The 115,343-nt window shown below is 71.6% G+C and carries 87 protein-coding genes and 1 tRNA gene (2 of these 88 running past the window's edge); 44 read left to right on the top strand and 44 right to left on the bottom strand.

Annotated elements, in window-relative coordinates; all coding sequences use genetic code 11:
* Both WMF44_RS03460 and WMF44_RS03455 read left to right on the top strand, forming a co-directional pair.
* On the top strand, positions 1-4,404 hold the 3' portion of the coding sequence (locus WMF44_RS03460; RefSeq protein WP_437297689.1) for a tetratricopeptide repeat protein. 33 nt of this gene lie to the left of the window's left edge; 4,404 of the gene's 4,437 nt are visible here — the last part of the coding sequence; its start codon lies off the left edge, out of view; its stop codon occupies positions 4,402-4,404.
* A 37-nt stretch (positions 4,405-4,441) separates the two neighbouring features.
* Positions 4,442-4,933 carry an N-acetyltransferase family protein gene (locus WMF44_RS03455; protein WP_437297688.1) on the top strand — a complete coding sequence of 164 codons (492 nt, stop codon included), beginning with the start codon at positions 4,442-4,444 and terminating at the stop codon, positions 4,931-4,933.
* A 97-nt stretch (positions 4,934-5,030) separates the two neighbouring features.
* Here the strand turns inward: WMF44_RS03455 and WMF44_RS03450 are convergent, their stop codons facing one another.
* On the bottom strand, positions 5,031-5,621 hold the full coding sequence (locus WMF44_RS03450) for a GNAT family N-acetyltransferase (RefSeq protein WP_437297687.1): 591 nt from the start codon (positions 5,619-5,621) through the stop codon (positions 5,031-5,033).
* A 778-nt stretch (positions 5,622-6,399) separates the two neighbouring features.
* Between WMF44_RS03450 and WMF44_RS03445 the strand changes: the two genes are divergently transcribed.
* Together WMF44_RS03445 and WMF44_RS03440 are read left to right on the top strand one after the other, a co-directional pair.
* Positions 6,400-7,074, top strand: coding sequence for a glutathione S-transferase family protein (locus WMF44_RS03445; protein WP_437297686.1), 675 nt, complete (start codon positions 6,400-6,402; stop codon positions 7,072-7,074).
* 25 nt (positions 7,075-7,099) lie between these two features.
* Positions 7,100-7,720: a glutathione S-transferase family protein gene (locus WMF44_RS03440; protein ID WP_437297685.1), complete on the top strand. Its 621-nt coding sequence runs from the start codon at positions 7,100-7,102 to the stop codon at positions 7,718-7,720.
* A gap of 112 nt (positions 7,721-7,832) precedes the next feature.
* On the opposite strand, the gene WMF44_RS03435 is transcribed toward WMF44_RS03440, so the two are convergent.
* Complete coding sequence (locus tag WMF44_RS03435; RefSeq protein WP_437297684.1) at positions 7,833-8,702, bottom strand: isocitrate lyase/PEP mutase family protein; 870 nt, start codon at positions 8,700-8,702, stop codon at positions 7,833-7,835.
* A 200-nt stretch (positions 8,703-8,902) separates the two neighbouring features.
* Between WMF44_RS03435 and WMF44_RS03430 the strand changes: the two genes are divergently transcribed.
* Complete coding sequence (locus WMF44_RS03430; RefSeq protein WP_437297683.1) at positions 8,903-9,751, top strand: alpha/beta fold hydrolase; 849 nt, start codon at positions 8,903-8,905, stop codon at positions 9,749-9,751.
* Positions 9,752-9,779: 28 nt separating this feature from the next.
* Here the strand turns inward: WMF44_RS03430 and WMF44_RS03425 are convergent, their stop codons facing one another.
* Positions 9,780-10,019 (bottom strand): DUF378 domain-containing protein, encoded by a 240-nt coding sequence (locus WMF44_RS03425; protein ID WP_437297682.1) that lies wholly within the window; start codon positions 10,017-10,019, stop codon positions 9,780-9,782.
* A gap of 169 nt (positions 10,020-10,188) precedes the next feature.
* Positions 10,189-10,998, bottom strand: coding sequence for an SIR2 family NAD-dependent protein deacylase (locus tag WMF44_RS03420; RefSeq protein ID WP_437297681.1), 810 nt, complete (start codon positions 10,996-10,998; stop codon positions 10,189-10,191).
* A gap of 363 nt (positions 10,999-11,361) precedes the next feature.
* On the opposite strand from WMF44_RS03420, the gene WMF44_RS03415 reads away from it, so the two are divergent.
* From WMF44_RS03415 to WMF44_RS03395, 5 genes are all read left to right on the top strand, one after another.
* Entirely contained in the window at positions 11,362-13,227 is a 1,866-nt protein-coding gene (locus WMF44_RS03415) for a vWA domain-containing protein (protein ID WP_437297680.1), read from the top strand.
* Between the two features lie 35 nt (positions 13,228-13,262).
* Positions 13,263-14,108: a ribokinase gene (locus WMF44_RS03410; RefSeq protein WP_437297679.1), complete on the top strand. Its 846-nt coding sequence runs from the start codon at positions 13,263-13,265 to the stop codon at positions 14,106-14,108.
* A 115-nt stretch (positions 14,109-14,223) separates the two neighbouring features.
* A complete protein-coding gene (locus WMF44_RS03405) occupies positions 14,224-15,288 on the top strand; it encodes a hypothetical protein (RefSeq protein ID WP_437297678.1) in 1,065 nt (354 codons plus the stop codon).
* A gap of 3 nt (positions 15,289-15,291) precedes the next feature.
* Positions 15,292-16,383 carry a retropepsin-like aspartic protease gene (locus WMF44_RS03400; RefSeq protein WP_437297677.1) on the top strand — a complete coding sequence of 364 codons (1,092 nt, stop codon included), beginning with the start codon at positions 15,292-15,294 and terminating at the stop codon, positions 16,381-16,383.
* Between the two features lie 160 nt (positions 16,384-16,543).
* The gene (locus WMF44_RS03395; protein ID WP_437297676.1) at positions 16,544-18,001 is read left to right on the top strand and encodes a cyclic nucleotide-binding domain-containing protein; all 1,458 of its coding nucleotides are present in this window, start codon (positions 16,544-16,546) and stop codon (positions 17,999-18,001) included.
* A gap of 7 nt (positions 18,002-18,008) precedes the next feature.
* On the opposite strand, the gene WMF44_RS03390 is transcribed toward WMF44_RS03395, so the two are convergent.
* The 5 genes from WMF44_RS03390 to WMF44_RS03370 all read right to left on the bottom strand — a co-directional run bounded on the left by WMF44_RS03390 (position 18,009) and on the right by WMF44_RS03370 (position 25,232).
* Positions 18,009-18,578 (bottom strand): hypothetical protein, encoded by a 570-nt coding sequence (locus WMF44_RS03390; RefSeq protein WP_193790775.1) that lies wholly within the window; start codon positions 18,576-18,578, stop codon positions 18,009-18,011.
* A 145-nt stretch (positions 18,579-18,723) separates the two neighbouring features.
* Positions 18,724-20,859 carry an ATP-binding protein gene (locus WMF44_RS03385; RefSeq protein ID WP_437297675.1) on the bottom strand — a complete coding sequence of 712 codons (2,136 nt, stop codon included), beginning with the start codon at positions 20,857-20,859 and terminating at the stop codon, positions 18,724-18,726.
* Between the two features lie 87 nt (positions 20,860-20,946).
* Positions 20,947-22,035, bottom strand: a complete 1,089-nt coding sequence (locus WMF44_RS03380; protein WP_437297674.1) for a MaoC family dehydratase — start codon at positions 22,033-22,035, stop codon at positions 20,947-20,949.
* Between the two features lie 56 nt (positions 22,036-22,091).
* A complete protein-coding gene (locus tag WMF44_RS03375) occupies positions 22,092-23,858 on the bottom strand; it encodes an acyl-CoA dehydrogenase family protein (protein WP_437297673.1) in 1,767 nt (588 codons plus the stop codon).
* 462 nt (positions 23,859-24,320) lie between these two features.
* Positions 24,321-25,232 carry a polyprenyl synthetase family protein gene (locus tag WMF44_RS03370; protein WP_437297672.1) on the bottom strand — a complete coding sequence of 304 codons (912 nt, stop codon included), beginning with the start codon at positions 25,230-25,232 and terminating at the stop codon, positions 24,321-24,323.
* A gap of 98 nt (positions 25,233-25,330) precedes the next feature.
* On the opposite strand from WMF44_RS03370, the gene crtD reads away from it, so the two are divergent.
* The 3 genes from crtD to WMF44_RS03355 are packed head-to-tail and all read left to right on the top strand — an operon-like array spanning position 25,331 to position 28,271.
* Positions 25,331-26,902 carry a 1-hydroxycarotenoid 3,4-desaturase CrtD gene (crtD, locus tag WMF44_RS03365; RefSeq protein ID WP_437297671.1) on the top strand — a complete coding sequence of 524 codons (1,572 nt, stop codon included), beginning with the start codon at positions 25,331-25,333 and terminating at the stop codon, positions 26,900-26,902.
* Positions 26,899-27,783 (top strand): carotenoid 1,2-hydratase, encoded by an 885-nt coding sequence (locus WMF44_RS03360; protein WP_437297670.1) that lies wholly within the window; start codon positions 26,899-26,901, stop codon positions 27,781-27,783. The genes crtD and WMF44_RS03360 overlap by 4 nt, the downstream gene beginning before the upstream one ends.
* Positions 27,780-28,271: a beta-carotene hydroxylase gene (locus tag WMF44_RS03355; RefSeq protein ID WP_437297669.1), complete on the top strand. Its 492-nt coding sequence runs from the start codon at positions 27,780-27,782 to the stop codon at positions 28,269-28,271. Before WMF44_RS03360 ends, WMF44_RS03355 begins: the two co-directional genes overlap by 4 nt.
* 4 nt (positions 28,272-28,275) lie before the next feature.
* On the opposite strand, the gene WMF44_RS03350 is transcribed toward WMF44_RS03355, so the two are convergent.
* The 3 genes from WMF44_RS03350 to WMF44_RS03340 are packed head-to-tail and all read right to left on the bottom strand — an operon-like array spanning position 28,276 to position 32,339.
* The gene (locus WMF44_RS03350; protein ID WP_437297668.1) at positions 28,276-29,754 is read right to left on the bottom strand and encodes a lycopene cyclase; all 1,479 of its coding nucleotides are present in this window, start codon (positions 29,752-29,754) and stop codon (positions 28,276-28,278) included.
* 31 nt (positions 29,755-29,785) lie between these two features.
* Complete coding sequence (locus tag WMF44_RS03345) at positions 29,786-30,742, bottom strand: phytoene/squalene synthase family protein (protein WP_437297667.1); 957 nt, start codon at positions 30,740-30,742, stop codon at positions 29,786-29,788.
* Positions 30,723-32,339, bottom strand: a complete 1,617-nt coding sequence (locus WMF44_RS03340; RefSeq protein ID WP_437297666.1) for a phytoene desaturase — start codon at positions 32,337-32,339, stop codon at positions 30,723-30,725. Before WMF44_RS03340 ends, WMF44_RS03345 begins: the two co-directional genes overlap by 20 nt.
* Positions 32,340-32,525: 186 nt before the next feature.
* Between WMF44_RS03340 and WMF44_RS03335 the strand changes: the two genes are divergently transcribed.
* Positions 32,526-33,440, top strand: coding sequence for a MerR family transcriptional regulator (locus tag WMF44_RS03335; protein WP_437297665.1), 915 nt, complete (start codon positions 32,526-32,528; stop codon positions 33,438-33,440).
* Positions 33,441-33,476: 36 nt separating this feature from the next.
* On the opposite strand, the gene WMF44_RS03330 is transcribed toward WMF44_RS03335, so the two are convergent.
* Entirely contained in the window at positions 33,477-34,058 is a 582-nt protein-coding gene (locus tag WMF44_RS03330) for a YtfJ family protein (protein ID WP_437297664.1), read from the bottom strand.
* Between the two features lie 454 nt (positions 34,059-34,512).
* Between WMF44_RS03330 and WMF44_RS03325 the strand changes: the two genes are divergently transcribed.
* The 3 genes from WMF44_RS03325 (at position 34,513) to WMF44_RS03315 (ending at position 36,314) form a co-directional block, all read left to right on the top strand.
* Positions 34,513-34,977: an Hsp20/alpha crystallin family protein gene (locus WMF44_RS03325; protein WP_012233212.1), complete on the top strand. Its 465-nt coding sequence runs from the start codon at positions 34,513-34,515 to the stop codon at positions 34,975-34,977.
* A gap of 118 nt (positions 34,978-35,095) precedes the next feature.
* Positions 35,096-35,476, top strand: a complete 381-nt coding sequence (locus tag WMF44_RS03320; RefSeq protein WP_437297663.1) for an Hsp20/alpha crystallin family protein — start codon at positions 35,096-35,098, stop codon at positions 35,474-35,476.
* Positions 35,477-35,480: 4 nt separating this feature from the next.
* Positions 35,481-36,314, top strand: coding sequence for a hypothetical protein (locus WMF44_RS03315; protein ID WP_437297662.1), 834 nt, complete (start codon positions 35,481-35,483; stop codon positions 36,312-36,314).
* 77 nt (positions 36,315-36,391) lie between these two features.
* On the opposite strand, the gene WMF44_RS03310 is transcribed toward WMF44_RS03315, so the two are convergent.
* The gene (locus WMF44_RS03310) at positions 36,392-37,099 is read right to left on the bottom strand and encodes a hypothetical protein (RefSeq protein ID WP_437297661.1); all 708 of its coding nucleotides are present in this window, start codon (positions 37,097-37,099) and stop codon (positions 36,392-36,394) included.
* A 383-nt stretch (positions 37,100-37,482) separates the two neighbouring features.
* On the opposite strand from WMF44_RS03310, the gene WMF44_RS03305 reads away from it, so the two are divergent.
* From WMF44_RS03305 to WMF44_RS03295, 3 genes are all read left to right on the top strand, one after another.
* Positions 37,483-39,291: an adenylate/guanylate cyclase domain-containing protein gene (locus WMF44_RS03305; protein WP_437297660.1), complete on the top strand. Its 1,809-nt coding sequence runs from the start codon at positions 37,483-37,485 to the stop codon at positions 39,289-39,291.
* A gap of 139 nt (positions 39,292-39,430) precedes the next feature.
* Positions 39,431-41,227, top strand: a complete 1,797-nt coding sequence (locus WMF44_RS03300; protein ID WP_437297659.1) for a glutamate--tRNA ligase — start codon at positions 39,431-39,433, stop codon at positions 41,225-41,227.
* Positions 41,228-41,294: 67 nt separating this feature from the next.
* Positions 41,295-42,221 (top strand): glutamate--tRNA ligase family protein, encoded by a 927-nt coding sequence (locus tag WMF44_RS03295; RefSeq protein WP_437297658.1) that lies wholly within the window; start codon positions 41,295-41,297, stop codon positions 42,219-42,221.
* Between the two features lie 12 nt (positions 42,222-42,233).
* Here WMF44_RS03295 and WMF44_RS03290 read toward each other — a convergent pair whose 3' ends face one another.
* On the bottom strand, positions 42,234-42,446 hold the full coding sequence (locus WMF44_RS03290; protein WP_437297657.1) for a hypothetical protein: 213 nt from the start codon (positions 42,444-42,446) through the stop codon (positions 42,234-42,236).
* Positions 42,447-42,668: 222 nt separating this feature from the next.
* Here WMF44_RS03290 and WMF44_RS03285 point away from each other — a divergent pair, with 222 nt between their 5' ends.
* Both WMF44_RS03285 and WMF44_RS03280 read left to right on the top strand, forming a co-directional pair.
* Positions 42,669-43,982 (top strand): MFS transporter, encoded by a 1,314-nt coding sequence (locus WMF44_RS03285; protein WP_437297656.1) that lies wholly within the window; start codon positions 42,669-42,671, stop codon positions 43,980-43,982.
* A 477-nt stretch (positions 43,983-44,459) separates the two neighbouring features.
* Positions 44,460-45,098 carry a hypothetical protein gene (locus WMF44_RS03280; protein ID WP_437297655.1) on the top strand — a complete coding sequence of 213 codons (639 nt, stop codon included), beginning with the start codon at positions 44,460-44,462 and terminating at the stop codon, positions 45,096-45,098.
* A 36-nt stretch (positions 45,099-45,134) separates the two neighbouring features.
* On the opposite strand, the gene WMF44_RS03275 is transcribed toward WMF44_RS03280, so the two are convergent.
* The 4 genes from WMF44_RS03275 to WMF44_RS03260 all read right to left on the bottom strand — a co-directional run bounded on the left by WMF44_RS03275 (position 45,135) and on the right by WMF44_RS03260 (position 52,505).
* Entirely contained in the window at positions 45,135-47,015 is a 1,881-nt protein-coding gene (locus WMF44_RS03275; protein WP_437297654.1) for a protein kinase domain-containing protein, read from the bottom strand.
* Between the two features lie 97 nt (positions 47,016-47,112).
* Entirely contained in the window at positions 47,113-49,095 is a 1,983-nt protein-coding gene (locus WMF44_RS03270; RefSeq protein WP_437297653.1) for a globin family protein, read from the bottom strand.
* A gap of 774 nt (positions 49,096-49,869) precedes the next feature.
* A tRNA-Met gene (locus WMF44_RS03265) sits at positions 49,870-49,946 on the bottom strand.
* A 210-nt stretch (positions 49,947-50,156) separates the two neighbouring features.
* On the bottom strand, positions 50,157-52,505 hold the full coding sequence (locus WMF44_RS03260; RefSeq protein WP_437297652.1) for an ATP-binding domain-containing protein: 2,349 nt from the start codon (positions 52,503-52,505) through the stop codon (positions 50,157-50,159).
* A gap of 348 nt (positions 52,506-52,853) precedes the next feature.
* On the opposite strand from WMF44_RS03260, the gene WMF44_RS03255 reads away from it, so the two are divergent.
* Positions 52,854-53,357, top strand: coding sequence for a hypothetical protein (locus tag WMF44_RS03255; protein ID WP_437297651.1), 504 nt, complete (start codon positions 52,854-52,856; stop codon positions 53,355-53,357).
* A gap of 220 nt (positions 53,358-53,577) precedes the next feature.
* Positions 53,578-54,672, top strand: coding sequence for a GHMP family kinase ATP-binding protein (locus WMF44_RS03250; RefSeq protein WP_437297650.1), 1,095 nt, complete (start codon positions 53,578-53,580; stop codon positions 54,670-54,672).
* Between the two features lie 161 nt (positions 54,673-54,833).
* Here WMF44_RS03250 and WMF44_RS03245 read toward each other — a convergent pair whose 3' ends face one another.
* Both WMF44_RS03245 and WMF44_RS03240 read right to left on the bottom strand, forming a co-directional pair.
* Entirely contained in the window at positions 54,834-55,976 is a 1,143-nt protein-coding gene (locus tag WMF44_RS03245; RefSeq protein ID WP_437297649.1) for a D-alanine--D-alanine ligase family protein, read from the bottom strand.
* A gap of 115 nt (positions 55,977-56,091) precedes the next feature.
* Positions 56,092-56,424: a hypothetical protein gene (locus WMF44_RS03240; RefSeq protein WP_437297648.1), complete on the bottom strand. Its 333-nt coding sequence runs from the start codon at positions 56,422-56,424 to the stop codon at positions 56,092-56,094.
* Between the two features lie 283 nt (positions 56,425-56,707).
* Here WMF44_RS03240 and WMF44_RS03235 point away from each other — a divergent pair, with 283 nt between their 5' ends.
* Positions 56,708-56,971 carry a hypothetical protein gene (locus tag WMF44_RS03235; RefSeq protein WP_437297647.1) on the top strand — a complete coding sequence of 88 codons (264 nt, stop codon included), beginning with the start codon at positions 56,708-56,710 and terminating at the stop codon, positions 56,969-56,971.
* Positions 56,972-57,073: 102 nt separating this feature from the next.
* Here WMF44_RS03235 and WMF44_RS03230 read toward each other — a convergent pair whose 3' ends face one another.
* The 4 genes from WMF44_RS03230 to WMF44_RS03215 all read right to left on the bottom strand — a co-directional run bounded on the left by WMF44_RS03230 (position 57,074) and on the right by WMF44_RS03215 (position 60,137).
* Complete coding sequence (locus tag WMF44_RS03230) at positions 57,074-57,505, bottom strand: DUF6968 family protein (RefSeq protein ID WP_437297646.1); 432 nt, start codon at positions 57,503-57,505, stop codon at positions 57,074-57,076.
* 829 nt (positions 57,506-58,334) lie between these two features.
* Complete coding sequence (locus WMF44_RS03225; protein ID WP_437297645.1) at positions 58,335-58,925, bottom strand: hypothetical protein; 591 nt, start codon at positions 58,923-58,925, stop codon at positions 58,335-58,337.
* A gap of 772 nt (positions 58,926-59,697) precedes the next feature.
* Positions 59,698-59,970: a hypothetical protein gene (locus WMF44_RS03220; RefSeq protein WP_437297644.1), complete on the bottom strand. Its 273-nt coding sequence runs from the start codon at positions 59,968-59,970 to the stop codon at positions 59,698-59,700.
* Positions 59,955-60,137 (bottom strand): hypothetical protein, encoded by a 183-nt coding sequence (locus WMF44_RS03215; RefSeq protein WP_437297643.1) that lies wholly within the window; start codon positions 60,135-60,137, stop codon positions 59,955-59,957. The genes WMF44_RS03220 and WMF44_RS03215 overlap by 16 nt, the downstream gene beginning before the upstream one ends.
* Positions 60,138-60,158: 21 nt before the next feature.
* On the opposite strand from WMF44_RS03215, the gene WMF44_RS03210 reads away from it, so the two are divergent.
* The 6 genes from WMF44_RS03210 (at position 60,159) to WMF44_RS03185 (ending at position 69,232) form a co-directional block, all read left to right on the top strand.
* Positions 60,159-61,517 carry an EVE domain-containing protein gene (locus WMF44_RS03210; RefSeq protein WP_437297642.1) on the top strand — a complete coding sequence of 453 codons (1,359 nt, stop codon included), beginning with the start codon at positions 60,159-60,161 and terminating at the stop codon, positions 61,515-61,517.
* 110 nt (positions 61,518-61,627) lie between these two features.
* Positions 61,628-62,608, top strand: a complete 981-nt coding sequence (locus tag WMF44_RS03205; RefSeq protein ID WP_437297641.1) for a type VI secretion system Vgr family protein — start codon at positions 61,628-61,630, stop codon at positions 62,606-62,608.
* Positions 62,605-64,227 carry a type VI secretion system tip protein TssI/VgrG gene (tssI, locus tag WMF44_RS03200; protein WP_437297640.1) on the top strand — a complete coding sequence of 541 codons (1,623 nt, stop codon included), beginning with the start codon at positions 62,605-62,607 and terminating at the stop codon, positions 64,225-64,227. Before WMF44_RS03205 ends, tssI begins: the two co-directional genes overlap by 4 nt.
* 1,720 nt (positions 64,228-65,947) lie before the next feature.
* Positions 65,948-67,216, top strand: a complete 1,269-nt coding sequence (locus WMF44_RS03195) for a hypothetical protein (protein ID WP_437297639.1) — start codon at positions 65,948-65,950, stop codon at positions 67,214-67,216.
* Positions 67,217-67,358: 142 nt separating this feature from the next.
* Positions 67,359-67,775 carry a PAAR domain-containing protein gene (locus tag WMF44_RS03190; protein ID WP_437297638.1) on the top strand — a complete coding sequence of 139 codons (417 nt, stop codon included), beginning with the start codon at positions 67,359-67,361 and terminating at the stop codon, positions 67,773-67,775.
* Positions 67,776-67,786: 11 nt separating this feature from the next.
* Positions 67,787-69,232, top strand: coding sequence for a hypothetical protein (locus tag WMF44_RS03185; RefSeq protein ID WP_437297637.1), 1,446 nt, complete (start codon positions 67,787-67,789; stop codon positions 69,230-69,232).
* A gap of 53 nt (positions 69,233-69,285) precedes the next feature.
* Here the strand turns inward: WMF44_RS03185 and WMF44_RS03180 are convergent, their stop codons facing one another.
* Both WMF44_RS03180 and WMF44_RS03175 read right to left on the bottom strand, forming a co-directional pair.
* Positions 69,286-70,647, bottom strand: coding sequence for a retroviral-like aspartic protease family protein (locus WMF44_RS03180; RefSeq protein ID WP_437297636.1), 1,362 nt, complete (start codon positions 70,645-70,647; stop codon positions 69,286-69,288).
* 61 nt (positions 70,648-70,708) lie between these two features.
* Positions 70,709-71,698: a hypothetical protein gene (locus WMF44_RS03175; RefSeq protein ID WP_437297635.1), complete on the bottom strand. Its 990-nt coding sequence runs from the start codon at positions 71,696-71,698 to the stop codon at positions 70,709-70,711.
* Positions 71,699-71,907: 209 nt separating this feature from the next.
* On the opposite strand from WMF44_RS03175, the gene WMF44_RS03170 reads away from it, so the two are divergent.
* The 6 genes from WMF44_RS03170 (at position 71,908) to WMF44_RS03145 (ending at position 78,345) form a co-directional block, all read left to right on the top strand.
* Positions 71,908-72,453: an RNA polymerase sigma factor gene (locus WMF44_RS03170; protein WP_437297634.1), complete on the top strand. Its 546-nt coding sequence runs from the start codon at positions 71,908-71,910 to the stop codon at positions 72,451-72,453.
* Complete coding sequence (locus WMF44_RS03165) at positions 72,453-73,199, top strand: tetratricopeptide repeat protein (RefSeq protein WP_437297633.1); 747 nt, start codon at positions 72,453-72,455, stop codon at positions 73,197-73,199. Before WMF44_RS03170 ends, WMF44_RS03165 begins: the two co-directional genes overlap by 1 nt.
* The gene (locus tag WMF44_RS03160; protein ID WP_437297632.1) at positions 73,196-73,903 is read left to right on the top strand and encodes a hypothetical protein; all 708 of its coding nucleotides are present in this window, start codon (positions 73,196-73,198) and stop codon (positions 73,901-73,903) included. Before WMF44_RS03165 ends, WMF44_RS03160 begins: the two co-directional genes overlap by 4 nt.
* A 161-nt stretch (positions 73,904-74,064) precedes the next feature.
* Positions 74,065-75,810 carry a DUF1592 domain-containing protein gene (locus tag WMF44_RS03155; RefSeq protein ID WP_437297631.1) on the top strand — a complete coding sequence of 582 codons (1,746 nt, stop codon included), beginning with the start codon at positions 74,065-74,067 and terminating at the stop codon, positions 75,808-75,810.
* A complete protein-coding gene (locus tag WMF44_RS03150) occupies positions 75,807-77,198 on the top strand; it encodes a DUF1552 domain-containing protein (protein WP_437297630.1) in 1,392 nt (463 codons plus the stop codon). The genes WMF44_RS03155 and WMF44_RS03150 overlap by 4 nt, the downstream gene beginning before the upstream one ends.
* Positions 77,199-77,346: 148 nt before the next feature.
* Positions 77,347-78,345, top strand: a complete 999-nt coding sequence (locus tag WMF44_RS03145) for an AraC family transcriptional regulator ligand-binding domain-containing protein (RefSeq protein ID WP_437297629.1) — start codon at positions 77,347-77,349, stop codon at positions 78,343-78,345.
* Positions 78,346-78,440: 95 nt separating this feature from the next.
* Here the strand turns inward: WMF44_RS03145 and WMF44_RS03140 are convergent, their stop codons facing one another.
* Both WMF44_RS03140 and WMF44_RS03135 read right to left on the bottom strand, forming a co-directional pair.
* Positions 78,441-80,111, bottom strand: a complete 1,671-nt coding sequence (locus tag WMF44_RS03140) for a VWA domain-containing protein (protein ID WP_437297628.1) — start codon at positions 80,109-80,111, stop codon at positions 78,441-78,443.
* Between the two features lie 103 nt (positions 80,112-80,214).
* Complete coding sequence (locus tag WMF44_RS03135) at positions 80,215-85,839, bottom strand: DNRLRE domain-containing protein (protein WP_437297627.1); 5,625 nt, start codon at positions 85,837-85,839, stop codon at positions 80,215-80,217.
* A 297-nt stretch (positions 85,840-86,136) separates the two neighbouring features.
* Here WMF44_RS03135 and WMF44_RS03130 point away from each other — a divergent pair, with 297 nt between their 5' ends.
* Positions 86,137-88,596, top strand: a complete 2,460-nt coding sequence (locus WMF44_RS03130) for a membrane dipeptidase (protein WP_437297626.1) — start codon at positions 86,137-86,139, stop codon at positions 88,594-88,596.
* A 595-nt stretch (positions 88,597-89,191) separates the two neighbouring features.
* Entirely contained in the window at positions 89,192-90,544 is a 1,353-nt protein-coding gene (locus WMF44_RS03125) for a glycosyltransferase (protein WP_437297625.1), read from the top strand.
* A gap of 79 nt (positions 90,545-90,623) precedes the next feature.
* Here the strand turns inward: WMF44_RS03125 and WMF44_RS03120 are convergent, their stop codons facing one another.
* Genes WMF44_RS03120 through WMF44_RS03110 form a run of 3 tightly spaced genes read right to left on the bottom strand, consistent with a single transcriptional unit; the run spans position 90,624 to position 92,502 of the window.
* On the bottom strand, positions 90,624-91,199 hold the full coding sequence (locus tag WMF44_RS03120; protein WP_437297624.1) for a manganese efflux pump MntP: 576 nt from the start codon (positions 91,197-91,199) through the stop codon (positions 90,624-90,626).
* On the bottom strand, positions 91,196-92,218 hold the full coding sequence (gene dmeF / locus WMF44_RS03115; RefSeq protein ID WP_437297623.1) for a CDF family Co(II)/Ni(II) efflux transporter DmeF: 1,023 nt from the start codon (positions 92,216-92,218) through the stop codon (positions 91,196-91,198). The genes WMF44_RS03120 and dmeF overlap by 4 nt, the downstream gene beginning before the upstream one ends.
* 11 nt (positions 92,219-92,229) lie before the next feature.
* Positions 92,230-92,502 carry a metal/formaldehyde-sensitive transcriptional repressor gene (locus WMF44_RS03110; RefSeq protein WP_437297622.1) on the bottom strand — a complete coding sequence of 91 codons (273 nt, stop codon included), beginning with the start codon at positions 92,500-92,502 and terminating at the stop codon, positions 92,230-92,232.
* A gap of 269 nt (positions 92,503-92,771) precedes the next feature.
* On the opposite strand from WMF44_RS03110, the gene WMF44_RS03105 reads away from it, so the two are divergent.
* Entirely contained in the window at positions 92,772-93,794 is a 1,023-nt protein-coding gene (locus WMF44_RS03105; RefSeq protein WP_437297621.1) for a hypothetical protein, read from the top strand.
* 122 nt (positions 93,795-93,916) lie between these two features.
* Here the strand turns inward: WMF44_RS03105 and WMF44_RS03100 are convergent, their stop codons facing one another.
* From WMF44_RS03100 to WMF44_RS03090, 3 genes are read right to left on the bottom strand one after another with little or no spacing between them, the layout of a single operon-like run.
* On the bottom strand, positions 93,917-94,960 hold the full coding sequence (locus tag WMF44_RS03100; RefSeq protein ID WP_437297620.1) for a hypothetical protein: 1,044 nt from the start codon (positions 94,958-94,960) through the stop codon (positions 93,917-93,919).
* Positions 94,960-96,054, bottom strand: a complete 1,095-nt coding sequence (locus WMF44_RS03095; RefSeq protein ID WP_437297619.1) for a hypothetical protein — start codon at positions 96,052-96,054, stop codon at positions 94,960-94,962. Before WMF44_RS03095 ends, WMF44_RS03100 begins: the two co-directional genes overlap by 1 nt.
* 35 nt (positions 96,055-96,089) lie before the next feature.
* A complete protein-coding gene (locus WMF44_RS03090) occupies positions 96,090-97,094 on the bottom strand; it encodes a hypothetical protein (protein ID WP_437297618.1) in 1,005 nt (334 codons plus the stop codon).
* Between the two features lie 395 nt (positions 97,095-97,489).
* Here WMF44_RS03090 and WMF44_RS03085 point away from each other — a divergent pair, with 395 nt between their 5' ends.
* The 4 genes from WMF44_RS03085 to WMF44_RS03070 all read left to right on the top strand — a co-directional run bounded on the left by WMF44_RS03085 (position 97,490) and on the right by WMF44_RS03070 (position 103,427).
* Positions 97,490-98,680, top strand: coding sequence for a sigma-70 family RNA polymerase sigma factor (locus WMF44_RS03085; RefSeq protein WP_437297617.1), 1,191 nt, complete (start codon positions 97,490-97,492; stop codon positions 98,678-98,680).
* Between the two features lie 245 nt (positions 98,681-98,925).
* On the top strand, positions 98,926-99,525 hold the full coding sequence (locus WMF44_RS03080; RefSeq protein ID WP_437297616.1) for an RNA polymerase sigma factor: 600 nt from the start codon (positions 98,926-98,928) through the stop codon (positions 99,523-99,525).
* A gap of 411 nt (positions 99,526-99,936) precedes the next feature.
* Positions 99,937-102,336, top strand: coding sequence for a DEAD/DEAH box helicase (locus WMF44_RS03075; RefSeq protein ID WP_437297615.1), 2,400 nt, complete (start codon positions 99,937-99,939; stop codon positions 102,334-102,336).
* A complete protein-coding gene (locus tag WMF44_RS03070) occupies positions 102,333-103,427 on the top strand; it encodes a hypothetical protein (protein ID WP_437297614.1) in 1,095 nt (364 codons plus the stop codon). Before WMF44_RS03075 ends, WMF44_RS03070 begins: the two co-directional genes overlap by 4 nt.
* A 134-nt stretch (positions 103,428-103,561) precedes the next feature.
* Here the strand turns inward: WMF44_RS03070 and WMF44_RS03065 are convergent, their stop codons facing one another.
* From WMF44_RS03065 to WMF44_RS03025, 9 genes are all read right to left on the bottom strand, one after another.
* The gene (locus WMF44_RS03065; RefSeq protein WP_437297613.1) at positions 103,562-103,885 is read right to left on the bottom strand and encodes a hypothetical protein; all 324 of its coding nucleotides are present in this window, start codon (positions 103,883-103,885) and stop codon (positions 103,562-103,564) included.
* A gap of 98 nt (positions 103,886-103,983) precedes the next feature.
* Complete coding sequence (locus WMF44_RS03060) at positions 103,984-104,628, bottom strand: hypothetical protein (protein ID WP_437297612.1); 645 nt, start codon at positions 104,626-104,628, stop codon at positions 103,984-103,986.
* Between the two features lie 265 nt (positions 104,629-104,893).
* Complete coding sequence (locus tag WMF44_RS03055; protein WP_437297611.1) at positions 104,894-105,676, bottom strand: hypothetical protein; 783 nt, start codon at positions 105,674-105,676, stop codon at positions 104,894-104,896.
* Between the two features lie 627 nt (positions 105,677-106,303).
* On the bottom strand, positions 106,304-109,708 hold the full coding sequence (locus WMF44_RS03050; RefSeq protein WP_437297610.1) for a GAF domain-containing protein: 3,405 nt from the start codon (positions 109,706-109,708) through the stop codon (positions 106,304-106,306).
* A 117-nt stretch (positions 109,709-109,825) separates the two neighbouring features.
* Complete coding sequence (locus tag WMF44_RS03045) at positions 109,826-110,671, bottom strand: lysophospholipid acyltransferase family protein (RefSeq protein ID WP_437297609.1); 846 nt, start codon at positions 110,669-110,671, stop codon at positions 109,826-109,828.
* Positions 110,672-110,812: 141 nt separating this feature from the next.
* Complete coding sequence (gene gatB / locus WMF44_RS03040) at positions 110,813-112,270, bottom strand: Asp-tRNA(Asn)/Glu-tRNA(Gln) amidotransferase subunit GatB (RefSeq protein ID WP_437297608.1); 1,458 nt, start codon at positions 112,268-112,270, stop codon at positions 110,813-110,815.
* A gap of 97 nt (positions 112,271-112,367) precedes the next feature.
* Positions 112,368-113,042 (bottom strand): NuoI/complex I 23 kDa subunit family protein, encoded by a 675-nt coding sequence (locus WMF44_RS03035; protein WP_437297607.1) that lies wholly within the window; start codon positions 113,040-113,042, stop codon positions 112,368-112,370.
* Positions 113,043-113,053: 11 nt separating this feature from the next.
* Positions 113,054-114,820, bottom strand: a complete 1,767-nt coding sequence (locus tag WMF44_RS03030) for a complex I subunit 1/NuoH family protein (protein WP_437297606.1) — start codon at positions 114,818-114,820, stop codon at positions 113,054-113,056.
* A protein-coding gene (locus tag WMF44_RS03025; RefSeq protein ID WP_437297605.1) for a 2Fe-2S iron-sulfur cluster-binding protein crosses the window boundary here: on the bottom strand, positions 114,817-115,343 show its 3' portion. It continues 1,159 nt past the right edge of the window; only the last 527 of its 1,686 coding nucleotides appear in the window; its start codon lies beyond the right edge, outside the window; it ends in the stop codon at positions 114,817-114,819. The genes WMF44_RS03030 and WMF44_RS03025 overlap by 4 nt, the downstream gene beginning before the upstream one ends.

The following is a 115,343-nucleotide window of genomic DNA, read 5'->3' as shown; positions in this document are numbered from 1 at the left end:
CGAGCGTGGGGCGCCTGCGAAGGCGCTCGCAGCGCCGGCATCGGGTCGGGAAGCATGATCAAGGTCGAGTGCGACGGGTGCAAATCGCCGTACCAGGTCGACGAGAAGCGTGTCCCCCCTGCGGGGCTCAGGATGCGCTGTCCGAAGTGCGGTACGAGCCTGCTGGTGACCAAGGGGGGCGCAAGCGCAGCGCCCGCGCCGACGCCTGTGCCCACCCCCCCGCCGCGGGCCGGGGCGGGGGGCCTTCAGCTCTCGGAGCGGAGCGCCCCTGCGGCGACCGAGGACGCCGATCTGCCCATGGCGGCTCCGGAGGACATCGCATTCCCCGCGGTCGCGCCTCCCCGACGCCCCGGGCCGGCGCCGGCGCCGGTACCGACACCGCCGCGCCGCGCAGCGCCCGCGGTGCCTGCGCCGCCCGCGCCGCCTCCTGAGCCGCCGGGTCCGGAGGTCTTCGGCGAGATCGGCTTGCCGGACGTCCCCGATCGCCCCGCCCCGTCCGATCGGCGAAACGCCAAGACCGTGCCGCAGCGGCGCGGCTTCGGAGAGATCGATCTCATGGTCGAGCTCCCGAGCCCGACGGACGCCGAGGTGCAGGGGCTCAACCCGGACGATCTGCCGGTCGTCTACGGCAATGCGCCCGGGGCGCCGGTGGCGCTCCCGGCGCGATCGCGCGCGGAGTCCCGCACCGCCCCGGCGACGCCGACCGCGTTCGCCGGTACCGACCTGCCGGCGCGGGTCGAGCCGCTGCCTCCGAGCAGCCGGCGCACCCTCGGGTTCGGCGAGCGCGAGTCCGCGCCGGGCGCCCCCTCGGGGCCTGGTGCGCGGGACGCGGGGCTCGGCGCGCGAAACGCCGGGGCCACCACGCAGCCGCTCGGTCGCGGGCGCACCCGCGGTGCGGGGGACGCGCCCCCGCGCGTGGCCCCGGAGTACGATTTCGGAGACCTGGACGACGACGTGCCCCCGGCTCCTCCGGCGCGCTCCAGCAGCGGATCCATGTCGTTCGGCTTCGGTGAGCTCGAGCTGCCTCTCGAGGGCGACGGCGACGCCGAGCTGCCCGCGACATCCGCGGGCGACCTGCCCATCGTCGCCGGCGATCTGCCGAGCTCGGCCCCGGCCGTCATCGGCATGCCCGCCCCGTTCTCGAACACGGGCCTGCCCACGCCGGCTTCCGCGCCGCTCCCCTCGCCTGCGCGCGCCGGGCTCCCGGCCGCGGCCCAGGCGGGCTTCCCTGCTCCGACCGCCGCGGGCTTCCCCACGAAGGCCACCGGCCCCGCCCTCCCCTCGAAGGCCACCGGCTCCGCCCTCCCCTCGAAGGCCACCGGTGCCGGCTCACCTGCAGGACCGGGGACCATCGTCGGCGCCGAGCTCTTCGACGAGGCCCCGCCGGACTACGACGACTCGCGCGTGGGCGCCGCGTTCCAGGCGCCCGGGCCGCGCCCCCTCCCGCCGCAGGCGGCGCCGGAGCCGCCCAGCAGCGGCGCCATGCCGCCCGTCGACTTCGGCGCCATGCCGCCCGTCGACTTCGGCGCCCTACCCCCCGCCGACTTCCTCGCCGCGCCGCCCGCCGACGCCCGCGCCTCGTCCACCACCGGCTTCGGCGCCGCGCCGCCCGCCGACGCCCGCGCCTCGTCCACCACCGGCTTCGGCGCCGCGCCGCCCGCCGACGCCCGCGCCTCGTCCACCACCGGCTTCGGCGCCGCCGATTTCGGCGACGAGATCGCGCTCGGCGAGAGCGTCACGCAGCTCGCCCCCGGCGGCGTGCCCACCCCTTACGATCCGTCCGACCGCTCCGCGAACTTCACGCAATCGCCCGCGGACGCCGACGATCGGGGCATCGAGCTCAGCGAGCCGCACCCCAGCGTCGGGGACGAGGTCGACCTGACCGGCGCGGGCACCGAGATCGGCGACCTGAGCGCCGGTCCCGGCGCGCAGGCCGAGAAGCCTGCGGCGACCACGGAAGCGCCGCCGCAGAAGTCGAAGATCAAGCGCTACGTCGTGGCGGCGCTCGCGGTCGCCGCCGTCAGCGGCGGCGCGCTCGCGCTCGTTCCGGACGTCGGCGCCTTCGGCGTGAACCTCATCAGCGACCGGCTCAACGCCTTCGCGCACGAGGGGGCGCTCGCCGAGCTCCGGCATCGGACCCAGGCGGCCTTCGCCAAGGACACCGCGTCGGCCGCCAACGGAGCGCTGAACGACGCGAACGCCACGCGGGCCGATGCGCCGCGCCACCGGGCGACCATGGCCTACGCCGCGTACATCGCCTTCGCGCGGAGCATCCGCTTCGGGCACCGGACCGTCGACGACGCCTTCGGCAAGGAGATGCTCACGCTCGCGAGCTCCCATCCGGGCGACCTGCTCTCCCTGGCCGTCGCGGCGCAGGCCGCGGCCAGCGGCGACCTCCCGCGCGCGCGACAGGCCGCGCAGGCGCTCGCCGCGCAGCTCAAGGACGACATCGACCTCGCCGTCCTCGCGGCCGAGATCGAGCTCGCCGCCAGGGACGCCCCCAAGGCGATCGCGGCGTGGCAGCACGCGAGCGGCCTCCAGAAGAGCGCGCGTACGCTCTACGGCCTGGCCCGGGCGCAGCTCCTCGCCAGGGACACCGCGGGCGCCGAGGCGAGCGCCCGCGGCGCGATCGAGGCCTCGCCCGACCACGTCGGGGCCCGCACCCTGATCGCGTCGGTGCTCTGGCAGACCCCGGGCCGCGAGCAGGAGGCGCTCGATCTGCTCGGCAAGGTCACCGGCGACGGTTCGACCCGGGCCGCCGCGAGCGACCCCGAGATCGTCGACGCGTACACGCTGCTCGGCACCATCCACCTCGCGAGGTCGCGCATGAGCGCGGCGGAGCAGGCCTTCGCCGCCGCGGTGAAGCTCGACCCGCAGGCGGTGCGCGCCCTCATCGGCAACGGCGAGGTCCTCTACCGGTCGGGCCGCTACTCCGAGGCGCAGGCGCGCTTCGAGGCCGCGGCCCGCGCCGACGCCCGGAGCCTCGCCGCGCAGCTCGGCAAGGCGAAGACGTGGCTCGCGCAGGAGCGCATGAAGGAGGCGAAGGACCTCCTGAAGGAGCTGCAGAAGACCCACGCGGCGGCCCCGCAGGTCGCTTACTGGCTCGGGCGCACCGAGCTCGCGCTCGGCAACAAGAAGGACGCGGAGCAGGCGTACCTCGACGCCGTGAAGTCGGCCGAGAACCTCCCGGAGGTCGTCGACGCGTACGTGGCGCTGGCGTCGCTCCTGTCCAGCATGGGCCGCAACGAGGCGGCGGCGGAGAAGCTGTCGGAGGCGACGGCGAAGTTCCCGGACCTGCCCGCGCTGCACAAGGCCAAGGCGGAGGTCGCGCTCCAGACCGGGCGGTACGACGACGCCCGGCAGGAGCTCGAGCTCGCGCTCGCGAAGGAGGACGACCTCGGCAGCCAGTTCAAGCTGGGCGTGGCGTACCGTCGCCTGCGCCGGTTCGAGGACGCCGCGAAGGTCTTCGACAAGGTCACGGCGGCCGACAAGGACTACCCGGGCCTCGCGCTCGAGCGCGGGCTCCTGTTCGAGGAGACCGGCCAGAGCGAGCGCGCGCTGGAGATGTACGCCGACGCGCTCCGCAAGGCGCCGAACGACATCGACCTGAAGCTGCGCGTCGGCTCGACCCAGGTCATGGCGGGGCACGCGAGCCAGGCGGAGCCCATCCTGCGCGACGTGCTCAAGGACCGCGCGAACTCCGCCGAGGCGAACCACTTCCTCGGCCGCGCGCTCCTCGTGCGCGGCACGAACATGGCCGAGGCGCTGCGCTTCCTGGAGCGCGCCGCGGAGCTCGATCCGAACCGCGCCGAGTACCACCTCTACGTCGGCTGGGGCGCCAACGAGACGGCCCAGACCGCGCGCGCGGAGATGGCGCTGAGGCGCGCGCTGGAGCTCGACGCGGAGCTCGGCGACGCGTACTGGCAGCGCGGCGTGCTGCTGCAGAAGCAGGGGGCGAGCCGGGACGCGCTGGCGGATCTGAAGATCGCGCTGGAGAAGCGGCCGTCCCGCTACGAGGCCTACGCCACGATGGCGCTCTGCTACCAGGATCAAGGCAGCTGGGCGGCCGCGGAGGATGCGTGGCGCAAGGCGATCGCGGCCAACGACAAGGTCCCCGAGTGGCACTACCGCCTCGGCAAGATCTACGCGTCGCGCGGCAACCGGGCCGGGACCGCGAGCGAGATGGAGCAGGCGGTCGCCCTGGGCGAGGCGCCGGATCGCTCGACCCCGCCGTGGCTGTTCGACGCGCACTTCCTCCTCGCCGAGGCGCTCCGCGCGGCGAACAACCGCGAGAAGGCCGTCCACCATTACCAGCGCTTCCTGGAGACGGCGCCGACCGACAACGCCTACCGGCGCGACGCGGAGCAGGCGCTGGAGGGCCTGGGGGCGGGAAAGGCGCGCTGAGGCGGAGCGAGCGGCCGGCGCTCGGCTATCCTGGCGGATGATCCCCTCCGTCAACGCCCGCCTCGCGGTGCGCGCCGACATGCCCGAGGTGGCGCGCTTCGCCGCGCAGCTCGTCCGCCTTCACCACGCCCTCGATCCGCACCGCTTCATGTGCCTGGAGCCGCTCGAGCCGGGCTACGAGCGGTGGCTCACGGGCGAGCTCGCCAACCCCGACGCCGTGATCGTCGTCGCCGAGCGAACCGGCGGCGAGCCGGCGCTGGTCGGCTACGCCTACGGCCGCCGGGAGCCGCGCGACTGGAACAGCCTCCTCGACGCCTGCGGCGCCCTCCACGACATCTATGTCGCCGAGCCCGCGCGCCGGCTCGGCGCTGGCGCCATCCTGCTCGAGGCCGTCATCGCGCGCCTCCACGCCCTGGGCGCGCCGCGCGTCGTGCTCCACACCGCGACGCAGAACGCCGCCGCGCAGCGCCTGTTCGAGCGGTTCGGCTTCCGTCGCACGATGGTCGAGATGACGCTCGAGCTCGAGTGACCGCGACGTCCGCCCCGCCATCGGCGCGCCGGCCGCTCCTCGATCCGGACATCCGAATCCGATGTCGCTCCCGGCGCGCCGGCCGAGGGTGATGGACTCATGAGCTTCGGCCTCCCCGGCGCGATCCCGCGGGCGCCGCGGCCGTCTGCGCCCACACCATCGTGTCGCGCGGCTCGCCCGCGGGCGTCAGGGCGTTCGCCTCGAGCGTCGTCACATGCCGGTACCCGAGCCGCCGGGGCACGGCGGCGCTCGCGGTGTTCCGCGGATCGCAGCGGATCTCGACGCGGCTCACGCCGAGCTCCTCGAGCGCGACCCGGGTCAAGCCTGCCACCGCCTCGGTCGCGTAACCGCAGCGCGTCGCCGTCGCCCGGAGCCAGTAGCCGATCTCGATCGCGCCCGGGCCGATCCGCGGGTGTAGCCCCGTACCCCCGAGCACGGCGCGCTCGTCGCGCGTGAAGATGCCATAATGAAAGTCGCGTCCTTCCGTGAAGTCGTCCCGGAACTTCTCGAGGAGCGCGGTGGTCGCCTCCATGGAGGAAGGCTCGTGCGCGGCCCACGGCATCCAGGGCCGCAGGTGCGCAAGGCTCGTGTCGATCGCCTCCCTGATCAGAGGCGCATCCTCGGGCCGCCACGCTCGCAGCGTCAGACGAGCGGTCAGGATGCGGTCCGGCGGGCGCTCACCTGCCATCGCGTCGATCCATGCCTGTCGCCGTCATGCGCCTGGCGACGACAACGCTGTAGTGCCCAGGCCATCGGACCACGCGACGGTCGCGTCCCGTACCATGCGAGCCATGGAGTGCTCCGGCGTCGAGGCGAGCAGGCGTCATGGCACGCAGCTTACAACGAAGACAGCCCTCGCACATCCGGTCAATCCCGGCCACCGCAGCGATCATCGCCGTCGCACGCCGGTCCACACACCTCTTGTCGAGGACATCGACGCTACCGCGGAGCGTCTTGACCAATCCGTCATAGCAGACTATTGTCCGTCATAGAAGAGCAAGGCGGAAAACATCAGCGCGCCCTCCCGGCACACCGGGAGGAGGTCCACGTCCACGCCCGCGCGTGGACGACGGATGACCGCTCGAGCAGAGGTGCCATTGGCTGAGGTGGCGCGGACTGCGAACCATGACACGAGGAGGAAGGATGAAGATCTGAGCACGCCTCATCCCGGCGGACGCGACGTCCCCCGGGTGCTCGACAGGGGTCGACCCTCGATCAGCAGAGGCCTTCCCACGCCCACGCCGGATTCACTGCTGCCTCAGCAGCACATCACCAGCAATCCCTGCTCCCGTCGCAGCAAGCGCGCGGCCAGCGCGAACGATTGTGATCCGTTCCTGCAATAGAGTGCAGTAACGCCCTGGCACGCTCCCTGCTCTCTGCCACGACGACGGCCCGTGAGCGGAGCGCCCCTTCTGCCTGAGGGCAGGAGAGCTCTTCGCGTGGCGCACGCCATCAAGGAGAACAGGATGACGAAGCTGCGACTCTACAGCGCGAAGGCGTGCCCCTTCGCCCACCGCACCAGGCTCGTTTTGCAGGAGAAGGCGATCGACTTCGAGCTGACCGAGGTCGATCTGCAGAACAAGCCGCGGGCGTTCGTCGACGCCTCGCTCTATGGAAAGGTCCCGGCGATCGAGCACGAGGGCCACCGCATCTGGGAGTCGGCGATCATCAACGAGTACCTCGAGGAGGTCTTCCCCGAGCCCCGGCTCCTGCCCAGGGAGCCGGGCAGGCGCGCCCTGGCGAGGATCTGGATCGATTACGCGAACACGCGCCTCGTGCCGGCGTTCACCCAGCTGCTCAGGGCCGAGACGCGAGACCAGGAGGCGGAGGGGCGCAAGGCGCTCGGCGACGTGCTCGCGTTCATCGAGCGGGAAGCGCTGGCGAGATCGTCGGGCCAGGGGCCCTACTGGCTCGGCGCCGAGGTCAGCCTCGTCGATGTCTCCTTCTATCCATGGTTCGAGCGGCTGTCGGCCGTCGGCCGCCTCCGCGACTTCTCCATCCCCGCGGAGCTCACGCGGCTCCGGGCGTGGATCGAGGCCGTGCAGGCGCGCCCCGCGGTCCGCGCCATCCAGAATCCGGTCGAGTTCTACGTGGAGCGCTTCGCGAAGTTCGTGAAGCCGGCAGCGACGACGGCCGCCTGAGCGGCGCCGAGGGACAAGGGACATCATGTTGAAACTCTGGGGTCACAAGAATTCTTCGAACGTGCAGAAGGTCCTCTGGGCGCTCGACGAGCTCAAGCTCGATTTCGAGCGCATCGACGCCGGCGGGTCGTTCGGTCGCGTCAAGGACGCCGACTACCTCACCCTCAACCCGAACGGGCTCGTTCCGACGCTCGAGGACGGTCCGCTGGTGCTCTGGGAGTCGCACGCGATCGTGCGTTATCTGTTCTCGCGCTACGGGTCGCCGCCGCTCCAGCCGAGCGATCTCGCCGACAGGGCGCGCGCCGACGCCTGGACCGACTGGCAGTTCGGGACCCTGTGGCCCCCGATCCGGACGCTCCTCGTGCAGCTCGTGCGCACGCCCGAAGAGCGCCGCGATCAGGGCGCGATCGAGGCCGCGCGCAAGTCGGCGCTCGCCGCGCTCGGGATCCTCGACAGGCAGCTGTCACGGCACCCGTGGGCCGCGGGAGAGTACTTCACGTTCGCCGATATCCCCCTCGGGGTCGCGGCGCAGCGGTGGTACAACCTGAAGACCGAGCGGCCCGCGCTGCAGCACGTCGACGCGTGGTACGGCCGCATCAAGCGCCGGCCTGGATTCGAGCGCTGGGTGGATCTGCCCCTGGGATGAGCGCGGGGCGCATCGGTCGCCGCCAGCCGGATCAGCTCATCTCATCGATGGCCGCGCGCGCTATCCGGCCTTGAGCCCGCCCAGCGCGCGCGGACGACACGCCGTGCTCGACTCACCCCTTCCTCGGCGGCTGCGCATAGCGCGCTTCTTCAGCGTAGTACTCGGGGAACCCGACGATCTCCTGGAGCGCCGCGAAGTCCATCCGCGGGTCGGGGTGCCGGCCGGCGCGCAGGGCCGCGAGCGCCTCGCGCATGGCGGCGGCGGCGACCGAGAGCAGGGTGAGCGGATAGGCCGCGATCTTGTAGCCGATCGCCTCGAGCTCGGCCGGCGGCAGCACCGGTGTCCTGCCGTGATCCACCATGTTGGCCATCGTCGGCTTGCGCACCTCGCGGCAGAACGCTCGCATCTCCTCCACGCTCTCGGGCGCCTCCAGAAACACGATGTCTGCCCCGAGGTCGGCGAACGCCCGCGCGCGGGCCAGCGCCTCGTCGAAGCCGTGCGTCTGGCGAGCGTCGGTGCGGGCCATGATGAGCACGCCGGCGCCCTCGTCGCGCGCGTCCACGGCGGCCTGGACGCGGGTGAACGCCTCGTCGCGGGGCACGACCTGCTTGCCGCGCGTGTGGCCGCAGCGCTTGGGGGCGACCTGGTCCTCGATCATGACGCAGGCCAGCCCGGCCTGCGCATAACCGCGCACCGTGCGCTTCACGTTCATCGCGTTGCCGTAGCCCGTGTCGCCGTCGCCGAGCACAGGAATCGAGACGGCGCCGCAGATCGCCCGCGCCTGATCGACCATCTCACCATACGAGATGAGCCCCGTGTCGGGCGCGCCGAGGCGCGCGGCGGAGACCGCGAAGCCGCTCATGAACGAGAGCGAGAAGCCGGCCTGCTCGATCAGCCGCGCCGACAGCGCGTCGAAGCAGCAAGGCATGACGAGGAGGCCGGGCGAGGCGAGCAGATCACGGAGCTTCTGAGCGGGGGACACGGCAGGGACGATACCGCGATCGGCTGCCCGTGAGGCAAGCGCGAAGGGCCGAGAGGCGCCGCGCGCCGCCGCGCGCCCGGCCAGCGCCCGCACACGCGAGAGGGAGGGACGGGGGCGCGCGGCGGCGTGCGTTCCTGTTGCGGGTCCCCGGGGCCCGGGGGCAGGATGGGCCCCGCGATGATTCCGCACAGGAGAGGGGCATGAGCACGGTTTCGGTGAAGGAGCTCGCGATCGACGGCCGCCCTGCCAGCGTCCACGTGGGCGGGCAGGGCGAGCCGCTGCTGCTTGTGCACGGCGCCTGGGGCGGGGCGGCGATGCACTGGGCGCCTGTCTGGGAGCGATTGGCGGAGCGCTTCCAGGTGATCGCGCCCGATCTGCCCGGCATCGGGCGCACGGACGCCCCGGGGCTCGGCGCCCTGGACGCCTATGCGCGCTGGCTGGAGCGGCTCCTGGACGAGCTGGGTGTCTCCAGCGCGTGGTGCGTCGGCAACTCCTTCGGCGTCTCGGTCGTATCGAGCTTCGCTGGCCTGTTCGCGGCCCGCTGCCGAGGGCTCGTGTTCGTCAACGGCGTTCCCATTCCCCCGCTGCCGCGCCTCGTCGGCTGGCTCGGAGCGCGGCCGCTGCCCCGCCGGATGCTGCGCGCGCTGATGCGGAAGCAGACCTATAACCCGCGGGTCCTGAGCCGCGCCTACGCCGATCCCCGCCGCGCCCCGGCTGCCCTGCGGGACGTCCTGGAGAGCGCCAATCCACCTCAGCTGGAGGCGGTGCTCGACGCCGCCATCCAGGGAGGTCCCAGGGCCCCGCTCAGCCTGAATCCCCTCCTCGTCTGGGGCGAGGCGGACCAGCTCCTCGGCAACAGCGCGGACGACGCGAAGAAGCTTCACGCTTCGCTGCCGGGGTCGCAGCTCACCTTCATCCCGGCGACAGGGCACATGCCGCAGGTGGAGAACCCCGAGGCGTTCGTCGACGCTGTGTCGCGGTTCATCGAGGCGCGCGCGACCGCCGCCCGTCCGCGCGGCTTCGGCGGCCAGGCCAGCCCGGGCGCGTGAGCGCCTGGGGTGCACGGGCGCGTCGCCCTCACGGCATCGTGGTGACCCGGGCGCGCTTTCCGAGCTGGACCGCGGCGTAGAGCAGATAGAGCCCAGCGAGCGCGACGAGCACGTAGATGATGCGGCTGAGCGCGCTGAGCCTGCCGAAGAGCGCGGCGACAACGTCGAACTCGAACAGCCCAACGAACCCCCAGTTGACGGCGCCGATCACGACGAGCGTGATCGCCGCCCACGTTAGCCCTGAGATCCCACGGTTGACCTGCTCCATGACCCCGGCAGAAGCACGCGCCGCGCCGCGCGATGCGTGCACCGCGCGCCCGCTGCGGCGCGACAGCGTGTGGCGCTGACGCCGCCGGCTCGCCTCGCCGTGCTGACACCGCCGGCTCGCCGCGCCATGCTGACGCCGCCGGCTCGCCGCGCCCGTCCGGCCGCGGCGCTCACGCCGGCGTGACGTCGAGCAGGGAGGGCAGGATCGCGCCGGAGCCGCCGGTGAACACGGCGTCGCAGAGGCCGGAGATCGCGCTCGGCTCGACGTTGACCTCGGCGATGAGGGCGCCGTGGCGCTTGGCCATGGGGACGAAGCCGGCGGCGGGATACACGACGGCCGACGTACCGACGACGAGCAGGAGATCGCAGCCCTCGACGCCGGCGGCCGCCGCGGCGAGATCGCTCTCCTGGAGGGCCTCGCCGAACCAGACGACGTGCGGGCGAAGGACGCCGCCGCAGCCGCAGCGCGGCAGCTCCGCCGCCGTGAAGCGGCGGGCGGGGGCCTGCGGATCGGGGGAGCCGCTGCCCGCGAAGGCGGGCGTGATGGGCACGTCGCGGTTCTCGGTCACGCTCCCGCACGAGAGACAGCGCACCTGCCACAGCGAGCCGTGGAGGCGCACCGGGCTCCGGGAGCCCGCCTGCTCGTGCAGACCGTCGATGTTCTGGGTGATCAGGGTGAAGACCTTGCCGGCCTCCCGCCACCGCGCCTCCAGCTGCGCCAGCGCGTGATGACCCGGGTTCGGGGCGCAGCCGAGGGCGCGCTCCCGGCGGTGATTGTAGAACTCCCAGACGAGGCCCGGATCGCGCCGCCACGCCTCGGGCGAGGCGAGGCTCGTCGCCTCGTAACGCCGCCACAGCCCCCCGGCGCCACGGAACGTGGGGATACCCGACTCCGCCGAGACGCCCGCGCCGGTCAGGACGGCGATCTTCCTGGCGCGGCACAGGGTGGACTGGAAGCGCTCGCGGCTCGTTTCGCTCATCACGGATCCCCTGAGGATAGATCGAGAGGGAGGCGGGCGGAGGACCCGACCCGAGCTCCCGTCGATTTCGGGTGTAAGCCGGCCGAGACGACCGCGTTTCCCTGGCACTCGGACGCGCCGAGCCCCGCCACGGCGGGCCCCGGCCGCGAGAGCCCCTCCGTCGGCTCGCCGGACGACCGGCGACACGCGGCGTTCACGCAGCGAAAGCGGCGAAGGGCCCGTCTCGCCCGTGCAGAACGCACGATGGGGCAGCCGCGCGTGCGGCCCCCGCAAGGACCTGTGTGTGGCGATCGGCGATGGCCGAGCCACGAGAACGTACAGCAGGGATCCGCCCTCGCGATCCCCTTCAAGGAGGACACCTCAATGCGCACCCGGCCCCTCGATCTCGTCGCCCCCGCCCTCGTCACCGCGCTGCTCATCGGCTGCGGTGGCTCCACGCCTGCCCCCACGGCGGCGACCGCATCGGCCGCGCCGACCGAGGCCCCCGCCGGGCAGGCCATGCAGCCGGAGTTCGACGCGCCGCAAGACGAGGGCAGCGCGTCCACCGCCAGGCGCGAGGAAGCCGCGGCGATCGACGCGGTCGACCGTGGCGCCGCGCCCGCGGAGGCCGCGCCGCCGCCGGCCCCGCCCGTGGCGGCCGCCCCTGGGACGCCCACGCCCGGGCCCGCGCAGTCGCGGGCGACCAAGGCGGGCGCCGCGCGCGGGGCGGACGCGCGCATCCAGGTGACGGGCGGCGCGCCCGCGCCCAAGAAGGCGGCCGCCCCGGCGGCGACCGCCGTGGCGCGCCCCGCGCCCCCGCCCGCGGCCGTCGCCGTCACCGCGCCCGAGCCCCAGGGCAGCGAGACGTACCGGGACTACGGCGTCAACCCGGTCGAGGACCCCGCGAAGGACCGGCTCTCGACGTTCGCGATCGACGTGGACACGGCCTCTTACGCCATCGCGCGCCGCAAGATCATGGATGGCGCGCTGCCCCCGTATCAGGCCGTGCGCGCCGAGGAGTTCCTCAACTACTTCGATTACGGCTACGCGTCGCCCGCGACAGGCCCGTTCGCCGTGCACCTCGCGGCCGCGCCCTCGCCGTTCACGTCGGGCCACCACCTCGTGCGCGTGGCGGTCCAGGGCAAGCGCGTGCCGGTCAAGGAGCGGACCCCGGTGCACCTCGTGTACCTCGTCGACACCAGCGGTTCGATGCAGTCGCCGGACAAGATCGAGCTCGCGAAGAAGAGCCTGAGGATGCTCACCGACACCCTCAAGCCGGGGGACACCGTCGCGCTCTGCACCTATGCGGGCAGCGTGCGAGAGGTGCTCGCGCCGACCGGCATCGAGAGCAAGGGGAAGATCCTCGCGGCCCTCGCCGACCTCACCGCGGGCGGCTCCACCGCCATGTCGAGCGGCATCGATCTCGCGTACAGCCTGGCCGAGCGGACGCTCGTGAAGGGGCACGTCAACCGCGTCATCGTGCTCTCCGACGGAGACGCGAACGTCGGCCCGACCTCCCACGACGAGATCCTGAAGACCATCAAGCGCGCGAGGGACAAGGGCATCACGCTGTCCACCGTCGGCTTCGGCCAGGGCAACTACAAGGATCTCATGATGGAGCAGCTCGCCAACCAGGGCGACGGCAACTACGCCTATATCGACAGCGAAGCGCAGGCGCGGCGGGTCTTCTCCGAGCAGGTCGGCGGGATGCTCCAGGTCATCGCCCGCGACGTGAAGATCCAGGTCGAGTTCGACCCGAGCTTCGTCAAGAGCTACCGGCTCATCGGCTACGAGAACCGCGACGTGGCCGACCGGGACTTCCGGAACGACAAGGTGGACGCCGGCGAGATCGGCGCAGGGCACAGCGTGACGGCCATCTACGACGTCGAGCTCAAGGCCCCCGCGCCGAAGGGCGAGGGCGCGGCGCCGGTCGTCGTGCGCCTCCGCCACAAGGCGCCGCTCGGCTCGAACACGGCCGAGGAGACGCTGGTCAAGATGGCCCCGGGCGCCATCGCCCCCACCTTCGACGCGGCGCCGGCCGACTTCCGCTTCGCGTCCGCGGTGGCAGGGTTCGCGGAGGTCCTGCGCCACAGCCCGCACGCGCGCTCCTGGAGGCTCGCCGACATCGAGAAGATCGCGAGGGCCGCCGCGTCCAGCAAGGGCGATCAGCAGGAGCTCATCGGCATCATCCGCCGCGCCGGCGCGCTCGCCAACGGCAGGACGGACGCCGTGGCCGTGAACGCCGACTGACGCGCGCGCCGCCGCGTTCGTGGTATGCGGCGGTGATGGGATTGCTCGCGATCTGCGGCTCGATCACCGCCGATCTCATCGGCTACGGCCCGCGGCTGCCGCGCCCCGGCGAGTCGGTGCTGGGCCGCCGCTTCCTCGTCGCGCCAGGCGGCAAGGGCGCGAACCAGGCGGTCGCGGCGGCGCGCTCCGGGGCGCGCGTGCGGCTCGCGGGCGCGCGCGGCGACGACGCGCACGGCGAGCTCTGCGCGGCCGCGCTGGCCGCCGACGGGGTGGAGCTCTCCGCCGTGGCGGTCCACCGCGGCGCGACGACGGGCGTGGCCCTGATCTGCGTCGACGAGGCCGGAGAGAACCAGATCCTCGCGATCCCCGGCGCCAACGCGCTCGTGACGCCGCCCTCGCCGTGCGGGGCCTCGGTCTGGCTCTGCCAGGGCGAGATCCCGGCCGCGGCGATCGACGGCGTGCTCGCGGCAGCGCGGGCCGACGGCGCGCTGTCGATCTGCAATCCGTCGCCCGTCAACGCCATCGATCCCGAGCTCGTCGGCCGGTTCGATCTCGTTATCGTCAACGAGATCGAGCACGAGGCGCTGCGCGGTCACCTGCCGGAGCGCGTGGTGCTCACGCGCGGCGCGCGCGGCGCGGTGCTGCTGCCGTCGGGCGAGGAGCTCCCCGCCCTGCCGGCCCGCGCCGTCGACACGACGGGCGCCGGGGACGCCCTCACGGGCGTGCTCGCCGGCGGGCTCGCCTCCGGGATGGCGATCGAGGCCACACTCCGGTTCGCGATCGCGGCGGCGGGCATCTCGGTCGAGCGCGAGGGGTGTCAGACATCGTATCCGACGCGCGCCGAGGTGGAGCGCCGCCTCCAGCGCTCCACGGCTCCGTGACGGCCTCTCCTCCCGGTGTCACAGGGCACCTCGCCCCTCACGCCCCTCGCGGTGAGCGCCGCGCCTCCGGGACATGACGCTGCACCTCGCCTGCAAGGGCGGCTATCCTGGCGGCATGACGAACCTTCGCGGGCCTGCGATAGCAGCGCTCGTCAGCCTCTCGGCCTGCAGCGTCCAGGAGCGCAACTTCGCGGGCGCGGGCGGGTCGGGCGGCGGTGATGGCGCCGGGACGACCGAACATTCCAGCGCGAGCGCCGGCACGAGCGCGAGCGCCGGCACGAGCGCGGCGACCGGCTGCACGCAGGTCGAGGACTGCTTCAACGGCGGCGACGACGACTGCGACGACGCCGTCGACTGCGCGGACTCCGACTGCGCGGAGGGCGCGATCTGCCTGGCGGCCCCCACGAACTTCGAGCTCGGCGTCGTCGTGGACGCGACTGAGCCGTGCCCTGACGGGTTCACCGCGAAGGAGACGCTCCTCTTCCGCGGCCTCTCCGGCAGCGGCTGCGAGGGCTGCGGGTGCACGCCGAACCCCACCGACTGCGCGGCGGATCTCTACCTCTACGCCGACGAGTCGCAGTGCGAGGCCGACGAGGCCGGGACGCGCGGCACGCTCGCGAAGCGGGTCGGGTTCACGTGCGACGAGAAGCCGATCAACAACGGGTTCGTCGACTGGGGCGGCGTGCGCGCGGGCCTCTTCGACGTGATCCAGAGCTGCACCGCGACCGGCACGGCGATCCCCGCGCCGGCGACGTGGAAGGAGTCCAGGAAGTTCTGCCACGCGAGCGCCGGCGCGGGCTGCGGCGCCGGCGAGGCCTGCGTCCCGAGGCAGGCCTCGCCGACGACGCAATGCGCGCTCGTGTCCGGCAGCGCCACCTGCAGCGGCTATGCGCGGCGCGAGAGCGACTGGTTCCGGGGATACAACGACACCCGGACGTGCTCGTCGTGCGCGTGCACCGCGAGCGGCGGCGACTGCAACTACGTGCGCGTCGAGCTCGGCAACGACTACAGCTGCTTCGATCACGCCCAGATCTCGCAGGGCGGGCGGTACTGCGGGTACGCCTACTCGCCCCCGGCCCACCTCGTCGGCAGGCCGACGAGCTCCACCTGCACCGCGCGCACGAACCTCAGCGGCTCGCTGGATCCCACGGGGCAGTCGACGCTCTGCTGCGTCGAGTAGCGGATGCTCGTGCCGCGCGCTCGCAGGCAGCTCCTCGCCGCGCTCTCGGCCGCCGCCGCGGCCGGCGCGCTCTCGGCCGCCGCCGCGGCCGGCGCGCTCGCGGTGGCCGGCTGCGCCGAGCCCGCCGCGGTCCGCGCCGCGCCGGCCTCGCCGCGCAGCGCGGCGTCGACAGGCGCTGGCGCTGGCGGCGCGCCCTCGCCCCCGGGCCCCCCTGCGGCGGGCGCGGGTCCGGCGGCGCCGGCGGCGGGCCCCGCGCGCCGGGCCAGCCTCCAGTACCACCTCGACGATCGCGCGTTCCCCTCGCCGCTCATCGACGCCGTCGTGGCGGGCCATCCGGCCGTGCTGATCGTCGATACCGGCGCCTCCCACCACGTCCTCGCCCGCTGGCTCGCCGACGAGCTCGCGCTGCCCCTCTCGACCGCGGGCGACGTCGCCGTCGACCACGCGGGCAGGCCCCTCGCGGTGTCCCGCCTCGAGGACGCGAGCCTCGCGCTCTCCGGGTGGGGCCGGGTCGAGGTCTCCGCGCTGCTCGTCGTCCGCATGCCCGACGTCCTGCAGCGCATCGGCATCGGCGGCGTCGTCGCGCCTCAGGAGCTGGCGGGGCCGGGCCGCGCCGTCGTGCTCGACCTGCGCGAGGGCCGGATGACCGAAGCGCCGCGCGACGAGGCCGCGCGCGCGCTCCGGGCGCGGTTCGGCGAGGGCTCCATCGTGGAGCTCGCCCGCTGCGGCGGCCCGAACCAGGGCAGCGAGCTCACCGCCAGGGCGAGCGTCGAGGGGATCGACGTCACGCTGAAGATCGATTCGGGGGCGTCGCAGAGCTCGCTCTTCGCCGTCTCCCCCGCCGGCAAGCGGCTGTCGCGCCGGGCGACCGGCGGCAGGAGCGCCTACGCCGCCTCAGGCAGGCACACCGTTCCCGTCCTTTCGGGCGCTCGCCTCCGGATGGCGGGGTTCGACGCCGCCGCGGAGTTCGATCTTCTGCCCGGAGAGCGGCGGGCGACCTGTCCGTCGGACGGATTTGCCGGCATGGATGTGCTCCGCAGCTGTGTGCTGGTGCTCGCCGAGGACGGCGGCCTCGCGGCCTGCGCCCCGCGGTGACCCGGTGAAGGACCGCGCGACGCGCGGACCGCCATGCCTCAGCGGAGGCGTGATGCGTCGTGGTAGAAGGGGCGCACGCGTGGACGCCTCTGTCGCCGCGGCGAGAGGAGAGATCCGTTCCTCCGCGAGCCCGGGGCGCCCGCGGCGCTCGGGAGGCATCATGACGACAGGTTTCGAGTTCTTGACCCAGGACGACGAGCGGCTGCTGCTGGAGAAGTCGAGCTGCGTCACCTACCGACCGGGCGAACAGATCCTCGAGGAGGGCTCGCGAAGGCAGGGCATCTTCATCGTGCGCAGCGGCCTTGTCGGGGTCGAGGTCGCCCACCTCGGGCGCGGCGTGGCCCTCCGCCAGCTCGGCCCCGGCGCCATCTTCGGCGAGATGTCGTTCCTCGAGAGCGCCGCCGCGAGCGCCTCCGTCGTCGCCCGCGAGGAGTGCACCCTCGACGTCATCGAGGGCCCGTATGTGCACTCGCTCCTCGCCTCCGTCCCCGGGCTCGCGGCGCGCTTCTACCAGTCGCTCGCGATCATGCTCGCCCAGCGCCTCCGCGAGAACACCGCGATGCTCCCGCCGCTCCTCGTCGAGGACGTGCCGCAGGTCAACCGCTTTCACGCCGCGAGGACGGGCCAGGCCGGCACCAACAACATCCCTCCGAAGCTCATCGACACGGTCGAACAGTTCAAGTTCGAGATGATGATCGCCGACAGGATGGTGAAGGAGGCCAAGCAGCCCGAGGCGGAGATCCAGGAGAAGGTGAGCGCCGCGTGCCAGACGATCGTGTCCGCGCTGCGCGAGCACATCGAGCGCGAGCGCCACCTCGAGAAGGGCATCGGCGCCTATGTCTTCCGCGAGACGTTCTCGCTCTTCATGCTGAGCCGCACCGTCGACCGGTGCTACACGAAGCCGCGCGGCTACGCGGGCGACTTCTACACCATCGAGATGATGTACAACGACGAGCCCGCGGGCGACGGCCGCCTCGGCCGCTTCATCGACCAGTGGGGGCTCGCCATCGACGCCTGCCGCGCCGTCAAGAACCGGAGAGGCGTGCTGAGCCGCGCGATCCGGGACGCCTGCAGCGGGCACGCGTCCGGCCCGGTCCACATCACCAGCCTCGCGAGCGGCCCCGCCCGGGAGCTGTTCGACCTCTTCGCGGAGGGGGGCGAGCTGCCCGACATCAAGGCGACGTGCATCGATATCGACAACCAGGCCCTCGCCTACGCGGCCGGCATCGCCGACCAGCTCGGCGTCATGGACCGGTTCAGCTTCGCGCAGGACAACGTGGTTCGGCTGGCCCACGGCCGCGGCAGGACGGTCCTCAAGCCCCAGCACATGATCTACAGCATCGGGCTCACGGACTATCTCCGCGACGATCTGGTCGTGGCCCTCCTCAATTGCATGCACGACAAGCTCCTGCCCGGGGGCGTCGCGGTCGTGGGCAATTTCGGGGTGAACAACCCGAGCAAGGCGTTCATGGACCACGTCCTCGAGTGGGAGCTGATCCACCGCAGCACCGACGATATCAGGACCCTGTTCGCCCGGTCGAAGTTCGGGAGCACCCCCGTCGAGGTGGTCGCCGAAGAGGCGCAGGTGAACCTGTTCGCCTTCTGCACCAAGTGGTGACCGCCGCTCAGCGGAGCCAGCGCACTTCGTACTCGCACGTGGGGTGTCCCTCGAAACGGCACTTCGTGTGGAGGCTCTGGCCCCCTCGCGCGCCCGAGAGCCGGAGCGCGTTCTCCTGCCACGCCGGCACCGCGTCTCTGCAGATCTGGCGCCCCGGGTCGGACTGCGGGTCGACCCCCAGGTAAAGTATCAGCCGGAAGAACCGCTCTCCCTCGGCGAGGGGCGCGAGCCGGCCGCCGTTGAAGTACATGCCCCACATCACGCCGGCCTGCCGCATGACGAGCGCGGGCGTGCCCAGCTTGAGCAGCACCTTGTGCGCGAGCGTCAGGTCCTGCTCGGCGACGTAGGCCGCGAGATCGCGGATGACGCCGGACCGGTTGGGCCACCGCGAGATCTCGTCCGCGATCGCGTTCCAGACCGAGATGGGATACCAGCTGTGCGCCGCGAGATCGGGCGCCGTGAAGACCGCCCGCGCGGCGGCGGGCAGCTTGGCGTCGAGGGCGGACATGGCCTGGCTCCCCCACCGCGTCTGCAGGTAGGTCCTCGTGTGCATGAGCGCCGACCCCCGGATCTTCATCGCCAAAGCCGCCCGTCCAGGATAGATGCACCCGGCCGGTGGGGGCCAGCGCGGCGCGCAGCGGGCCGCCGCGCACGCGCGCGCACACGCCGGCGATCGCGCGCGAAGGCGCCGGGAGCCCGCCCCCCGCGGCGCACGAGCGCGCTCACTGAAGGCGCTCGGCGGTCGGAGCCGGCGGCGGGGCGCCGCCGGAGCCCTTCGCCCGTCGCGCCTGCGCTGACGCGTCGAGCACGGCGCGCACCGCCTTCGCGAGCTGCGTCGGCGTGTACGGCTTGGCGAGGAAGTGGGCGACCCCGTCGAGCAGATCGGTCTGGAGGAGGGCGTCCTCCGTGTAACCCGACGCGTAGAGCACGGGCAGCGGGGCGCGCGCGCGGGCGAGCATCGCCGAGAGCGCGGGGCCGCGCGCGTCCGGCAGGACCACGTCGCTCACGAGCAGGTGGATCGGGCCTGGGTAGGCGGCCGCGAGCGCGATCGCCTCCTTGCCGCTCCGCGCCGCGAGGACCGAGTAGCCGAAGGAGCGCAGCGCGGCGACGCAGAGCTCGCGCACCTGCGCCTCGTCCTCCACGACGAGCACGGTCTCCACGCCCCCGACGGCGGCCGCGGTCGCCCTCGCGGGCTGCTCGCTGGGCACGCCGCGCACGCGCGGGAAGCAGATCGTGAAGCGCGTGCCCTGGCCGGGGGCGCTGGCGAACCCGATGTGGCCGCCGTGCTGCTTCACGATGCCGTGGCACGTCGCGAGCCCGAGGCCCGACCCCTTGCCCGGCTCCTTGGTCGTGAAGAACGGCTCGAACACGTACTTCTGGACGGCGTCGTCGATGCCCTGCCCGGTGTCCGTGACCGTGAGCTCCACGTAGTCGCCGGGCTCGATCTCCGGCCCCCACCCCCCGTCGCCCGCGCCGAGCGCCCTGTTCGCCGTCTCGATCACGAGGCGGCCCCCGCCGGGCATCGCGTCGCGCGCGTTCACGGCCAGGTTCATGAGCAGCTGCTCGAACTGCCCTCGATCGATGTGGATGGGCCAGATCTGGCTCCCCGGCAGCACGACGAGCTCCACGTCCTCGCCCACGAGCGGGCGGAGGAGCGGCTCGACCCCGAAGATCAGCGCGTTCGGGTCGACCACGGTCGGCTGGATCAGCTGCTTGCGCGCGAAGGCGAGCAGCTGCCGCGTGAGCGCCGCGGCCCGCTCCGCGGCGGTGCCGATCTGCGTGAGGTGCTCGACGACGGGCGACGCCGCCGGCACCTTGCGCACCGCGAGCTCCCTGTGCCCGAAGATCGCGGTGAGCATGTTGTTGAAGTCGTGCGCGACCCCGCCGGCGAGGCGCCCGATCGCCTCGAGCTTCTGGCTGTGCAGGAGCTGCTCCTCGAGGCGCCGGCGCTCGGTGATGTCGAGGCTCGTGCCGACCAGCCCGGTGATCGTCCCGGCGTCGTCCGTGACCAGCTGCGCCGCCATCTGCACGTGGCGCAGCTCCCCGCTGGACGGGCGCACGACGCGGCACTCGACGGGGCTCGCGATGCCGAGCGGCGACGCGGTCTCCGCGCCGCCGAAGACCCGGTGGCGATCCTCGGGGTGGATGAGGCCCGCGAAGAGCTCGAACGTCGGGCGCACCGAGGGATCGACGCCGAGGATGTGGTAGAGCTCCTCGGACCAGCGGATCGTCCGCGACGCGATGTCGTAGGACCAGCTGCCCACGTGGGCGATGCGCTGCGCCTCCTTCAGCATGCGCTCGCTGCGGCGGAGCTCCTTCTCGGCGTGGCGGCGCTCGGTGAGGTCGACGACCGCGCCGAAGAAGCGCGACGGCGGCCCCGCCCCCTCGACGAGGGGCAGGCTGCTCAGCAGGCACTCCCGCACGGTTCCATCCCGGTGGCGCACGCGGAACGCGATCGCGCCCGACCCCTCGCCCGTCTCGTTCGCCAGCAGCAGGAGGGCTTGCAGCCGCTCCCGGTCGTCGGGGTGGACGGCCTCGAGGAAGGTCTCCGTCGAGGGCGTATCCGTCTCGGGATCGCGGCCCAGGATCCGGAAGAGCTGCCGCGACCAGATGATGCTGCTCTGGCCGAGCTCCCAGAGCCAGTTGCCCATCTGCGCCGCCTCCTCGCCCTCGTCGAGCCGCCGCCGCGCCTCCTCGACGAGGGCGGAGCCCCTCGCGCTGCTCGGGTCTCTGGCCGGCGCGTCCGGGCTCCGCGCGGCGGCGCTCCGACCTGGCGCGCGGGCGTGGGCCAGCTCCCGCTCCAGCTCGGCGACGCGCGCGCGGAGCGCGTCCAGCTCACGGCTCCCAGCGGTGCTCATGGCCGTCCCGTTCCTCGCCGGGGCAGAGCGGTGCTCATGGCCGCCCATTGTATGCCGCAGGCGGCCCGCCGGGGACCGTTTGTCACGCTAGCTCCGCCGGCGCAGGAGCAGCGTTCGCGTGATCTCCACGACCTTTTCCTTCACCCTGCCCTCGGCCTTGCCGAGCTCGGGCGTGAACAGGTCGGCGCCCTGCGCGATCAGGGCGCGCGTCGGCGTGTTCTTCACGCCGACGATCCGGAAGGTGACGCTCCCGGCGCCGCTCTTGGCCTCTTCCCTGGCGATCACCTTCGACGCGGCGAACAGCGTGTCGCCCGCGAGCACGCCGCTCGGGTGCGCCCCCTCGTCGAGGCCGAGGTCCCAGACGCCGCACCCGGCCGTGTCGCGGCTCGAGAGCGCGAGCACCCAGGACAGCACGAGCCCCCCGTGGACGACCCGCGTCTTCGCGAAGGAGCTCGACCTGGAGTACTGCTCGTCCACGTGCAGCGGGTGGGAGTTGCGCAGGAGGGTCGCGAGCTGCATGTGCTCGCTGTCCCCGATGGTCCTGCCGACCTCGTGGGTGATCACGTCGCCGACCTCGAAGTCGTCCCACGCGCAGGCGAAGCCGCCCTGGCGCGCCGGCGGCGGCAGCGGGCGGTCGAGCTCCTCCGGCAGGCGCGCCGGCTGCGCGTCCGGCTGCGCGACAGCGTGCGGCGCGTCCGCGGGGCGCTCCGCGACGCGGCCAGGGGGCACGAGCGCCTTGCGCTCGAACGAGCAGACGAGCAGCCCGTCCTGGTTCACCACCTGGGTCCTGACGTGCACGACGCCCTTGTCCCCCGTCGAGACCGGCTTCTTGCCGATGACCAGCGAGCTCGCGCGCAGCGTGTCCCCCGGATAACAGGCCGCCGGGAACCGGACGTCGGTGTACGCGAGGTGCGCGATCGCCTGCTCGCTCACGTCGTGCACGCTGAAGGAGATCCCGAGGTTGAGCAGCAAGAGCGGGCTCACCGGCCTGTCCCTGAGCCCCACCGACCGGGCCGCGACGCGGCTGGCGTAGGTCGGGATCGCGTCCTGGAACGAGGCCGCGAAGAGCGCGAGCATCCCCTCGTCCACGGTGACGTCCCAGGGGTGGGCATACACCGCGCCGACCGTGAAATCGTCGAGCTTGCGGCCGTAGCGAGGAGAGCGGACGCGGACCATCGGTCCGCGCGATCATGGCACAGGCGCGCTCGGTTGACGACGACGGCGCGCGCGCCTCAGGGCAGCGGCCCCTCGAGCAGGGCGCGCGCGATGCCCTGCGCGAGCACCTCGTGCGGGCCCAGCTGGAAGAAGAGGCTGCGGGCGTCCAGCAGGAGCCTCGCCGCGGTCGAGCTCTCCGCGTAGCCGCTCGCCCCGTGGATCTGCATGCAGGCGTCGGCCGCGTCCCAGGCCACGCGGCTGGAGAAGAGCTTCGCCATCGCCGACGTGAGCTCGCACGGCTGCCCCGTGTCCGCCACGTGCGCCGCGGCGCGCGTGAGCTGCCGCGCGGCGGCGACGCGCGCGATGAGCCCTCCGAGCCGGTGCGCCACGCGCGGGAAGGAGATGAGCTGCGACCCGAACTGCACGCGCGTCTTCGCCCGCTCGAGCGCGAGCTCCAGCGCGGCCTGCGCCACGCCCACGCCGCACGCGGCCGCGTAGGTGCGGCCGGTCACGAGCGCCCGCTGGATCTGGGCGATCCCCTCGCCCTCGCGCTCGCCGAGCAGGGCCTCGCGGCCGATCTGGAGCCCCTCGATCCGGAGCTCGTAGTGCCCCATGCCGCGCTGCCCGAGCGCCCGCAGCTCGGTCCCGGCGATCCCGGCGTCCGGGAAGTCGGCGCCCGGCGCGCCGCGCCGCTTCGCGATGACGAAGAGGCTCGGCCCGAGCGGCAGCTGCCCCTGTCCTCCCGGCGTCGTCGTCCTCGCGAGGGTGAGCACCAGGTCGGCGCGGGACGCGCCGGTGACCCACGCCTTCTTTCCGATGAGGAGGTAGCTGCCGTCGGCCTGGCGCTCGGCGCGCGTGACGACGCGCGCGAGGTCCGACCCGTACGCCGGCTCCGCGAACGCGAGGGCGCAGCGCGCCTCGCCGTTCGCGATGCGCGAGAGCCAGGTCCGGCGCTGCAGGTCCGTGCCGGATCGGGCGAGCAGCTCCGACGCGATGGAGGCCGTCATGGTGAGCACGCCGAAGCCGAGCGAGCCGCGCGCGAGCTCCTCGATGGCGGTCGCCATGGCGGCCACGCCGAGCCCGTCGCCCCCGTGCTCGGGCGCGGTGGCGAGCCGGAACACCCCGAACTGCCCCATGCGGCGGACGATCGACTCGGGGATGAGCCCGTTGCGGCGGTGGATCTCGGGGGCGAGCGGCTCGACGAGGCGCTCGACGAAGTCGCGCATGTTGTGCCGGATCCAGCCGATGCGCTCGTCCTCCGCGCCGGCGCTGGCGGGGAGGCCCTGCTCGGCGGCCGCGCGCGCGATCGAGGCGACGGCGACGCCGGAGCCCGCGTCGCGCGCCCACGCCGCGACCGCCGGGTGGCCGATCGCCTTGGCGACCTCGTCGTCGCGGAGCTCGAGATCGCCGAGCGGCGCGACCTCCCCGCCGCCCAGATCGACGCCGCCGCGCAGCGACAGGAGCAGCGCCCCCGCGTGCGCCTCGGCGACGGCCCTGGCCTCCCCGCCCGCCTCGCAGGCCCAGCTCGCGAGCGAGCGGCAGGCCTCGATCTCCGCGTAGAGGTGGGCGAGCGCGTGGGCGGCGACCTGGTGTCGATCGAGCAGCATCCGCGACACGTGCAGCGGCACGGCGGCGCCCGCCCGGACGAAGCTCGCGCTCCTCGGCGCGCCCCGGAGGGCGGTGCCCACGGCGCTCCCGACGTCCACCACCCGGTCGCGGAGGCGCCCGCGCGCGACGCGCGCCAGCTGCTCGGCGGAGGTGATCGCCTCGCGCATCCCCCCGGGACTGTCGGCCTCGAGCTTTCGAGAAACGATCGTGGCGTGTTGCTCCCGAATCGCCCTCATCCCCCGATCCCCCCGCTCGCGGCCCATGCCCCACGTCACGCTTCACCGGACGCAGGACACAGCGCCTAACCACCGCGCCACAGCCACGCTCCCCGCGGCAGACGCGGAAAGGCCCGCCGAGGATGCCACCCCAAACCGCGTTCGTCGAGCCTGGGCGCAGCCCCACTATCGCGAGGCGACAGCGCATTAAGGCCCTCCCTGATCTGCTCAACGTCGGGTCACGTCGGCTTCACGCGGCTTCACGCGGCTTCACGCCGGGTTCACGTCAGTCCACGTCAGTCCACGTCAGTCCACGTCAGTCCACGTCAGCTTCACGTCAGTCCACGTCAGTCCACGTCAGCTTCACGCGTTCCGTCCCGCGACGCGCAAACAACCCAGCTCCACGCCAGATCATCAGTCTCAGACGTCCCGAGTGCCCCCGGCGGCCGCCCCCCTCGGACGTACGTCAGGCCGCCCGAGCCGTTACATGGAGCTCACGGTCGGAAGCGCCGCCGAAGGCCCCCTGCAGACCCGGAGGAGCCTGTCCCCCAGCTCGACGGCCCACGACCGCACGTCGTCCGCCCGCGGGCACTGCGGCACCGCCTCGACCGCGTCCTGGATGAGCCGCTGCAGCAGCCGGGTCGTGCCGGAGAGCCCGAGCTCCAGCGCCGTGTTCGGGCGCCCGAGCGCCCCGTCGCGCCCCGCCGGCTTGCCCATGTCCTCCGGCTTCCCGACCAGATCGAGCACGTCGTCCGCGACCTGGTACGCCTCGCCGATGCGCTGCCCGAGATCGCCCCAGGCGGCCCCGTCCTGGCCAGCGGAGAGCGCGCCGAGGGTCGCCGCCGCCTCGAAGAGCGCGCCTGTCTTCGCGCGCCGGTAGGCCGAGAGCGGGACCTTCGCCTCCGACTCCCACGCCTGCCCGGCGATGATCCCCTGCGGCATCCCGACGCCGCCCCCGAGCACCTCGAAGAACCGGACCGCCCTGCGCGCGTCGGTCACGCCGCTCGCCATCGCGTGGAAGGCGCCGCGCGCGAGCGCCTCGAAGGCGAGCACGATGAGCTGATCGCCGGCGAGCACCGCGATCGGCTCGCCGAAGGCCCGGTGGACAGACGGCCGGCCGCGCCGGATCGGCGCGTCGTCGAAGCAGGGGAGGTCGTCGTGGACCAGCGACGCGCAGTGGATGAGCTCCACCGCCGCCGCCGCCGCGTCGGCGGCCTCCGGCGCGGGATCGCCGTACGCCGAGGCGACGGCCAGGCAGAGCCGCGGCCGGACGCGGGCGCCTCCAGGGAAGACGGCGTGCTGCGTCGCGGCCAGGAGCCCGGGCGGCGACGCGGGCGAGGAGAGCGGCTCGATGGCGGCGAGGAGGACGCGCTCGATCCGGCGATCGAAATCCATGGGCAGCGAGTCTTGGCGAGCCTCAGGGGCTTGTCAATAGTTTGAACGTTAGTTAAACAAAGTATAGACAAACCACCCCCGACGCGTACACTCCGACCATGGCGGACAGGAGAGATCGCGTCGTGGTGATCGGCGGGGGTGTCGGCGGTCTGACCTCGGCCGCGCTCCTGGCTTCGAGCGGGCTCGACGTGGTGCTACTCGAGCGGGCGCCGCGCGTCGGCGGAAAGATACGCGAGGTGGTCCTCGGGGACCGCCGCGTCGACGTCGGCCCGACGGCGCTCACGATGCGGTGGGTCTTCGACGAGATCTTCGCGTCGCTCGGGCTCCGCTTCGGGGACCACGTGCCGCTCCGCCGGGCCGAGACGCTCGCGCGCCACGCCTGGCCGGACGGCTCGACGCTCGACCTCTTCGCCGACGCCGAGCGCGCCGCGGACGCGATCGGCGCGCTCGCGGGGGCGCGGGAGGCGGACGGGTACCGCCGGTTCTGCCGGTACGCGCGCGAGATCTTCGACGTGGTGGAGGCGCCGTTCCTGCGCGCGGAGCGGCCCACGCTCAAGACGATCCTGAGCACGGCGAGCAACCTGGGCCTCGGCGGGATGAGGAAGATCGACGGGCACCGCACCCTCCACCGCGCGCTCGGCGACTTCTTCACGGACGCGCGCCTCCTGCAGCTGTTCGGGCGCTACGCGACCTACTGCGGCTCGTCGCCGTACCTCGCGCCTGCGACGCTGAGCGTCATCGCGCACGTGGAGCGCGAGGGCCTCTGGCTCCCCGAGGGCGGCATGGGCCGCGTCGCCGAGGCGCTCGCCGCGGCGGCGGCCCGCGCCGGGGCGACGCTGCGCTGCGGCGCGCACGTCGCCGCCATCGAGGAGGGCCGCGGCCGCGCGACGGGCGTCGTGCTCCAGGGTGGCGAGCGCATCGAGGCCGACGCCATCGTGCTGAACGCCGACCCGGCGGCGCTGCGGGCCGGCCTGTTCGGCGAGCGCGCCGCCCGCAAGGCGCCGGGGAGCGAGCCGCGGTCGCTCTCGGCCGTCACCTGGGCGCTCGTGGCCGAGGCGAGCGGCTTCCCCCTCCTCCGGCACAACGTCTTCTTCTCCGGCGACTACGAGGCCGAGTTCCGCGCGCTGTTCGACCGCGCCGAGCTCCCGCGCGACGCCACGGTCTACGTCTGCGCCGAGGACCGCGGCGACGCGCCGGCGCGCGAGCCCGGCGGGGTCGGGGCGAGCGCAGGCGCCAACGGAGGCGGAGAGCGGCTGTTCTTCATCCTCAATGCCCCTGCGACCGGTGATAAACACACCCCCTCATCCACGGAGATCCACGAATGGGAGCAGCGCGTGTTCCAGCAACTGCAGCGGTTCGGCCTCTCGCTGAAGAGCACGGGCGCCTCCCCGGTGGCGACGACGCCGGCGGACTTCGAGCGGATGTTCCCGGCGACGGGAGGCGCGCTGTACGGGCCGGTGTCCCACGGGTGGAGCTCGACCTTCGCGCGCCCGGCCTCGCGCTCGAAGCTCCCGGGCCTGTACTTCGCCGGCGGGAGCGCGCACCCGGGGGCGGGCGTGCCGATGGCGGCGCTGAGCGGCCAGCTCGCGGCGCGGAGCGTGATGGAGGACCTCGCTTCGACCTCGAGATCCCGAGCGGCGGCTATGCCTGGTGGTACCTGGACGCGGTGAGCGACGACGGGCGGAGCGCGATCACGATCATCGCGATGCTCGGGAGCGTCTTCTCGCCGTACTACGCCAGGGCGCGATCGCGCGGCGCCGCGGACCCGCTCATGCACTGCGCGATGAACGTCGCGCTGTACGGCGCGCGCGCCGATCGCTGGGCGCTGACCGAGCGGCCGCGGGGCGCGGTCTCCAGGTCGCCGCGGTCGCTCGCCATCGGACCGAGCCTGATGGAGTGGTCCGGCGGTGAGCTCCGCGTCTCCTTCGACGAGATCACGGCGCCTCTGCCCTCCCGGCTCTCGGGGACGGTGCGCCTCCGCCCGTCCGCGCCCGGGCCCGCGGCGGACGGCGCGCGCGATGGCGTCGCCCTGGACGGGCGGGGGCTCCACCGCTGGACGCCCATCGCGCCGATCGCGCGGGCCGAGGTCGAGCTCGCGCACCCCTCGCTGCGCTTCTCCGGCAGCGCCTACCTCGACACGAACGCCGGCGACGAGCCGCTCGACCACGCCTTCGAGCGCTGGACCTGGTCGCGCGCGCTCGGCTCGGACGGCATCGCCCTCACCTACGACGTCCGGCGCCGCGACGGCACGCGCATGCTCCTCTCGCCCGCGTTCGACGCGGCGGGCGGCGCGCGCGAGCTCCCGCCGCTCGCCCCGCGGCCGCTCGGCGACACGCGCTGGGGCATGGCGCGGGAGATCGCCGCCGATCCGGGGTCCGCGCCGCGGCTCCTCCGCACCCTCGAGGACACGCCGTTCTACGCGCGCTCCCTCGCGGCCGCGACGTTCGGCGGCAAGCCGGCGACGGTCGTCCACGAGGCCCTCTCGCTCGACCGCTTCGCCAGCCCCTGGGTGCAGCTCCTCCTGCCGTTCCGCATGAGGAGGGCGCGATGACGCCCGCGATCTGGATCGGCACGGCGCTCGCCGCCTTCGCGATCATGGAGGTGTGGGCCGCGCTCCTCCACGGCAAGGTCTGGCACCACGCGCTCTGGCGCATCCACCGCTCCCACCACACGAAGCGGCGCGGCGCCTTCGAGCAGAACGACGCGCTCGCGTTCCTCCACGCCCCGATCGCCGCCGGGCTCATCATCTACGGCTGCGAGGGCGCGCCGGGGCCGCTGCGCGAGGCCGCGTTCGGCTTCGGCCTCGGCATGACCGCCTTCGGCCTGGCCTACGTCCTGGTCCACGACGGCCTCGTCCACGGGCGGCTCCCTGTCTCGGGCCTCGCGCGCGTCCCGTACCTCGCGCGCGTCCGCGACGCGCACCGCGTCCACCACGGCACCGGCGGCCCGCCGTACGGCCTGTTCCTCGGGCCCCTCGTCCTCGCGCGGCGCGCCGCCGCGGGCGGCCGCGCCCAGCGCTCCGCGCAGCGGGCGCGGTAGCCTTTCAGCGGGCGCGGTAGAGCTCCCGCGCGAGCCCCGCCCCCCAGCGGCCGATGGCCCGGAGCGGCAGCGCGCTCACGACCTCGCGGTACACCTCGGGCCGCCGCGCCGCCGTCTCCCGCAAGAACCTCACGAAATCGGCCGGCTGCATCTCGTCGCGCAGCAGCGCCGCGTACGCGTCGTTGCCCATCGCGTGGAGCACGGCGAAGGCCGTGTCGAGGAGCGCGTTCATCTCCCCTGCCCTCGCCCCGCCGGCGGGCTTCGCCATGAGGGCCGCGAGCGCGCCGGTGCCCGAGTGCACAGGCGCGTCGCGCGCCGTGGCCGACGTACGGCGCGCGCCCGGCTCCCGGACCGCCCGCGCCAGATCGGCGGCCGTCGCCGCGAGCTCGCGCACGTTCGCGCCGAAGCCGCAGAACGTCAGCGGCGAGTGCCGCGCCGCCGCGTCCCCCACGAGCCGCACCCGGCGCCCCGGCGCGCGCGGCGCGGCCGACAGCCGCGACCAGCCGGGGATGAAGCCGAACGTCGGGCGGACGAGGCGCGCGTCGCCCTCCTTGTAGCGCGAGAGGAGCCGGAAGAACCGCGCGTAGAGCGACAGGAGCGCGCCGGGCCCGACGTCCCCGGAGCGCGCGTAATAGAAGAGGTAGACCGTCGTCTCGCCCGGCCGCCCCGGGAACGCCTCCCAGAGGTGCTGCCTGCCCTCGTCGACGTCCTCCGTTGTGGCGAGGATCTCGCCGACGTCCGGCCGGATCCGCCGCTCCCCGTCGCCCTCCGAGAGCCCCGCGAGCACGCCGCCGACGGTCGGGCAGAGGAGGTCCGCTGTCGCGTAGGGGCTCGCCGCGCCGCGCGCGTCGACGAGGAGCCGCGCGGACAGCGCGCGCGGCGCGGCGCCCGGCTGCGCCTCGGCCACGGCGAGCGCGACAGCGTCCGGCCCCTCCGCGTGCCCGAGGAGCGCGTGCCCGTCGAGCAGCGTCACCCCCAGCGCCTCGGCCCGGGCCCGCGCCGCGGCGAGCAGCCCCCCCGCGTCGATGGCGTGGTCGAGCACGCCGCGCACCGGGTACGTCCCGCCGCCGTGCCAGCGGCAGAGCCCCTCGACGTAGCGGGCGATGACGAGCCGCTCGATCTCGTCCCTCGTGAAGATCCCCGACGCCGACAGCGCGGCCACCTCGGCCGTCCCGGCGTTCCACTCCCGGTGCGCGGCGCCGATCCGCGCCCGGTCGAGCACCGCGACGCGCAGCCCGGCCGACGCGAGCAGCGGCGCGAGCAGGAGCGACAGCCCGCCGCCCGCGACGACCACGTCGTAATCGGCGGTCGCGCCCCGATCCGGCGGCCGCGGCGAGGGTCCCGGCCGAGGCGCCGGGGCGGCCCGCACCGCGTCGAGGTGCTCGAGGCGCGCGAGCAGCGCCTCGCCGCCCGCCTCGCGCACGCGCCCCCGCGCCGCGTCGATCTCCCGCGCGGCTGAGCCCGGCGCGCCGCCGCCGCTCATCGCGCCGCCTCCAGAGCGCGTGTCGCGCCGCTCATCGCGCCGCCTCCAGGAGGAAGCGGACCTCGTCGAGCGGCGGCGCCGCGCCGTGCTCCCGGGCCTCCGCGGGCGCGACGGACCTGCGGAGCAGCGCCCGCAGCACGAGCCACGCCTTGCGGCCCGGCGACACCACGGCGCGCGTCGACACCGAGTCGAAGCCGCGGCGCGCGATGACCCGCCCGATGTCGGCGTAGATGAGCCGCGCCGCCTGGATCGCGGGGCGGCAGTCGCGCGGCAGCATCGGGATGCCGGCGCCCGCGCGGAGGTAGAGCACCTCCGCCTCGGCGAGCAGCCGCGCCACGAGCCGCCCCAGCCGGTCGTCGAACACCGGCCGCGCGAGCCACCCGTCCGGCGCGATCCCGGCCTCCCGCATCCAGGCGAGCGGCAGGTAGATCCGCCCGCGCCGCGCGTCCTCACCCACGTCGCGCGCGATGTTCGTGAGCTGCATGGCGACGCCCAGGTCGCACGCCCGCGCGAGCGCGTCGGGCCCCCGCGCCCCCATGAGCGTCGACATCGTCGCGCCCACGGTGCCCGCGACGCGCGCCGCGTAGGCGTTCAGGTCCGAGAGCGTCTCGTAGCGGCGCCCCTCCGCGTCCCACGCGAACCCCTCGAGCAGCGCCTCGATGAACGCGCGCGGCAGCCCGTGCTCCGCCATCACGTGGGCGAGCGCGCGATCGACAGGGCTGTCGTCCGGCCTGCCCGCCGCGGCGCGCGCGAGCCGCTCCCGCAGCGCCGCGACGGCGGCCGCGGCCGCGGACGGCGGCGCGTGCTCCCCGAGCTCGTCGACCGCGTCGTCGGCGACCCTGCAGAACGCGTAGAACGCCGCCGCCGGCTCCCTCACGCGCGCGGGCAGGAGCAGCGCCGCCGCGGCGAAGCTCTTCGACCCCTTGCGCAGGAGGTCCCTGCACGCGGCGAAGTCCGCCGCCGACGCCTCAGGCGAGCTTCGATGCATCCGGGACCACCCGATCCAGCACGCGGGCCGACGAGAGCACCCCGGGCAGACCGGCGCCCGGGTGCGTGCCGGCCCCGACGAGGTAGAGGCGCTCGACGTCCTCGCTCGCGTTGTGGGGCCGGAAGAAGGCGCTCTGCGCGAGCACGGGCTCCGGCCCGAACGCCGCGCCCCGGAACGACAGCAGCCGGTCCTGGAAGTCCTGCGGCGTGAGGAGCCGCGAGCTCGCGAGCGCGCCCTCGAGCCCCGGCAGGAGCGTCGCCTCGAGCAGCGCCGCGATGGAGCGCCGGTACCGCTCCTGGACCCTCGGCCAGTCGGTGCCGCTGAGCAGGTTCGGCACCGGGGACAGCACGTAGAACGCGTCGCATCCGGGCGGGGCGAGGGCCGGATCGGTCGCGGTCGGGCGGTGCAGGTACAGGCTGAAGTCGTCGGCGAGCACGTGCTTCTCGAAGATGTCCTCGAGCAGCGGCCTGTACCGCGGGCCGAGGAGGATCGTGTGGTGAGCGACGTCCGGGTACTGCCGGCGCGTGCCGAAGTACCACACGAAGAGGCTCATCGAGTAGCGCTGCCGCTCGATGCGCCGGTCGGTCCAGCGCTTCCGCGCCTCGGGGGGCACGAGGTGCCGGTAGGTCCACGCCGAGTCCGCGTTCGAGACGACGACGTCGGCGGCGAGCCGCTCCCCCGACGCGAGCTCCACGCCCCGGGCGCGGCCGCCCTCCACGGAGATGCGCCGCACCTCGGCGCCGCACCGCACCGAGCCGCCGAGGCCCTCGATGAGCGACACGAGCCCCTTCACCAGCGCGCCCGTGCCGCCGATCGGGAAGTGGACGCCCCAGTTGCGCTCGAGGAACGCGATCAGGCTGTAGATCGAGGTCGTCGAGAACGGGTTCCCGCCCACGAGCAGCGGGTGGAAGCTCAGCACCTGGCGCAGGCGGTCGTCCTTCACGTGCTTCGCGACGAGGCCGTACACCGTGCGGTAGCTCTCGAGCCGCACCATGTCCGGCACGATGCGCGCCATGTCCGTCCACGACCCGAACGGCACGTGCGCGAGTTCCTCGAACCCGACGCGGAAGATCGCCTCGCTCCGCCGGACGAAGCGCTCGTACCCCTCGACGTCCCCGGGCGAGAGGCGCGCGACCTCGGCGCGCATCGCGGCGGCGTCGCCCGTGTAGTCGAACGTCGCGCCGTCGTGGAACCGGATCCGGTAGAACGGCGCCACGGGCCGCATGTCGATGTCGTCGGCCATCTTCCGGCCGCAGAGCTGCCAGAGCTCTTCCAGGAGGAACGGCGCCGTGATGACGGTCGGCCCCGCGTCGAAGGTGAACCCGTCCTGGCGGTGGACGTACGCGCGCCCGCCCGGCTGGTCGAGCTTCTCGACCACCGTGACGTCGTAGCCCCGCACCCCGAGCCGCACGGCCGCCGCGAGGCCCCCGAAGCCGCTGCCGATCACGACGGCGCGCGGCGCGCGCGCTCCACGGAGGACGCGGCCCGCGAGCGCCGCGCGCGCCGCTCGCGGGGGAGCGGCCACCTCGTCGCCCGGCGAGGCGTCAGGCCTCGCCGGATGCGCCGGATCCTGCGCCGAAGCGCTGGTGTTTTGCATGACGCGCAGTATAATGTTTGTCCTAGCCTTTGACAAAGGCGAATGGCACAGGCGAATGACAGAGGCGAAAGACGTCGGCAGGAGGGGGTCTTTCTGGGCCTCGCTGCCCGCCGCTCCGATGCATCCCGGTGCGCCGGGCCGGCGCGGGCGGCCGCGGCTCGGCGGGTCCTGGCAAGGTGTATCCAGTTGAGCCGCTACAGAATCCATGTCGTCTCGGAGATGTGTGGCGTGTCCTCGGCGACGCTGCGCGCGTGGGAGCGCCGTTATGGCGTGCCGTCGCCCGCGCGCACGGCGTCGGCGTATCGCCTGTACAGCGACGACGATGTGGCGGTGATCAAGAAGATGCGCGACCACGTGAACGGCGGGATCGCCGCGGCCGAGGCGGCGCGCATGGTGCTCGAGGCCGCGGGGCCGCGCGCGCCGGTGGGCGCGAGCAGCGGCGACGCGTTCGCCGGGGCGAGCGAGCGCATCGTCGACGCCGCGGTCCGGTTCGATCCCGACGGCCTCGAGGCCGAGGTGAACCGGGCCCTCTCGCTCGGCCCGGCGGTGACGATCTTCGAGCGCGCGCTCGGCCCGGCGCTCGAGCGCATCGGCGATCTCTGGCACGCGGGGAAGATCACGGTCGCGCAGGAGCACCTCGCCTCGCAGGTCCTCGGCGCGACGCTGCTGCACCTCTTGCGGCTCGCGCAGCCTGGCGAGAGCGGGCGTCGCGTGCTGCTCGCGGCCTTCGCCGACGAGGATCACGTGCTCGGGCTGTTCGGCATCGGCCTGCGCTTCTGCTCGTGGGGCTTCCGCTCCGTCGTGCTCGGCGCGAGGACGCCGCCCGCCGCGATCGCGCGGGCGGTCGAGGCGCTCGCGCCGGACCTCGTCGCGCTGACGGTCGCGATCCCGCCGCTCCCGCCGTCGGCGCGCGAGCTCATCGACGCCTATGCGGACGCGTGCCGTGGCGTGCCGTGGATCGTGGGCGGCGCGGGCGCCGGGGCGCTCCGGCCCTTCATCGAGGCGCGCGGCGGCCTCGTGGCGGCCGCGGAGGCGGCGGAGATCCGCGTGCAGGTCGAGTCCGCGCTCCACGCGCGGCGGCGCCGCAAGGACGGGCGCTGAGCGCGCGCGCCCCGCCGGCCGGGGCGTTCGCTGCGGTCAGCCCTCGACTTCCTTGCGCAGCAGATCGAGGACCTTGCTCTGCGACTCCGGCTTGAGGGCGCCTTCGGCCGCGAAGAGCACGTGGCCGTTCTTGCCGACCACGACGACGTTGCTGACGCCGCGGCGGAGCTTGTAGGCCGCGCGGAAGGAGCCATCCCAGTCGCAATAGATGGTCCCGCCGACCTTCCTCGACTCCTCCCGGATGGCGTCCTTCACGAAGCCTCTCGCCGGCCAGAAGTCGTAGGAGCTGACGTCGGCGATCGCGGCGACGGCGATGCCTCGCCGGTAGCGGTCGCCCTTCGTGAGCTTCGCCAGCGCGTCCTTGAGCGCCTGGTTCTGGGTCTTCGAGTCCTTGTCCTCGTAGACGATGAGGATCGGCTTGCCTTGAAGCGCCTTGAGCTGGAGCGCGCGGCCGTCCGCGTCCTCGACGCGCGCGTTCGGCGCCCGGTCCCCCTCCGAGGGCAGCGCCAGCGCGGCGCCCGAGATCAGCGCCAGGGACAGCGCCGCCGCGGAGGAGACCGAGCGGAGGCGGGCGGCGAGGACGCCGCGGCGGCGGGAGGCGGGCGGGCAGGGCTGCATGTCCGGGTTTCTAGCGCTTTCCGGGGTGCGCTCCCAGGGGTGTTCGAGGCGGCAGGCTCTAGCGCGCGCCGGCGCGGCTGGCTCCACCGGGCGCCGGCGTGGCTGGCTCCGCCGGCTGCCTGCGCCGGCGTGGCTCGGCCTGGCGGGGCGGTAGCCGGCGGGAGGCGCATGGATCCGCTCCGGGGAGCCGGAGAGGTCGCGCTCGCCCGCTTTTCCTTTCCGTCTGACGAGCTCGGTCGCCACCGCCTGTCCCGCCGATCTGCCTCGGGGGGACGACGGCTGGTCGTGCTCTTGACACCCCACGTGCCGTGCAAAGATTGGGCGGTGCGAAGAGACCGGCTCTCGGAGCCAAGGTCCCGTAACGCTACAACAAATCGGCCGTCGCGAGCAGGTTGACGGCGCCGCGGGCGGAGCCCCGGCGCGCGCCGTGCGCGGCGGTCATGGAGGATTGACCATGCTGCACCGAACCACGGATTTCGATCGCGCGTTTGCCATGATGGATGAGCTTCGCCGGCGCCTCGACTGGGTGTTCGAGGAGGCGGACGCGCCCCGCGCGTCGCTCCGCGGCGACTTCGACCAGACGTCCCGGTACGTGGGTGGTCCGCGCGTCTACCTGTTCGACACGGGGAGCGCCCTTGTCGTCAAGGCCGATGTTCCGGGTCTGACGGAGAAGGATGTCCAGATCTCGCTGAATCAGGACGTCCTGACGGTGAGCGGCGAGCGCAAGTCGGATGCGCCGGAGGGCTACCTCGTCCACCGCAAGGAGCGGGGCGCGGTGCGCTTCAGCCGGAGCTTCACGCTGCCGAGCAAGGTCGATCCGGAGAAGACGACCGCGGTCCTGAAGAACGGCGTGCTGACGCTCACGCTGAACAAGGCAGCCGAGGCGCAGCCGCGTCAGATCGCGGTGACGGCCCGCTGAGGGAGCCTGTAGCTGAAGGACGAAGAAGAAGAAGAAGAACGAAGAAGAGGAGAGCGACGATCCTGCGACGAGCGGATCTGGCGTGTACCGAGGAAGTACCGAGGAAGGAGCGATGAACATGAGCACCGATCGCAGCTTGACCCACCGTGCCGAGAGCAACCCCGAGAAGATCCAGCAGCGCCCCGCCGTGGCGCCGGCGGTCGACATCTACGAGAGCGCCGAGGAGCTCCTGGTCGTGGCGGATCTCCCGGGCGTGGCGCAGGATCGCCTGGCGGTCCGCGTGGAGAAGGGGGAGCTCACGTTCGAGGGCCGGCGGACCGAGGCGGCCGAGCGGGAGCAGGGCGTCGAAGGCCTGCCGGACTTCCGCCGCAGCTTCGTGGTCCCGCAGGGCATCGATTCCGAGAAGATCTCCGCGGATCTCCGGGCGGGCGTCCTGCGGATCCACCTGCCGAAGAGCGCGTCGCTCAAGCCGCGTCAGATCCCGATCAGCGCGAGCTGAGGCGGTGCGCCAGGTATCGAGGCACCGTGTCGCCGATCACCGGGCGGCCCCCTCCAAGGCGGCGTCGGGGCGGCGCGCGGTGCCTTTCGCGCGCTCCGGGGCGCCCTCGGCCGAGGAGCCCCCTGTCCTGGCGGCGCGGGTTTCGGCTACCGGTATCTACCGAGGGGAGATCAACTTCGGCCCGGATGCCACGACGGTTCTACCAGAGCAGTCTTCCGGCGGTGCCTTCCTCGCCGTGTTTGACGGCGAGGGCAACCATGTCTACAGCGTCGGGCTGGCGTGCGGGGACACCTGGCCCAAGGTGGCGCTGGACGCGGAAAGCAGCGTGCTGTTGGCGACCGGCTACATCGGGACCGTGAACCTCGGCGGCGACGATCTTCCATCCAGCGGAAGCAGCAATATGCTGGTCGCCAAGTTCGACCAGGACGGCGTACACGTGTGGAGCAAGAGTTTTGGCGACGCGGAGAATCGCGAGACCGATCTGTTCGATATGGCCGTAGCGCCGGACGGTGACCCGGTGATCACCGGATTTTTCAAGGGCAGCGTGACCTTCGGTGGCGCGACGCTCGAGACCGCGGAGGAGACGGACACGGACGGGTTTCTGGTGCGATTGAACGGCGAAGACGGCGGCCATGTCTACAGCGTCCAGATCGGGGATCGCGCGGGCGATTCCCCAGGGGCACAATACGGCAAAGGCGTCGGGGTTGATGCGATGGGCCGTGCTGTCGTCGCTGGCACATTCGTGAACTCGGTCGACTTCGGTGCCGGGCACACGCGTGACGACCCGCCGCTGACGACGGATATTCCTAACGTGGTGATGGCGCGGATGTCGCCCTGAGTGCGGCTGCAAGGACGAGCGGTACGCTGCAACGCGAGGTTGTAGCGTGCGAACGCGCATGGATGACGCGCACAGGCTCAGGGCAACGCCGCATTGTTACCGAGGAGCGTCAGCGTCCAGTTCGCGTCCTCACCGCACACGGTCTCTCCGGTGTGGCGCACCTCGATGATGAACCAGAGGTCGTCCTCCGGGCCCCAGCGGTCGTTCCAGGTCACGTAAAACGACTCGGGCGTCCCCTGCCCTCTCACGCCGGACGCGAAGCAATCCGGCGCATCAACCTCAAGCTCCCCCTGGTAGACGATCAAATCGAAGTTCATCCCTGGCGGGGAGGTGAGCGTGGCACGGAAATGCTCGTCGCTACCCTCGTCCTCCTCGTCATCGATCTTGATCTTGAACCACTTCGACGTGGTCCCTGTCTCTGTCAACGAATCAGCGCCGACGTCGCCAGAGATCGAACCAAGGTCCTCTGCTCCAAGGCAGGTGTTCGGCGCACCCAAGTCGCACTCGGCCGCCTCTCCTCCACCGCCGCCTTCGCCCCCACCGCCTTCGTTGCTCTCGCCCTCGCCCCCATCGCCGCCGGCCCCGGTGGAGCCGACGCTCACGCTCGAGCTAGAGCTCGAGCACACGGACAGGTCTTCCCCTCCGGCGCCGCCATCACCGCCGAGTCCGCCTCCGCCGGCCTGCTCCTCGTAATAGCCGGGCAGCAGATCGTCGGTGCCGTTGGCGCACGCGGCGAGTGTGAAAAGGACCGCAGGAATCACAAGCAGCCGGCCGGGCGTGTGCATTGCACGCATTCTATCTGCTCTCGCGACAGCGGTCCAAGGAAGCCACGAGGCAACGTGAGATACCGTAGCGTCGTTCATCACCGTCAGAAACGGCGACAACCGTTCGAGTTGTTTTCATCACTACGGACCTGAATTTCCGCGAATATCGTTGACGGCTCGGCCCGGAGCCACGGGCGGTAACGTCCACGATACACATCTGGAACTCGATGCCTCGCGTGCCGCCGTGGAGCGAGAATGAGACCTCGCCTCCGGACCCGCCGCGGAGCCCCCCACGCGAGCGCGGCCCGGGCCGGGCGAGGGGCACCGCGCCGCACCACGCCGCCGCGCCCCCTCCCCCGCCCGCCGCGGGCCCGCGCCGTCCCGGCTGGTGTCGGCGCGCTTCCGTGCCGTCCCGCATTTCGATAGTCTCGGCGCCGCTGAAGCCCGCCCTCGACGCCCTGCTCTCACTGCGCGCGAAGACGCTGCTGGCGATCGCCGCCACGCTGCTCGGGCTCAGCTTTGCCTTGTACGGCGTGTCCTCCAGGGCGCTCCTCGCCAACTCGATGGCCGCCGAGGCGCAGGACACCCGCCGCACCGTGCAGGTGGCGCTCAACCTCTTCCGCCAGGCCAGCAGCGACTTCAACGCGCGCTGGACCGACTGGAGCCAGTGGGATGACGCCTACGCGTTCGTGCAGGACGGCAATCAAGAGTTCGTCCGCTCGAACCTCGTCGCCCAGCTCTTCGACATCGCCCGCATCGATCTCGCGGTCTTCGCCGGCGCCGACGGAACGCCCGTGTACAGCACCGGCTACGACCACGCCACGAAGGGCTGGGCCCCCCTGCCGCGCGGCATCGCCGAGCGGCTCCGCGTCGGCGATCTCCTCTTCGGGCGGGACGCGCCGAGCAGCGCCGTCCGAGGCGGCATCGTCCTCCTCCCGGACGGGCCGATGCTCCTCTGCTCCCAGCCGAGCGTCGGCAGCTCCGGCCGCGGACCGGTCGCCGGCACCGTCACGTTCGGGCGCTTCTTGACCGACGCCGAGATCAAGCGCCTCACCGAGCCCGCCGGCCTCTCGCTCGCCGTGCACCGCCTCGACGATCCCCAGCTGCCCGACGACTTCCGCGAGGCGCGCGCCGCCCTGTCCGACAGCGACCCGATCCTCGTCCACCCGCTCGGCAGCGACAGGATCGCCGGATACACCGTCCTCAACGACATCGACGGCAAGCCGGCGCTGCTCGTGCGCGTGGACAACGACAGGGCCATCCTCAGGATGGGCCATGACACATTGCGTTATCTCGTGCTCGTGACCGTTGTCGTGGGCCTTGTCTTCGGCGGCGTCACGCTGCTGCTCCTGGAGAAGCTGGTGCTGTACCGGCTCGCCCGCCTCAGCCGGGAGGTCACCGAGATCGGCGGCGTCGGCGACCTCTCGGCGCGGGTCGCGATGCCGGGCACCGACGAGCTGTCGCGCCTCACCGGCTCGATCAACGGCATGCTCTCGGCCCTGGAGGCGAACGCGCGGCGGCAGAGCCAGCAGAAGGCGGCGCTCGAGCAGGCGAAGGCCGCGGCCGAGCGAGCCCATGAGCGCTCGGACCGGCTCCTCCTCAACATCCTGCCGAGGACGATCGCCGATCAGCTGAAGGAGCACGAGCAGCTCATCGCCGAGCACTTCGAGGAGGTGACCGTCCTCTTCGCGGACATCGCGGACTTCACCCCGCTCGCCGCGCGGCTCCCCCCGGCGGAGCTCGTCGGCCTGCTCAACCGGATGTTCTCCTCGTTCGATCAGCTCGCCGAGCAGCACGGCCTGGAGAAGATCAAGACCATAGGAGACGCCTATATGGTCGTCGGCGGGCTGCCGGCGCAGCGCCCCGATCACGCGAGGGCCATCGCGCGGATGGCGATCGCCATGACGCACACCGTGCGCCAGTTCGTCGGCGACGACGGCGAGCCGTTCCAGCTCAGGATCGGCATCAACACCGGGCCTGTCATCGCCGGCGTGATCGGCAAGAAGAAGTTCAGCTACGATCTCTGGGGCGACGCGGTGAACGTGGCGAGCCGCATGGAGTCGAGCGGAGAGCCCGGCCGGATCCAGGTGAGCGAGGCGAGCCATTCCCTGCTCGCGCGAGATTTCCTCCTCGAGGAGCGGGGCCTCGTGGCGATCAAGGGCAAGGGCGCGATGAAGACCTATTGGCTCATCGGCGAGAGCACACCGCAGTAGCGCGGCGCGCGGCGCGCGTCACGACCCACGCTCGTTCGCGCTCGTACCCCGCGATTGACGCGCCCCCGGCCGATTGACAAGGCCAGGCGGGCGTGCAATGGCTGCCCGCCCGATGTCAGACCAGGAGCGACGCGCCCTCATGGACAAGCAGGCCCCGAACGAGACGACGCTTCCCGTCACCGTCCGCGAACCGGCCCCCGGAGAGGACCGCGACGAGCTCGTGCGCCTCCTCTTCGGCGACGCCGCGGCGTCGGCCAGGCGGCCCGAGGAGTACGAGGCGCGCTATCCCCGGCGCGCGCTGCCCAAAGGCGCGATGGTCACCCGCTACGCGCCGAGCCCGACCGGGTTCATGCACATCGGCGGCATCTTCGTGTCGCTCATCAACAAGCGGCTGTCGCTCCAGAGCGAGGGCGTCTTCTACCTCCGCCTCGAGGACACCGACGTGAAGCGCGCCATCCCCGGCGCGCTCGACACCATCGTCGACTCCCTCGCGCGCTTCGATCTCTCCCCTCAGGAGGGCGTGCTCCGCGCGCCGGCGAAGGACGGAGACCCGTCGTCGCGAGGCGAGTTCGTGCAGCAGGGCAGCTACGGCCCCTATATCCAGACCGAGCGGGTCGAGATCTACCGGGATTACGCGATCGATCTCCTCCGCCGCGGCTTCGCCTACCCCTGCTTCTGCACGGTCGAGGAGCTCGACGCCATCCGGCAGGAGCAGATGGCCCTCACGGTGAAGCCCGGGGTCCACGGCCGGTGGGCGAAGTGGCGCGACGCGCCGCTCGCCCGGGTGGAGGAGGCGCTCGCGGGCGGCACCCCGTTCGTGCTCCGGCTGCGCGCCCCGGACGACGTCTCCGGCCGCGTCGAGTGGAAGGACGGCGTGAAGGGCGTCATCTCGATGCCCGTCAACGATCTCGACACCATCCTCCTCAAGTCGGACGGCATCCCGACGTACCACTTCGCCCACGCGATCGACGATCACCTGATGCGCACGACGCACGTGATCCGGGGCGACGAGTGGATCTCCTCGATGCCGCTCCACCTGCAGCTCTTCCGCACGCTCGGCTTCAGGCCGGTCGAGTACGCCCACGTCCCGCCCATCCAGAAGCTCGATCGCGTGGAAGAGGTCGACCCGGAGACGGGCGAGACGAAGGTCTCGGACGCGCGGCGCAAGCTGAGCAAGCGCAAGGACCCCGAGGCGAACATCGCCTATTACCGGGAGATCGGCGTCCCCGAGACAGCCACCATCGAGTACCTCCTCAACATCGCCAACTCCGCGTTCGAGGACTGGCGCAAGGCGAACCCCGACAAGCCCTATTCCGCCTTCCCCCTCAAGCTCAACAAGCTCGCCCCCGGCGGCGCGCTGAGCGACATGGTGAAGCTGAAGAGCGTGAGCCAGGCGGTCGTGAGCCGGATGAGCGCCGAGGACGTCTATGCCCAGGGCCTCGACTGGGCCAGGGAATACGACAAGGAGCTCGCCGCGCTGATGGAGCGAGATCCGGAGTACACGAAGCGCGCGCTCGGCATCGAGCGCGGCGGCAAGAAGTCGAACAAGCGCATCACCACCTGGCCCGACCTGCGGCCCCAGCTCTTCTTCTTCTACGACGAGCTCTACGACCGCGTCGACGCGCTCGATTTCCCCGAGAACGTCCCGGAGGGAGATCGAAGGCCGCTGCTCCGGCAGATGCTCGACACGTTCGACCCGGCCGACTCGAAGGAGGCGTGGTTCGAGAAGATCCGGCAGATCGCGGTGGCCTCGGGCTACGCAGGCGAGGTGAAGCAGTACAAGGCCTCTCCCGAGTCGTGGAAGGGCCATGTCGGCGACGTCTCGATGCTCCTCCGGGTCGCGGTCTGCGGGACGAGGAACAGCCCTGATCTGACCGAGGTCATGGCGGTGCTGGGCGAGCCGCGCGTGCGGGCGCGCATCGCGCGCTTCCTCTGAGGCGCGGCGTGGCGGGCCCGCGGGCCGCGCGGCGAGGGCGCGGCCGGCAGCGGCAGGAGGAAGAGCGATGAGCGAGGTGTGCCGGTTCGCCCCGTCGACCACCGGGCCCGCCCACCTCGGCACGCTCGCCGCGGCGCTGCTCTCCTGGCTGGACGCGCGGTCGCGGGGCGCGCGGCTGGTCCTCCGGCTGGAGGACCTCGATCCCGACCGCTGCCGGTCGGAATTCACGCGCGCCATCGAGGAGGATCTCGCGTGGCTCGGGCTCGATTTCGACGAGCGCGTCGAGCAGCACGCGCGGAGGGCGCACCACGAGGCGGCGATGGACCGGCTCGAGGCGCTCGGCGCGCTGTACCCCTGCTCCGCGACGCGCGAGGAGGTGCGCGCGATCGGCCGGCGCGCCCCGGACGGCGGCTTCGCCTACGACAACCGCGCGCGCGGCCGCGCGCTGCCGCCCGGCGGGTGGCGCGCGAGCGTGGAGCCGATCCGGGCGCGGCTGCCGGACGGCGTGTTCCGGCCCCTGGACGAGGGCGGGCTCGACCTGTCGCAGGAGCCCGCGCTCGCGATGGGTGATCCCGTGGTTCGCCGGCGCGACGGCGCCTTCTCCTACCAGCTGGCGGTGGTGGTCGACGACGGCGCGGCGGGCGTCACGCGCGTCGTAAGGGGGCGCGACATCGCGCCGAGCACCGCGACGCAGGCGGCGCTCCAGGCGCTGCTCGGGCTGCCAGCGCCGGTCTACCGGCACCACCTGCTCCTCCTGGAGGAGCGCGGCGGCAAGCTGGCGAAGACGCACGGCGCGGCGCGCGGGGCGGCGCTCGCCCGGAGCGCGCCCGCGCTCACCGGCGCGCTCGCTTGCTGCGTCGGCCTGCGGGATCGCCCCGATCCGTGCACGCCGGCGGAGCTGCTCCGGGAGTTCGACTGGTCGCGCGTCGCGACGGCAGACCGCGTCGTGAGCCTCCGCGACGGCTCGCTCACGCTGACGGCGAGCGGGCCCTGAGCGGCGCGTGGATCAGGCGGGCAGCGGCGAGGCGGCGCGTCCCAGCATCGGGAACCACGTGAGGATCGCGTTCGGCCGCGGGAAATCGTCGTCGTCGTCGTCGTCGTCGCGCCGGCCATCACGCCCACGGCGGGAGCGGCTCCCGAACAGCGTCCAGGCGCGCCACGCCTGCTCGGCGAGGTCGCGCGCCCGTCCCGACGAAGTGTCATGTCCAAGGAGCATCATGTGTGGCTGCCGCTTACCACGGGTCCATGTCGGCGCGCCAGTGTTCCACGCCGAGGCCACGCGAACGTGACCGTCCGATGACCGGCGTGGTGCCCGGAGCGTCCCTGCTCTCCCTCACAGTGCCCGGGATGCAACCCCTCCACGGCGCGCGGGACGCAGCGACATGGCGCTCGACCTCCCGGCGCGTCACCGTGGCATCGCAGCCTGGCGACCCTCGCTGGAATGCGCCATGAACGCCGCCCGGACTCGTTCATGGCCACCGCCCTCGCCGCCCTGAAGCCGTCGTCGCCCTTCGCCGCCTTCACATCGCGCGATTTTTGCGTTTACGCGGCGGCCCGCCTCCTGGCCACGGTGGCGTACCAGATGCAATCGGTCGCCGTGGGGTATCAGATCTACGACCTCACGCGAGATCCGCTCGCGCTCGGTTATGTGGGGCTCGCCCAGTTCCTCCCTGTCGCGGGGCTCTCGCTCGCGTCCGGGCACGCGGCGGATCGCTTCGATCGGCGGCGGATCCTCGTCCTTTGCTACCTCACCTCGGCGCTCGCGGCGCTCGCGCTCTTCTTCCTCGCGCGCTCGCCGAGCCCGAACCTGCCGGCCATCTACGGGGTCCTCGTGCTCCTCGGCACGGTGCGCGCCTTCCAGGGGCCGGCCGGCTCGGCGCTCCTGCCGACGCTCGTGCCGGCGGAGCACTTCCAGAACGCGGTGACGTGGCAATCGACGCTCTGGCAGGTCGGCGCCATCGGCGGGCCGAGCCTGGGCGGGCTGCTCTACGCGCTCTGGAAGGCGCCTGCGCCCGTGTACCTGAGCGCGAGCCTCGCGCTCGCCGCGGCGTGCGCCGGGCCCCTGGCCGTGCGGGCGCCCGCCGGCCGCCTGGAGAGGAAGCCGCCGTCGCTCGCCACGGCGCTCGCCGGGCTGCGCTACGTCTACCGGAAGAAGGTCCTCCTCGGGTCGATCTCGCTCGACTTCGTGGCCGTCTTCCTTGGCGGCGCGGTCGCGCTGCTGCCCATCTACGCGACCGACGTGCTCGGGGTCGGCCCGCAGGGGTTCGGCCTCCTGCGCGCCGCGCCGGCCGTCGGGGCCGGGCTCATGGCCGTGGTCCTCGCCTTCCGGCCCATCACGCGGCGCGCCGGGCCGAGGATGCTCCTCTGCGTCGGGCTCTTCGGCCTCGCCGCGGTGGTGTTCGGCCTGTCGCGGAGCTTCCCCCTCTCGCTCGTCGCGCTCACCGTGATGGGCGCCGCCGACATGGTGAGCGTCGTCGTGCGGATGACCCTGGAGCAGCTCGCCACGCCGCCCGAGATGCGCGGCCGCGTGAGCGCGGTCAACATGGTGTTCGTCGGCGCCTCGAACGAGCTCGGAGAGCTCGAGTCGGGGACCCTCGCGAGGCTCATCGGGACGGTGCCCACCGTGGTGTTCGGCGGCCTCGGGACGATCGCGGTCGTGCTGCTCTGGGCATGGCTGTTCCCCGAGCTGCGCGCGGTCGACCGGCTCGAAGACACGCGCGCGACCTCCGAAGAAGACGCCGTCGAGAAGGCCTGACACGCGCCTCGCGTCGAGCGCGCGCAGCACATCATCGCTCCCGGCCCGGTGAGGGCCAGTCGCTCTCTCGAGGGCTGGAGAGGGCCACTCCATGCGTGAGCCCCGCGGCGAGAGCGCGAGACGGCTCGGCGCGAATTTGACCGCGAGCACACCCGCAATCTCGCGAGGGCGAGCGCAACAAACGCAGCAAACGCGACCAACGTAACAAACGTAACTGAACACGACCGAACACAACCGAACACAACCGAACACAAATCCAGTGCGAACCGGTGCGAAAACGATTGCGCACCACGTACGACGCACCGCTTCCCAGATCATTTGCAATTTGACGAGGACGTTATAATGCACACTGAGCGGCACGCGATCATACAACGCACGACGACAATCCCAGCCAGGCTGTCCGAATCGCTTGACACAGAGGTGGCTTATGACCTTACATGTCTTATGGATACGATAATCGCGTGGGCTGTTGGTATCATGATGACATGGGCCCCGCCTGGGAAGAGCTTCATCAAGGACGCCGTCGAGACGCCCGAGGAAGGCCGCGCGCGCTACCACGAGATCGCGCGCGCGGCGGCGAAGGTCGCCTATGATCCCGCATTGAAGCCGGTGTTCGGCGGCCCGCGCGGTCGAGCCGAGACGATGGCGCTGCTCTTGTCGATCGCGTATTTCGAGAGCGGCTACCGTCGCGACGTGGACCTCGGGCTCGGGAAGCTCGCGCGCGGCTCGGGGGTCGACTCCTGTCTGCTCCAGGTCCGCGTCGGCGCCGGCAAGACCCGGGAGGGGTGGACGCACGAGGATCTCGTCGGGGATCGAGAGAAATGCTTTCGCGCCGGACTCGCGCTGATCAAGGGATCCTTCGGGGCGTGCCGCAAGCAGGAGCCGCGCGACCGGCTCAGCGCATACACGCGCGGCAGGTGCATCGATAACGACAAGCATTCGAGGGCGCGTATTGGACGCGCGCTGAACGTGCCGCGCGCGCCGGTGACGGACGCGGCGGTGCTCGCCGCAATGCCCGGGCGCGCCCCCCTCCCCGCCGCGCCGCCGAGCGCGCCGCCCGCGACAGGAGCGGTCAGGACGGTCGCACCAGCCGGGACCGCCGGAAACGACAGCTAACGCGCCGGCCGCGCCTGACGACCCGCTGGAGGCGGCTCAGCCCCGGATCAGGTTCGTGGCCGCCTCGGCGGTGAGATAGCTCTTGCTCTTCATGCCCAGGCGGATCGACGACAGGCTCACGTCCGTCTCGCCCTGGAGCGCGGCGATCGTCAGCGCGTTGTGGCAGTAGATGTTGATGAGCTTCGGGCTACCGCCGCTCCTCGCGTGCAGCAGCTGCTGCGACGCGAGGTCCAGCTGGAGCCCCCGCCTGCTCCCCCCGACCGAGCACATCCTGAAGTCGATGTATTCGCTCATCTCCTGCTGGGTCATGCCGGGCAGGAGGAGCGACTGAGCGCCGGAGTAGAGCTCGCGCGGCACGCCGTTCGAGGCCAGGGTCGCGGGCAGATCGGGGGCGCCCACCAGGATCATCGAGAGCTTGCCCGCCGGGGCGCAGCGCAGGATGTCATGGAGCTCCATCAGGAGATCGTGATCCTCCGGATCGACGCCGTCGACGACCAGCACCGCGATCGCGTCCGACCCGGCGCGGAGGAGCGCTTGCCCGAGGAACGCGTCGACGAGGAACTGCTGGCTCAGCGTCGGTGTGATGGCCGTCGCCCCCACCTGCCTGCACAGCGACACGAGCGGCCGCGTCCCGAAGAGCAGCTGCGGCTCGACCGAGAAGACATGGATCCGCGGGACCTTGTTCTTGATCATCTCACAGACGAAGGTCCGGCCGCTCCCCGGCTCGCCCACGAGGATCGCCGGGCGCTGCCCGGCGACGATCTGCGACGCCAGCGTCCTCAGGATCCACGCATAAGGGCCCGCGTCCCAGAAGTAGCTCGGCTGCCGGATGTCGCTGAACGGATAGCCGGTCAGCCCGAAGTGATCACGGTAGCTGTACTGGCCGGTGAAGTGCCCGACGGCGGTCGAGCTGCTCACCAGGATCGTCCCCGTCGGCGTCGCGAGCGGGCCTCTCGGCGGCACGGGGAGCTGGCTTATCCTCGTATCGCCGAGATCCACGGGCGCGCCGAGCAGCGCGCTCTTCGGCTCCGACATCTCTCGCGGCCTGACGCTGCTGCGCCGGAGCATCAGCATGTCCTCGAGGAACGCCACGATGTGCCCGGCCGACGGCCGCTCCTGCGGCCTCTTCGACATGCAGCGGCGCAGGAGCTCCGCGAGGAGCGGATCGATGTCCGGCATCGCCAGCTTCGGATCCGGGACGGGCGCGTGGCAGTGCGCCTGGAAGCAGCCAGCGAGATCCCGCGCCGAGAAGGGCGTCCTGCCCACGAGCAGGTGGTAGAACGTGCAGCCGAGGCTGTAGATGTCCGACGGAGGCGCGATGTCCTGCCCGGTCCACTGCTCCGGGCTCATGTAGAACGGCGTGCCCTCCAGCGTGCGGGAGGAGCTGCCGCCGAGCGGGCCGCTCTCCGGATGGGACGCCAGGCCGAAGTCGGCGATCTTGAGCGTCCCAGACGCATTGAGGAGGAGGTTGGCGGGCTTGACGTCGCGGTGGGAGATACCGAACGAGGCCGCGAGCTCGAGCGCCGCCGCGGCCTCGCGCATCTTCTCGATCCCGAACTGCTCCGGCAGGCGGCCGCCGTGCTGCTTGGCCGCCTGCGCCATCGTGAGGCCGTGGACGTACTCCATGGCGATGTAGCGGACGTCCTCGTCCTCGCCGACCTGGAAGATCTGCACCACGTTCGGGTGGAGGAGGCGCGCCGCCGCGCGCGCCTCGCGCAGGAAGCGGTCGCGCCGCTCGGGATCGGTGTCCGCGCTCCCCTTCGCGATCAGCTTCACCGCGACGTCGCGCTGGAGCACGCTGTCCCTGGCCAGGTACACGGCGCCCATCGCGCCGATGCCGAGCAGCTGGATCAGCTGGAAGGGTCCCAGCCACTGTCCCGCCAGATGGGTCAGCGTACTCGCAGGCTCCGCGATCATCGGACTCTCATTCCCATCTTGCCATCAAACCCGTGCGCTCGCCGGGCGAATGCGTCGGCTTCCAGTCCACGACCCGCTCACGACCCGCAGGAGGAGCTCACAGCTGCCCCGCGCCGGGCCCCGCGTCGCTCCGCGCCCGACCCCGCCCCAGGATGTGTCCCATCGTGAACGCGGAGAGGACGAGGACCGTGACGATGATCGGCACGGCGTAGGTCGCGAGGGACGCGATGTTGGGCACGGCGCCCGCGCCGGCCGCGGCGCCCGCGCCGGCCGCAGCCTTGTCGGCGCCGCCCACCGTCATCAGGATGGCCGTGGCCATCGAGGCGGCGATCGAGAGCAGGGCGATCGCGAGCCCCGCGGCGAGGCCGCTCGGGCCGGTCGGCTCCAGCACGACGGGCGCCGCGGCCGGCGACGCCATCCCGGGCGAGGCGACCGGGACCGTCACCAGCGGACCGTCCAGCTTGACGTGGACGTTGACGACCATGTCCTGGCCCGCCCACGGGATGACGAGCCCCTGCGGGCTCGCGCTCGCGACGGCAGGGGGCGCTGCAGGCGCCGGGCGCGCCGCCGCCCGGGAGTCTTCGTGGTGGATACCGCTGGTCATCATGGCCTCATGGGCAGGGTTGGTCTGGTAGTGCAGCGTGTCGGCGTCCTCGTCGAGCGGGCCCGGGCGCCGCTTCGCCGGCATCACCTCCGTGACGCTCGACGGCGCCGGCGCGCGCTGCTCCGAGAGGGGCGGCCGCTGCGCGGGCGCCCGCTCCCGCGCGGGCGCGGCGTCGGCCTTGCGACCGCCCCCGCTCGCGACGTGATCTGCGGCCGCCTTCTTCATGACGTCCGCGATCACGCCGTAGACCTCGGTCCATGCCGACTCGACGTCGCGCGTGAAGCCGTCGCCCAGCCCTTCGCGCAGCGTCCAGAGCAGCGCCTCGCCCACCACGTCGTAATGCCGATCGACGACCATGTAGCCGTGGTGCCGCACGCCGAGCGCCTGGAGCACCGGCACGAGCCTGCCCAGGTTGTTCAGCCCGTCGACGGCCACGGCGAGCGTCTGCATGAGCTTCTTCTTCTGCTCGCCCATGTCGTTCTTGAACATCGACCGCACCGACGGATCGAGCTCGAAGAGGCGGTCGTAGAAGAGCGCGGCCGCGGCGTCCGAGATGGGCATCACCTTCGCCCACGATCGCTGCACGAGCTCGATGGTGCGCAGGCTGATCGGCGCGCCCGCGGGCGCCCCGGCGGGCGCGGGCGCGGGCGGCGGCGGGTCGCCCTGCCAGGGCGGCACGACCCCGACGAGCGTCCGCGAGGCCTTGGTCGACGAGGGCGGCGGCACCGACTTCGGCATCTGCACCGCCGGCTCCGCTGGCGCCACGCGCTGCGCCGGTTGGGAGGAGCCGATCCGCGGGGGCTCCCTCCCGGGCGGCGCCGGCGAGGGGTGCGCCTGCGCGCCGCCCACGGCCGCGTGGGCCGCGGCGGCCTTCTTCATGACGTCCGAGACCACGCCGTAGACCTCTTTCCACGCGGACTCGACGTCGGCCGAGAAGGAGTCGCCGAGCCCCTCGCGCAGCGTCCAGAGCAGCGCCTCGCCCACCACGTCGTAATGCCGATCGACGACCATATAGCCCTGGTGCCGGACGCCGAGGCCCTGGAGCACCGGCACGAGCTTGGGCAGGTTGTTCAGCCCATCGACGGCCACGGAGAGCGTCTGCATGAGCTTCTTCTTCTGCTCGGCGATATCGTTCTTGAACAGCGGCCGCACCGACGGCTCGAGCGTGAACAGCCGCTCATAGAACAGCGCCGCCGCGGCGTCCGAGATGGGCATCACCTTCGCCCAGGACCACTGCACGAGCTCGATGGTGCGCTGGCTCAGGAGCTCCGGCGGCTGCGCGCTGCGCGCCTTGTTGAGGAACTCGGGCGCGCCGTAGGCCCCCGGCCCTCGCTGGGTGGCGGGCCCCGCGGAGGGCAACACACGCGCCGCGGGCGCGGGCGCGCTGGCGCTGCGTTGCGGCTTGGCAGCATCCCCCGGCGTCGCGGCGCCGCGCGTGTTGGTCGAGGGTGCGAAGGGATCGTTCGGTTTGGCCATCGTGGTTGTCCGCTGGAGGTTACCGGGAATGCGCCGGTGAGGTGCGCGCCGCGGCGCGCGTGTTCAGAGCACAGGAGCCGCCTCTATCGGCATCCTACATCACGGGACCGGCGCCTGCCTACGGCGCGGCGAGAGGGCTGCGCCGCCGGCGCGAGGCGCCCGTGGAAGCGCGCGCCATGTCCACGAACGCGCCACCAACGCCAGACCAGCGCCCGACCAAGGCGCAACGAACGCACGACGAACGCGCTCGGATCGCGGCGGCCTCGCCGGGGGGCGCGGCTGCGCGACGAGCGGACCGAGGCCGCGGATGTGGCGCTGGCGAACCGCGCCTGTACCGGCCCCGTAGCGCTGCGCACTTTCCGGGCGACACCGCCGACGGACAGGGCATCGGAGCGGCGGCGCGCCGGAGCCGCAGAGAGCGATGGAGTTCGCGCCATCGACGCTCGATGTTCCAGAAGGGGTGAGCGCCTTATCGCCCTTGCGCTCGAGCCGCTCCGTGCCGCCGCGCTCCGATGGGAAGAAGACCGGGACCCAGGGCGCGCGAGGCCGCCGGGGCGACCAGGACCTCTCCCGAGAGGCACACACGAAGCGAGCAGGCAAAGCGCGCGGCGCGCGACGAGCGGCGCTCGCCTGAAGGGGCCGGACGGCGGGATCGCTCAGGCCGCCTCTCCGGTCTCCCGCTCGGCGTCGGCGGACAGACCCTGAAAACGAAAAACGCGAGGTGGCCTTTCCGGCCAATCCTCGCGTCCTCTTGCTACTTTGCTACTTGGGTCGTGGTTGCGCGGGCGGGATTTGAACCCACGACCTTCGGGTTATGAGCCCGACGAGCTACCAGGCTGCTCCACCGCGCGAGAGGGAATCTACTCACGGCCTCGCTCCGGTCAAGGATTCTCTCACGGCCCGGTGTCGATTGTGTCCACTCCCCTTGCCGATGCGTTGCCGATGCGTTGCCGATGCGTTGCCGATGCGTTGCCGATGCGTTGCCGGTGCCTTGCCGATGCCTTCCGAGAGCGGCGGCGCAGCTCGGCTGCGCTCGAGCGGTCCCTTCGTCGCCCTGCCCCTCAGCCCAGCCAGTCCGGCACGAGCGGCGACGGCGCCGCCGTCGAGATCACCCAGAGCTGGTGCGCCGCGCGCGTCGCCCCGATGTGGAGCAGGTGCCGCGACTCGTCGTCCGCCGAATAGGTCGACGCGTTCACGTCGACCAGCACCACGTAGTCGTACTCGAGGCCCTTCACCTGGCGGACCTCGGTCACCTCGACGCCGGGGCGGAACGCGAACTCGTAGGCGCGCACGCGCCGGAGGTTCGGGATCTCCGCCATCCTGAGGGCGTCGTAGTAGACGTCCGCCTGCTCGGGGTGGCGCGCCAGGATCGCCAGCGTCGCGCGGGGCTCGCGCGCGAACAGCGGGCGGATCGCGTCGGCCAGGAACGCGACGGCCGCGCCGGCGCTCGGGAAATGGTGGTGCTCGACCGGCGCCCCGCTGCGCGGGGCGAGGGGCGGCGTCGGATCGGCCAGCGGGCCCAGCACCGCGCGGGCGAACGCGAGCACCTCGCGCGTCGAGCGGTACGCGATGCGCAGCGGCTCGACGTCGACCCGCGACAGGCCGAGGTCGTCGAGCGTCGCCCGCCAGTCGCGGAAGCCGGAGTCCATGAAGAGCCGCTGCGCCGTGTCGCCCGCCAGCGTCACGCTGCGCGGCTCGGCCACGACGCCGAGCAGCACCGCGAGGTCGATCGGCGCGAGATCCTGCGCCTCGTCCACGAAGAGGTGCTCGTAGACGAGCACGTTCTTCCCCTTGCGGAGCTCGCCCCGGAGCAGCTGGTACGCCCGCAGGAGGAGCGCGTCGTCCTCGGGGTCGAGCACCGCGCGGTCGTCGCTCGAGACCTCGCGCCCGTCCCCGCCCCGGTCGTCGTCGTCCGCGGGCTCGTCGGCCATCGCCGCCTTGCGCTCGGCGCGGTCGCCGGGGTCGAGGTCGAGCACGGCGGGGCAGCGGTCCGCGCACCAGCGCCACGCGCGCTTCACCTGCTCCGGGCCGAACTCGGGGTCGCCCGCCGCCTCGAAGGCGGCCATCACCCGGTCGAGATCGGTGAGCACGTCCGCCCAGAACGCGAGGGTGCCGCGCGAGTCGCGCCGCGCCCGCGCGTCGTCCTTGAGCTCCGCCGCGCGCTGCTCGAGGAGGTGGAGCATGGCCGGGTGGGTCTTGTAGCGGGTCACGACCGAGGGCGTGTTCTCCTCGACCGGCGCCTCGAGCCACGGGAACGCGCGCTTCCGGGCCGCGCGCGCCCACTCGGAGAACGTCTCGACCGCGATGCCGCCCAGGCCGAGCGCGGGGAGCGCCTCGCTGATGTACGCGCGGAGCGCGGGGCTGCCGACGATGACGAGCATCTTGTCGGCGGTGAAGCGGCGGCCTCCGTTGTAGGAGAGGAAGGCGAGCCGGTGGACGCCGATCGTCGTCTTGCCGCTGCCGGCGCCGCCCTGGATGACCACGATGCCGCCGTCCGGCTTCGAGATGAGCTCGAACTGCCGCGGATCGAGGAGCGCCGCGATCTCCGGGAGGTGCCGGTCCTCGCGGGCGTGGAACGCCGCCCCCGTCCCGAGCCCGCCGCGCGCGCCGCCCGCCGCCGCGCGCGCGATGTCGCGCATGTCCTCGGGGCGCACCGCGCTGCCCTGCCCGCCGGAGAGCTCGGTCGCCCGCGTCGCGATCTCTCGGAAGCCGCCCGAGGGCCCGCGCACGATCGTCCCCTGCGGCGCCGAGATGCGGTAGAGCTCGCCGTCGTCGATGGTCACGGTGCGCCGCACGAGCACGGTGCCCTCGACGTCGCGCTCGCCGAAGGTCTCCTCGTACTCCGCGCCCTCCTCGTAGCGGTAGTAGATCTGGCTGACCGGGGCGTGGCGCCAGTCGACGATCCGCACGCCCGCGCTCGCGTCGACGAGCGTCGTGCGCCCGATGAGGACGTCGCGCTCGGGGCGGCCCTTCTCCCGGAGGCGCAGGTGGCCGAAGTAGGGCGACTTCGGATCGACGGGCTCGACGACGTTCTCGTTCCGCCGCGCGGCGATCCCTTGCAGGCGCTCCATCTGCTGCACAAGCGCCGGCACGTCCTCCAGCCGCGCCGCCGCGATCTGATCGCGCAGCGAGAGGAGCTGCTCCTCGTAGTTCTCGGCGGGCGGCGGGCGCGACGGCTTGGTCGCGGCGGCGGCGAGGTGCGCGGTGACGCGGGCGAGCAGCGCCTCCTCCTCGCGCACGATCGCCGCGCCGTGCTCGCTCAGCCCGGCGCCGGGCGCGCCGGGCGCGCCGTTCGCAAGCTCGGGTGGCGCGGGCGGCGCGGGCCGGGCGGGCGTCGTGATGGTGGCCGAGGACGGCGCGGTGGACTGCTCTCGGGTGGGCGTGGGGCTCGTAGAACGATTCGCGGTCACGGGGATGCCGATGCGAGGGTGGATGAGGTGACAGGCTGAGCCGGAGCGTCAGCACGCCAGACATCCGTCGCGGCCCGTTGACGCAGGAGGGTCGGACCTATTGACCGATCCGGCACAGCTCCGCAACCGCCGCGTGGGGCCCCCCACGCTATCCGCGTTTCGGCGCGTTTTCACGGGCCGGCGCGCGCCTCGACGGGGCGGCTCGCGCCTCGGCGCGCGCCTCGACGGGCCGGCGCGCGCCGCGCGAGCGCCTCGGTGCGTAACGTGCCCCGCGTCCGAGGGCGGATCCGCCGCGGGCGGTGGCGTTCTGGATTGAGGTCACGTGGGCGGACGCCGTACAAGGCAGCGATGCAAAACTGCGCGACCCGGTCCGACCGGCTCCTCGAGCTGATCCTCTTCTCGCTGCGCGATCGCGGGGCGCTCTGTGCGCTGGTCCTCGCCGCCTACCGGGTCGAGCTGACCAGCCTGCTCGACCGCGTCTCCTCGGGCTCGATCGGGGACGACGACGATCGGGAGGTCGCGCCGCACGCCCGGGGAGATCGCGCGGGTGGGTCCCCGGCGCGCGCCCGCGCCGAGGGGCGCCGTGCGGAGGCCCGGATCAGCGAGGAGGACGCGTTCCTCATCTACGATCTCGCCGGGTGCATCGCCGAGGCGGCGGGCGCGGCCCGCCTGCCGGTCGTCCGCCGCGACGCGCTCGCCCTCCGGGAGAAGGCGGCCGAGGTGCACGCCGGCGGCGAGCGCGCTGAGCGGGACATGTTCGCGGCCGGGCTCAGGGTGATCGACCGGATCCTCGACGCGGCCCGCGCGCAGCCCTCGCCGAGGAGCGAGCCCGCGAGCAAGGACCTGAACTGAGCGGAACTGAGCGGAACTGAGCGGAACTGAGAGGAACTGAGCGGAACTGAGCGGAACCGAGCGGAACCGAGCGGAACCGAGCGTGACCGCGCGGGAGCGTGCACGCCGGGCGCTCCATCGATGGCCTGCTCCCTGCACCGGGTGCCGCCGCGGGGCGCTCCGCCTCGGTCCCTGGGGCGGGCTCGCGTCCCGGCGGGTCGCGCTCGCGCCGAAGGACAGCATGAGCATCCCCTGCGCCGGCTCCCTCTCCGCGCCGCGAACGCTGCGAAGCCCGCTGTGGCGCGTGGCCTCGAGCGCGCCGATGCGCGTCTCCTTCGCCGGGGGTGGCAGCGACCTGCCCGGCGTCGCCCGACAGGACGGCGGGCGCGTCGTGGGCGCCGCGATCGATCTGCGCGCGCGCGTGATCGTCGAGCCGTTCGATCGAGGCTGGGTGCGGCTCGAGCTCGCCGCGCGCGGCGAGGCACCGGCGGAGCTGCGCCCGACCGAGGGCGCCGGCGGCGCCGGCGGGGCGCGCGTCCTCCTGCGGCGCCGCGCGGATCCTCCGCGCGACGATCTCGCGTTCCGCCTGATCGAGGCGACGCTCTCCGCGGCGGGCGTGGGCGACGGGGTCGCCCTGCGGGTGGAGAGCGAGACGTCGCCCGGGGCTGGCCTGGGCGGCAGCGCGTCGGTGGCGGTGGCGGCGCTGTTCGCGCTGCGCGCCTCGCTCGGAGAGGCCGTGGCGCCGGAGGATCTGGCGCGCGAGGCGGTCGCGATCGAGCGCGAGCGCCTGTGCAACGCGTGCGGCGCGCAGGATCAGGTGTTCGCGGCGTTCGGGGGGCTGCTCGATCTCGCCTTCGACGCCGGCGGCTGCTCGGGGGTGCGGCCGCTCGCGATCGGCTGCCCGGACCTCGTGCCCGCGCTCTCGGCGGGGCTGCTGCTCGTGGACACGGAGGTGCGGCGCGTGTCGGGCGAGGTGCTGGATCGGATGGACGCCGGCTCGGCGTGCGACGCGAAGGGCGAGCTCGTGGCGGCGGCCGGCGAGGTCGCGCGCGGCTTCGAGATCGGCTCGCTCTCGCTGGTGCTCTCGGGCATGCGCCGGGGCGCGGCCGCGAAGGTGCGCCTCTCGCGTGCGGCGAGCGCGCTCGCGCTCTCGCTGGAGCGGCGGCTCGACGGCCTCGGGGTCGAGGTCCTCCGGGTGTGCGGCGCGGGCGGCGGCGGGCACATCCTCGTGTGGGCGCCCGCCGAGCGCCACGCGCGCATCCTCGAGGCGCTCGGCCCGCGCCTCGTGCGGCGCCCAGCGCTCGGCGCCCCCGGCGTGCGGCTCGACGCGGGCTGACGCGCGCCGCGCGGCGCTAGAACACCGATCACGTCGATCGAGCGAGAAGTGAACCGCCAAGGCGCCATAAGACGCCAAGATTTTTGTGATTTTTTGGCGTCCTTGGCGCCTTGGCGGTTCGAATTCTGCTCTCTTCTGGCGGTTTCAACCCGTTTGTCGCTCTAGGCGCTCGTCTTGAGGCGGGCCTTGCGCGCGCCGCGCTCGAGCGCGAGCCCGATGAGGCGCTCGATCAACTCGCGCGCGGGGATGCCGCTCGCCTCCCAGAGCTTCGGGTACATCGAGATCGCCGTGAAGCCGGGGATGGTGTTGATCTCGTTCACGTAGAGCGCGCGATCGGGCGAGAGGAACAGGTCGACGCGGGCCATCCCCGACGCCTCCAGCGCGCGGAACGTGCGGAGCGCGACCAGCTGCACGGCGTTCGCCTCGGCCGGGGAGAGGTCGGCCGGGATCCGGATCGTGGCCCCGTCGGCGTCGATGTACTTCGCGGCGTAGGAGTAGAAGCCGTCGGCGTGCCCGACCACGATCTCGCCGGGCACGGAGGCGATGGGGTCGTCGTCGCCGAGCACGGAGCACTCGATCTCGCGCACCCCCTCGATGCCCTGCTCGCAGACGATCTTCAGATCGAACTCGAAGGCGTGCTCGACGGCCGCCTCGATCTCGGAGCGCGCCTTGACGCGCCGGACCCCGACGGACGACCCGAGGTTCGCGGGCTTGACGAAGATCGGCCCGAAGCCGGCGCCGCCGGCGGCGGAGAGGGCGGCGATCTGCTCGATGCACGCGCCGCGATCGCGGTCCCACGCGGCCCGGCGGAGGGTGACGTGGGGGACGATCGGGATCTCGGCCTCGCGGAGCAGGCGTTTCATCACGTCCTTGTCCATCCCCACGGCGGAGCCGAGCACGCCGGAGCCGACGTACGGGACGCCGGCGAGCTCGAGGAGGCCCTGGACGCAGCCGTCCTCGCCCGTGGGCCCGTGCAGGACGGGGAAGACGACGTCGATGGGGGAGCGCGAGCCGCCCGGCACGGTCAGCGTGGCCTCGCCGGCGGGCCCGGGGTGGGCGTCGAGGGCGATCTCCGGCATCGCCTCGTTCAGCCGGGCGAGGCGGGGGTCGCGCGCCGCGCCGAGGAGCAGCGCCTCTTCCTGGAGCAGCCAGCGGCCGGACTTGTCGATGCCGATGAGCACCGGCTCGAACCGGTCGCGGTCGAGCGCCTCGACGACGAAGCGGGCGGACAGGAGGGAGATCTCGTGCTCGGCCGAGCGGCCGCCGAAGAGGACGGCGACGCGCACCTTGGCGGGGTTCCGCATGGCGGCACCCTAGCCGCGATCGCGCGCGGGGGTGAAGAAGCCGGCGGCTCGAGCGACGCGAGCGGCTCGGGCGACGCGAGCGACTCGAAGAATGACGGCTACTCGGAGAGGACGGCTACTCGGAGAGGACGCGGAACGACGTGCGTACCGTCGCCATCGCCACGCGCGCGACGTGGCCGTCGGCGAGCTCGACGTCGACGGCGGTGAGCTGGCCCTGGCGCTCGATCAGCCTGGCCACGCTCACCCTGGAGCCCCGGGCGACCTCGGCGCGCGCGACCTTGACGTCCGCGAGCGCCTCCAGCTGGGCGCCGACGGCGATGCCGTTCGCCACCTTTGCCGGCGTCTCCTCGCTCGCGCCCGCCGCTCCGGCGGGGACGACAACGGCCAGCGCCGCGACGACCGCAACGAGGAGGCCGCCCGTCGTGCTCCTTCGACTGCAGGTGAGCATCGGGCCCGATTCTACGCGGAAGGAGAGCGATGTCACCTGCGTTGTCACCCGATCGGGTGGTCCGTCCAGGAAACCCTCCGCGACGACATCGAGCGCGCCTGTCGGCGCGGAACGCAGGGGTGCATCGTCCACCTGGGGCTGCCCACTCGGGTGGGCACCCGGGCGGGGAGCTCCGCGCGCTCTGGACGCGGCCGCCCTGGCGAGCTCCGCGACGCGACATCGCGCTCGGCAAAAAGGGTCCCAATCTGCGGACCTCGCTCGTGTCCGAACAAGGCGAGGAGGCATGATGAAGTCGCGATCGCTTATTTCACTCACAGCCGCGCTGCTGTTTCTCGGCGTCTCGATCCCCGAGGCCGCTGCCGAGGACAGGACACCGACCAAGCAAGAGAATTACAGTTACACGTTCACCGACGATCTTCTGGATGCCTCGAACAGCTCCGCGACCGGCGCCATGCTCCAGGTGCGTCAGCTCGGGCGTCGCGACAGGCTGCTCCGGCCGAGACTCCACTTCATTCCGGAGATGCTCAAATCGGTCGAAACGATGTGATGGGGAACGCCGCCTTCTCGACGGACAAGGAGCCGACGAGGAAAGGATCACGCATCGGTCGATCCGCCCCGCCCACGGGACGGCACGGGCATCGCGCCGAAGCTAGGCTCCGGTCGATCTCCGGCGCCGCTCGCGCACCTCGCCGAGCTTGAGCACGATCTCGTGCATCCTGCGTTGCTCACGCTCCACCATCTGCTCGAGTTCGCGCTGAAACCACACGCCGAGCGTGCTCTCGATCGGGCGCGGGAGCCCCAGATCGCCCGGCTCCTCGGTCATCCAGAGGAGCTGCAGCCCGGAGGCCTCCAGCTGGTTGCGCGCGTACTGCATCGCGAGCTGGATCGCCTGCACACCGTCGATCCCGTACACGCACTTGCTGCATCCGTCGTCCAGGCCCTCGAAGACGACGGGACACGCCCAGTCCACCCCAGGAGGGCTCACCTCGAACGGCCGTCCAATCTTCAAGATGATTTCTCGCCCAGGCTGACCTTCCACGCTGTAGCGACGCTCCGCGATCGGCGAATCCTTCTGATCCATGCGATGAGGCTAGTACGAGAACTCGACCGTGCAATACACGAGCCAGCCAAGGGAGCTGGCATGCACATTTTCCCAGCACCGGCGGCGCCTGTTCCGTGGCTGCGCTCGGCAGAACTCCTCCCTGGCTTCGTACGAAGCGAGCGCGAGCGTCTTGCAGAGCTCCAAGGCGCCGCGTTCGCCTGCGAGCGATTCCGTGGAGGCCGTCCTGCTGACGGCTTCGCAGCTGCCCCGGACCGCTTCGTCGCTGCCCATTTCGCCTCGCACTCCCGGCGCCGCCTCCTCGGGATCGCAAGATGTTCACGACAGACATGAAGCATCCACACCCACCGGAATGGCCGCGGAGGCGATGCTCCCGGCCGTAACGTCTCCGAGATGCACGGAGCGCGCGAGATTGTCGCAACCACGGGCGTCGGCTCCCCTGGCGACAGCGATCGCCATAGGCACGGACCGCGATGGACCGGAGTGATGACGGACGGAAGGATCGCCTCCTTTGCACCAGGAGCGCGGCATCCGCCTGCACGCGAGGGCTCGGCGGGGGAGCGGTGCGGAGCCGTGAGGTTCTGAGCCGACAATGCGGTGCTCAAGCTGCACCCACACCCAGGAGGATTGAGCTCAGAAGCGCTTGCGCTGCGCCCCGGTGTCCGTCGAGCGACGGTGAACCCGGGCGCCACGTGGCTTAGACGAGCCCCCTGCTCATCGTCGCTCAGGAGATGCAGCACATGCCAGTTGGCGGTGCATCGTCACAGGCCATGCTGCCGAGCTCGTCGAGTCTGCACGCTCGCGGCCTCTCCTGGGGCCGCATCAGCGCGCTCCCCCGCCCTGGTCGAGGCTACGCCTCTCCGGAGCTCGGCAGCTCGGCCGAGGCCGGCGTGCGGGTCCGCCTGGCGGCGGCCGCGGCGGCGACGTTCTTCCGCATGAAGTCGACGACCGGGGCGAGCACGTCCATGACCTTCCGGTCGGTCTGCGCGTGGGCCTTGGCGATGCGGTAGGCCGCATAGAGCGACTCGCGGAACTTGATGGCGGTATAGAGCGTCGAGTCGCCGAGCTCGCCGCCCACCGAGGAGAGGCTCGCCGCGACGTCGCTGAAGAGCAGGTGCTTCTCGATCCGCTCGCGGAGCAGCGCCGTCTCGAAGCGGTTCGGGTCCATGCCTTCGTCCTGATCGGCCAGCGACTCGAACAGGGCCGGCTTCATGTCGACCACGTCGAGCACCTTGTGCAGCATCGCGTGCTCGCCGTCACGCAGCCTCGGCGCGGTCTTCCGCTGCTCCTTGGTGAGCGTCACGAGGCCGGGGAAGAGCTCGTCGAGCTTCTCGACGAACTCGGTGGCGAGGGCCTTGGCCTTCCCGGCCCGCACCCGGAACTCGTCGAGCGGCATGTCTTCCCACGTGGTCCACGTCGAATCCTTCTTTCGCGATGCCATGGTTTCCTCCCTCCCATGATGGGGACAAGCAGACGGGATTAGCCGCCAGAGACGTCGTTCGCAACCCGGGGGACCTGGGGAGCACGATCTCGGCAAAGGTGCGGTGTGCTGGCGCGAGACTCTCCCTGGAACGCGAGCGGGGCCTGCGAGGCGCTCGGCTTGGTCACCCCCCCACGCGCCCGGCTCCGACACGCGCGCCGCAGGACCCGCCCGCGATGCGCCCACCCTCGTGGACGCTCGTGGACCAGGATCGACAGATCCTCACCGCCGCCGTCAGGCCCGGCCAACCCGGCAACCCGGCGGCCAGGGCGCCGGAGGGGGCGGCCGGGTCACCGGCACCGGAGGCCGGATGGCGCCAGAACCGGTGGCAGGATCAGGTTGGAACGGGCGGCAGGATCACGCCGGAATACGTGGTCATCACAAGCGAGCCAGCCGTCCATCTTCGAGCAGCACCCAGGGAGCTGAAGTCGAGTACGCCTTCCAACGAGAACACAGTCGGAGTCGACGACAACGTCGGCGGCGCCGAGCGGCGCGATGCGATCAGCCACGCGAGACTCGAAAACCACATGTGTTGCGCTAGCGATATCCACAGCGAAGACACTCACTGGATTCGTACGGCTCGCCGCGAAGGCAATAGTCAAGACAGTCGCGACAGAACGTATGACCGCTTGTCGTTATGCGCGTGCAAGGTTGTCGACCTGCGTCGCATGCCCCCATCCTCCAGGTCATTCCGGATACACGCGCGGAGAGGCGGGCGCAACGGTGATTCACATCACTGCTCATGTCCTTGCCACTGCCGTTCATCAGGCCCCCGCTCCGCGGCCGAACCCAAGCAGAGCGCAGCGGGTTGCGATTCGTCGCGGACGAACTCAGCGCGGGCGCGGAGATCGATGCGCACGTCGGCAAACTCGGCGCGGTCATGGCCCACATGCTCGACGAAGGCCTCTCCACGGGATGCATGAAGCGCGAGCTCGTCGAACTCCTGCTCGGGCTGGATATCGGACTGCGCTATTCGGCCGTAGAAGAGTGTCACGAACGTGCGCACGGTCGCGACACGTCGCGCGCGAACCGCTCGATCGCTGCCACGAGCTGGTCGATGGCCGCCAAGAACGGGCCGATGGCTGCCAAGAACGGCTCGATGGCTGCCAAGAACGGCTCGATGGCTGCCAAGAACGGCTCGATGGCCGCCACGAACCGCTCGATCGCTGCCACGAGCCGGGGTACGGTCGTTCCATGCGCGGTGAGCGAAAGCCCGGAGAGCCGTGGAATGAGCAGACCTTCTTCCCGGAGGCAGAAGCCCGGTCGGCGGCCGGTGCTGCGGGCCTCCGGAGCTTGTTCGACGAGGCGATGTCGCTGGCAGGCAACCTCGACGTCGTGTGGGGCAAGGGCGACATGGAGCCACGGTTCATCATCCGACAGGGTGGGAGCTCTGCTGGCGACCTCGTGAGCGGGTGGGCTAGCGGACAGGTCGGGGTTTACGTCGCAGTTCTCCGCGACATTGACGACGAGAAGCAGCGGCTCCTCGACAGACTCGCCGCTGCGCTCGGTGTCCCTGACTGGGTAGAGGCGAAGGAGCCCACCTTCGACGCCGAGCTCCTTGAACAGCGCGAGGTGGCAACGGCGATGCGTAACTTGCTCTTCAGGATGGCCGGACTCGACGGCTCGATGGAGGGGCACCGCTGGGCGCTGTTTGCAAGTCCGGACACGTACCGCGTCGAGGATGCCGTCCGGGACCGCGCGATAGACACGTGGACCACGGCTGGCCGACCGATGAAAATCGGCGATCGCGTTCTGGTTTGGCGCGGGAAAGGCCGCGGCGGTCGGCGGGGCGTCGTTGCCTTCGGCGAAGTCGTCGAGGGCCCCCGTGGCATGCCGGATCACGAGAACCCGTACTGGGTGACGCCGCCCGGCCCCGGCGACGTTGAAGACCGCGTCCGCGTCCGATACGTCACGCCGCCGGGCCTTCCACTCTGGTTCGATGAACACGAGGACGTGCTCTCCGGCCTGTCGATCGCCCGCGAACGCGGCGGCACGGTCTTCAACGTCACCCCCGAGCAGTGGGAGACCGTCGTGGCTGCGGCCGGCGGATGGACTCAGCGAGCGCCCGTCCCAGAGGCAATGCAACTCGGCTCGGCGTACCGCCATGCAGACGAAACCAATGTCCTCACCTCGCGCGCTCCCTTTGTCGAGGTAGATTTCGAGAAGATCGAGCGCGGCAATTATGGACACGCGAAAACGCAGAATGCCCTCGCCGACTTCCTTCAGAGCCACGGTCTCCAGCCACGCTCGCCGTCCCCGAGCGAACCGGAGTACGACCTCGCCTGGAAAGTGGGCACCACGATCTTCGTGGCTGAGGTCAAAAGCATCACCGATATGAACGAGGAACGGCAGCTCAGGCTCGGGCTCGGTCAAGTGCTTTGGTACGCGCACCTGCTCAAGGGCGGAGGGAGGACAATTGCACCTGTCCTTGTCGCAGAGCGGGAGCCGCGGGATCCGAGGTGGGGCGAGATGTGTGAGGCCCTCGGGGTCCGGCTCGTGTGGCCGGATACGTTCGCAAGCGCACTCGATGAGCGGAATGTGTCCAGCCGCTGACGACCTCTCACAGCTCGACCTGGTAGACGCCTCCGACGCCGGTCGATCCGGGGCGCCGCGCGCCACGAGCTCGACGCCGGCAGCACCGCGATGTCTGATAGATTGCGCCCGTGATCAGCGACTCCATCGAGCTCCACGCCGGGCCGTTCACGCCTTCGGACCTGCGCGTCGTCTCGTTCCGCGGGCGTGAGGCGCTCTCCGAGCTGTTCTCGTTCCAGCTCGTCGTGCAGGCGGCCCCCGAGCTCGAGGGCCGCGACGCCGAGCTGCTTGGCCGCCTCGCCTCTTTCATCCTGCGCGACGGCCGCGGCGCCGAACGCCGCATCGAGGCGCTCGTCGACCAGGTGCGCGCAGACGCCACGTTCACCCCGCGGATCGGTCCCACCTGGCACCTCCGCCTCGTCCCCCCGCTCACGCTGCTCAGGCGCCGGACCACGAGCCGCATCTTCCAGGACGCGACCGTGCCGCAGATCCTCCAGCACGTCCTCGCCGCAGCCTCGCTCCCGGTCGAGCTCCGCCTCTCGCGGACGTACGCGGTCCGGAGCTACTGCGTGCAGTACCGCGAGAGCGACCTCGCGTTCGTGCGGCGGCTCGCTGCCGAGGAAGGCATCACCTCGTGCTTCGCGGACGCGCCGGCCGGGGTTCCAGGCAGCGTGGCCCGCGCGCCGGTCATCTTCCTGGATGATCCAGTGCACTACCCCGCAGCGCTCGACAACGGCCGGGGCGTCCTCACCCTGCGTCCTGAGGAGGGTCTGACACCCACAGGACTGGAGATCGTCGCCTTCGGCTTGCAGCGATCGCTCAAGCCCAGCTCCGTGCATCTCCGGGACTACGATTTCCGCCGGCCGAACCTGGTTCTGAAGGAGCGGGCCGGGAACGCGGCGAGCGGGCCGCCTGCGCTGGACGTGTACCAGCACCACGCCGACTACGACACACCGGAGGTCACGCCAGACCGCGCGCGGGTGTTCCTGGAGCAAACCCAGCGCCGATCGGTCGAGGGCAGGGGCGAGAGCTGGGTCCGCGCGCTCGCTCCTGGACGCCGCTTCGAGCTCAGCGCCGAGGCCTCCCCGGGATCGAGGGCGCCTACGCCGTGACCCGCGTCGTGCACGAGGGACACACCCCCGAGCTGTCCGGCCGCCCCGCGGAGCGCACCTACCACAACCGCTTCGAGTGCATCCCAGCAACGGCGCTGCTCAGGCCGCGTGCGCCGACGCGCAAGCCGAGGCAAGTCCTCGAGACGGCGGTGGTCACCGGGCCGGCAGGGCACGAGGTGCACACCGACGAGCATGCGCGCGTGAAGGTGCAGTTCCACTGGGACCTCGATGGGCAGCGCAACGAGAAGAGCTCGGCCTGGCTGCGTGTCGCTCAGAGCTGGGCGGGAGCGTCGTTCGGCTCGCAGTTCATCCCGCGCGTCGGCATGGAGGTGCTGGTCGGCTTCCTCGGCGGGGACACCGACTGCCCGGTGGTGCTCGGGTGCCTGTACAATGCGACCCATCCGCCGCCGTTCCCGCTGCCGGCGGAGAAGCTGAAGAGCGGCCTGCGAACCCAGAGCTCGCCCGGCGCGGGCGGGGCGAACGAGCTGTCCTTCGACGATCGTGCGGGCGAGGAGCGCATCGGCATCTTCGCAGAGCGCAACCTCGAGGAGGTTGTCCAGCACGACCACACCACGATGGTCGGTCACGATCAGCGGATCACGGTGCAGGGCGATCGCACCGTCACCGTGAGCCGGGACCAGACGACCTCCGTGCAGGGGAGCCGCACCGAGAGCGCCGCCGGGTCGGCGATCGAACGGATCGGCCAGAACCGGCTCCTCGCGGTGCAGGGGTCGCAGCACGTGGCCGTCGATGGCGACTTGAGCTGTGTGGTGGGGAGGGATGTGGACGTCGCAATCAAGGGCCGCCTGGGCGCGACGGTCGGCACCGAAGAGAACGAGGCCGTCGCGACGCTCGACGTGCATGGCGACGGCGCGGTGGCGACCACGGGGAGCATGCGCGTCAAGGCCACCCGGTCGCTGCGGCTCTCGTGCGGGGCGAGCACCATCGAGCTGACCCCGGACGAGATCAAGCTCGACGCCAAGGCCATCACCATCCTGGGCGGTAGTTCGGTCTCGCTCCTCGGCAAGGGGCCGGCGCTCTACCTGACGGACAAAGCGCTCGTCGACGCCAAGACCATCACCATCAAGACGCCGCAGTCGTTCCTGAAGCTGGACGAGGACGCGAGCCTGCAGGGCAAGCTGGTGAAGCTGAACTGCGACGCAGTGGATGACGGGGAGGAGCCCGAGCAGGAGAAGGAGCAGCTGAAGTCGTTCCGCGTCCGCGTGGCGGACGTCTACGAGAAGCCGTACGCCCACAAGAAGTACCGGCTGATGGTCGACGGCGTGAAGTACGAGGGCCACACGACCGACGATGGGATGGTCGAGCAGGACCTGCCGCCGACAGCGGAGACGGGCGAGCTCGTGGTGTGGATCAAGGAACCCGACAAGGAGCCGACGCTGAAGTGGCGGCTCAAGCTCGGCGACCTGCCGCCCATGGACACGCCGCACGGGATACGGCTGCGGCTGAAAAACCTCGGCTACTACCGAATCACCGAGGGACAGACCGAGGGAGCGGAGGTCGCTGCGATCAAGGCGTTCCAGCGCGATCAGGGCCTCGAGCCCACCGGCGCCCTCGACGACGAGACGCGCGGGCGGATCGAGGCGGCGCACGGGCATTGACCGGACCGATGAATTGATGTTGCGGCATGAATCCACGAAGAAGGAACTCAACCCATGCGTTCGCCGAGATCCGAGAACGGTGCTTGTCTAGCCGCTGTGATCGTGGCATGTGCCCTTATTTCCTGCCGGCCAGGCGGCGCTGCGCCAGGTACCCCCGCGCTCGGCGGAGACATCGCGCAGCGTGCACCGAGCGCCGCGGAGCCATCTTCCCCGCGACCAGAGCGCTCGTTTGACAAGGTCGCGGATCTGCCCGGCCGTGCCGCCCGTCTGTGGCCCCTGGAAGGCGGCCAGATCCTGCTGGAGCGCAATGGCACCTCCTTTGCGTTGATCGATGGCGATCATGTAGGGCCGACGGCAGAGATAGTCGAAGGTCTGCCTATGGATTCCTCCGTACCCGAGGGAGAGGTGAGATCCCTCGTCGGGCGCTGGCCCGATGCGGTGTGGATGGTCTTGCGCACCGCGGACAACTCGAGCCGGACCTATCCCTTCTACCATGAGAGCGTGTTCCGCCTCGGAGGTGCTCGCTGGAAGATGGTCCACCAGGTACCAGCAGGCGACTACTCCGATGACCTCTACCAGGGCCTGTGGGATCAAGGCCGAGGGTGCCTGGTCGGCTTGCTCGTGGACAAGGAGGACGCCGCCGACGCCTGGACGGCACACGGGGAGGTGCTCGATTGTCCTGGGCAACCCGTGCCGCGTCCCTCGTTCAAGGCGACGAACGACAAGAAGTACGGTATATCCGCGGCGCGGGGCTGGCACTCGGGAGACGTGCTGGCGATCGAGGCGCACGCTGCAATGAAGGAAGGCGAACCAGTTCCGGTCCGGCTCGTCCTGTCCCGACCGGGGCCTCCGAACAGGACCGAGATTCTCCTCCCACTGCCGCCCGAGATCCAGCGCGACAAGCGGAAGTTCTACCCATGGGGCATCCGCCTGCTCGGAGAGAGTCCGACCGACGTCTACGTCGTCGGCAATCACGAGCTCGGTATGGAGGCGCCTTATGGGATCTACGGGCATTACCCAGCGGAGGATAAGCCGCCGCCGATGCTCTTCCATTTCGACGGGACCGCCGTCGCGGAGATGCCTGCTCCGCCGACAAGGAGGATCCTGAATGCCGCTCGCGGGCAGGACGGCACGCTCGTGATCCTCGGCCTGGCGCGAGACGCTTCCCGAGGTGGGAAGGCTGTGGAGGTCTGGGCTCTCCCGCGAGGCGGCGCCTGGATGCAGGTACCGATGCCCGTCGATCCAGAGGCGAAGGCCGCGTACGTGCCGGAAAGCGTCGCGGCGCGGTCGCTGTCCGAGATCTGGGTCGTAGGCGTTCACGAGAAGAGCGAAAAGGATCGGCGGCTCGCCCTCTTCCGCTCCCACCGCCTGACCGCGCCGGGCTCGAGCCTGACGCACGGTGCCGGTAGCCAGCTCCGCAGGACATTTGGTCGGCCAAGGCATGATCACGTGCCGGCGCTCGTTGCAAGCCGCCCCCTGGCTCCTGGTACACTGCACCACTGTTCAGCACTCTCTTCGATCTGGCACCGGACGGGCGACGGCGGAAGCGAGCAGGGACATGGCAGCACGAAGCGTACTGTGCACTCTGGTGAACTATACGGGCGAGCCGCTCACGTTCGTGGGCCCTCCTCAGCTCGACCACGGGATCCTCACCCCGGGCCAAGAACCACCACCCACGTGCGGAGCGACAGCGGTCTGGTCAGCCGAGTCCGACGGCTTCATGACCGGGACCGAGGGCCGCGTGACCTACCGCGGCTCGAGCGGCTCCGTGACGCTGTACTGGAACAACCCCTTCGTCGGCGGCAACGACTACGGCGCCACCCCCGGCGGTGCTTACATCCTCACCAAGGTGCAAGGCCCGAAGGTGGGCAGCAACGTGAACGCCACCTACGTCGTGGACCGCAGGAAGGAGCCGGAGCCGGCCCCAGCGCCGGAGCCGGAGCCGGAGGCGGATGCCGCCGACGAGGCCGCCCCCGCGCAGGCACGACCGCTGGCCGAGCGGCCAGAGGAGCCGGGAAGAAGCAGCCACGTGCCCAAGGGGACAGGGCAGGTCACCGTGGTCAGTCCCAAGGACTGGCTCGTCGACATCGCCTGGCAAGCCGTCAACAGCATCGAGTGGAGCCCGCTGGTCCTCGAGATCACCGAGAACCGACACGGCAGCCAGAGCGGCGCTGCATGTCCGGGCATGCTGCCCACCTTCCCTGGGGTCAAGGAGAAGGGGAAGTGCCAGCGACCGCACGAGGCGAGGGCAGCGGCACGAGAGGCGAAGTACACCGCAGCGCTCGAGCGGCTCAAGAAAGAGGGAATGGAAGAAACGCTCGCCAGAGTCAAGGCGCGCGATGAATCGAACATGAATCCGAATGACTTTCACTCCTGGTGCGGCGACTTCGTGTCCTGGGTGTTCTGGAAGGCCTGGGTCTTGCGCGGCAGTCCGGAGGACAAGATCTCGCGCGCAGAGCTCGGCAAATTCCTCAACCGTGAAGCCATCAACGGTGAGTGGAAATTCGGACAGAACTTGAACATGGTGGAGGCCTATGCAAAGGGACTCCCGCTGGAAGTATTCCACCAGAATCAGCAAGCGAAAGGCACGCCCACTGGCCTCCTCGTCTGGCATCCTCCGGGCGACGGGTATGCGCCCAGGCCGGGAGATATCTTCATGGCCGACCGCAAAGCCGGAGGTCACATATCCATCGTTGCATCCTGTGAGCCTGAAGCGTTCTACGCCCCGTCTGATAAGCAACGGCAGCGTCCGCATTATCGATTCATGACGCTGGACGGAAAATCCTTCGATTTCCGTGACGACGACGGCGAGGCCGGCTGGAACGAGGCCCTGGCGAATCTCAGCCCCGAAGAGCGCAAGAAGGTCCAGCTTCCGCAAGGAAGGTGGCAGGGTGTTGCCCAGAACAAGCGCAGCACCGATGGCAAGAAGGATCCGCTCCGCGGTTTCATCGACACCTCCAAGCTCAGGGAGGCCCTCGGGTACCGTTGATACGGGAATAGAGCAGAATAATGACAGCGCGCAACGTACTGTCCGTTCTGGTGAATCAAACCGGCGAACCACTCCCATTCGTGGCTTCTCCTCAACTCGACCACGCAGTGCCGTGAGCGGCGCAGGGTAGCTCGGAGAGAACATGCCGTCGCAGCCCCCCAAGCCAGGAAAGCCCGCCGCGAAGCAAGGCGACAAGGTCATCGGCGTCGACACGCACCTGGTGATGGTGCCCTCGCCCGGGGGGCCTGTGCCGACGCCGACGCCGATGCCGTTCAGCGGGGACCTGTCCGGCGAGCTGAGCACGAATGTCCTCGTCGAGGGCAAGCCGGCCGCGGTCCAGGGCAGCACCGCGGCGAATGCGCCCGCGCACGTGCCCACTGGAGGTGCCTTTCAGCGTCCTCCGTCGAACCAGGCTCGGATCCAGGCGGGCAGCAAGACGGTGCTCATCAACAACAAGCCTGCCGCGCACCTCGGCGATCCGGCCCTGACCTGCAACGACCCGGCCGATGCGCCGAACGGGAGCGTGATCGCAACCGGGACCGTGCTGGTCGGCGATTAGGGAGTCGAGAGGTGGCGGACGCGAGGAAGGCGGCAGTGGCGGCATCGCCGGCGAGGGAAGCGGCCTCGCTGGCGCAGTACGCCGCCGTCAAGGCCGCGGTGACCGAGGGGTTCCCGCTTGCGGACGTGCTCGCAGTCGAGGGGCTGACGCCGCGCGCGTTCGCGCGGGCCGATCTCGCCTGGAAGCAGCGGCTGGTCGCCGAGCCGGAGCTGCTCGCGGCGTACGAGCTGGAGCTGGCGCAGGCGGAGGACTGGCTAGAGCGATCGGTCGAGCCGCTCGCGGAGGACGCGGCCGCCTGGGCGAGCTTCCTCGCCGCCTTCGAGGCGCATCCGGCGCCGTTCGAGCTGCTGCACGGGAATGATCTGGGCATGAACGACGTCTCCCGGCTCCGCCGCCGCTGGACGCGGCGCGCGGAGGAGGATGCGAAGCTCGGCGAGCTCCTCGTGGAGCTTCGTGCGAAACCGGGGAAGCTTGGACCGCTCCGGGTCGGCTCCCGTGTGCTGAGACCGTCGAGGGTTGCCGCCTTGTCTGCGCGGTCCGCGCCGTCTTCCGGCGGGGCGGCGGCCCCGAAGGCGCTGCAGGGCACGGGACCCCTGCTGGACGTGCCCCGAGCCGCGGTGGTCCCCTTCATGCCCGCGCAAGGCGCAATCTCGATCGAGAGGGCCGAACCGAAGCCTCCACGCGCTGCGGAGTCGCTCACCGGCACGGCGCCCCTGCCCGACATTCCACGGGGGGCGGCGCTGCCATTCCCGCGGTCCACCATGCCGGCGGCGGTGAAGCCCCCGCCGCCCGTGGTCGCGGAGACCGGGCCGCTCGTGGACGTCCCCCGCGGCCCAGCTCTGCCGTTCGCGCCCGGGGCATCGGCGGCTCCTCGGCCACCCACGCCGACAGCCCAGCCGCAGCGGCCACGGGCACATCGGGAGGCCGCGGTGACATCACCGGTGCAGGCGCTGCCGCGAGGCCCGGCGATTCCCTTTGCCGAAGCGGCTCCGGCGAGGCCTGCCGGAGCGCCGGCCTCATCGAAGCGGGCTCCGCAGGCTCCGGCTCAGCTCGGAGAGACGTCCCTGAGCCTCGAGATCCCCCGTGAGCTGTTGAGACAAACCGCGAGCGCGCAGGCGGCGGTGACCGGAGCCACCTCCCAGAGCTCCACGCCGCCGCCATCTCCCTCGCCGTCGAGCAAAGCTGGCACGAGCGGGCCAGCGCCCCTCGCCGAGCCGATCGACATCGTCCTGCCGCTCGCCCAGTACGCCGCGCTCTGCGCCGAGCTGTCCCTGTTCCCTGACGCGGCCGAGGAGATCTTCCGGCGATACGGGCTGAGCTCCGCCGAGAGGCGGTCAGCTGTCGATGCAACCTGGAAGGAGCGGCTCCGCGAGCGACCGACGGAGTACGCACGATGGCAGGAGATGTTCCGCCAGCGCCATGCGCACTTCGCGAAGCGCGGTAGGCCTGCAGGGTAATCCACCTCGATCTCGCCATCGGGCTCGCCCGCTGCTCCGCGACACGGAGCCGCTCATCGAGCCGGCGCGGGCCCCTCATGGACCTCCGCCACCTCCTCGTCGCCTGCCTTCGCCGCCGCGTCGTGGTCCGCTGCCGCCGCCCCGCCGTCATCCGCTGCTGCCGCCTCGTCCTCGTCGCCCGCCGCCGCAGCGATCGCCGTCTCCTCGGTCCACGGCGCCGCGCCGGGCGGCGGCGGCGAGAGCGTGGTTCCCTTCTCGGTCGACCGCTCGCGGAACCGGAGCAGGAACGACTGCCCCAGCACGCCCGCCACGCCGGGGAGGTCCTCCACGATCGCGAGCTTCACGCTCGGGGCCGAGGCGCCTTCCACCTCCAGCCGGCCGGCGACGGCGATCTTCGCCTCCTGAAGGCCGCTCGGCGTCCACACCCGCAGCACACGCGGCCCGGCGGAGAGGCCGATCCGGTCCGCGAACGCCCTCTGTACAAGCACGTGGCTCACCATCGCATCGACGACGAAGACGCCCTTTTCCTTGCCGTCGATCGCTGCTTCGCCTCGAGCCAGGCGGTCCTCCCCGCGCGGCAAGAGCGCCTGTCCGGTGACGGCGAGAGGCTGGCAGTCGGCCGAGGTGGCGAGCTGGCTCGCCATCTCCATCACGGTGAAGCCAGACCACCCCACGAGCCGCGTCCCTTCATCGGCATGGTAATAGAGGAGCTGGGCGAGCGGCGCGATGCTGTCGCACGGGCGGCGGAGATCCTGATAGACGCGCGCCAGGCGGACGGGCGCCCCCCGCTGGTACGGGTGGAGCGCGATGCATTGCTCGTAGTCGGCGGCCGCCTCCTCGAGCTTCCCCTGGCGCTCCCGCGACGCGGCGCGCCCGCAAAAGGCGTCCCCGTCGGCCGGGTTCTGCTCGATCAGCCGCGTCGCCGCGCGCTCCGCCCCGGAGTACTCTCCGCGGCGGTTGTGGGCGGCGCGGATCTTCCAGAGCACCCTGGGCTCGTGGCCGCACGCCGCGAGGAACGCCTCGCCGCGCTCGATCACCTCGCGATCGCGATCGGCGCGACGGAGGAGCTCGGCCAGCGTGAGCATCAGGTCCCCCTCACAGGGGTTCGCCTCCAGCGCGCGCTCGGTCGCGGCGAGGCCCTCCGGCGGTATCCGCACGGCCGCGGCAGCGTGGATGTACGCCGCCGCGACGCCGCCCAGCGCCGCGAGCAAGGCCGCCGTGACGCCCGCGCTCCTGAGCGCGCGACCGCGCCGGATCGCGCGCTCGCAGCCAGCGCAGGCGACCCCGTGGGAAGCGGAGAAGGAGACGCACACGTGGCAGACGGGAGCGCCGCAGCGCGCGCACTCCTCCGTCGAGGGGGCGAGAGCATGAAAGCGGCAGCGCGGGCCTTCCTCGATACGAGTGCGATACGTCACCCTCCCAGGCTAGCATTGCTTGGAGAAGCGCACCGACGCGCTCGCCGCTCGAGATAGACGCCTACGGCACCCAGCTGCCGACGCCGCGGAGCGACACAAGCGCGCCGACCGGCGGCGACCTGTACGCGACCCCGACGCCATCCACCGAGAAATCGTTGCGCCGGAGCGGCACCAGCGCGGCGGCGCCGACCTCGAAGCCGAGCGAACCTGAAAGGCTCGCCAGCGACAGCTCGATCGGCACCGCCAGCCACGTCTTCTCGACGGCGTCGTTCCGCGTGAAGCCGCTCGCCGCCGCCTTCAGCCGTCCAGCATGAACGCCGGAGCACACGTCGAAGCGCAGGCCTCCAACACCCGCGGCCGCGAAGCAGGCGCGCACGGCGCCGCCGAGCATCGTCTCGCGGAGCTCGCCCGGCCCGAGCTCCAGCGTCTGCGGGACGAGCCAGAGCGCGCCGATCGCCGCTCGAAATCGCGCACCGCCGATGCCGAGCTCCGCGGAGAGCGCGGGCGCGAACGGGCGCACCACGCCGAACAGGCCGGCAGCGCCCGCCGCCAGCGTGAGCCGCGTGGCGCCACGTCCGGACGCCGGCGCCTCGCGCTCGCCGCCGCCTGCGGCCGCCGGCGCGGGCCGCGCGACCGGCGGCCGCTCCGCCGAGGCGCTGGGCGAAGGCGCCGGCGCTGGAGGCGCAGGCGGCGGCGCGTCGCGCGCCGTGGCCCCGGGCTCCTGCGGGGACGACGCCTCCCCGTCGCCGTCGGAGTCGAGCAGCAGCGCGAGCGTCACCGCCGCCGCCTGCTCGAGCCCGGCGCAGCTGCGGCTGCGATCGCGCAGCTCGCGCGCGCCGCTCCCGCTGCGGATGGACGCGCGGAAGCCGTCGGCCTCCCGGGTGAACTCGACGACGTAGGAGTCGCTCGCACCCGTCTCGGGCCGGCCGCGCAGCAGCTCGACGCGCTCGATGAGGCGCGCCGCGTCCGGGCAGCTCTCGGCGCCAGCGCCGCGCGTCACGCTCAGCAACGGCTCGATCTGCGCCGCGGCGGTCCCCGAAGCCGCCAGCATCGCACCAAGAACCACCGGAAAAGCGCGACGCCTCCGCATCGGGACGACGCGAGGGTAGCCGCCGCGCGGAGCACGCGCATTTATTTGTGATCGTCCCGGGCCGGCGTCCCCACTAGGGGACCGAGTGGTATCGTCCCTGAACAATTCCGCGCTCGATCTGGCGGCGTCTGCTCGTCTCGTTCGCTGACAGGTCACCGGGACGTCACGGCATGAGCACACCGGACCCCGAGTTTCGAGCCCTCTACGACGCGCACTTCAACTTCGTCTGGTGCTCGCTCAGGCGCCTCGGGGTGCGCGAGGCGGACGTGCTCGACCTGGCGCAGAAGGTGTTCTTGACCGCGCATTTCAAGCTCCCCGAGTTCGAGGGTCGCTCGCTCCTCACGACATGGCTCTTCGGCATCTGCCAGCGTGTCGCGAGCGACTACCGGCGCTCCGCGCGGTTCCGGCGCGAGGTCACGACGGACGCCGCGGAGATGGACCTCTACGGCGGCGCGTCCGAGGAGCTCGCGCTGAGCGCGGAGTCGCGGCAGCGCGCGCAAGCGGCGGAGGCCATCTTGAACAAGCTGCCGGAGCCGCAGCGCCTCGTGTTCGTCCTGTTCGAGCTCGAGGAGAAGTCGGGCCAGGAGATCGCGGACCTGCTGGGCATTTCCGAGGGCACCGTGCGCTCGCGCCTCCGCCTGGCGCGCGAGACGTTCTCGCGAGAGGTCAAGCGCCTCGCGCTTGCACAGGACACGAGCCGAAAGGAGGCCGTGTGATGGGGGATCCTGAGCGGCTGCTGAGCGTCAAGAGCGGGGCGGACCCGCTCGAGCGAGAGCTCCTGGGGAGCGTGCGCCACGTGGGTCCGCCGGAAGGCGCGAAAGAGCGCGCATGGCGCGGCATCGCGGGCCAGCTGGCGGCGGGGACGGCCGTCGGCGCCACGGCCGGCGCGAGCGCCGCCGCTGCCACGAAGGCCGGTGTCGGTTCGCTGTTGCCGTCGGCGCTCTCGGTCAAGGCAGCGGCGGTGCTCGTGGGCGGCGGCCTGGTGCTCGGCGGAGGGTACTGGGCCCTCTCCTCCCCGGACGAGCCGCCTGCGCCCCCCAGCGCGACGGCCCCGGAGCGCGCGCCCGCGGAGGTGCCGCAAGCGCCGGTGCCGTCGACGGCGGAGATAAAGGCACTACCCGAGCCGCCTCTCGATGTGCCCACCGCCGGAGAGCCGACCCGAAAGCCGAGCGGACCGAAGCCGACGGAGACCGATCTTCTGCGCGCGGAGAGCACCCTGCTCACGGAAGCGCGCGCCAAGCTGCGCTCCGGAGACGTGGCGGGAGCCACGGCGCTCCTCGAGCGCCTGCGCGCGCAGTTCCCGAACGGCGTGCTCCGGCAGGAGCGCGAGGTGCTCGCCATCGACGTGCTTGCCGCGCGCGGCAACGCGCAGGAGGCGAAGCGGCGCGCTCAGGCCTTCGTCAAGCAGTATCCCAAGAGCCCCCACAGCGCGAAGCTCAGGCGGTTGCTGGATCAGCCGTGAAGCCCTGCTCGGCCGCTCGCATCATGGCGCTCGGCTGCCTCGCGGCCTCCGGGTGTGATGCGGAGATCACCTCGGTCGGCGCCTGGGCGCCTGTCGTGTCCGGATCGTCGTATATCGAGGCGGAGCTCGGAGAGCTGAGCGACGGCTTCACCGTCGGTGAAGACAGCCGCGCTTCCGGGGGCCGCTTCATCGTGCCCCCTGGCGGAATGCCCTCGGACGAGGCGCCGGGGCTCGAGCGGGCGCGCTACCGCTTCGAGGCGCCGAGCGCGGCAGACTACGTGATCTGGGGGCGGATCCACGCTCCGGGCGCCCTCAACAACCGCTTCTGGTTCCAGGTGGACAGCGGCCCCTGGTACCTCTGGCGCATCAGCGTCGGCGACATCTGGTTCTGGGACGATCTCCACGACAACACGCGTTATGGCGAGCCGCTCCGCTTCCCCCTCTCGGCCGGAGCGCACGAGCTCGTCCTCGCGAACGCCGTCGAGGGCGTCCAGCTGGATCGGCTGTACTTCACGCCGGACGGCGACGAGCCTCCGGGCAACGACACGCCCTGCGATCCGCCACACTCGATCGAGGTCGAAGGGGAATGCCTCCCGAGCTGCGGCGCCTTGAAGGGAACTGCGTGCGGCGACGTCCCGTGCGCCGGGCGCGAATTGCTCGAAGCCTACGATTGCGCTGTGTGCTGCAGCATCGAAGGATCGTGAGCCGGCGGCGCTCCCGCCATCGGGTCGGAGCTCGGCGACCGTAAACCCACCTCTTCGTACCCATCGAAACGTCTCCACGCTTCGACGACGAAAAAGGTGATCGCGCCCGAGCGGGTCTCCCACCGAGCCCGAGTAGCCAGCAGCCTCGAGCGGAGCCCTGAATGACTACATCATCGATTGAACAATTCAAGTCCCACGGAAGCGTGGGCCTGCTCGCCGCGGCGCTCGCGCTGTCGGCGTGCATCGGCAACCTGGGCAGCGAAGACGGCAAATCGCCGGAGGAGGGCACGAACGGCGCGAGCGGCAGCTCGAGCAGCGGAGGCTCGGGCTCGGGGTCGGCGGGCCCCGGCGAGCCATTGAGGTGCGACGCGAGCACCATCGATCCTGGGCCTTCGCCGATGCGGCTGCTCTCGCGGGAGCAGTACCTGAACACCGTGCGCGACCTCGTCGGCGACGTGCCCGGCCTCGATGCGGCGCTCGGCCCCGCGATCGAGGCGTCGGCGTTCGGCCTCTTGCAGCCGGACGTGACGCAGGTCGAGCTCGAGCATTTCCAGGCCGCGGCGGACGTCATCGCCGCGGCGGTCGCCGGCAATCCGGCGGCGCTCAATACGATCGCGCCTTGCGAGGCCGGGGCCGATCCGCGCGAGTGCGCGCGCCAGCTGGTCGTGGGCTTCGGCGCCCGCGCCTACCGCGCCCCGATCACGGACGCGGCGGACATCGAGCGACACCTGCAGCTCTTCGACGCCGGCGCGGAGACGAGCTACGAGCACGGGGTCGAGCTCCTGCTCCGCGGCATGCTGCAGTCGCCGCGCTTCCTGTACCGCGTCGAGATCGGCACCTCGGAGAAGGTGAGCGATCGCGCCGTGAAGCTCTCTCCGTACGAGGTGGCCGCTCGCCTCTCTTACATGCTGTGGGGCACCCTGCCGGACGCCAGGCTGAACGAGGCCATCGAAGACGGCAGCCTGACAACGAAGGAGGGTGTCGCGGCGCAGCTCGACTGGATGCTCGAGGACGAGCGCGGAGAGAAGCTGGTCCATCGATTCCTCGGCAGCTGGACGCACCTGAACGGCCTGAACAGCGTGGTGAAGGACGCGGACGCCTTCCCCGAGTGGCAATCGCGGTCGTTCCGCGAGTCGCTGCGCGGGCAGGCCGACGCCTTCTTCGACCACGTGCTCGACGACGAGGGAGGCAAGCTGAGCGCGCTCCTCACCTCGACGACGGTCTTCTACAACAAGGATCTCGGCGGCTACTACGGCGTCACCGGCGACGACTCCTTCCAGGCGCTGAAGCGCACGGACGGCGCCACCTCGGGCATCCTGACGCTCCCGGCGCTGCTCGCCGTCCAGGCGAAGCCCGGAGAGAGCTCGCCGATCTACCGAGGGAAGTTCGTGCGCGAGGCGCTGCTCTGCCAGCAGCTGCCGGCCCCGCCGGCCAACATCCCCAAGCCGCCCGAGGTCGACCCGAGCAGCTCGACCCGAGAGCGGCTGTCGCAGCACGAGGTGGACCCGAGCTGCGTCGGCTGCCACCAGCTGCTCGATCCGATCGGCTTCGGCTTCGAGCACTACGACGCGATCGGCCGCTACCGCGAGCTCGACGGCGGCGAGCCGGTCGACGCGAGCGGCAAGGTCATCGCCACCCGCGACATGGACGGCGATTTCGAGGGCGTGGCGGAGCTCGGCGAGAGGCTCGCGGGCAGCGCCGAGGTGGAGGAGTGCGTGGCGCGCCAGTGGTTCCGCTTCGCGATCGCCCGATTCGAGCAGGACATGGATGGTTGCTCGATGGAGAGCTTGCTCGAGACCTTCAAGGCCACAGGCCAGGATCTGAACGCGCTTCCCCGCGCCGTCGTGGAGACGGACGCCTTCCTCTTCCGCCGTCCGATCGACGCACACACGAAGGAGATGCCATGAACCGAAGAGGCCCTATCGACCTCCGCACCCAGATCAGCCGCCGCAAGCTGCTGGGCGGGCTCGGCGCCCTGACCGTCGCGCTCACGAGCCCCGTCTGGCGGAGCGCCACGGTGTTCGGTCAGGACGCGAAGCAGCCGGGCGCCAGGCGCTTCATCGGCATCTTCTCGGCGAACGGCACCGTGCCGTCGGCGTTCTTCCCGCCGGGGGACGCGCACGAGGCGCCGCTCTCGCTCGGCCCGATCCTGGCGCCGCTCGAGGAGCACAAGCAGAGGATGCTCGTGCTCAAGGGCGTGCACATGAACTCGACGGTCGAGGACGAGCTCGGCGTCCCGAGCGAGAACAAACCCGGCGGCCCGCACATGAAGGGCCCCGGCGCCATGCTCACGGGCGGCTCGCTGCTCGCCGGCAGCTTCACGGGCGCTGGCGGCCCCGCCGGCTGGGCGGATCGCATCTCCGTCGACCAGCACATCGCGAGTCGCATCGGCGGCAATAGCCAGTTTCCGTCGCTCGAGTTCGGCGTGCGCATCGAGGGGCAGGAGCCGCTCCGCGTGATCTCGTACCGCGGTCCGAACCAGCCGAACACGGCCGTCGACGATCCATTCCAGATGTACGCGCGCATCTTCGCCAACGCGGATCTCTCCGAAACGGAGCTGCAGCGGCTGATCGCCGAGCGCCAGAGCGTGCTGGACTTCCTCAAGGACGATATCGGCCGCCTGAAGGCGCGCGTCAGCTCCGAGGACAAGGCGCGGCTCGAGGCGCACCTCGGCGGCATCCGCAACATCGAGCAGCGGCTGCAGAGCTCGGCGGTCTCGTGCACGCCGCTCATGATGCCGGAGAAGTTCGACACGCGAGCGATGGAGAACTATCCGAAGGTCGGCCGGCTGCAGACCGACCTGATGCTGCTCGCGCACATCTGCGGCATGACCCGCGTCTCCACGTTCATGTGGGCCAACGCCGATAGCTGGCAGTACTATCCCTGGATCGGCGTGAACGAGGAGCACCACGAGCTCTCCCACGCGGGCGACAACGATGCGGTCGCGAACGAGAAGCTCGTGAAGATCAACGTCTGGCACAGCGAGCAGGTGAAATACGTGCTGGATCAGCTGGCGCTCGCGAAGGAGGTGGACGGCAGCTCGGTGCTGGACAATACCCTGCTGCTCTGGGGCAACGAGCTCGGCGTCGGCAACACGCACACGTACAAGGACATCCCCTGGGTGCTCGCGGGCGGCGCGGGCGGCTACTTCAAGACGGGCCGTACCATGAAGTACGCCGACCTGCCGCACAACAACCTGCTCGTGTCGGTATGCAACGCCATGGGCCTCGACGACGTGACCACCTTCGGCATTCCCGGCGTGTGCACCGGGCCGCTGCCAGGCCTCGTGGCCTGAGCCCCCTCTTCGCCTCGCATCCCCGGGCGCGCCACGCGCGCCGCGCGCCGCGCAGGATACCGGACGGACAGGCGCCCGGCGCCAGGATCCGGGTTGCCCTGGGCGGCTTCGGCCACTACGCTCCGACACATTTGGCTTGTGAGGAACCGTGGTCCCTGCGCCAGCTCAGTCCGCGTTCTCTGATTTCGTCCTGCTCCTTCTCTCCGCAGCGCCCAAGCTCGGGCTTCCGATCGACGCGGTCCTGCGCGACGCCACGCTCCCGCCGGGAGCGCTCCGCCAGCGCGGGTTGCCGATCTCCCTGAGCGCGGCGCGGAAGATCTGGTCCTCCGCCGAGCAATTGAGCGGCAATTCTCTGCTCGGACTGCACGCCGCGGAGCAGCTCGAGGTCGGCTCGCTCGACCTCCTGGACTACCTGACACGGAGCAGCAGCAGCTTTGGAACAGCCCTGGACCGCGTCATCCGCTTCGCTCCGCTGGTCGCCAATGGGGGCGCCCTGAGCCTCGAGGTGACCGGTCGCCGCGCGCATTTCCGCCACCTCTCGCCGGACGGCGTGCCCGCCGTCGCGGATCTCATCGTCAGCTTGATGGTGCTCCGGACGCGGGCGTTCTCGGGCGAGCACATCCGCCCGCTGGCGGTGCGCTTCCGGCACCGCCGCGAGCGCGTCGCAGGCGAGTACGAGCGCATATTCGACGCGCAGGTCGAGTTCGATGCCCCCTATGACGAGCTGGTCTTCGATCGCGATCTCCTGGAGCTGCCCTTCCATTCCGCCGAGCCGCGCCTCTGTGAGATCCTCGAGGACTGCGCGGCGGCGCGCCTCCAGGCGCTCGGCAAGCCCAGCGGGGCGCCGGCGGCCGCCGCCCGCGTCCCGTCGAGCTTCGTCGAGGATGTCCGGCACGCCCTCCAGAGCTGCATCGCCCAGGGCAACCCGAACATCGATCGTGTCGCCGAGCACCTCGGCGTGAGCTCGCGGACGCTCCAGCGGCTGCTGCGAGAGCAGGGCACGTCGCACCGCGCCCTCTTGATGGAAGCGCGAACCGAGCTGGCGAACCGCTACCTGGCCTCGTCCAGCCCCACGAGGCGCACGCTCGCCGCCGGGCTCGGCTACGCGAGCACGCGCTCGGTGTCCCGCGCGCTGCGCCGCCGGTGAGCCGAGCTCACCGGCGGTCCCGACGGACAGGTACGCCACGCGCGCGCGATCCATGCCGACTCAGCCGCACATCGCGCCGAGACCGCCCTGCAGCATCACGGATACCATTGAATCCGAAGCTGCCTGTTGCTCGTCGTGCTCACCTGATAGACAACGTCGTTCGCGGTGCCCGGGAACGGGATCGCGGTCGTCGTGGACCAGCTGTTCGCCGGGGCGCTCTGGGGCGCCCCGCCGTTGACCGACACGCTGACGCCGTTCAGCGGGACGCCGTCCGTCGGGCTCATCTGCAGCGTCAGGGTCGCCGGCGTCCAGCCCGTCGGGAGGCTCGCCCGATCGATCTGGAAGCAGGACGTCCCGTCGACCGACGCGACGATCGACGTGCTCATCGGCCCGAGGCTCTGGCAGGGGGGCGCGGGGTTCTTGTAGAACCCGAACGTGTGCTGCCGCGTGAACATCGGGACGGTGGCGCTGCCGGCGTGGTCCGCGAACACCGTGATGTCGTGGCTCCCCGTCTCGGCGAACTGGCCGATCTTGAGCGAGTAGACGCCGTCGTTGGCCGTCGTGTCGCCGTGCGCGGCGGCGCCGTCGTCATGGAACGACAGGGGCGTGACAGCGCCGCTCGGGCCGGTCATCTCCGCGCTGACCGCGGCGCCCAGCACCGGGCTGCCCAGGTGGCTCACCTCGGCCTCCACGATGAGCGGCGCCGCCCCGACGTTCAGCGTGCTCGGCGTGACCCGGAGCGAGATCGTGTCGGCCAGGGTCGATACCGCGGAGTAGACGTAGATGGGCTGATCCGAGGTGTTGACGGCGCAGAACTGCCAGAACCCCTCCTCGTACGCCTGCGTCAGGTTCAGGGAGAAGCGCTTGAAGTTCTCCGCCGAGAAGAAGGTCAGGTCGGAGCCAGACGCGGCGAAGTTCGCCTCGGTGATCTGGGACGTCTGGTCCCACGGGGGAAGCAAGTAGACCTCCGGCGCGGCCGCCCCGACGAAGATCATCGTGAAATCCACGATCTGCGCCGCGGAGACCAGCGTGTCCGCGCACGCGAACGACTGCGGCGACTGCGGCGACGGAGGCGGGATCTGCGTCAGCCCCTGATCGATCATGCCGCCGTCGCGGCAGTCGTTCGCCATGCGGTTGAACGCGCCGATCAGCTCGAGCTGGTCGATCGCGGTGTCGCTGTCGGCGCGCAGGTAGAGCCCGGGCGAGAACCCGTAGTTCGCCGCGATGTCGCTCATCATCGCCTCGTCCGCCCCCGACCCGAGCGCGATCGAGTGGACCTCGTCCACGCGGCTGAAATAGTCCGCATAGAAGTCGCTCGGAGCAGGCGGCGTGTTGTGCTGACCGTCGGACAGCAGGATGACGCACTCGCGCGCGCTCTTGGTCGGGCTCTCGGAGACCAGCATGTCGAGCGCCTCCTCCAGGCCGGCGCCGATCGAGGTCGACCCGTCGGCGACGAGCGCGTCGACCGCCGCGTCCAGGCCGGACGCCGGCAGCGCCGTCATGGGGTACGTGACCGACGAGGTGTCGGAGTAGCTCGCCACGCCGAGCAGCTCCGTGAACGACTGCGACGCGGGCACGTTGCTCGATACGAGCGTGTTCCAGTAGATCTTGGCCGCCTTCTTCGCGAGCTCGAGGCGGTCGCCGTACATGCTGCCGGACCGGTCGATGATCACCACATGGTTCGTGTCCAGCGGGGCGACCTGGGCCAGCGCCGCGGACACCCCCGCCGCGCTCGCGAGGAGACCGCCGGCGACGCCTGCAAACACTCTGAAAGACCTTCTCATTGCCTTCAATCCTTCTCAAGTATCGTTCAAGACCAAAGTTGCAGAGCGGGGCGCGGTCCTGCGCCCCACTCCATCGCGCCGGCGTTCAGGGCCTCCGGAACACCACCTCGAGCTTGGGGCGCCGCGCGGCGGTCGCGTGATCGCTCGACGTGAACGAGACCTCTCGCCACTTCACCACCTCGTCCTGGAGCCGCATCAGGAAGCCGTGGTTGTTCGCGGGCGCGCTCAGCATGTCCCGCACGAGCGCCGTCACGTCGACGCGCTCGTAGTCCTGACCGTCCGACGTGCTCTGCGGCAGGAGCACCTCGTTGAGCGTCGTGGTCGTGGGCTGGTTGGCCCAGGTCACGGTGTTCTCCTGCCACGCCGAGGTGACGCGCTGGAGCAGGAAGGCGTTGGAGCCGCCGAGCGTCGCGTGCCCCGGGGAGAGGCCGTTCGAGGTACCCTGGCCGTAGAGGCGCGCGTCGGGATCGGCGTAGAGGCTGAGGCGCGCCCGCTCGATCGTGGAGCCCGCCGGGATGTCCGACAGATTGAAGCGGAAGAGGCTCCGGTTCGTGTATTTGACGTCGCTGGACGTCCACAGCCCCGCGGTCAGGTTCGGGGAATTCCCGTTGTTGGTCGCGGCGCCCGAGCCCAGGCTGGTGATGGTCGCGTCGTCGCCGGCGCTGTCGGGCTGGATCTCCAGCCGCTCCGGCTCGTTCTCGCAGCGGCCGCCTTCGACGAACACGCCGCTCACCGCGTCGCACTGCGCCTCGTAGGCCGGCGTGTGGCAGGTGCCGTCGGGCTCCGTGCACGAGCCGATCGGCGCGGCCCCGCAGGCGTCGATCTCCGCGCAGCTGTAGCCGCTCACGAAGTAGCCGCCGGCCTCACGGCAGCTCGCGCTGGAGCCGATACCGCCCGTGCCGAGATCGGTGCAGGTCTGGGACCGGCAGCACGCGCCCTTCGCCTCCAGGCGGCAGCTCGACGAGCAGCCGTCTCCGCTCTGCGTGTCGCCGTCGTCGCACTGCTCGGACGCCTGCTTCACGCCGTCGCCGCAGCAGCGCTCGACGGTCACGCCCGCGTTCTTCACGACGGAGCACTGGATGACGTCGTCCTCGGGGCCCTGGCACGTCCCGCTCACGCACGTCTGCCCCGGTCCCGTCGTGCAATCCGCGTCGTCGAGGCACGTGCAAGGCACGGTGTCCTCGGAGTGGTCGTCGAAGCACGCCTCCACCTCGGCCAGCCACGTCTCGGCCAGGGCGCTGCGGCGCACCAGGTTGAACGCCTCGAGCCCGTTGCTCGTGTCGTACAGCAGCTTGGTCAGGTCGAACGTGGGCGTCGGGTTGTTGACGACGGCGTCGCTGAAGTCGCCGAGCCGCAGCTGGTTGGAGACGGGGGAGCGCTGCGTGTCGAGGCAGCCCCAGTGCATCAGCAGGTACAGGTGCGCCTCCTGGCACGGGAAATTGAGGTTGCCACGCAAGCCGCTCACCAGCCCGACGTACGAGCAGGTCCCGGTCACGAACGCCTCGGCGAGCGCGTCCTTGTCCTGCAGCCAGTCCATCATGGGCCGGCCGTCGATGCAGAGGTTCTCCATCGTGGACACCTGCTCTCCCAGCGCGAAGCCGAAGTCGATGACCTCCTGCACACTGGCCTTCACGTCGTCCGTGGTGGGGGGCAGCGGGTCCTCCGCGTGGAGCGGCATCTCGTCCTTGCACCACGAGAGGAAGTCGGCGGTCTCCGACGTGATGGCCGGATAACGGGTCACCTCCTTCTCCTGGTAGTTCGTCACCTCGCCGAGCGACGTGCTGTCCCACTGGTACGTCGCCTCGAGCCCTGGCTGGAACTTGGCCTTGGCGACCGAGCCGACATCCCAGGATCGGCGCCAGTCCCAGAGCGTGAACTTCCTCGGCTTCTTGAAGAGCTTGAACTCGAGGCCGACGTGGATGCCAGCGTTGAGCGCGGCGATCAGCTCGATCTCGCTCATGCCGTAGGTGGCGATCGCGTGGGCGGGCGCCTCGGGGTTCCTGAGGCCCCAGATCACCTGCTCGGCGTACTGGGCGCCGGCCTGCGGCGCGCACGCGCCGTCGGGCGTGCAGACCTGACCGTAGCCGCAGACGGTGTCCGCGGTGGAAGCATCGTAGTTGCAGCGGCGGGTGCACGCGCCCTCGACGCACGTGCGGCCTGGCTCGCTCGCGCAGCTCGGGTTCGGCTCCCCGCTGCACAGGCACGCGACCGGCGCGCCGCCCACGGTGCACAGCTTCTTCACGGCGTCGCATGTCTCGCCGCTCGCGCAATCGGCGTTCGACGTGCAGCCGCACGCGGACTGGAAGCCGGCCTGGAGCGGGTGGCAGCCGGGGCCCCTCCAGTCGACGACATCGCTCCGGGTCTCGGTCACGCAGCGGTACGCGCCGAAGTTGCCGGGGCACTCGGACTCCGTGACGTCATAGACGACGGCCCCCGGGACCGATGCGTCGCAGTTGCTCCCGAGCTTGCGGACCGTGTACGGCAGCGTATCGCTCACGTAGATGTCGCCCGACGGCAGCACGGCGAGGCCGCCGGGCAGCTCGAAGACGGCCGTCGTGACCAGGCCGTCCTGCCATGTGGCGCCAGGCGCGCCGGCGACCGTGGCCGTGGCGCCGAGCGCCGGGTCGAAGCGCCGGATCCGACCGGGCCTGTTGCCTTCGCCGATGAACACGCTGCCAGCGCCGTCGATCGCGAGCGCCTGCGGCGAGGTGAGCTGGGCGGCCGTCCCGACGCCGTCCGCGGAGCCCGCGGCGCCGTTGCCTGCCACGGTGGTGACCATCGAGGTCGCGATCTCGTACCGGCGCAGCGAGTGATTGAACGCGTCGGCGATGTAGAGATTGCCGCGCCCGTCGGCGACGATGCCGGCCGGCTCGGCGAAGCGCGCGGTCGTCCCCACGCCGTCGGCGTTCCCGGACAGGGGCGCCTTGCCGGCGACCGCGATGTTCGCGCCCGTCGCCAGATCGATCCAGATCAGCGTGCGGTTCGCGCTGTCGGTGACGTACAGGTGGTTTCCGACCACGGCCACATCACGCGGCGTGCCGACCACCGTGCGGTCGGCGATCGTCGTGACCTGGTTGCTGCTCAGCGTGAGCTTGCGGATCGTGCGGCTGCCGCGATCCGCGAGGTAGAGGGCGCCGTCGTGGAGCGTGATGCCCGAGAGGGTGTTGAACCGCGCGGCGGTGCCCACGCCGTCTGCGGTGCCCGGAAAGGTCGACCCCGCGATCGTGGTCACGGCGCCGCTCGTCACGTCGATGCGGCGGACGGCGGTCCGATCCGCGACGTAGAGCATGCGCGCGGCCGCGTCATAGGCCAGGTCGCCGGCCTGGAGGAAGCGGGCCTGCGCGTAGCTGCCGTTCGTGAGGGCGCGCGACCCGGCCAGACCGAAGGGCGACGACGCCACGGGGAGGCAGCAGACGCCGTGCTTCTGGCAGCCCGAGATGTCGCGGAGATCGTCGCTCCGCACGTCGGTCACGCAGGTGCCGTCGCTGTCGCACTCGTCACAGGTCTTGTTCGCGTTCCACTTGGCGGTGAAGCCTTGCTGGAAGGCGGTCTTGAGCAGCTTTGCCTTCTTCTCCTTCATGAAGGTGGCGAACAGCTCGTACGAGAGCTTGCCCGAGTCGCACCACTCCTCGGTGATCCCCGTCCAGTCGTCGATGCAGGCGCGGCCGCCGGTGATGAAGGTGAGGCAGCAGGAGTTGTTGGTGTCGAGCGGGGAGCAGCCGAGGTTCAGCTCGGACTCCTCGACGAGCCGGTTCGAGCAGTACGTCTGATCTTTGTGGTTGAAGACGGGCTTGCACTCGAGGTCCTCGTCAGGGTTGCTGTTCACGAGCGCCCGCTCGAGCGAGGTGTTGAGATCGACCACGCCGCCGGAGCCGCTCGGCTTGAGATCCACGGAGAAGCCGATGCTCGCCTCCACGCCGACCTTCAGCCGCTTGCCGAGCGGCACGCCGAGGAAGAGCTTCGCGCCGATCTCCGGCTTGACCGAGACCTCCGTCCCCGCCTCGCCCGTCACGTCCGGCGCCTGGAACGCGTGCATGTCGCGATCGAAATCGACGTTCTCGATCTTGTGGTTCGTGTGTTTGTTGAGCGCCTCCTGCAGGCGCTTGCGCATGAAATAGGCCTCGTCGTACCACTTGACCCCGGCGCCGAGCCGGAAGTACGGGATGAGGAACGCGCCGGGGACCGGGGGGAGCGGGATCTTCGTCAGCTCCTTCTCGATCGGCTTCATCTGGAAATCGAGGTTGAGCGCAGCGGCCATGACGGCGGCGGAGCGCCCCTCCCAGGGCTCGACCGGCTCCGCCGCGCCCCTGGGCCAGGTGGCCGGGCTCGGAGCGCCGCTCGGCGTGTAGTCCGCCGCGTAGGAGAACGGCATGTAGGTCCCGATGAGGAACTCCTGCGGAGCCACCCGGCCGTCGCCGTCGGTGTCGAGCGATTCGACCTGATCCCCGTCCGCGAGGTAGAAGAGCCCTTTTCGCTTCGCCGCGGCGAGGCTGAGGCCGCCGCCGCCCGAGTGGCCGAAGGCCTCGATGCCGAGCGGGGCCTCGCGGTTGAACCACTTGTACCCGTCGAGCTGCATGTTGAACTCCATCCCCGGCTGGATGCTCAGCGTCTTACCGAACGCCGTCACGGCGAAGCCGCCGGTGCGCATCTGGGCGCGCCGCTCCTCGCTCAGGTTGTGCGACGTGTAGCGGCCGCCGATGCCCCACTTGCCGTCGCCGCTCTCGACCATCGTGGCGTACGCGCCATGGCCGGCCCAGGGGATGCACATGTGCAGATCGGGCCGCTGCTCGGAGTAGCTGCCGAGGTGGTAGCCCTCGGTGTAGAGGTCGATATAACACTGGATCTTCGCGAGCAGCTCCGTCGCGTTCTCGAGCTCGCCGCCGGCCTGCTCCAGGAAATCGGCGAAGCGCCCGTCGGCGATCTCGCCGGCCATCTTGTCGAGCCACTTGACCACGCTGCGGGCCCATTTCGCCTTGCCCTCCTGGGTCTGCTGGACGTCGTTGGAGAGCCAGACGAGCACGCCGATGCTGCAGGTGTTCGTCGGCGTCGTTGCCGGATCGCAGAAGTCGGAGCACTCCTCGTAGGTCGTCTGGCCCTTCTGGATGACGTCCGTGCACCCGGCGTCCACGCGCTGGGTGCAGATGCACCTGCCTTTGCCGGCGTCCTCGACGGTCTCCGTTTCGGGGGCGTTGATGGCCTTGGCCGTCTTGTTGACGATCGACGAGAGGAGCTGCATCGACTGCAGGACATGGAAGTTCGTGGTGATGTTCTGGAGATCGGCGCCCTTCGGGTTCGGGTTCTCCGGCATCTTGCCGAGCAGGTTCGGGTCGCACGCCTTGGGCTTGAACTCGAAGCCTGAGCCTCCGCCGGCCCCGCTCGCGCTGCTGGCGCTGCTCGACGCGCTGCTGGCGCTGCTCGACGCGCTCGCGGCGCCCGAGCCGGTCTCGAACTCCTCGAAGACGGCGTCCGGCCGATCGGGCTGCTGAGACCACCTCGGCCAGCTCGGTGCGCCGCTCTGGCAGCCCACGTCGTCCGCGGAGCAGAGCGCTTGCTGCACGCTTCCGATGGGCTCGTTCGGCTCGCTCGGCTCGTCGGCGCCGCCCGCGCAGGCCGATGCGATGATGCCCAGGCAAAGGAGGAGCGGGAGGCGCCCTGCGCGCCTGGGATCCGCGAGGGCGTCTCGTGATTGGATGAGCTGACGTATCAGCATGGACCTGAGAGCTGTCATTGAATCAACCCCGACGGCCTGATCGGCCGAGATGAGCGGACGTGACGCGGTCGGCCGCCGTGCCCGCTCGCGGAGCGGCTCGCGGTCTCCCATCGTTGCGTGGATTAGCTGCCTCCGGGCCTCCGGCGAAGGCGACAAACCGCGCCAGGCGCTGACAAAACCCGCCACGCGCCGCGCGGGCCCGGTTCACCGCTTGAAAATGCGGTGGGGACGACCCCAGGAACCAGGCGTCCTCGGTGCCTGAATCCCCCACGACCGAACCCCCGGACCGCGACACCCATGACCTGCCCCGACGATCGCCTGACGCGTGCCCTATCGACTCGACCCGGCCCGGCGCCCCGAGCGCGCCGCCGGCGCTGGCCGCGCCCCTTCGCGACCGCGGCCCTGGCCGCCCTCGCGCTCGCGACGTCCGCGTGCGACCCGGGAACGCCGTCGCTCCCCGGTGACCAGGGCACGACAGACGATCTCGCGCTCTCTGCTTCGCTCGGCCTCTCCGCCGGCGCCGCGGCGGCAGACGGCACGGCGCTCCCGGTCCCCTCCCCGGCGGCGCCCGGCGGAGCGCCGGTGAGCGGGTTCGCGGACCTGCACTTCCACATGATGTCGGAGGAGGCGTTCGGGGGCGGATGGCTCCACGGCAAGCACGACGGCGCCGGCGCGCTGGACGATTGCGACGGCGGCGGTCCAGGGAGCGATCACGCGCGCGTTCGACAAGATCTCAGCGCGCTCCTGGACCGGTGCCCCCAGTCGACGATGCTCGATTTCGCCAGCAACGGCGCGCTGTCGGCGCTGCTCGGCCTGGGAGGCGGCGTCATCGGCTCGGAGGTGATCGGCCAGACGGAGGGGACGAGCGGCGACACAGGGCTCCACCTCGAGCGAAAGCGCTCCTCCGAGGGGTGGCCGCGCTGGGACACCATCGCTCACCAGCAGGGTCACGTGAGCTGGCTGCGCGCGGCCCACGATCGCGGGCTGAGCCTCATCGTCATGTCGGCGGTGAGCTACGACTGGCTCTGCTCGATCCTGCCGGAGCAGAACCGGCAGCGGGCGTGCGACGAGATGGTGGATGTCGATCTCCAGATCCAGATGACCCACGCGCTGGCCGCTCGCAACGCCGGCTGGATGGAGGTCGCGCTCTCACCGGCGCACGCCCGGCAGATCATCGGCGCGGGCAAGCTGGCGGTGGTGCTGTCCATCGAGGCCAGCCACCTGTTCGGCCGAGACGTCGACGCGGCGAAGATGCGCGCGCAGCTCGCCAAATACCATGCCCTCGGGGTCCGGACGCTCCAGCCGGTGCACCAGGTCGACAACGCCTTTGGCGGGGCGGCGCTGCACAACCCGATCTTCCAGCTCGCGCAGTACACCGAGAGCTGCTCCATCGACACCGACTGCGGCGCCACCCTCGCGGGGATCACGCTGGGCATGGATGTCGACGCGAGCTGCCGCAACGTGCGCGGGCTGACGCCCCTCGGCGAAGCGCTCGTCGGCGAGATGATGGACCGGGGGATGCTGCTCGACGTCGCGCACCTCTCGGAGCGCGGCGTGGATCGGGTGTTCGAGCTGGCGCGGGCGCGCGACTATTATCCGATCTACATCTCCCACGGTCACTTCCGGGAGATCATGGCCCCGGCGGTGGCGGACAAAGAGAAGTCCACGCCGGCGCGGGTGATCCGGATGCTCCGGCAGACCGGCGGCATCTTCGGCCTGCGCACGGCGCACGACGAGACCCGGCAATACAGCCGCAGCTCCGTCGAGAACAGCTGTCAGGGCTCGTCGCGCTCCTTCGCGCAGGCTTACGAGTACGGGCGGCTCGGCCTGAAGGTCCCGATGGCCTTCGGGGCAGATCTCAACGGCTTCATCCAGCAGACCCGGCCGCGCTTCGGCGAGGACGGCGCCTGCTCGGCGGCCTTCCAGGCAGAGGCCGATTGCCAGGCCTGGGAGCAGCGCGCGCAGGGGCCCGGCCCCCTGGGGACGGAGTTCGACGAGAAGGGCCTGGCCCACGAGGGGATGCTGCCCGACCTCCTGGCCGATCTGGATCGGCTGGGCGTGGACACGACCGGCCTGAGATCCTCGACAGAGTCCTTCCTTCGCATGTGGGAGCGCGCCCAGGGGCCGCGGGCGGGGATGGCCGATCCCGCCGCCGATCTCGACGAGAGCGGCATCGCGCCTTTTGCGACGGCCGAGGAGCGGGAGTCTGCCTATCCCACGAAGTGCGGCGCGGCCTACTGCCCCGGATTCCAGGTGCTCGGCGGGAGCTGCCGGTTCGATGAAGAGTGCGAGAGCGGCCAGTGCACCGCCGTCGCCTGCAACGCGATCCCGGGGCGCTGCGTCTGCAACGACGACGCCGACTGCGGCAGCGGCCTCCGCTGCGCGCTCAAGACGCCCGGCGTCGGCGGCGACAACGCCTGCGAGCCGAAGAAGGCCGAGCATCAATTGTGTACGCGCGACAGCGAGTGCGCCTCCGGCCGCTGCGGCGGGCTGCTCGCCGGCGCGGGCTTCTGTTACACGCCCGGCTCGAAGACCATCGGCCAGGGGTGCCGTGTGAACGAGGAGTGCCCCAGCAACCGCTGCGGCGATCTCACCCAGACGTGCCTCTGCCGCTCCGACGCGCACTGCGCGGCGGGCCAGTTCTGCGGGTGGGGCACCAACGAGGGCGAGTGCGTGGACAAGCGCGGCCGGGGAGCGGCGTGCACGAAGGACAACCAGTGCGCATCCGGGAACTGCAGGTTCCTCTTCTGTCGCTGACGCGTCATGCGACATCCCCCACGTCACCAATCTCACTTGCCTGGACGCAGGTCGATCGCCGGCGTCCGACTGACCGCGACGGGAGCGATGACGCGTGGACCCGCCCGTCGTCGACGAGCGCCCCCACACCTTCTTCAATGCCTCTCCGTCGCTGAGGCGCCGGTTCCGCGGGGCAAAGCCGTATGCGGCCGCGGAAGAGACCCGACATGCGCGCCAAGGCTGGAAGTCACGGACGGATCCCGTCCAGCCGGAGCGAGCGCACGGCGCGCGGCCCGGCCTGGACAGCCATCCTCGCGCACTGCCGTCTTACCATTCATCACAGTTTTTTATTGCCACATTCCGGGTCCGGCCTATATTCCACACCAATCAATCTTGCTACCGTCCGCCGCGCATCGCGCTCGACGTGCTGCAGCGCTTACGCTTTTCAAGCCCAGGACGCTCGTCCCTCGTCGCTTCGCTGCGTCGGCCAGGGAGCGGAGCGCCGCTCCGCCGATCGGGGCAGCCAGATCCCGCCTCGAGGAGCCAGACAACGCAGGCACGCTGGACGAGCAGCGCGCGTCGACACCGTTCCATTCGTTTCGTTCGAGGGGGAGACATGGATGTTCGTGACATTTACGGCGCGGGAGGTCGCGACCAGGGCCGGGTGGGGCTTCCATGGAAGCTCGGGATCGCGCACGTGGTGAGCAGCTTGAAGGCCGGCGACGCCGGGCGGGTGGTCGTCGATCTGACGGCGCTCCAGCGCGCTGCGGGCCATCACGTGACCGTGATCGCCATCGCCGAGGATCCGGACGGTCCGCGGGCAGAGCAGCTGCGGCGGCGCGGCGTCGAGGTGCATCTCCTGCCGAAGCGCCGCGGCCTCCACGTGAGCATGACCGCCCGGCTCGTCGCGCTCTTCAGGGCGAGAGGGATCTCGCTCGTCCATGCGCACGACCTGCAGCCGCTCCTCTATGCCGCGCCCGCAGGCTGGCTGCACCGCGTCCCGGTCGTCCACACGAAGCACGGCGCCTCGGACGACCTGCAAGGCCGGCGATGGCTGCGCAGCGCCGCCGCCGCGTTCGTCGACGCCCACGTCGCGGTGTCGCGGCCGGCCGCCGAGGCCCTGGTCAACCAGGGTCAGGTCAGCGCCGAGACGCTGCACGTCGTCGCCAGCGGCCTCGACCTGTCGCGGTTCGCGCCCGATCCCGTGGCCAGGGCCCGTGTCAGGGCCGAGCTCGGCATCTCGCAGCGGGCCTGGGTGCTCGGGAGCGTCGGGAGCCTCTCTGCCGTGAAGAACCATGCAATGCTCCTGCGCGCGGCCGCGCAGGCGCTGCCGGAGGACGGGCGGCTGCTCCTCGCCGGAGATGGCCCGGAGCGGGCGCGGCTCGTCGCGCTCGCGCGCGAGCTCGGCCTGTCCGAGCGCGCGCTCTTCGTCGGCGGGCGGCACGGCGTGCCCCAGATCCTGGCCGCGCTCGACGCGTTCGCCCTCACCTCCGTCGCCGAGGGCCTGCCGCTCGCCATGCTCGAGGCGATGGCGGCCGGGCTCCCCGTCGTCGCGACCGCGGTGGGCGGCGTGCCAACGGCCCTCACCGACGGATACACGGGCTTCCTCGTGCCTTCCGGGGACGCCGAGGCGCTCGCGGCCAGGCTGACGGAGCTCCGCGACGACCCCGCGCTCGCCGCGCGCATGGGGCGGTACGGCCGGAAGGTCACGCTCCAGCGCTACTCCGCTGCCCGCATGGCCGAGCGTTACATGGACCTCTACACGCTGCTGCTCGTACGGCGGCTGCACCGCGGCATGCCCGCCGTCCGGCCGAGCGACCTGCTCGCTTATGCGCGGAGCTCGTCCTTCGTGCAGCGCGCGTTCGACGTCAGCGAGGTTGCCGAGGCGCCGGGCGGCGGCTGGGGAGCGCCGCGCGGCGGCGCGACGGCCAGCGCGCGGCCGCGCTCGCCGATAGCGCTGCCGATCTGAGCGGGCGCCGCGGCGCAACTCGAGCTCGCCTCGGCCCTGCGCGCCCGGAAGCCGGCGGGCGCGGTCCGCGGGGACACGCCTACGACAGCACAAGGTGTTCGAGGAGGATCTTGAACCCGAGCCCGATGAGCACGACCCCCCCAGCGAGGTCGAGACGCTTGCCGAGCATCGCCCCGAACCGCCGGCCCGCGAAGAGCCCCGCTGCGCTGAGCAGCGCCGTGACGACGCCAATCGTCACGACGGAGATCGCGAACGGGGCGTTCAGCATCGGCAGCGTGATGCCCACGGCGAGGGCGTCGATGCTCGTGGCGATCGCCAGCACGAACATCGAGCTCAACGCGAAGGGATCGGTCGTGGTCTCGCCCTCGCCGCCGTCGTCGCCGTCGCCGCGGGCTTCCCAGAGCATCTTTCCGCCGATGAACGCGAGCAGCACGAACGCGATCCAGTGATCCCACGCTTGCACGCGCGGACCGATCCGCGCTCCGAGCAGCCAGCCGATGACGGGCATCAGGGCCTGAGCGCCGCCGAAGAACCCCGCGACGAGCAGGACATGGCGCGCCCGGATCGCCGGGACAGACAGCCCTCGTGCCGCCGCGACGGCTGTCGCGTCCATCGCGAGCCCGAGCGCGAGGAGCAAGATCGCGCTGAAATTCAAGAGCCCCTCCGCGCGTCACCGGCGGAGAGCGGGTGAACCTCGACCGTGACGTGCTGGAGGCTGGCGATCGGGACGAGCGCGTCACGGTAGGCGGAAGGCGCCAGTGGGCTCGGCACCGCGACCGAAACGATGCAGGCGCGCGCGCCGGGACCGATGTCCCACAGGTGGAGATCGACGACGCTCGCTCCTGCGAAGGTGGACTCGATGCGATCGCGGATGCGCCGAGCAAGGGACTCGGAAGGGACGACGTCGAGCAGCTGCCTGGCCGCCTGCCGGCAGAGTCCGTAGCTCCACTTCGCGATGACGAGCCCGCCGACGATGCCCATCGCGGCGTCGAGGAACGTCCAGCCAAGATAGCGCCCACCGAGGAGGGCGAGGATCGCGAGCACGCTGGTCAGCGCGTCCGCGAGGACGTGGAAGTACGCCGCGCGCAGGTTGTGGTCGTGCCCGTGGTGGTGGCCATGGGCGTGCTCGTCGTCGTGATCGCCATGGTCATGGTCATGGTCGCGGTGATCGTGGTCGGGAAGGCTGTCGCGCGCCTCGTGATGGTGATCGTCGGCGTGGAGGAGCTTCACGCTGGCGAGGTTGACCGCGAGGCCAACGACGGCGACGGGAAGCGCCTCGGAGAAGGCGATCGACTCGGGATGGAGGAAGCGGCGCAGCGACTCGACGACCATGAGGAGCGCGATGAGCGCGAGCACGACCGCGCTCGTGTACCCGGCGAGGGCGTGCACCTTGCCCGTGCCGAAGGAGAACGCGCTCGACCCGGACTGATTGCGCGCGAACCAGTACGCGAAGGCCGCCATGCCGAGCGCGCCCGCATGCGTGGCCATGTGCCAGCCGTCGGCCGTGAGCGCGAGCGAGTTCGTCGCATGGCCGACCACGAGCTCCGCCACCATCATGGCGAAGGTCAGCGCAACGACCCACCGGGTCCTGGCTTCGTGCGAAGGCGCGGCGGCGCCGTGGTCGTGGGCGTGTCGAAGCTGGGCGAGCCGATCGGATCCCGTGGAGTCGCTCATCGTTGCTTCCTTCACTTCACATAGGCGCGGACGATCTGGACCAGCTCCTCCGCGGCCTCCCGCTGAGGTGCCGTTGCGCGCTCCCCGTCGATGACGTGTGTACGGATGTGACCTTCGATGAGCTCGCCCACGAGCCCGTTCAGCGCGCCGCGCGCCGAGGTCACCGTCTGCAGGACCTCCGAGCAACCCGCTTCGCCCTCGAGGGCCCGCTCGACCGCTTCGAGCTGCCCACGGATCCGCCGGACGCGGGCGATGAGCTTCTTCTTGTTCTCGACCGTGTGCACGCAGATAGCATAGGGGGGTATACTATATGGGTCAAGCGCCGCGCGCTGGCTCCCCTCGGAGGCCGGCGACGGTCGGTGTGCAGGTTCGCCGCCTCACCGAGGTCGCAGAGGCCCTTGTGCCTCACCAGCCATGTGACGCTTCCCCCATTTCTCTTGGAAAGCCCGATTACATATGAAACAATCCCCCGCGCTCCTCGGATCACGCGTTATCCGGTGAGTCTGGGGATCCTCCATGGCCGGATTGCAAATGTGTTCACTCCGAGGCCCCAATGACCATTCACGTCACCACAAATGAGGACATTCGGAAAGCAGTCCGGCGCGGGCTTCGCCTTCCTGTGTGTTTCATGCGCGATAACGTGCTGGAGGGACCGTGCGCGTCCGAACCCGAAGACCACTGTGAGCAACGATGCGACTACTGGGACCTTCGAGGGCGGGAAAGGACGCAATTTCGTTCGCGGTTTCATGATGTCATCAATGCGTTGAGGTCGCAGCAGAGGATCGTCGTATGGACGTCCGGGTTGTGGAGCGACAGGCTGATGCTGTGGGCGCTCTGCGCGTGGAGGCTCCGCTATCGGCCCGAGCATCCGGATCTCGACCTCGTCGTCCTGGGAGATGCGCCGGAGGATGGGTTTAGCCGTGGATTCGTCCACGTGAAGCCGGCTGACGCGCGCCGCGGTCTGGACGACGCGCGCGCTCAATCTCGGACGCGCGTCCAGCACATGGCGCGCTCCTGGCGAAAGGTATCCGGTCGGTCTCCGGTCCTGTCCACCGAGGGTGGGCGCGCAGCTCGAGCACCGAAGGATCTCGTAGCGCTGGGCACCCACCAAGCGGCATTCTTTCCTCGAGTGGACGGTAGCGCGCTCACCCTATCCTGGGTTGACGAGCTCTTGTTCGCGTGCCTCGACAAAGACTGGATGACGCCCGTGGACGTATTTGTACACCGTTCATCGGCTGGCGAAGAGCTGCGTAATGGTTGGGGGGCGCGCATCAGCGATTGCTTTATCGCCATGCGGCTGCGCCAGTGGGCCGAGCACCGTGGGGCTGAGGCCGCGCTGGAGAGTGTTCCCTACAGGACGGACAGAGCACCTATGCTGGAGGCTCGCTATAGATTGACGGCTGTCGGCGAGGAAATAAAGCGACACTGTCTCGCTGAAATCGCCCAAGGGCCGCCGCTGCCGGTATGGGGCGTCACGGCGTACGACCCAGGGGCTCCTTGGGTCGCGGTGGATGACGGCGCAGAGCAAAAGCGCCTCCAGCGCCTCGGAGAGCCCTCCACGCAGGACGCGGGATGACGCGTCGAGGCGCGCGCCTTCCTTGGACCACCTCCTCGATGCCACGGACCGCGCCGGGTCAGGCGCGTGATCCAGATCCTTCATCTCGGGCGTCGTGATGGACTGATCCGGCGGCGCGAGGCTCAACCCCCGGGCGCGGGCTCGCAGCAATGGACACGGCGGCCCTCGCCTCGCAGCGGAACGCCGGGCTGCGCTGTCCCACTGACCGGCGCGCACGTGGCGAGCTCCTCCTTCGTCAACTCCACGCTCAGGCCCCTCGTGGGCGCCTCGCCGGGGGTCTCCACGCACGCCCCGGACGACACCGGCAGCGTCCGCGTGATGACGTGCTCCGTGCAGCTCTTGTCCGCATACAGGGACACCGTCATCTTGCATTCTCGCGGCTTCACCTCGTCGCAGTCGCAGGAACAGCCATCGAGCCCCTCATAGAGCTCGAGTCGTTCGGGGAACTCCGGGGGGCACGCCGCCGACGGGTCATCGGACACCTCGCGGATCGGCACGCAGGTGCGAAAGCCCTCCGGCTTGGGTGGCATACACACGTATCCAGGTTCATCGCATCTTCCACCATAGACATCGTTGTAGCACAGGACCGCGACCGTCCCCCATGTCGCCTCCACGTCCTTCGGGGCGAGGTACGGGCGGCAAGGATCGCGATCGCGAAATGGCTCGTGGGGCTCTACAGAGAGCACGGACTGCGCCTTGATGGCGAAGGAGTCGCGCGGCGCGAAACAGCCACCATCCCATGCCGGCGGCGGGAACGTAGGCCAAGACAGCGTCCCTTCGCAAGCTTGGCCGCTGGGCCCCGCCCTCGTCGCCACCGAGAGGCTCGTGGGAGGCAGGCACGGGCGGGGCTCGCACAGGCACTCGGGGCAGCGGTCCGTGTCCCTCAGATCGGCGTAGGTGCCTGCGTGTTCCTGAGGGAACAGGCCGAGCGACCTGCAATCAGGCGCTTCGCTCGCCTTGCCCAACCAGACATAATTGGAGTGCAACCACTCGCCTCGGAAGTTCCTGCGGGTGCGAACGCACTCGTAGGGGCAGCCATAGTAGTACGGGTCGGGAGGGGGGGTCTCGTAGCACGACGCCCCGAGCAGCGTCACGCTCGCGCCGAGCGCCAGCAGCGCGGCCGCCTTCAACCCCACCCGCGCCGAGACCGTCGTCCTCGCTCGCATCACATTCCCTCCGGCAGACAGCACAGCGTCCTTCTTCCTTCCACCTCTCGCTCGCCGGTGAGCTCCCCGCCGCTCGGCGCACAGCTCCCCGGCGAGTCGACCCGCCACACCGCGCTCATGCTCCCCAGCGTCGAGCCGGGCTCGGCGTCGTGACAAGACCCGTTCTCACCGACCGCGACGGAAGCGACCATCTCGCCGCACGCGGTGTCCTCGAACGTCGACACGATCGCCTCACACGCGCTCGGAGCGGTCTCGTGGCACGAGCACTCCGTACACTTGCGATCGTCCTTTGCCACCATCCAGAACGTGAACTTCTCCGAGTGCCTGGGGCCCTCGATGTCCTCGCCGTCGGGGCACTCGATGTAGTCCCCTTCGACCTCCGACAGGAGGCAGCGGCGCCAGCCTGCAGGGAGCCTCTCCTCGGCGACGCAGCGATGACCCTTTTCCGGGCAACCGCTCGCGTCGGCGTCCACGCACACGACGGCGACCTCCGTGCTCCCCGGCAGCGCGCCGTCGCGCGGCACGGGGGCCGCCACGACCTCGCAGGCGCGCTCCGTGACCGGCGCGATCGCGAAGGAGCCGAACGCGGCGGCGGGCACCGTGCCGGGCGCGACACACGCCCCGTCCCAGCCGGCCGGCGGCTCGAACGGGGTCACCGTCTCGCCAGGGCCCTCGTCGCACATGTAGCCCGAGGTGACCGAGAGGCCGGCCGGGAAGGCGCACGCAGGCTGCGTGCACACGCACGGGTCGCATCCTGGATGAGGCGCCGGCTCCGCATGGAGGAGCTCGAACGTGGAGACTTTCGTGACGTCGTCGGGACCCCCGCCCCGCCGCACCGCGCCGCACTCCGGCGCCAGGCCAGCATGCCCCATCCACACGAGGACCGGCATCTGCCCGAAGCTGCCGAAATTGGCATCGACGCAGATCCCGTCGCAGGCCCCGTTGTTGGTGCCGTCCTCGGTGATGAAGTCGCACGCCAGGAGCTCGGCGCAGTCGTAGCCGTCGACCGCCCCGCAGCCGCTCGCCGTCGCGACCGCCGCGCCGCTCAGGCCGATCACCGCCGCCAGGATCCGCCCCGTACCCCACCGCGCCATCGCCGCTCCTCCTCCGCGCCTTCCGCGCCTCGCCCTCACCATGCGCCCTCGATCCGGACACCGCCGCCGCGCGCCGTCGCTTGCGGAACCACCCGGACGCCCCCTCGCTCCGGCGCGGGCGCCCACCAGAACGACGAGAGCGCCGCCGCGCCGACCACGCCGCTCGCCACGACGCTCACCAGCGCGACAAGGCCCAGGGCGTCGCGGGAACGGATCGCGTCCTCCAGATCGGGGCACCGCGCATCGTCGACCGAAGCCAGCTCGTGACACGCACGCTCCCCGCCCGTGGCGAGCAGCTCCTCGCGCAGGGACTCGGCCTCGCCGTCCTTCACCGCCGACCCGATCGCGAACCCCGCGCCTACCAGGACGCCCGCCGACACGAGCGCCAGCCCCCCGACCCGGATCGCTGGCCCGATCGCCGTCCCCCCGGTCGCCGGCCACGGCGCCGCCGGTCCCGGCGCCGCCGCCGCGGCGCGGGGCGCGACCGCCGGCCGCGCCGGCCGCGGCGCCGGCGGCTTCTCCTCGAGGGCCAGGCCGAGCGGCAGCTTGTCCCCGCGCTGCGCCTCGAAGCGACCCACGCCGTCCTCATGGCCTTGCAGCGTCGCCCGCGCCTCGTGGCTTCCGGGCTCGACATAGACGACGTACGTGACGAACCCCTGGCCCACGCGCCGGCCGTCCATGAACAGCTCGGCCTCGGGCTTGCCGACCACGATCGCGACCTCGACGACCTCCTGCGCCGCCTGCTGGAGCGCTCCCCGGAGCCGCGCCCTCGCGCCGGACGAGTGCGCCCCCCCGTCGAGCGCCCGGCGCAGGTGCTCCGCGGCGTCCCGGTACCGGCGCAGCGAGAGCTCCAGGAGCCCCAGCTCGCCGGCCCAGCGCGGGTCGCCGGTCGACTCCCACGCCGTCCGGTAGGCCACCGCCGCGTCGGCCCATCGCCCGGCGCGCCGCGCCTGCTCCGCACGGCGGAGCGTCTCCGCGAGGGACGCGGCGGACGTCGCAGCAGGAGACGCGGCCGACGACGAGGCCGCAGAGGGCGACACCCCCGGGGGCGCAGCCGCCGTCGGAGCGCCCTCCGCACCCATCCCGGGCGACCGCGGCACGTCGGCGATTGCACCGCGGCTCCAGCCTGAGACGCACAACAAGAGCGCAATCCCCCAGCACCTGGTCCCGCGCATGCGCGCCGATCCTAGTCAGCCCGCCATTCGCCGACAAGCGCGCCCTCCGGCGCGGACGATGAGAAAATTTTGATGGCGAATGAGACGGCCCCCCCGTAATGCAGCGACGGCACGGCCAGCTGCTCACGCCTTGCCCATCGGCTCGGCGCCCGGAGAAGCCCGCAGGAGCGCGAGGCGCACCCACGAGGCTCCGCCGGCAGATCGAGGCTTCGGGAACGATTTCGGGCGCCATCGGGTAACCCGCGGTTAATGGATCGGGCATGGAGACAAAGGACCCGCCCGCTGTGCCCGGAGCGACGCCGCCCGGCTGGGACGCCCTCGTCCGCGAGCACCTCGGCTACCTGCGGAATCGCATCTCATCGGAGCGGATCCCGAAGGCCGACAGGGAGGATGTGCTCCAGGAGGTGCTGCACAGCATCTCGCGGGCGCTGCCCACCTTCGATCCGGCCCGGGGCGAGCTGCGCGCCTGGCTGAAGGCCATCGTCCACAACCACGCCTGCAACTACCGGCGCCGCGCCAGCCGGCGGCGCGAGCAGCCGTGGCCAGACGAGCCGCTGGAGATCGCCGACGAGGCGCCGAGCTCCGAGGAGCGCCGGATGGAGGCCGAGCGGCGGCAGATCCTCTCGACGCTGCTCCTCGAGCTGCCGCCCGAGCGCCGCCAGGCCGTGATAGCCCACGAGCTCGACGAGGCCGGAATCGGGCACGTCGCAGCGCTGCTCTCGATACCCGCCACGACCGCGAAGAGCCGTGTTCGCCACGGACTCGCGGATCTCAAGGCGGCGGCGCGCCGCTGGCAGGCGCGACGCCAGCGCCGCCTCGCCGTCCTGCTGGCGCTCCACGGGGCCTGCCCGGAGAAGCGCGCAGGCCGCGCCGCGCCGTCGCGGCTCCTGCTCCAACCCGCGCGGCGCGCGCTCCGTCGCGCGGTGTCCGGCGCGAGGACGCCGCGGGCGCGAGCGGTCACTCACGCCTTCGCGTCGCTCGCGGCAAGCGCCTGGAGCGTTCTCCTGACCGCAGGGCTCCTCATGGCCGGACACGGCATCCGGCGCGGCGAGATCCACCCCGGCGGCGCAGCGACACACGACGCCTCTTCCATCGCCGGAGCACACGCGCCTTCCACCGTGGAGCCTGCAGCGCAAGCCGGCGAGCTCTCGTATTCACCCGCCGATGACAAGACACCTTCATCAGGAGAGAAAGCGGCATCGAACGGCGGCGACACCGTCCCCGCGCGCCCTCGGCACACCTCCCGGTCGCCGCGGAGCTGGCCCGGCGCGCAGCGCGACGCGCACGGCGCGCAGGGCGACGAACAGGAGCGCCAGAGGATGGCGGCCGCCGCGCGCGCCATCGGGGACGACGCGCTGGCCCACGCGCTGCTGGCGGGCGCCATCACGACCTCTGCCGCGTCGCTCCCGCGCCTGACCGCGACGTGGCCGCCGCTTCCTCCGCGCCCGTGACACGCGTCCGGTGAATCGGCGAAGCGCCGGATCGACGGATCGACGGATCGATGAACCGTTCAATCGGCGCAAAGAACGCCTCTCCACATCGCCACGCGTCATCACTGGCATCGGCGGCAGACGGCGCCCACACGGGCTGACTCGACCGGCAGCAGCGATGTCGGCCTGCAGCCCGTCGGCGCGATGACCGCGCGGATGCGCGATGGATTCGATAGCTCCTCGACGTGTCTTGCCGAGATCCTTGTATGCAGACCCGACGCCGCACGAGCTCCGGTGTGCACGAGCGCAGCGCGCCCGGACGCCGCCTCCCCTCGTTCGCGAAGAACCCCGCCGTCCGCCTCCCTGTCGAGCGCATCGTCGCCGAGCGTGGCTGGATCGCCGCGCTCGTCACGGGCGGCGGCGTGCCGCGCCGCGACCGTGACGACCTGGTCCAGGCCGTGCTCATGGCCGCCTGGATGGCTGTCGAGGCGGGCAGGTACCGCCCGGACCCGTCGGTGAACCCGACACGAGCGCTCCGCGCCTGGCTGCGGGGCATCACCTGGCGAAAAGCGAGCCATTACCGCGAGCGCGCTTGTGTGCGCCAGGAGGTTCCGGTGGCCGATCCATGGAGCGCTCGGCCGGAGCCGCCGCGGGACGACGAGCCCCTCGTCGACGCGCGCGAACGCCTCCTCGCCGTGCGCCTCGCGTTCTCCAAGCTGCCGCGGCGCGACCGTGAGGCGCTCGCCCTCGCCGCGGCCGGCCATGGCCTCCGCGACATCGCGCGCAGGCTCCGTATACCGGCCTCGATGGCGGTGGAGCAGATCGGTCGAGCTCGAAGGAGGCTACGGGGTCTCCTCGAACGGTAACGTCCGACGACCGGCGATCGCCCGCGCTCAGCCCCTTCACATCTCCGGGCGAGTTCTACGAGATCAGCGAGACCGGGAGGTACGCGAAGTCCGCGGCCGGCGAGCTCGCCATGGCCGGTCACGACGTCTGGCTCGTCGACCAGCGGAGGACGGAGCTCCCGCCCGGCGCGTGCGAGTCCGGCGCCGCCGATTGCAGCGTGATGGCCGACTTGGACGTCGACACCCTCTCTAGCGACGGGCTCTTGAAACGGACCTTCCTCGACCCCTTCACGCGCTGGCTTCGCCAGAAGATCCAGGACGCATTCCGATCAAGGGCGCCAGATTTCCAAAAATAATCGTCAATTTTTCCGCCGATCTCGCGCCCATGGCACCTCGACATCCCGGAGCAGGAGGGATACACGCGGCCGACGCATGCAGGTCTCGACGACGTCCCTCACGTCGATCTCCGCGAGCGACGTGAGCTGGCTGCTCGCCACGCAAGCGGGCAGCCGGCTGCTCTCCGGCGCGGATCTCTTCACCATGGCGTTCGCGCTCTCGGGCCGGTCGCACAAGGAGCCGCTGACGCTCGACGAGGCGCATGACCTGCTCCTCGCGCGCGGCCTTCCACAGGCGCTCGCGGGCAGCGCGCTCGTCGAGCGGATGCGCGAATCGACGAGCGCGGATCCGGCGTTCCTCGTCTACAACGCGAGCACGTTCTGCATCGACCGCAACGTCGGTATCCCGCGCCGGCTGGGCCAGATCGTCTTTCGTCACGACGTCCAGCGGCTCCTCCTGGCCCATCGCGCGGAGCGGCCGCCGCCCCCTGAGCGCCCTGTCACGCGCGCTCAGGCCCGCTCACCCGCGCGGGCGCGGCGGACCGAAGCGCCCGCCGCGCCGCCACGAAGTCCCTCCACCACCCCGACCCCGGAGCGCCCGCCGCGCGCCCGCGCCGCCGGCTCGCGCGCCACGCCCGCCGGCTCGCGCGCCACGCCCGCCGGCTCGCGCGCCACGCCCGCCGCCTCCCGGCCGCCCGCCGCCTCCGGCGTGGCGGAGCCGGCGCCCCCGCCCGAGCCGGCTCCTCTGCCGGCTCCGCCGCCCAGGAAGCCGGCGCCGCTCCTGATGTCCGGGCTCGACCGGTCCGAGCTGCTCCAGCGGCTCGCTGGCCCGCCGTCCTCGCTCGCGGCGGTGAGCCACGCGCTGCGCGCTCACCTGCTCGCCTCGGCCGAGCAGTTCGAGGAGCTGCTCGCGCTCGCCGCGCTCACGGGCGTCGAGCCGCACCGCTACCAGATCGAGACCGCGCGCCGCGTCCTCCGCGTGTTCCGCGGGCGCGCGCTGCTCGCGGACGAGGTCGGTCTCGGCAAGACGGTCGAGGCGCTGACGATCCTGCGCGAGTACCAGCTCCGCGGGATGGTCCGGCGGGCGCTCGTCCTCGTCCCTCCTGCGCTCGTCGGCCAGTGGACGGGCGAGCTCGCGGAGAAGGCCGAGATCGCCGCGCGCACGACCGACGACGCCGCGCGCACGGCGGACCCCGAGGCCTTCTGGCGCGATGAGGGCGTGGTCGTCGCGTCGCTCGCCCTCGCGAGGAGCGCGAAGCACGCGCCGCTCGTCCAGGCCGCCTCGTGGGACCTCGTGATCGTCGACGAGGCCCATCACGTCAAGAGCCGCACGACCGCCGGCTTCAAGCTCGTCGACGGCCTGCACAGCCGGTTCCTCCTGATGCTCACGGCGACGCCGATCGAGACCGATCTCGAGGAGCTCTACAACCTCGTGACGCTGCTCAAGCCCGGGCAGTTCGCGACCCCGGCGGCCTTCCGCGCGCAGTTCGTCGACCCGAAGGACCCGCTGTCGCCGAAGAACCGGGAGCGGCTGCGCGCCCTGCTCGCCGAGGTGATGGTGCGCAACACCCGCGCCGACAGCGGCCTCGCGCTGCCGCCCCGGTACGTGAGCACGGCGCTGGTCGATCCGCTCCCGGAGGAGCGCGAGCTCTACGAGCGCGTCCTCGCCCTCGTGCGCGCGCGCGGGGCCGACGCCGGCTCCCGGATGCTGGCCTCGACGCTCCTGCTCGGCGCCGGATCGAGCCCCGCCGCGGTGCGCGGGAGCCTCGAGCGCATGAGCGCGAGCGAGCGGCGCGCCCCCGGGATGCGCGCGGCGCTCGCCGCGCTGGCGAAGCTCGCGGCCTCGGTCCGCGCGTCCCGGAAGGGCGGCGCCCTCGTCGATCTCGTGCGCGCTCACGACGAGCAGGTCCTCGTCTTCACCCGGTTCCGCGACACGCTCTCGTACATCGAGGCCGTGCTCCGCGAGGCCGGCGTCGAGCCCGCGGCGTTCCACGGCGGCCTCTCCGCCGCGGACAAGCGCGCGGCGCTCTCGGCGTTCCGCGACGGCCGCGCGCGCGTGCTCGTCTCCACCGACGCCGGCGGCGAGGGTCACAACCTCCACCACTGCCATGTCCTCGTGAACTTCGATCTTCCCTACAACCCCATGCTCATCGAGCAGCGGATCGGGCGGCTGCACCGGATGGGCCAGCGAGAGGAGGTGCGCGTCTACAACCTCTGCGCGCGGGGCACCGCCGAGGAGCGTGTCCTCGATCTGCTCGACCGCCGCCTGCACCTGTTCGAGCTGGTCGTGGGCGAGATGGATATGGTCCTCGGCAACATGGCGGACGAGCGCGATCTGGAGGAGCGGATCGTCTCCCTCTACGCGACGTCGCGCTCGGAGGAGGAGATCGCGAGCGGCTTCGACGCCATCGCCGAGGAGCTCGCCGCGGCGCGCGGGCGTTACGAGCAGGTGAAGTGCCTCGACGCCAAGCTCTTTGGAAAGGACTACGAGGCGTGACCGCGGCGCAGGGGATGCTCTCGCCCACGGAGGGCGCGCTGCCCTCTCCGCTCGATTTCGTGGTCGAGGCGCTCGCGGAGGCCGGAGCGCTCGCAGAGCGTGAGGACGCGCGGGCGGTGGCGCTCCTGCCGGCGCGGCTCGCGGCCGAGATCGAGGTCCCGGAGGAGTGCGCCCTCGCGCTCTACCCCGATCGGGACGGGGACGTCGCGTGTGGCCTTGGCTCCACGCTGCTCGAGCGGCTCATCGCGAGGGCGCGCGGGCGGCCGGTGTCCACCTCGGTGCGGCTCGCCGCGGACCCGCCGCGGCCTGCCCACGTGCGGGCCGCCGCGGACCGCTTCGTGCTGCGCAACGGGCTCTGCGAGACCGGGCAGGTCTCCACGGGCGCGGCGGTCTACGTCGCGGCCATCGTCGCTTATGGCGTCGAGGCCGACGACCGGCGCGAGGGGCTCGTTCGGGTCGTGGTGAACGCACACGACGGCGGCGAGCCGGACGCCGCGGTGGGCGCGCACCTGGATCTCGCCTGGCCGAGCGCCCTCGTGCAGCCGAGCGCCGTGCCCCTCTCGACGGACGATCGCGCGGCGGACTGGATCGCGCTCCGCGCCGAGCAGGCGGTGCGGGCGGCGGTGCAGCCGCTGCTCGGTGAGGTCGAGCGCAGGCACGCGCGGGATCACGATCGGATCGTGTCGTATTTCGCGGACCTGATCGCCGAGACCCGGGCGCCGCGGCGGCGCGCGGATCCAAAGGCCGTCGAGGCCAAGGTCGCGCACCTCATCGCCGAGCGGAACGCGAAGCTCGAGGCCTTGCCCGCGCGGTTCGCGGCGAAGGTGACGTGTTCGGTCGCCGCGCTGGTGAGCGCCGAGGTCCCGGCGGCGCTCGTGAACATGCGTCTCCGGCGGCGCAAGGAGTCGCGGGACATCGTCTTGCGGCTCCCGGCGGGCGCCTCGAGCCTGGACAGGCTCACGTGCGAGGCGTGCGGCGCCGCGACGGCGCGGCCGGCGGCGTGCGACGATCGGATGCACCTGCTCTGCGAGGCGTGCGCGCCGAACGCGCAGGGCCGCATCGCGTGCCCGGCGTGCGCGAGGCGGCGCTGAGGGCCTGTCCAGCCGCCGTCGCCAAACCGCTCCACGGTCGCTCCGAACCGCTCCGCGGTTTCCTTTTCCGCCTCCGATCCCAGGTGGCCCTGGCGATGGCGCCCTTTTCGCTTCGGTCCCGTGGTGATCCCGGACTAGCCAGCGGGCGCGTCGAGCACGGGGAACTCCTTCACGGAGCGGCCGCCCGCCTGCTCGACCGTCAATTCGCTCTCCACGTAGAGGACCTGGAGCCTGCTCGGCCCAAGGTTCTGGACGAAGACGACGTTGCCGTTGGGCTGGTAGGGGTCGGTGTGGCCCGTCTGGATGACGACGTCGGTCCAGGCGCCGACGTTGAGAATGGTGATGTTGTAGGTGGTCGCGCCGCCTCCGGGGTTGCCGGTGTTGTAGACGTGCATCGTCCCGGGGATGGCGCCGAGCTTGTAGATGACCTGATTGGGCGGGATATTGACGACGGCCATGGTTGTCTCCTGTCTTGTATCAAGGCACGACGAACAGGTCGTGCCGGTGCAACACGCGATGAAAATGAATAGCAACGTCAATGCCAGGACATCGTCCTTCAGGGGCTCCGGACGACGAGCAGGGGGAGGATGTCTGCGCCGGCCGGCACGGCCATGGCCCAGGGCTCAGAGCCCCAGCTCCACCCCGCGTTGATCTCGAACGCGAGCCGGCGGGTGCTCTCTTGGCCCAGCTCCACGAGCACGCCTGGCCCTGGCGACGTGGTGGCCGGGTCGCCGGGGCGGAGGCTCGACGCCGCGAAGACGAGGAGCACCGTCTCCATGGGATAGAAGACCTGGCGGGTCTTGCCATGGAGCGGAAAGGACGCGATGGGCGCGGCGGTCTCGCCGAGGCGCTGCGCGAGGCCACAGGTGAACGGCGTCGACGTGTCGTTCTGTATCGAAATGGCGTTCGCCGGTCCCCCGAGGAGCACGACGCCGGTGCCCGCCGGCCCCTGCACGTAAAGCACCTGTCCGGGCTCGATGTCGTACGAGGCCGAGGCGTCCACCCGGGCCGACGGCAGGAGCGTGCGGGTCGCTGTGTAGGCCCGATAAAGCGCCGCCCACGACACGGTCGTGGTGAGGGAGTAGGTCCTCGATTGGAGCCACACGAGCGGCACGCCGGCGGCGTCCTCTGCGCCCACCGCTTTGAAGGCGTACAGCGAGATCTCGGAGGCGGCGAGCGCGCTCGCCGTCTCGGCGCTCATGGAGACGATCAGCCGTCTCTCGGTCGGCGCTGAGGAGGAAATGGGCGGAGCGGCTTCATCGACGCGCGCGGCCTTCGATGTCGCCGGGCCTGGCCGCTCGTCGGGCGTCCTGAGACCCGTGCCGCACGTGAGGGACAGCAACGACGCGGCGACGAGCGCGGCCTGTCCACGAAGAGGTCGTCGCATGAGGCCTCCTTGCCGCGTCGCGCTCGTCGCTCGACCGCGGAGGGTGAACCGGCGGCCGGTCCGCCCCGCGGGCGCCACCTCAGGCCTGGATCAGGCCGCCATTGCTGCGGGAGGTGTGGCGCGCCTCCGGCGCCGGCGCGTGGGCGCTTTGCGCCGCCAGGATCCTTCGGTTCAGGCTGGCGGACGACTGGAGCAGGAGCGGCGCGAGGTTGGTGCCTGCGGGGACGAGCTGTACGTTCGGGTTGCCGCTGGAATTCCAGCCTGCGTTGATATCGAAGCTCAACGAGACCTCGGGCTCGCTGGTGAGGTTGATGAGGGCGGCCTGGCTGAACGCCTGGAAGATGACCGTCCCCGTGTTCACCGCCGTCGTGGCGAACTCCAGCAAGACGAGCTGGATGGGCGCGAAGACATCGAGCATGTTGCCGTAAAGCGGGAAGGCGCAGAGGGGCGTCGCCACCGGGTTGCCGTTCACCGACTGCACCTGCGAGATGCCGCAGACCATCTGCGTCGTGGTCTGGTTCGCGATCGAGATCGCGTTCTGCGTTCCACCGGTCACGACGGTCCCCGTGCCCGCCGGGCTCGTGACCTGGAGGATGTCGCCGAGGTTCATGTCGTAGGACGCGCTCGCCTTGATCTTGCCGCCGGGGATGATGGCGCTCTGCGAGGTGTACCCCTGATACTGCTCCTCCCACGAGATGGTGGTATCCAGGGAGAATGTCTTGGTCTGGAACCACACGAGCGGCGCGCCGCCCTGGATGCTCGTCTGCACCCCCTTGAATCCATACAGATAAAATCCGCCCGACTCCAGTGCGTTGAAGGTGTTCTGGTCCATCGCGATGTTGATCTGATAGGGCGTGGCCATGGCGATGCTCTCCTCTCCGAGAAATCCTTGTGCATTCGCCTGGACCCTCCGGCGCCGCGCATCGAGGTCATCGGATCCGGGCGATGCTGCGTCCAGAATTGCAACCAGAATGCCAATCAAAAACGTGGCCTCACGGACGCGCGACCGGAAGGGAGGGCAACAATCTGCCCGGCGGCCCCTCCCCTGACGGCAATCCTTTGCCCGCGGCAACAACTTGCCCTCGCCCTCGCGACAACCATTGACGTCCGACGTGAGGAGGGCGACGTCGGCGCTTGAATGAACGCAGCCGGCCGCTCGCTCCCTATCGAATCAAGAGCGTCCTCGGCCAGTGGGCATGGGCGTCAGGACCGTGAGCGCCGGGGTGGGGGTGTGCGCGGCAGCGCGCGGGGGGCGCGCTGGAGCACCGAACGAGGTGCCATAAGGTCCCAGCCGGCTCCACGTCCCAGGCGCGCCTTGTGTGGCGCGCGACGAAACGTCTCAGAAGGCAAGGCCCGAAGTGAGACATGCCGGGCGGTGTTTCATGCGCAAGCTCTCCCGCCCCCGCCTTGGCGGATGGCCAGCGCCCCCCGCGCGCTGCCGCGCACACCCCCACCCCGGCGCGTGCCCCCCGGATCCCCCGTCACTCCCTCACTCGTCCCGGGACCAGGGCATCAGCCCGGTCGCCAGGCACTTCACCGCCGCCGCCAGCTCGATCGGCTCGATCGGCTTGGGCACGTGCATCTGGTAGCCGGCCGCGAGCGCCCGCACCCGGTCCTCGGTCCGCGCGTACGGCGTCAGCGCCAGCGCCGGCGTGCGCCCCACCTTGCGCGGCAGCAGATCCCGCACCCGCCGGATCAGCGAGTACCCGTCCTCCCCCGGCATCCCGATGTCGACGACGAGCAGCGCCGGCTCCGACGTCTCCAGCAGCTTCAGCGCCTCGTTGCTCGACGTCGCCGTGCTGACCTCGGCCCCGCAGCGCCGCAGCACCGCCGAGAGCATCGCCAGCGTGTCGGGATCGTCGTCCGCGATGAGCACCCGCACCCCGGTGAGCCGCGGGAACGGGTTGCGCGGGTCCGGCGCGATGCCCGCGTTCGTGAGCGCCGTCGCGGTCGCCCCCGTCGAGAGCGGAAGCTGCACCGTGCACGTCGTCCCGCGCCCCGGGCCGGCGCTCGTCACGCGCACCATGCCGCCGTGCAGCCCGACGATGTGCCGCACGATCGACAGCCCCAGCCCGAGCCCCCCGTGCCGGCGCGCGCCGCTGTTGTCCTCCTGCCGGAAGCGCTCGAAGACGTGCGGCAGCGAGTCCGCCGAGATGCCCTCGCCGTCGTCGATCACCTTGACCTCGGCGAAGCGCTCGTCCTGCGAGAGCTGCACCTGCACGAGCCCCCCGGGGCGCGCGAACTTCACCGCGTTCGAGAGCAGGTGCCACACGACCTGCTGCAGCCGCGCAGGGTCGCCCTCGACGAACACGCCCTCCGGATCGAGCCTCGTCTCGATCGCCACGCCCTTGCCCGCGGCCGACGGGAGGATCGACTCGACCGCCGTCTGCACCGGCAGCGTCAGCTCCACCGCGAGCCGCTCGATCTTCAGCGTGCCCGTCACGACCTGCGACGCGTCGAGCAGCTCGTCGATCAGCGTCACCTGGTGCTCGGCGTTGCGCTCGACCGCCGACAGCGCCCGCGTCTCCGCGACCCGATCGAGCGAGCCCGCCTGCATCATCCTCGCCCAGCCGAGGATCGCGTTGAGCGGCGTCCGCAGCTCGTGCGACACCGTCCCGAGGAACTCGTCCTTCAGCCGGTTCGCGTCCTGCACCTCGCGGTACAGGCGCGCGTTGTCGAGCGCGAGCGCGGCCCGGTGCGCCACCTCCTCCGCGAAGGCGACGTCGGACCGCTCGAAGAACCGGCCCGACTCCGACGACACGAGCGAGATCGCGCCGAGGATCCGCCCGCGCGCCCGGAGCGCCACCACGAGGTACGAGAGCGGCGCGAGCGTCCGGTTGGCCGTGGCCTCCTCGCTCGTCATCGCCTCGTGCAGCAGCACGTCCCCGCGGACGTCCGCGTAGAGCTCCGACCGGCCCGTGCGCAGCACGCGCGCCACCGGGCCCGGCTCGCCGTCGACCCGGCTCGGGTGGAAGTACCGGAGCAGCGGCTCCTTCAGCGGGCTCACGTGCGCGGCCGCGACGTGGCGCAGGCCGAGGCCGTCGTCGATGTCGACGAGGCAGAAATCGGCGAGCACCGGCAGCACGAGCCGCGCGAGCGACTGGAGCGTGGCCGTGAAGTCCAGCGACGCGGCGAGCGCCGTGCTGAGCTCGGCCAGGAACGCGAACCGCCGCGCCGCCTCCTCGGCCTCGGCCCGCGCCGCCTGCACCCGGATCAGCCGGGCGCGCTCCTCCTCGGCCCGCTTGCGATCGGTGATGTCGCGGTGGATGCCGACGAGGAACAGCGGGCGACCCTCCTGGTCGTGGACCGCGTACGCCGTGATCTCGATCGGCACCTCGGAGCCGTCGCGCCGCACGCACGGGACCTCGCCGACGAAGGTGCGCGCGTCCTCGATCTGCTGGAGGATCCGGGCCGTGCTCTCCTCGCGGACGTCCTCGCGGTGGAGGAGCGCCATGCTCTTGCCGACGATCTCCTCGGACAGGTAGCCGAAGATCGACTCGGCCTCGCCCATCCAGTACCGGATGTTGCCCTCGACGTCCGTGACGAGGATGGCCTCGGGCATCTGCTTCAGCACCTCGTGCGAGAGGTGCATGGCCTCCTCCGTCTGCAGCGCGGAGAGGCGCGCCCGCTCGAGCGCCTGCGCGCTCTGCTGGACCAGCGCGAGCATGAACGCCCGGTCGTCCTCGGTGAACGACTGCGGCGCCGAGAAGCCGAACCCCACGGCGCCGAGCACGCGCCCCTCGAGGAAGAGCGGGATCGCCGCGTACGCGCGCTCGCCCGTCGCGACGCAGCACGACGCGAAGCCCGGCTCGAACTCGCCGAAGCGCCCCTCCGACTCGAGGAAGATCGGCTGCCGCTCCCGGACCGCGCGCGCGAGCGGCAGCTCCGCGCCGAGGTCGAAGCTCTTGAAGCGCGCGATCTGCGCCTCGAGGTAGCCCGTCGAGCGCACCGTCTCGAGCTCGCCGCCGAGCCCGGCGCGCAGCGCCACCACGCCGGTCATCGCCCCGGCGGCCGCGACGACGTCGCTCGCGAGCACGCGGAGCACCGCGGGCGGCGTGATCGCGTCGGACAGCGCGGCCGTCACCGCGAAGAGCCACGCGGCCCGGTCCGCGCTCCGCTCCGCGGCGTGGCGCGCCTCCTCCGCCTTCCGGTAGAGGTAGGCGTTGTCGAGCGCCAGCGCCACGCGGTGCGCGAGCTCGGCCGCGAGCACGAGATCGTCCGCGGAGTAGATGCGGTTCGACTCCGAGACGCCGAACGACAGCACGCCGAGCTTGCGGCCGCGCGCGATGAGCGGCACCGCCATCGCCGACCGCGTGCCGAGCTGCTCCAGCGCGGCGGCGCGCTCGGCGGCCTCGTCGCTCTTGTCGCGATCGAGCTCGTGCAAGAGCTCGGACTCGCCGCTGTGCAGCACCTTGGCGATGCCGAGGCGCTCCTCGGCGTCGGGCGAGATCGCGCGCAGGAGCCCCTCGCGCTCGGGGTTCACGTGCTTCGCGGCGACGCGGCAGAACCGCCGCCGCGTCGCGCCCGCCTGGCCCGCGCGATCGGAGCCCGCCGGGTCGGAGTCCGCGGCGGCGCGATGGCGCCGGGCCGCGTAGATGCCCGCCACGGGCGCCGGGTCGATCCCGTCCGGCCCGGCCACGAACGTGGGACCGCCGTCCGACGACGGCGGCGGCGGCGGCACGGAGCCGACCAGGCCCATGGCGTCCGCGGCGCCACGCTCGATGAGATCGACCGTGCACCAGTCCGCCAGGTAGGGCACCGACAGACGCGCGAGCCGCTCGAGGATCGTATGAGGGTCAAGCGATCCGGTGAGCTGCTCGCTCGCGTCCGCCAGGAACATCAGCTCATTATGGATCGCCCCTCCGCGGGGCGGCTTCAGGACCTGCCATGCCATGGCGGTCTCGCTAAGGTTGCCTTCACGCTCCATGGGGTCGCCGGCGGCCCCGCATCGTAGCGAGGGCCGATCGCAGAAGCCAGCGGCGCAGGCGAGAGCGCGGCGCCTAACCGTCGCCTAACCGTCAGAGGCGAGCCGCGCGCGGGCGCGGTGGACGAGCGCCTGGACGGCGCGGTGCGATTCGTCGCGCACATCGCCGACGTCCCGGCCTACCGTGGCGATGGGCGCGCCGACCTCGAGCGCCACCGGGATACGTCGCGCACGGCTCACCCGGACCATGTGCGCCGTGAACGACTCGTCGACGTAGGAGGACTCGGCGCCGCCGTACACGAGCCCCACAGGGACGATCTCCGCGCCGACGCGGCATGCCGCGGTGAAGCCGCCCGCGCGGAACGGCCGCACCTCATCTCCGGAGAACGTGGTCCCCTCGGGGTAGACCATCACACCACGGCCGCCCTTGAGCGCGGAGGACATCGCCTGGACGACCGCAGAGCCGCTGCGCTTGCTGGAACGGTCCACGAAGAGCGTTCCGACGCGGCGCGCCGCCATGCCGATGACCGGCCATCCGGCGAGGTCGGCCCGGCTCACGACCGTGGCCTCGAAGAAGGCGAGCGTGATCATGATGTCGAGCGCGGAGCGGTGGTTCATCACGAACAGCCGGCCGAGCCCAGCGGCGTCGCGCCCAGGGCAGTACCCCGCGCCCACCGGATCGGCCGCGCCTGAGGCGCGCCCCGCCGCGAGCTCATCACGGACGAGGCCGCCCGCGCGCGCGTCGAGCCCGTAGAGCTTCAGGAGCGCGCGCCCATACCGGCGCATCCATGTGTGGAGGACCACTTCGCGATCGGCCGCGGGCGAGATCGCTGTGTCGACCTCGAGCAGGCCGTACATGCCGAAGGTGAGGCCGACGAAGCCGGCCGTGCGGAGAGGGAAGCGGAGGGCGTCGAGGGGACGAGCGCTGACCATGCGTCGGATGTCCTGCCCGCTCGGGGCGATCGTGGAGCCAGGGCTTCAGCGAGGCGGAGGCGCCGGGCGCGCCCCGGCTCGCGCGGCGAGAGCGCCTGCCAGCGGCACCCTATTTCACGCTTGCGCCCGGAGAAAGCCCCGTCACCCGCCCGTGGCGGGAGCGCCGTCGAGCAGCCGCTTCAGCACGTCGTTCACGACGGCCGGGTTCGCGCTGCCCCCTGTCTTCTTCATGATCTGCCCCACGAAGAAGCCGAACAGCGCGGCCTTGCCGGCGCGGTACGCCGCCGCCTGCTTCTCGTTCGCGGCGATGACCGACGCGGCGACCGCCTCGATCGCGGCGGCGTCGCTCATCACGGCCATGCCCTTGTCGCGGACGATGTCGCCGGGCGCCCGGTCCGTGCCGGCCATCTCCGTGTACACCTCCTTGGCCTGCTTGCCGCTGATCGCGCCCTCGTCCACGAGGCGGAGCAGCGCGGCCACCTGGCCGGGGGCGACCGGGAACGTCGCGGAGAGCCCCGTCGTCCGGGTGTCGCGCAGCACCTCGCCCTGGACGAAGTTCGCGACCTTCACGGCGTCGCCGTGGAGGCGCGCGGCCTCCTCGAAGAACGCCGCGATCCGCGGGTGGCCGGTCAGGACCGACGCCGCGTACGGGGTGAGGCCGAGCGACTCGGTGAAGCGGCGCCGCTTGTCGACGGGCGGCTCCGGGAGCGCGCCGCGCACGTCGGCGAGGAACGCCTCGTCCACGACGAGCGGCGGCAGATCCGGCTCGGGGAAGTAGCGGTAGCCGGACTCGTTCTCCTTGTCGCGGAGGAGGTACGTCTCCTTCTTCTCGGCGTTGTACCCGCGGGTCTGCTGCCGGACGCGGCCGCCCTGCTCGATGAGCGCGATCTGCCGCCGGATCTCGAGATCGATCGCCTCGGCGACGAAGCGGAACGAGTTGATGTTCTTGAGCTCCGTCCGCGTGCCGAGCTTCGTCTCCCCCACCTTGCGGACCGAAACGTTGGCGTCGCAGCGGAAGCTGCCCTGCTCGAGGTTGCCGTCGTTCACGCCGATGAACATCAGGATCTCGCGCAGCCGCTTCAGGTACTCGGCCGCCTCCGCGCCCGAGCGGAGGTCGGGCTCGCCGACGATCTCGATGAGCGGCGTGCCGGCGCGGTTGAGATCGACGACCGACAGGCCGCCGATGCCGTGGACGTTCTTGCCGGCGTCCTCCTCCATGTGGACGCGCGTGATCCCTGCCCGCGTCATGCCCGCCTCGGTCTCGATCTCGAGGTGGCCGCGCAGCGCGAGCGGCCGATCGAACTGGCTGATCTGGAAGCCCTTCGGCAGGTCGGGGTAGAAGTAGTTCTTCCTCGCGAAGACGCTGCTCTCCTGGACGGCGCAGCCGAGCGCGAGCGCGGCGCTCACCGCCATCCGGACCGCCTCGCGGTTCAGGACCGGGAGCGCCCCCGGGAGGCCGAGGCAGACCGGGCACGTGTGCGTGTTCGGCGGGTCGCCGAAGCTTGTCGCGCAGCCGCAGAACGCCTTGGTCCGGGTGAGGAGCTGCGCGTGGACCTCGAGCCCGATGACCGCCTCGAAGGAGCCGTACGTCGTCGCCATGACCCGCCCTTCTAGCAGAACCGCAGCCGGACGAGAGGCGAGATGCCCGGGCTCCGTCGCCCGGCAGGCGCCGCGGCCTGCCGGGGGGATGACCGGCTCAGTGATCCGCGTGGTCGCGCGAGAGGCCAGGGTGCGTCGGGTCGCCCGGCTCGTGGCGCTTGTTCGCCGTCAGCCGCGAGCCCGAGCGATCGGAGAGGCTCATGAGGAGATCGCGCCGGTAGATGAACTGCTCGCGCGAGTCGTAGGGCACCGCGTGGAGGCCGGTGTCCATGCGGATGGCGTCGACGGGGCACGCCTCGACGCAGAAGCCGCAGAAGACGCAGCGGAGCTCGTCGATGACGAAGCTGCTCGGGTACCGCTCGTAGCCCTTCCGCCGATCGCCGTCGGGGTACTCGGCCGGCTCGATCGCGATGCACTGCGCCGGGCACGCCGTCGAGCAGCAGAGGCACGCGACGCAGCGGGGCGAGTTGTCCTCGCGCAGCGTGAGCCGGTGGATGCCCCTGAAGCGCTCCGGGTAGGGGCGCTTCTCCTCGGGGTAGCTGATCGTCGTGACGCCCGGCTCGAGCGCGTGCAGCACCGGGTCGGGCTTCTGGCCGAGCACCATCTCCTTCGTGTTCTTGAAGAAGTGCTTCATCGTGATCCCCAGGCCCTTGACCATCTCGGGGATGTAGGCCTGGACGTCGGCGCTCCGGGTCGGGCGCGGGATCGGCTTGCCGGCGACCGGCCTGGCGGCCGGCTTCGTCCACGTGGTGCTGGGGGTAGCTCTCGCCATGAGATCCTCCTCTACGCCTGCTGCGGCGACGCCTTGGTGCCCCCCGCCGCGGCAGCGAACCGGGACGAGGTGGAGTTGACGGTGCGCTGGCGCTCGACCGGCTCGAGCAGGCCGGCGATCAGCGCCACGACCGCCGCGAACCCGCCCAGGGCGACGACCGCGTGGGTGACGTCGGCCGCGACCTGGAGACCGCCGACGAGCCCCGCGGGCGCCGACTCGACGGCCAGCACGACGATGCCCGTGACCATCATGTTGACGATCGTGAGCGGCAGGAGCTTCGTCCACCCGAGCCGCATCACCTGGTCGTAACGGAAGCGCGGCAGCGTCCAGCGGAAGAAGACCTGCACCCACGCCATGAGGATCGTCTTGCCGAAGAACGCCAGCACGTAGGTCAGGCTCACGGCGAAGTGGGTCATCTTGTACTGGAAGAGCGTCGCGTCGCCGAAGGCGATGTTGATGCCGTCGCGGTCCAGGAACGGCAGGTGGTAGCCGCCGAAGAAGAGCGTGACGAGGAGCGCGCTCGACGTGATGAGCTCCACGTACTCGCCCGTCATGAACATGCCGAACTTCATCCCGGAGTACTCGACGAAGTAACCGGCGACGATCTCGCTCTCGCCCTCGGGCTGGTCGAACGGGATGCGCTTCGTCTCGGCCGCGAGGGCCGCGAGGAACAGGACGAACGCGAGCGGCTGGACGAAGATCCCCCACGTGTGCTCGGCCTGCCACTGCACCATGTCGCCGAGCCGGACGCTGCCGTAGATGATGAAGAGCCCGACGATGCTGAGGCCCATCGCGACCTCGTAGCTGACCATCTGGCTCGCGGCGCGCAGGCCGCCGAGCAGCGAGAACTTGTTGTCGCTCGCCCAGCCGGCGAGCGCGGCGCCGATGATGCCGGTGCCCGCCATCGCGAAGATGTAGAGGATGCCGACGTTGAGGTCCGCGACCTGGAGGTTCACGACGTGGCCGCCGCACGTGAACGCCTGGTCGACCGTCCGCTTGAGCAGCGGGAGGTCTCCGAAGCCGAAGACCCCGTCGCCGTTGTCCTCGAAGCAGAGCTTGTCGCCGAACGGGATGACCGCGAACGTCACGAGCGCCGGGAACATCGCGAGCAGCGGCGCGAGCGAGTGGAGGAGCCGGTCGGCGTTCTTCGGGATGAAGTCCTCCTTCCAGATCATCTTGATCGCGTCGGCCGCGGCGTGGAGCGTGCCGAGGAGCCGCAGCGGGATCTTGCCCTCGGGCACGCGCAGCGCCGCGTAGGCGCCCGTCACGAGCAGCAGCGCGCCGAGCAGCACACACGCGACCCGCGCGACGACGGGCGCCGCCGAGAGCGGGACCGCCTGCGTCAGGAAGAAGACCGCGACGTGGGCCATGACGCCCCCGTAGAAGATGCTCCGGGGCTCGACGCGGGCGAGCGCCTCTTCCGCGGGGTTGATCGGGCCGCCGCTGCGGGCCGACGCGCAGAACACGATCAGCCCGAGCCAGGCCACCGCCACCGCGAACTGCGCGGCGGCCACCATCGTCTCGGCCGCGGCCGGCGCGGACGCCGGGCGCGTCGCCGTGAACACGGAGAGCGCCGCGAGCAGCGCCGGCGGGAAGAACACGATGCCCCGCACGACCAGGGACGGCAGGTAGACGACCGCCCGGTTCGGGCCGACGCGGTCCTGCACCATCGCGCCCTGGCGCCGGTCGGCCCAGGTGGCGATCGCCGCCATGTTCAGCAGGAACAGGACGACGATGAGGATCTTGACGATCGCGAGAACGAGCTCGACGCTGGTCATGCCGTGGCCTCCGTCTTCTTCGGCTCGACCCGCGCGCCGTCGGCGGCGGCGGGCGCCGGCGCGGCGTGCGCAGAGGGCGCCGCGGTGGGAGCGGCTGCCCCACCAAGCGCCGCGCCGGGCGGCATCGCGCGGCGGAGCTCGGCCAGGGTCTTCCACCCGGTCTCGTACCCGAGCGCGCGCCCGAGCCGGCCGATGAGCTCCCAGGCCGGGCGCGCGTCGCCGTGCGGGAGCAGCGCCCGCTCGCTCCGCTGCGCCAGGCCCTTGCCGTTCACGTACGTCCCCTCGGCCTCGGCCCAGGAGCACGCCGGCAGCGCGACGCGCGCGGCCTTCGCGAGCGGCCCCTCGTGCGCGGCGACCGTCACCACCCCCTTCAGCCGCGAGAACGCCCGCTGCGCCTCGCCCGCGTCGACCTCGAGGTCCGACCCGAGGGCGACCACGTACGCGTACTGCCCGGACGCGATCCCCTGGATCAGCTCCGCGACCGGGCGCGGCGGGGTCGCCGCCGCGATCTGCACGGCGCCGC

The organism is Sorangium sp. So ce426 (assembly GCF_051475585.1).
GTDB lineage: Bacteria > Myxococcota_A > Polyangia > Polyangiales > Polyangiaceae > Sorangium > Sorangium cellulosum_B.
This window is presented reverse-complemented; position numbering and strand designations above follow the sequence as displayed.

Excerpts from the sequence above, each read along its gene's own strand:
- WMF44_RS03455 (WP_437297688.1), top strand. The coding sequence starts at position 4,442 with ATGATCCCCTCCGTCAACGCCCGCCTCGCGGTGCGCGCCGACATGCCC.
- WMF44_RS03450 (WP_437297687.1), bottom strand. The coding sequence starts at position 5,621 with ATGGCAGGTGAGCGCCCGCCGGACCGCATCCTGACCGCTCGTCTGACG.
- WMF44_RS03445 (WP_437297686.1), top strand. The coding sequence starts at position 6,400 with ATGACGAAGCTGCGACTCTACAGCGCGAAGGCGTGCCCCTTCGCCCAC.
- WMF44_RS03440 (WP_437297685.1), top strand. The coding sequence starts at position 7,100 with ATGTTGAAACTCTGGGGTCACAAGAATTCTTCGAACGTGCAGAAGGTC.
- WMF44_RS03430 (WP_437297683.1), top strand. The coding sequence starts at position 8,903 with ATGAGCACGGTTTCGGTGAAGGAGCTCGCGATCGACGGCCGCCCTGCC.
- WMF44_RS03425 (WP_437297682.1), bottom strand. The coding sequence starts at position 10,019 with ATGGAGCAGGTCAACCGTGGGATCTCAGGGCTAACGTGGGCGGCGATC.
- WMF44_RS03420 (WP_437297681.1), bottom strand. The coding sequence starts at position 10,998 with ATGAGCGAAACGAGCCGCGAGCGCTTCCAGTCCACCCTGTGCCGCGCC.
- WMF44_RS03415 (WP_437297680.1), top strand. The coding sequence starts at position 11,362 with ATGCGCACCCGGCCCCTCGATCTCGTCGCCCCCGCCCTCGTCACCGCG.
- WMF44_RS03410 (WP_437297679.1), top strand. The coding sequence starts at position 13,263 with ATGGGATTGCTCGCGATCTGCGGCTCGATCACCGCCGATCTCATCGGC.
- WMF44_RS03405 (WP_437297678.1), top strand. The coding sequence starts at position 14,224 with ATGACGAACCTTCGCGGGCCTGCGATAGCAGCGCTCGTCAGCCTCTCG.
- WMF44_RS03400 (WP_437297677.1), top strand. The coding sequence starts at position 15,292 with ATGCTCGTGCCGCGCGCTCGCAGGCAGCTCCTCGCCGCGCTCTCGGCC.
- WMF44_RS03395 (WP_437297676.1), top strand. The coding sequence starts at position 16,544 with ATGACGACAGGTTTCGAGTTCTTGACCCAGGACGACGAGCGGCTGCTG.
- WMF44_RS03390 (WP_193790775.1), bottom strand. The coding sequence starts at position 18,578 with ATGAAGATCCGGGGGTCGGCGCTCATGCACACGAGGACCTACCTGCAG.
- WMF44_RS03385 (WP_437297675.1), bottom strand. The coding sequence starts at position 20,859 with ATGAGCACCGCTGGGAGCCGTGAGCTGGACGCGCTCCGCGCGCGCGTC.
- WMF44_RS03380 (WP_437297674.1), bottom strand. The coding sequence starts at position 22,035 with ATGGTCCGCGTCCGCTCTCCTCGCTACGGCCGCAAGCTCGACGATTTC.
- WMF44_RS03375 (WP_437297673.1), bottom strand. The coding sequence starts at position 23,858 with ATGAGGGCGATTCGGGAGCAACACGCCACGATCGTTTCTCGAAAGCTC.
- WMF44_RS03370 (WP_437297672.1), bottom strand. The coding sequence starts at position 25,232 with ATGGATTTCGATCGCCGGATCGAGCGCGTCCTCCTCGCCGCCATCGAG.
- crtD (WP_437297671.1), top strand. The coding sequence starts at position 25,331 with ATGGCGGACAGGAGAGATCGCGTCGTGGTGATCGGCGGGGGTGTCGGC.
- WMF44_RS03355 (WP_437297669.1), top strand. The coding sequence starts at position 27,780 with ATGACGCCCGCGATCTGGATCGGCACGGCGCTCGCCGCCTTCGCGATC.
- WMF44_RS03350 (WP_437297668.1), bottom strand. The coding sequence starts at position 29,754 with ATGAGCGGCGGCGGCGCGCCGGGCTCAGCCGCGCGGGAGATCGACGCG.
- WMF44_RS03345 (WP_437297667.1), bottom strand. The coding sequence starts at position 30,742 with ATGCATCGAAGCTCGCCTGAGGCGTCGGCGGCGGACTTCGCCGCGTGC.
- WMF44_RS03340 (WP_437297666.1), bottom strand. The coding sequence starts at position 32,339 with ATGCAAAACACCAGCGCTTCGGCGCAGGATCCGGCGCATCCGGCGAGG.
- WMF44_RS03330 (WP_437297664.1), bottom strand. The coding sequence starts at position 34,058 with ATGCAGCCCTGCCCGCCCGCCTCCCGCCGCCGCGGCGTCCTCGCCGCC.
- WMF44_RS03325 (WP_012233212.1), top strand. The coding sequence starts at position 34,513 with ATGCTGCACCGAACCACGGATTTCGATCGCGCGTTTGCCATGATGGAT.
- WMF44_RS03320 (WP_437297663.1), top strand. The coding sequence starts at position 35,096 with ATGAGCACCGATCGCAGCTTGACCCACCGTGCCGAGAGCAACCCCGAG.
- WMF44_RS03310 (WP_437297661.1), bottom strand. The coding sequence starts at position 37,099 with ATGCACACGCCCGGCCGGCTGCTTGTGATTCCTGCGGTCCTTTTCACA.
- WMF44_RS03300 (WP_437297659.1), top strand. The coding sequence starts at position 39,431 with ATGGACAAGCAGGCCCCGAACGAGACGACGCTTCCCGTCACCGTCCGC.
- WMF44_RS03295 (WP_437297658.1), top strand. The coding sequence starts at position 41,295 with ATGAGCGAGGTGTGCCGGTTCGCCCCGTCGACCACCGGGCCCGCCCAC.
- WMF44_RS03290 (WP_437297657.1), bottom strand. The coding sequence starts at position 42,446 with ATGATGCTCCTTGGACATGACACTTCGTCGGGACGGGCGCGCGACCTC.
- WMF44_RS03285 (WP_437297656.1), top strand. The coding sequence starts at position 42,669 with ATGCGCCATGAACGCCGCCCGGACTCGTTCATGGCCACCGCCCTCGCC.
- WMF44_RS03280 (WP_437297655.1), top strand. The coding sequence starts at position 44,460 with ATGATGACATGGGCCCCGCCTGGGAAGAGCTTCATCAAGGACGCCGTC.
- WMF44_RS03275 (WP_437297654.1), bottom strand. The coding sequence starts at position 47,015 with ATGATCGCGGAGCCTGCGAGTACGCTGACCCATCTGGCGGGACAGTGG.
- WMF44_RS03270 (WP_437297653.1), bottom strand. The coding sequence starts at position 49,095 with ATGGCCAAACCGAACGATCCCTTCGCACCCTCGACCAACACGCGCGGC.
- WMF44_RS03255 (WP_437297651.1), top strand. The coding sequence starts at position 52,854 with ATGCAAAACTGCGCGACCCGGTCCGACCGGCTCCTCGAGCTGATCCTC.
- WMF44_RS03250 (WP_437297650.1), top strand. The coding sequence starts at position 53,578 with ATGAGCATCCCCTGCGCCGGCTCCCTCTCCGCGCCGCGAACGCTGCGA.
- WMF44_RS03245 (WP_437297649.1), bottom strand. The coding sequence starts at position 55,976 with ATGCGGAACCCCGCCAAGGTGCGCGTCGCCGTCCTCTTCGGCGGCCGC.
- WMF44_RS03240 (WP_437297648.1), bottom strand. The coding sequence starts at position 56,424 with ATGCTCACCTGCAGTCGAAGGAGCACGACGGGCGGCCTCCTCGTTGCG.
- WMF44_RS03235 (WP_437297647.1), top strand. The coding sequence starts at position 56,708 with ATGATGAAGTCGCGATCGCTTATTTCACTCACAGCCGCGCTGCTGTTT.
- WMF44_RS03230 (WP_437297646.1), bottom strand. The coding sequence starts at position 57,505 with ATGGATCAGAAGGATTCGCCGATCGCGGAGCGTCGCTACAGCGTGGAA.
- WMF44_RS03225 (WP_437297645.1), bottom strand. The coding sequence starts at position 58,925 with ATGGCATCGCGAAAGAAGGATTCGACGTGGACCACGTGGGAAGACATG.
- WMF44_RS03210 (WP_437297642.1), top strand. The coding sequence starts at position 60,159 with ATGCGCGGTGAGCGAAAGCCCGGAGAGCCGTGGAATGAGCAGACCTTC.
- WMF44_RS03195 (WP_437297639.1), top strand. The coding sequence starts at position 65,948 with ATGACCGGGACCGAGGGCCGCGTGACCTACCGCGGCTCGAGCGGCTCC.
- WMF44_RS03190 (WP_437297638.1), top strand. The coding sequence starts at position 67,359 with ATGCCGTCGCAGCCCCCCAAGCCAGGAAAGCCCGCCGCGAAGCAAGGC.
- WMF44_RS03175 (WP_437297635.1), bottom strand. The coding sequence starts at position 71,698 with ATGCTGGCGGCTTCGGGGACCGCCGCGGCGCAGATCGAGCCGTTGCTG.
- WMF44_RS03170 (WP_437297634.1), top strand. The coding sequence starts at position 71,908 with ATGAGCACACCGGACCCCGAGTTTCGAGCCCTCTACGACGCGCACTTC.
- WMF44_RS03165 (WP_437297633.1), top strand. The coding sequence starts at position 72,453 with ATGGGGGATCCTGAGCGGCTGCTGAGCGTCAAGAGCGGGGCGGACCCG.
- WMF44_RS03155 (WP_437297631.1), top strand. The coding sequence starts at position 74,065 with ATGACTACATCATCGATTGAACAATTCAAGTCCCACGGAAGCGTGGGC.
- WMF44_RS03150 (WP_437297630.1), top strand. The coding sequence starts at position 75,807 with ATGAACCGAAGAGGCCCTATCGACCTCCGCACCCAGATCAGCCGCCGC.
- WMF44_RS03135 (WP_437297627.1), bottom strand. The coding sequence starts at position 85,839 with ATGCTGATACGTCAGCTCATCCAATCACGAGACGCCCTCGCGGATCCC.
- WMF44_RS03130 (WP_437297626.1), top strand. The coding sequence starts at position 86,137 with ATGACCTGCCCCGACGATCGCCTGACGCGTGCCCTATCGACTCGACCC.
- WMF44_RS03125 (WP_437297625.1), top strand. The coding sequence starts at position 89,192 with ATGGATGTTCGTGACATTTACGGCGCGGGAGGTCGCGACCAGGGCCGG.
- dmeF (WP_437297623.1), bottom strand. The coding sequence starts at position 92,218 with ATGAGCGACTCCACGGGATCCGATCGGCTCGCCCAGCTTCGACACGCC.
- WMF44_RS03105 (WP_437297621.1), top strand. The coding sequence starts at position 92,772 with ATGACCATTCACGTCACCACAAATGAGGACATTCGGAAAGCAGTCCGG.
- WMF44_RS03100 (WP_437297620.1), bottom strand. The coding sequence starts at position 94,960 with ATGCGAGCGAGGACGACGGTCTCGGCGCGGGTGGGGTTGAAGGCGGCC.
- WMF44_RS03095 (WP_437297619.1), bottom strand. The coding sequence starts at position 96,054 with ATGGCGCGGTGGGGTACGGGGCGGATCCTGGCGGCGGTGATCGGCCTG.
- WMF44_RS03085 (WP_437297617.1), top strand. The coding sequence starts at position 97,490 with ATGGAGACAAAGGACCCGCCCGCTGTGCCCGGAGCGACGCCGCCCGGC.
- WMF44_RS03080 (WP_437297616.1), top strand. The coding sequence starts at position 98,926 with ATGCAGACCCGACGCCGCACGAGCTCCGGTGTGCACGAGCGCAGCGCG.
- WMF44_RS03075 (WP_437297615.1), top strand. The coding sequence starts at position 99,937 with ATGCAGGTCTCGACGACGTCCCTCACGTCGATCTCCGCGAGCGACGTG.
- WMF44_RS03065 (WP_437297613.1), bottom strand. The coding sequence starts at position 103,885 with ATGGCCGTCGTCAATATCCCGCCCAATCAGGTCATCTACAAGCTCGGC.
- WMF44_RS03060 (WP_437297612.1), bottom strand. The coding sequence starts at position 104,628 with ATGAGCGCCGAGACGGCGAGCGCGCTCGCCGCCTCCGAGATCTCGCTG.
- WMF44_RS03055 (WP_437297611.1), bottom strand. The coding sequence starts at position 105,676 with ATGGCCACGCCCTATCAGATCAACATCGCGATGGACCAGAACACCTTC.
- WMF44_RS03050 (WP_437297610.1), bottom strand. The coding sequence starts at position 109,708 with ATGGCATGGCAGGTCCTGAAGCCGCCCCGCGGAGGGGCGATCCATAAT.
- WMF44_RS03045 (WP_437297609.1), bottom strand. The coding sequence starts at position 110,671 with ATGGTCAGCGCTCGTCCCCTCGACGCCCTCCGCTTCCCTCTCCGCACG.
- gatB (WP_437297608.1), bottom strand. The coding sequence starts at position 112,270 with ATGGCGACGACGTACGGCTCCTTCGAGGCGGTCATCGGGCTCGAGGTC.
- WMF44_RS03035 (WP_437297607.1), bottom strand. The coding sequence starts at position 113,042 with ATGGCGAGAGCTACCCCCAGCACCACGTGGACGAAGCCGGCCGCCAGG.
- WMF44_RS03030 (WP_437297606.1), bottom strand. The coding sequence starts at position 114,820 with ATGACCAGCGTCGAGCTCGTTCTCGCGATCGTCAAGATCCTCATCGTC.